Source organism: Pantoea cypripedii (assembly GCF_011395035.1).
GTDB lineage: Bacteria > Pseudomonadota > Gammaproteobacteria > Enterobacterales > Enterobacteriaceae > Pantoea > Pantoea cypripedii_A.
The window spans coordinates 56,296-171,638 of the sequence record NZ_CP024768.1 but is presented as its reverse complement, the minus strand read 5'-3'; the positions used below and the strand labels follow the sequence as shown (position 1 = coordinate 171,638).

94 protein-coding genes, 5 tRNA genes and 1 riboswitch (2 of these 100 only partly in view) are annotated in these 115,343 nt (G+C 56.2%); of the genes, 27 read left to right on the top strand and 72 right to left on the bottom strand.

What is annotated here, in order from left to right; translation table 11 throughout:
* The 3 genes from rmuC to udp all read right to left on the bottom strand — a co-directional run.
* Window positions 1-1,437, bottom strand: the 5' portion of a protein-coding gene (rmuC, locus tag CUN67_RS00775) for a DNA recombination protein RmuC (protein ID WP_208713600.1). It extends 78 nt beyond the left edge of the window; only the first 1,437 of its 1,515 coding nucleotides appear in the window; the start codon lies at window positions 1,435-1,437; its stop codon lies beyond the left edge, outside the window.
* Window positions 1,438-1,520: 83 nt separating this feature from the next.
* Window positions 1,521-2,780, bottom strand: a complete 1,260-nt coding sequence (locus tag CUN67_RS00770) for a tetratricopeptide repeat protein (protein ID WP_208713599.1) — start codon at window positions 2,778-2,780, stop codon at window positions 1,521-1,523.
* Window positions 2,781-2,865: 85 nt separating this feature from the next.
* On the bottom strand, window positions 2,866-3,627 hold the full coding sequence (udp, locus tag CUN67_RS00765) for a uridine phosphorylase (RefSeq protein ID WP_084871734.1): 762 nt from the start codon (window positions 3,625-3,627) through the stop codon (window positions 2,866-2,868).
* A gap of 301 nt (window positions 3,628-3,928) precedes the next feature.
* On the opposite strand from udp, the gene CUN67_RS00760 reads away from it, so the two are divergent.
* Window positions 3,929-4,765, top strand: coding sequence for a dienelactone hydrolase family protein (locus CUN67_RS00760; protein WP_208713598.1), 837 nt, complete (start codon window positions 3,929-3,931; stop codon window positions 4,763-4,765).
* A gap of 58 nt (window positions 4,766-4,823) precedes the next feature.
* Here CUN67_RS00760 and metE read toward each other — a convergent pair whose 3' ends face one another.
* Complete coding sequence (metE, locus tag CUN67_RS00755; protein ID WP_208713597.1) at window positions 4,824-7,094, bottom strand: 5-methyltetrahydropteroyltriglutamate--homocysteine S-methyltransferase; 2,271 nt, start codon at window positions 7,092-7,094, stop codon at window positions 4,824-4,826.
* Window positions 7,095-7,236: 142 nt separating this feature from the next.
* Between metE and metR the strand changes: the two genes are divergently transcribed.
* Together metR and CUN67_RS00745 are read left to right on the top strand one after the other, a co-directional pair.
* Window positions 7,237-8,169: an HTH-type transcriptional regulator MetR gene (gene metR / locus CUN67_RS00750; RefSeq protein ID WP_208713596.1), complete on the top strand. Its 933-nt coding sequence runs from the start codon at window positions 7,237-7,239 to the stop codon at window positions 8,167-8,169.
* Between the two features lie 53 nt (window positions 8,170-8,222).
* A complete protein-coding gene (locus CUN67_RS00745) occupies window positions 8,223-8,702 on the top strand; it encodes a DUF1456 family protein (protein WP_208713595.1) in 480 nt (159 codons plus the stop codon).
* On the opposite strand, the gene CUN67_RS00740 is transcribed toward CUN67_RS00745, so the two are convergent.
* From CUN67_RS00740 to pldB, 3 genes are all read right to left on the bottom strand, one after another.
* The gene (locus tag CUN67_RS00740; RefSeq protein ID WP_208713594.1) at window positions 8,699-9,565 is read right to left on the bottom strand and encodes a carboxylate/amino acid/amine transporter; all 867 of its coding nucleotides are present in this window, start codon (window positions 9,563-9,565) and stop codon (window positions 8,699-8,701) included. The genes CUN67_RS00745 and CUN67_RS00740 overlap by 4 nt on opposite strands.
* A gap of 169 nt (window positions 9,566-9,734) precedes the next feature.
* Entirely contained in the window at window positions 9,735-10,535 is an 801-nt protein-coding gene (gene yigL / locus CUN67_RS00735; protein WP_208713593.1) for a sugar/pyridoxal phosphate phosphatase YigL, read from the bottom strand.
* Between the two features lie 31 nt (window positions 10,536-10,566).
* Entirely contained in the window at window positions 10,567-11,559 is a 993-nt protein-coding gene (pldB, locus tag CUN67_RS00730) for a lysophospholipase L2 (protein WP_208713592.1), read from the bottom strand.
* Window positions 11,560-11,663: 104 nt separating this feature from the next.
* On the opposite strand from pldB, the gene rhtB reads away from it, so the two are divergent.
* Entirely contained in the window at window positions 11,664-12,287 is a 624-nt protein-coding gene (rhtB, locus tag CUN67_RS00725) for a homoserine/homoserine lactone efflux protein (RefSeq protein ID WP_208713591.1), read from the top strand.
* Between the two features lie 66 nt (window positions 12,288-12,353).
* Here the strand turns inward: rhtB and rhtC are convergent, their stop codons facing one another.
* The 3 genes from rhtC to pldA are packed head-to-tail and all read right to left on the bottom strand — an operon-like array spanning window position 12,354 to window position 15,713.
* Window positions 12,354-12,977 carry a threonine export protein RhtC gene (gene rhtC, locus CUN67_RS00720; protein WP_208713590.1) on the bottom strand — a complete coding sequence of 208 codons (624 nt, stop codon included), beginning with the start codon at window positions 12,975-12,977 and terminating at the stop codon, window positions 12,354-12,356.
* Between the two features lie 11 nt (window positions 12,978-12,988).
* On the bottom strand, window positions 12,989-14,812 hold the full coding sequence (gene recQ, locus CUN67_RS00715; RefSeq protein ID WP_208713589.1) for an ATP-dependent DNA helicase RecQ: 1,824 nt from the start codon (window positions 14,810-14,812) through the stop codon (window positions 12,989-12,991).
* Window positions 14,813-14,834: 22 nt separating this feature from the next.
* The gene (gene pldA, locus CUN67_RS00710; protein WP_208713588.1) at window positions 14,835-15,713 is read right to left on the bottom strand and encodes a phospholipase A; all 879 of its coding nucleotides are present in this window, start codon (window positions 15,711-15,713) and stop codon (window positions 14,835-14,837) included.
* Window positions 15,714-15,903: 190 nt separating this feature from the next.
* On the opposite strand from pldA, the gene CUN67_RS00705 reads away from it, so the two are divergent.
* Both CUN67_RS00705 and rarD read left to right on the top strand, forming a co-directional pair.
* The gene (locus CUN67_RS00705; protein ID WP_208713587.1) at window positions 15,904-16,374 is read left to right on the top strand and encodes a thioesterase family protein; all 471 of its coding nucleotides are present in this window, start codon (window positions 15,904-15,906) and stop codon (window positions 16,372-16,374) included.
* Window positions 16,375-16,417: 43 nt separating this feature from the next.
* The gene (gene rarD / locus CUN67_RS00700) at window positions 16,418-17,317 is read left to right on the top strand and encodes an EamA family transporter RarD (protein ID WP_208717043.1); all 900 of its coding nucleotides are present in this window, start codon (window positions 16,418-16,420) and stop codon (window positions 17,315-17,317) included.
* Here rarD and CUN67_RS00695 read toward each other — a convergent pair.
* The 10 genes from CUN67_RS00695 to CUN67_RS00655 form a co-directional block, all read right to left on the bottom strand.
* Entirely contained in the window at window positions 17,288-18,340 is a 1,053-nt protein-coding gene (locus CUN67_RS00695) for an AbrB family transcriptional regulator (protein ID WP_208713586.1), read from the bottom strand. The genes rarD and CUN67_RS00695 overlap by 30 nt on opposite strands.
* 99 nt (window positions 18,341-18,439) lie before the next feature.
* Window positions 18,440-19,393: a magnesium/cobalt transporter CorA gene (gene corA, locus CUN67_RS00690; RefSeq protein WP_208713585.1), complete on the bottom strand. Its 954-nt coding sequence runs from the start codon at window positions 19,391-19,393 to the stop codon at window positions 18,440-18,442.
* 172 nt (window positions 19,394-19,565) lie between these two features.
* A complete protein-coding gene (gene ysgD / locus CUN67_RS30635; protein WP_367617716.1) occupies window positions 19,566-19,622 on the bottom strand; it encodes a YsgD/CorL family protein in 57 nt (18 codons plus the stop codon).
* Between the two features lie 75 nt (window positions 19,623-19,697).
* Window positions 19,698-21,860, bottom strand: coding sequence for a DNA helicase II (uvrD, locus tag CUN67_RS00685; protein WP_208713584.1), 2,163 nt, complete (start codon window positions 21,858-21,860; stop codon window positions 19,698-19,700).
* 53 nt (window positions 21,861-21,913) lie between these two features.
* Window positions 21,914-22,630: a 5-amino-6-(5-phospho-D-ribitylamino)uracil phosphatase YigB gene (gene yigB / locus CUN67_RS00680; RefSeq protein ID WP_208713583.1), complete on the bottom strand. Its 717-nt coding sequence runs from the start codon at window positions 22,628-22,630 to the stop codon at window positions 21,914-21,916.
* Window positions 22,630-23,538, bottom strand: coding sequence for a tyrosine recombinase XerC (gene xerC / locus CUN67_RS00675; RefSeq protein WP_208713582.1), 909 nt, complete (start codon window positions 23,536-23,538; stop codon window positions 22,630-22,632). Before xerC ends, yigB begins: the two co-directional genes overlap by 1 nt.
* Window positions 23,535-24,239 carry a DUF484 domain-containing protein gene (locus CUN67_RS00670; protein ID WP_208713581.1) on the bottom strand — a complete coding sequence of 235 codons (705 nt, stop codon included), beginning with the start codon at window positions 24,237-24,239 and terminating at the stop codon, window positions 23,535-23,537. Before CUN67_RS00670 ends, xerC begins: the two co-directional genes overlap by 4 nt.
* Window positions 24,236-25,060 (bottom strand): diaminopimelate epimerase, encoded by an 825-nt coding sequence (gene dapF, locus CUN67_RS00665; protein WP_208713580.1) that lies wholly within the window; start codon window positions 25,058-25,060, stop codon window positions 24,236-24,238. The genes CUN67_RS00670 and dapF overlap by 4 nt, the downstream gene beginning before the upstream one ends.
* 30 nt (window positions 25,061-25,090) lie before the next feature.
* Entirely contained in the window at window positions 25,091-25,294 is a 204-nt protein-coding gene (gene lptM / locus CUN67_RS00660; protein WP_208713579.1) for an LPS translocon maturation chaperone LptM, read from the bottom strand.
* Between the two features lie 121 nt (window positions 25,295-25,415).
* Window positions 25,416-27,974 (bottom strand): class I adenylate cyclase, encoded by a 2,559-nt coding sequence (locus CUN67_RS00655; RefSeq protein WP_208713578.1) that lies wholly within the window; start codon window positions 27,972-27,974, stop codon window positions 25,416-25,418.
* A gap of 283 nt (window positions 27,975-28,257) precedes the next feature.
* Here CUN67_RS00655 and hemC point away from each other — a divergent pair, with 283 nt between their 5' ends.
* The 4 genes from hemC to hemY are packed head-to-tail and all read left to right on the top strand — an operon-like array spanning window position 28,258 to window position 32,295.
* Window positions 28,258-29,202: a hydroxymethylbilane synthase gene (gene hemC, locus CUN67_RS00650; protein ID WP_208713577.1), complete on the top strand. Its 945-nt coding sequence runs from the start codon at window positions 28,258-28,260 to the stop codon at window positions 29,200-29,202.
* Window positions 29,199-29,939: a uroporphyrinogen-III synthase gene (gene hemD / locus CUN67_RS00645; protein WP_208713576.1), complete on the top strand. Its 741-nt coding sequence runs from the start codon at window positions 29,199-29,201 to the stop codon at window positions 29,937-29,939. The genes hemC and hemD overlap by 4 nt, the downstream gene beginning before the upstream one ends.
* A gap of 23 nt (window positions 29,940-29,962) precedes the next feature.
* Window positions 29,963-31,096 carry a uroporphyrinogen-III C-methyltransferase gene (gene hemX, locus CUN67_RS00640; RefSeq protein WP_208713575.1) on the top strand — a complete coding sequence of 378 codons (1,134 nt, stop codon included), beginning with the start codon at window positions 29,963-29,965 and terminating at the stop codon, window positions 31,094-31,096.
* A 2-nt stretch (window positions 31,097-31,098) separates the two neighbouring features.
* Window positions 31,099-32,295 carry a protoheme IX biogenesis protein HemY gene (gene hemY / locus CUN67_RS00635; RefSeq protein ID WP_208713574.1) on the top strand — a complete coding sequence of 399 codons (1,197 nt, stop codon included), beginning with the start codon at window positions 31,099-31,101 and terminating at the stop codon, window positions 32,293-32,295.
* Window positions 32,296-32,935: 640 nt separating this feature from the next.
* Here hemY and CUN67_RS00630 read toward each other — a convergent pair.
* The 16 genes from CUN67_RS00630 to trxA form a co-directional block, all read right to left on the bottom strand.
* A tRNA-Pro gene (locus tag CUN67_RS00630) sits at window positions 32,936-33,012 on the bottom strand.
* A 27-nt stretch (window positions 33,013-33,039) separates the two neighbouring features.
* Window positions 33,040-33,126, bottom strand: a tRNA-Leu gene (locus tag CUN67_RS00625).
* A 16-nt stretch (window positions 33,127-33,142) separates the two neighbouring features.
* Window positions 33,143-33,218, bottom strand: a tRNA-His gene (locus CUN67_RS00620).
* A gap of 64 nt (window positions 33,219-33,282) precedes the next feature.
* A tRNA-Arg gene (locus tag CUN67_RS00615) sits at window positions 33,283-33,359 on the bottom strand.
* A 158-nt stretch (window positions 33,360-33,517) separates the two neighbouring features.
* The gene (gene wecG / locus CUN67_RS00610) at window positions 33,518-34,267 is read right to left on the bottom strand and encodes a lipopolysaccharide N-acetylmannosaminouronosyltransferase (RefSeq protein ID WP_439332268.1); all 750 of its coding nucleotides are present in this window, start codon (window positions 34,265-34,267) and stop codon (window positions 33,518-33,520) included.
* 24 nt (window positions 34,268-34,291) lie between these two features.
* Window positions 34,292-35,635: an ECA oligosaccharide polymerase gene (wzyE, locus tag CUN67_RS00605; protein WP_208713572.1), complete on the bottom strand. Its 1,344-nt coding sequence runs from the start codon at window positions 35,633-35,635 to the stop codon at window positions 34,292-34,294.
* Window positions 35,632-36,702, bottom strand: a complete 1,071-nt coding sequence (locus tag CUN67_RS00600) for a TDP-N-acetylfucosamine:lipid II N-acetylfucosaminyltransferase (RefSeq protein ID WP_208713571.1) — start codon at window positions 36,700-36,702, stop codon at window positions 35,632-35,634. Before CUN67_RS00600 ends, wzyE begins: the two co-directional genes overlap by 4 nt.
* Entirely contained in the window at window positions 36,699-37,952 is a 1,254-nt protein-coding gene (gene wzxE / locus CUN67_RS00595; protein WP_208713570.1) for a lipid III flippase WzxE, read from the bottom strand. The genes CUN67_RS00600 and wzxE overlap by 4 nt, the downstream gene beginning before the upstream one ends.
* On the bottom strand, window positions 37,952-39,082 hold the full coding sequence (gene rffA, locus CUN67_RS00590) for a dTDP-4-amino-4,6-dideoxygalactose transaminase (RefSeq protein ID WP_208713569.1): 1,131 nt from the start codon (window positions 39,080-39,082) through the stop codon (window positions 37,952-37,954). The genes wzxE and rffA overlap by 1 nt, the downstream gene beginning before the upstream one ends.
* Window positions 39,069-39,776, bottom strand: coding sequence for a dTDP-4-amino-4,6-dideoxy-D-galactose acyltransferase (gene rffC, locus CUN67_RS00585; protein ID WP_208713568.1), 708 nt, complete (start codon window positions 39,774-39,776; stop codon window positions 39,069-39,071). The genes rffA and rffC overlap by 14 nt, the downstream gene beginning before the upstream one ends.
* 21 nt (window positions 39,777-39,797) lie before the next feature.
* Window positions 39,798-41,057, bottom strand: coding sequence for a UDP-N-acetyl-D-mannosamine dehydrogenase (gene wecC, locus CUN67_RS00580; protein WP_208713567.1), 1,260 nt, complete (start codon window positions 41,055-41,057; stop codon window positions 39,798-39,800).
* Window positions 41,058-41,059: 2 nt separating this feature from the next.
* Window positions 41,060-42,184 carry a non-hydrolyzing UDP-N-acetylglucosamine 2-epimerase gene (wecB, locus tag CUN67_RS00575; RefSeq protein WP_208713566.1) on the bottom strand — a complete coding sequence of 375 codons (1,125 nt, stop codon included), beginning with the start codon at window positions 42,182-42,184 and terminating at the stop codon, window positions 41,060-41,062.
* 10 nt (window positions 42,185-42,194) lie between these two features.
* Entirely contained in the window at window positions 42,195-43,244 is a 1,050-nt protein-coding gene (wzzE, locus tag CUN67_RS00570; RefSeq protein WP_208713565.1) for an ECA polysaccharide chain length modulation protein, read from the bottom strand.
* 31 nt (window positions 43,245-43,275) lie between these two features.
* Window positions 43,276-44,352: a UDP-N-acetylglucosamine--undecaprenyl-phosphate N-acetylglucosaminephosphotransferase gene (gene wecA / locus CUN67_RS00565; RefSeq protein WP_208713564.1), complete on the bottom strand. Its 1,077-nt coding sequence runs from the start codon at window positions 44,350-44,352 to the stop codon at window positions 43,276-43,278.
* Window positions 44,353-44,627: 275 nt separating this feature from the next.
* The gene (gene rho, locus CUN67_RS00560; protein WP_013507337.1) at window positions 44,628-45,887 is read right to left on the bottom strand and encodes a transcription termination factor Rho; all 1,260 of its coding nucleotides are present in this window, start codon (window positions 45,885-45,887) and stop codon (window positions 44,628-44,630) included.
* A gap of 346 nt (window positions 45,888-46,233) precedes the next feature.
* Window positions 46,234-46,566 (bottom strand): thioredoxin TrxA, encoded by a 333-nt coding sequence (trxA, locus tag CUN67_RS00555; RefSeq protein WP_013507336.1) that lies wholly within the window; start codon window positions 46,564-46,566, stop codon window positions 46,234-46,236.
* Between the two features lie 117 nt (window positions 46,567-46,683).
* Between trxA and rhlB the strand changes: the two genes are divergently transcribed.
* Together rhlB and gppA are read left to right on the top strand one after the other, a co-directional pair.
* Window positions 46,684-47,979 carry an ATP-dependent RNA helicase RhlB gene (rhlB, locus tag CUN67_RS00550; protein ID WP_084871699.1) on the top strand — a complete coding sequence of 432 codons (1,296 nt, stop codon included), beginning with the start codon at window positions 46,684-46,686 and terminating at the stop codon, window positions 47,977-47,979.
* Between the two features lie 7 nt (window positions 47,980-47,986).
* Window positions 47,987-49,471, top strand: a complete 1,485-nt coding sequence (gppA, locus tag CUN67_RS00545) for a guanosine-5'-triphosphate,3'-diphosphate diphosphatase (RefSeq protein WP_208713563.1) — start codon at window positions 47,987-47,989, stop codon at window positions 49,469-49,471.
* A 32-nt stretch (window positions 49,472-49,503) separates the two neighbouring features.
* Here the strand turns inward: gppA and rep are convergent, their stop codons facing one another.
* Window positions 49,504-51,531, bottom strand: coding sequence for a DNA helicase Rep (rep, locus tag CUN67_RS00540; RefSeq protein ID WP_208713562.1), 2,028 nt, complete (start codon window positions 51,529-51,531; stop codon window positions 49,504-49,506).
* A gap of 75 nt (window positions 51,532-51,606) precedes the next feature.
* Between rep and ppiC the strand changes: the two genes are divergently transcribed.
* Window positions 51,607-51,888 (top strand): peptidylprolyl isomerase PpiC, encoded by a 282-nt coding sequence (gene ppiC, locus CUN67_RS00535; RefSeq protein WP_084871696.1) that lies wholly within the window; start codon window positions 51,607-51,609, stop codon window positions 51,886-51,888.
* Here ppiC and CUN67_RS00530 read toward each other — a convergent pair whose 3' ends face one another.
* From CUN67_RS00530 to CUN67_RS00520, 3 genes are all read right to left on the bottom strand, one after another.
* On the bottom strand, window positions 51,889-53,949 hold the full coding sequence (locus CUN67_RS00530) for an AsmA family protein (protein WP_208713561.1): 2,061 nt from the start codon (window positions 53,947-53,949) through the stop codon (window positions 51,889-51,891).
* 62 nt (window positions 53,950-54,011) lie between these two features.
* The gene (gene pdeH / locus CUN67_RS00525) at window positions 54,012-54,785 is read right to left on the bottom strand and encodes a cyclic-guanylate-specific phosphodiesterase (protein WP_208713560.1); all 774 of its coding nucleotides are present in this window, start codon (window positions 54,783-54,785) and stop codon (window positions 54,012-54,014) included.
* Between the two features lie 78 nt (window positions 54,786-54,863).
* On the bottom strand, window positions 54,864-55,022 hold the full coding sequence (locus CUN67_RS00520) for a hypothetical protein (RefSeq protein WP_208713559.1): 159 nt from the start codon (window positions 55,020-55,022) through the stop codon (window positions 54,864-54,866).
* Window positions 55,023-55,067: 45 nt separating this feature from the next.
* Here CUN67_RS00520 and CUN67_RS00515 point away from each other — a divergent pair, with 45 nt between their 5' ends.
* Together CUN67_RS00515 and CUN67_RS00510 are read left to right on the top strand one after the other, a co-directional pair.
* Window positions 55,068-56,000 (top strand): sugar kinase, encoded by a 933-nt coding sequence (locus CUN67_RS00515; protein ID WP_208713558.1) that lies wholly within the window; start codon window positions 55,068-55,070, stop codon window positions 55,998-56,000.
* A gap of 366 nt (window positions 56,001-56,366) precedes the next feature.
* Entirely contained in the window at window positions 56,367-57,239 is an 873-nt protein-coding gene (locus CUN67_RS00510; RefSeq protein ID WP_208713557.1) for an alpha/beta hydrolase, read from the top strand.
* Window positions 57,240-57,242: 3 nt separating this feature from the next.
* Here CUN67_RS00510 and CUN67_RS00505 read toward each other — a convergent pair whose 3' ends face one another.
* The 6 genes from CUN67_RS00505 to bcsE form a co-directional block, all read right to left on the bottom strand.
* A complete protein-coding gene (locus CUN67_RS00505; protein WP_208713556.1) occupies window positions 57,243-58,751 on the bottom strand; it encodes a M16 family metallopeptidase in 1,509 nt (502 codons plus the stop codon).
* A 244-nt stretch (window positions 58,752-58,995) separates the two neighbouring features.
* Complete coding sequence (locus CUN67_RS00500) at window positions 58,996-60,282, bottom strand: dicarboxylate/amino acid:cation symporter (protein ID WP_208713555.1); 1,287 nt, start codon at window positions 60,280-60,282, stop codon at window positions 58,996-58,998.
* Between the two features lie 242 nt (window positions 60,283-60,524).
* The gene (gene hmsP, locus CUN67_RS00495) at window positions 60,525-62,537 is read right to left on the bottom strand and encodes a biofilm formation regulator HmsP (RefSeq protein WP_208717042.1); all 2,013 of its coding nucleotides are present in this window, start codon (window positions 62,535-62,537) and stop codon (window positions 60,525-60,527) included.
* Window positions 62,538-62,777: 240 nt separating this feature from the next.
* Window positions 62,778-64,415 carry a cellulose biosynthesis protein BcsG gene (bcsG, locus tag CUN67_RS00490; protein WP_208713554.1) on the bottom strand — a complete coding sequence of 546 codons (1,638 nt, stop codon included), beginning with the start codon at window positions 64,413-64,415 and terminating at the stop codon, window positions 62,778-62,780.
* Window positions 64,415-64,603 carry a cellulose biosynthesis protein BcsF gene (gene bcsF, locus CUN67_RS00485; protein ID WP_208713553.1) on the bottom strand — a complete coding sequence of 63 codons (189 nt, stop codon included), beginning with the start codon at window positions 64,601-64,603 and terminating at the stop codon, window positions 64,415-64,417. The genes bcsG and bcsF overlap by 1 nt, the downstream gene beginning before the upstream one ends.
* Complete coding sequence (gene bcsE, locus CUN67_RS00480) at window positions 64,603-66,150, bottom strand: cellulose biosynthesis protein BcsE (RefSeq protein WP_208713552.1); 1,548 nt, start codon at window positions 66,148-66,150, stop codon at window positions 64,603-64,605. The genes bcsF and bcsE overlap by 1 nt, the downstream gene beginning before the upstream one ends.
* Window positions 66,151-66,349: 199 nt before the next feature.
* Here bcsE and bcsR point away from each other — a divergent pair, with 199 nt between their 5' ends.
* From bcsR to bcsC, 5 genes are read left to right on the top strand one after another with little or no spacing between them, the layout of a single operon-like run.
* Entirely contained in the window at window positions 66,350-66,544 is a 195-nt protein-coding gene (bcsR, locus tag CUN67_RS00475) for a cellulose biosynthesis protein BcsR (RefSeq protein WP_208713551.1), read from the top strand.
* Entirely contained in the window at window positions 66,544-67,275 is a 732-nt protein-coding gene (gene bcsQ, locus CUN67_RS00470) for a cellulose biosynthesis protein BcsQ (RefSeq protein WP_208713550.1), read from the top strand. The genes bcsR and bcsQ (CUN67_RS00470) overlap by 1 nt, the downstream gene beginning before the upstream one ends.
* Complete coding sequence (bcsA, locus tag CUN67_RS00465; protein ID WP_208713549.1) at window positions 67,272-69,878, top strand: UDP-forming cellulose synthase catalytic subunit; 2,607 nt, start codon at window positions 67,272-67,274, stop codon at window positions 69,876-69,878. The genes bcsQ (CUN67_RS00470) and bcsA (CUN67_RS00465) overlap by 4 nt, the downstream gene beginning before the upstream one ends.
* An 11-nt stretch (window positions 69,879-69,889) precedes the next feature.
* Window positions 69,890-72,187 (top strand): cellulose biosynthesis cyclic di-GMP-binding regulatory protein BcsB, encoded by a 2,298-nt coding sequence (gene bcsB / locus CUN67_RS00460; protein WP_439332267.1) that lies wholly within the window; start codon window positions 69,890-69,892, stop codon window positions 72,185-72,187.
* Window positions 72,180-75,578 (top strand): cellulose synthase complex outer membrane protein BcsC, encoded by a 3,399-nt coding sequence (bcsC, locus tag CUN67_RS00455; protein WP_208713547.1) that lies wholly within the window; start codon window positions 72,180-72,182, stop codon window positions 75,576-75,578. Before bcsB (CUN67_RS00460) ends, bcsC begins: the two co-directional genes overlap by 8 nt.
* Before the next feature lie 509 nt (window positions 75,579-76,087).
* Here the strand turns inward: bcsC and CUN67_RS00450 are convergent.
* From CUN67_RS00450 to CUN67_RS00355, 19 genes are all read right to left on the bottom strand, one after another.
* Entirely contained in the window at window positions 76,088-77,092 is a 1,005-nt protein-coding gene (locus tag CUN67_RS00450) for a glycosyl hydrolase family 8 (protein ID WP_208713546.1), read from the bottom strand.
* Window positions 77,093-77,101: 9 nt separating this feature from the next.
* Window positions 77,102-77,548 carry a cellulose biosynthesis protein BcsD gene (bcsD, locus tag CUN67_RS00445; protein WP_208713545.1) on the bottom strand — a complete coding sequence of 149 codons (447 nt, stop codon included), beginning with the start codon at window positions 77,546-77,548 and terminating at the stop codon, window positions 77,102-77,104.
* Window positions 77,548-81,351 (bottom strand): cellulose biosynthesis protein BcsC, encoded by a 3,804-nt coding sequence (locus CUN67_RS00440; protein ID WP_208713544.1) that lies wholly within the window; start codon window positions 81,349-81,351, stop codon window positions 77,548-77,550. Before CUN67_RS00440 ends, bcsD begins: the two co-directional genes overlap by 1 nt.
* Before the next feature lie 11 nt (window positions 81,352-81,362).
* Complete coding sequence (gene bcsB, locus CUN67_RS00435; protein WP_208713543.1) at window positions 81,363-83,855, bottom strand: cellulose biosynthesis cyclic di-GMP-binding regulatory protein BcsB; 2,493 nt, start codon at window positions 83,853-83,855, stop codon at window positions 81,363-81,365.
* Entirely contained in the window at window positions 83,852-85,957 is a 2,106-nt protein-coding gene (gene bcsA / locus CUN67_RS00430) for a UDP-forming cellulose synthase catalytic subunit (RefSeq protein ID WP_208713542.1), read from the bottom strand. The genes bcsB (CUN67_RS00435) and bcsA (CUN67_RS00430) overlap by 4 nt, the downstream gene beginning before the upstream one ends.
* A 54-nt stretch (window positions 85,958-86,011) precedes the next feature.
* Window positions 86,012-86,812 (bottom strand): cellulose biosynthesis protein BcsQ, encoded by an 801-nt coding sequence (bcsQ, locus tag CUN67_RS00425; RefSeq protein ID WP_208713541.1) that lies wholly within the window; start codon window positions 86,810-86,812, stop codon window positions 86,012-86,014.
* Window positions 86,803-87,528: a cellulose biosynthesis protein BcsO gene (gene bcsO / locus CUN67_RS00420; RefSeq protein WP_208713540.1), complete on the bottom strand. Its 726-nt coding sequence runs from the start codon at window positions 87,526-87,528 to the stop codon at window positions 86,803-86,805. Before bcsO ends, bcsQ (CUN67_RS00425) begins: the two co-directional genes overlap by 10 nt.
* Window positions 87,529-88,002: 474 nt before the next feature.
* A complete protein-coding gene (gene dppF, locus CUN67_RS00415) occupies window positions 88,003-89,013 on the bottom strand; it encodes a dipeptide ABC transporter ATP-binding subunit DppF (protein WP_208713539.1) in 1,011 nt (336 codons plus the stop codon).
* Window positions 89,003-89,989: a dipeptide ABC transporter ATP-binding protein gene (dppD, locus tag CUN67_RS00410; RefSeq protein WP_084871672.1), complete on the bottom strand. Its 987-nt coding sequence runs from the start codon at window positions 89,987-89,989 to the stop codon at window positions 89,003-89,005. The genes dppF and dppD overlap by 11 nt, the downstream gene beginning before the upstream one ends.
* A 12-nt stretch (window positions 89,990-90,001) precedes the next feature.
* Window positions 90,002-90,904: a dipeptide ABC transporter permease DppC gene (dppC, locus tag CUN67_RS00405; RefSeq protein WP_208713538.1), complete on the bottom strand. Its 903-nt coding sequence runs from the start codon at window positions 90,902-90,904 to the stop codon at window positions 90,002-90,004.
* A 9-nt stretch (window positions 90,905-90,913) separates the two neighbouring features.
* The gene (dppB, locus tag CUN67_RS00400; protein WP_021183745.1) at window positions 90,914-91,933 is read right to left on the bottom strand and encodes a dipeptide ABC transporter permease DppB; all 1,020 of its coding nucleotides are present in this window, start codon (window positions 91,931-91,933) and stop codon (window positions 90,914-90,916) included.
* A 201-nt stretch (window positions 91,934-92,134) separates the two neighbouring features.
* Window positions 92,135-93,745, bottom strand: a complete 1,611-nt coding sequence (gene dppA / locus CUN67_RS00395; RefSeq protein ID WP_208713537.1) for a dipeptide ABC transporter periplasmic-binding protein DppA — start codon at window positions 93,743-93,745, stop codon at window positions 92,135-92,137.
* Between the two features lie 705 nt (window positions 93,746-94,450).
* Window positions 94,451-94,527, bottom strand: a tRNA-Pro gene (locus CUN67_RS00390).
* A gap of 125 nt (window positions 94,528-94,652) precedes the next feature.
* Window positions 94,653-96,347, bottom strand: a complete 1,695-nt coding sequence (eptB, locus tag CUN67_RS00385; protein ID WP_208713536.1) for a kdo(2)-lipid A phosphoethanolamine 7''-transferase — start codon at window positions 96,345-96,347, stop codon at window positions 94,653-94,655.
* Between the two features lie 290 nt (window positions 96,348-96,637).
* A complete protein-coding gene (locus tag CUN67_RS00380) occupies window positions 96,638-97,063 on the bottom strand; it encodes a DUF943 family protein (RefSeq protein ID WP_208713535.1) in 426 nt (141 codons plus the stop codon).
* A gap of 632 nt (window positions 97,064-97,695) precedes the next feature.
* A complete protein-coding gene (locus CUN67_RS00370) occupies window positions 97,696-98,142 on the bottom strand; it encodes a DUF943 family protein (protein WP_208713534.1) in 447 nt (148 codons plus the stop codon).
* Window positions 98,142-99,014 (bottom strand): DUF3289 family protein, encoded by an 873-nt coding sequence (locus CUN67_RS00365; protein ID WP_254711369.1) that lies wholly within the window; start codon window positions 99,012-99,014, stop codon window positions 98,142-98,144. Before CUN67_RS00365 ends, CUN67_RS00370 begins: the two co-directional genes overlap by 1 nt.
* Window positions 99,015-99,142: 128 nt before the next feature.
* Window positions 99,143-99,571 (bottom strand): organic hydroperoxide resistance protein, encoded by a 429-nt coding sequence (locus CUN67_RS00360; protein WP_084871665.1) that lies wholly within the window; start codon window positions 99,569-99,571, stop codon window positions 99,143-99,145.
* A gap of 121 nt (window positions 99,572-99,692) precedes the next feature.
* Window positions 99,693-100,157 (bottom strand): MarR family winged helix-turn-helix transcriptional regulator, encoded by a 465-nt coding sequence (locus tag CUN67_RS00355; RefSeq protein ID WP_208713533.1) that lies wholly within the window; start codon window positions 100,155-100,157, stop codon window positions 99,693-99,695.
* A gap of 61 nt (window positions 100,158-100,218) precedes the next feature.
* On the opposite strand from CUN67_RS00355, the gene CUN67_RS00350 reads away from it, so the two are divergent.
* Window positions 100,219-100,812, top strand: coding sequence for an HD domain-containing protein (locus tag CUN67_RS00350; RefSeq protein WP_208713532.1), 594 nt, complete (start codon window positions 100,219-100,221; stop codon window positions 100,810-100,812).
* A gap of 43 nt (window positions 100,813-100,855) precedes the next feature.
* Here the strand turns inward: CUN67_RS00350 and CUN67_RS00345 are convergent, their stop codons facing one another.
* From CUN67_RS00345 to CUN67_RS00315, 7 genes are all read right to left on the bottom strand, one after another.
* Window positions 100,856-101,152 (bottom strand): HTH-type transcriptional regulator, encoded by a 297-nt coding sequence (locus CUN67_RS00345; protein WP_084871662.1) that lies wholly within the window; start codon window positions 101,150-101,152, stop codon window positions 100,856-100,858.
* Window positions 101,153-101,402: 250 nt separating this feature from the next.
* Window positions 101,403-105,002, bottom strand: coding sequence for an urea carboxylase (gene uca, locus CUN67_RS00340; RefSeq protein ID WP_208713531.1), 3,600 nt, complete (start codon window positions 105,000-105,002; stop codon window positions 101,403-101,405).
* Window positions 105,003-105,081: 79 nt separating this feature from the next.
* On the bottom strand, window positions 105,082-105,717 hold the full coding sequence (locus tag CUN67_RS00335; protein ID WP_208713530.1) for an urea amidolyase associated protein UAAP2: 636 nt from the start codon (window positions 105,715-105,717) through the stop codon (window positions 105,082-105,084).
* On the bottom strand, window positions 105,717-106,427 hold the full coding sequence (locus CUN67_RS00330; RefSeq protein ID WP_208713529.1) for an urea amidolyase associated protein UAAP1: 711 nt from the start codon (window positions 106,425-106,427) through the stop codon (window positions 105,717-105,719). Before CUN67_RS00330 ends, CUN67_RS00335 begins: the two co-directional genes overlap by 1 nt.
* A gap of 11 nt (window positions 106,428-106,438) precedes the next feature.
* The gene (locus tag CUN67_RS00325) at window positions 106,439-107,200 is read right to left on the bottom strand and encodes an ABC transporter ATP-binding protein (RefSeq protein ID WP_208713528.1); all 762 of its coding nucleotides are present in this window, start codon (window positions 107,198-107,200) and stop codon (window positions 106,439-106,441) included.
* A gap of 10 nt (window positions 107,201-107,210) precedes the next feature.
* Window positions 107,211-108,023 (bottom strand): ABC transporter permease, encoded by an 813-nt coding sequence (locus tag CUN67_RS00320; protein ID WP_084871657.1) that lies wholly within the window; start codon window positions 108,021-108,023, stop codon window positions 107,211-107,213.
* A gap of 15 nt (window positions 108,024-108,038) precedes the next feature.
* Window positions 108,039-109,097, bottom strand: coding sequence for a putative urea ABC transporter substrate-binding protein (locus CUN67_RS00315; RefSeq protein ID WP_208713527.1), 1,059 nt, complete (start codon window positions 109,095-109,097; stop codon window positions 108,039-108,041).
* A 62-nt stretch (window positions 109,098-109,159) separates the two neighbouring features.
* Window positions 109,160-109,254, bottom strand: a riboswitch (guanidine-I (ykkC/yxkD leader).
* A gap of 487 nt (window positions 109,255-109,741) precedes the next feature.
* Between CUN67_RS00315 and CUN67_RS00310 the strand changes: the two genes are divergently transcribed.
* The 6 genes in view from CUN67_RS00310 to CUN67_RS00285 are tightly spaced (at most 53 nt apart) and all read left to right on the top strand, a layout consistent with a single transcriptional unit that may run on beyond the window.
* Window positions 109,742-110,464, top strand: a complete 723-nt coding sequence (locus tag CUN67_RS00310; protein ID WP_208713526.1) for a FadR/GntR family transcriptional regulator — start codon at window positions 109,742-109,744, stop codon at window positions 110,462-110,464.
* Window positions 110,461-111,456, top strand: coding sequence for an ABC transporter ATP-binding protein (locus tag CUN67_RS00305; protein ID WP_208713525.1), 996 nt, complete (start codon window positions 110,461-110,463; stop codon window positions 111,454-111,456). Before CUN67_RS00310 ends, CUN67_RS00305 begins: the two co-directional genes overlap by 4 nt.
* The gene (locus tag CUN67_RS00300; RefSeq protein WP_208713524.1) at window positions 111,453-112,514 is read left to right on the top strand and encodes an ABC transporter ATP-binding protein; all 1,062 of its coding nucleotides are present in this window, start codon (window positions 111,453-111,455) and stop codon (window positions 112,512-112,514) included. The genes CUN67_RS00305 and CUN67_RS00300 overlap by 4 nt, the downstream gene beginning before the upstream one ends.
* A 53-nt stretch (window positions 112,515-112,567) precedes the next feature.
* On the top strand, window positions 112,568-114,040 hold the full coding sequence (locus tag CUN67_RS00295) for an ABC transporter substrate-binding protein (protein ID WP_208717041.1): 1,473 nt from the start codon (window positions 112,568-112,570) through the stop codon (window positions 114,038-114,040).
* A 17-nt stretch (window positions 114,041-114,057) separates the two neighbouring features.
* Window positions 114,058-114,999, top strand: a complete 942-nt coding sequence (locus CUN67_RS00290; RefSeq protein ID WP_208717040.1) for an ABC transporter permease — start codon at window positions 114,058-114,060, stop codon at window positions 114,997-114,999.
* Window positions 115,000-115,001: 2 nt separating this feature from the next.
* Window positions 115,002-115,343: the beginning of an ABC transporter permease gene (locus CUN67_RS00285; RefSeq protein ID WP_208713523.1), read on the top strand. 540 nt of this gene lie beyond the right edge of the window; 342 of the gene's 882 nt are visible here — the first part of the coding sequence; it begins with the start codon at window positions 115,002-115,004; its stop codon lies off the right edge, out of view.

Here is a 115,343-nt window from a genome sequence, read left to right as displayed (position 1 = left end):
TTCTTCCGTCTCTGACGGTTGTGCCTGCGCCACCAACTGTGGATTGATGGATCGTTTGATCTCTACCCCCAGCGAGCGGAACGCTTCACTTTGCGCGATAAGATTGCCGCGCCCTTCCGCCAGTTTTTTCATCGCCAGCTGGTAACTTTGCTGCGCCTTATCCAGGTTGTGGCCAATGCCGCTCATGTCGTCGACAAACAGCCGCATCTTGTCATACAGCCGTGCAGCGCGATCGGCAATGCGTTGTGCATTGCGGCTCTGATGTTCATAACGCCACAGATTGTTGATGGTTCGCAGCGCCACCAGCAGCGTGGTGGGGCTGACCAGCATGATATTTTGCTGCAACGCCTCGCTGATCAGCTCCGGCTGCCGATCTATCGCCAGCAGGAACGCGGGTTCAACCGGGATAAACATCAACACATAATCCAGGGAGCGTAAACCGGGCAATTGTTGATAATCTTTTCGCCCCAGCAAGCGAATATGGCCGCGCACCGCATTGACGTGATCCTGAATCGCCTGCTCGCGCGTGGCCTCATCTTCGGCGTTAAAATAGCGTTCGTAGGCGATCAGCGTCATTTTGGCGTCAATCACCACATCCTTGCCCTGCGGCAGACGCACGATCACATCCGGTTGCATCCTGCCCTGCGATTCCAGCTGAATATTGACCTGGGTTTCATACTCATGGCCCTCACGCAAGCCGGATGCCTCCAGCACCCGGCTGAGCACCACTTCGCCCCAGTTGCCCTGGATTTTGTTGTCGCCTTTCAGGGCTTTGGTGAGGTTAATCGCTTCCTGTGCCATCTGCGCATTCAGCTGTTGCAGCTGACGGATTTCATGGGCCAGCGTATGGCGCTCACGCGCTTCCTGACCAAAACTGTCATTCACCTGACGGCGAAAACCATCGAGCTGCTCGCGTAGCGGGCTAATCAGGTTATTCAGGCTCTGGCGGTTTTGTTCATCAACGCGACGACCGCTGTTTTCGAAGATTCGGTTGGCAAGATTTTCGAACTGCGCGCTCAGACGCTGTTCGCTGTTGGTGAGTAAACGCTGCTTCTCCTCGGCGGCGAAACGCGTCTCTTCCAGGCGGATGGTGACTTCCCGTAACTCGGCTTCCTGCGCACTGTTCACTTCCAGCTGAGTACGCAGTTCACGGCTCAGTTGTTCGCTTTCGCCGCGCCAGTAGTCAAGTTGTTGCAGGCGCTCCTGCGCACCGCTCAGCGCGCCATGCAGCTGGCGCAGCTCCTGTTCGCGCTGCTGTATCTGCTGTTGTGCCAGCTCCAGTTGCTGCTGCTGGCGCTGCTGTGCATCTTCCAGCAAGCGACGTTCGGTTAAAAAGCTGGCGTGCTGATGACCGGCGCGCAGCTGCGCCACAATCCATCCCAGACCGAAACCGGCCAGCGCCAGTACGCCGCTGATAATGATAAGTTGCTGATCCATAATTCCCCCGTGGATCGTCTCGCTGAGGGAAAAGGTAGAGGCGCACTGTATAAATGTCCAGACAATTTTGCCGATTGGCAGGCTTATAACGCCTGCACTGTAAGTTCACCCGCTTTCCATGCATCAATCAGGAAGAAAGGCATCGGCAATGCCCATTCACCGCCACGCACTTTCGCCGGATAACGCCAGCTTTGCCCGCCATACGTTAGTTCAACCTGCTGCATTGCCGCGTCAGCATGGCTGGCTTTACCTGCCATGCTGGAGAATCCTGCGTTGCTGCCGACATGGAAGCGGTCAGTCTGCCAGCGAATGGGGGCATGAGCGGGCCACGGCTGGGCCTGATGGAAACGAAAGATATCGTCGTGACTCAGCAGGCTGTCACGCACCGTTGGCCACAACGCCAGCTTGAGGAAATATTGGTCGGTAAAACGTTCACTGCCCTGATAGCGGGTAATGAAGTCCCGCATCTGCTGTTCGATATGGCGGAATACGCCATTACAGCCTCCCCACATGCCCGCCAGCAGCAGCTCGGTGTGGGTAAAGTAATCACGCATATGGTGAAACCAATACGGTGATTGCAACCAGGCTTCCACCGCCGCCACTTCACGCTCGGAAAGCAGCGAGTCCGCGTCCCGCACGATAAAACGTTTCACGCTGGCATCATCCATCACCAGGAAACGCCACAGGGTGGGAAACAGCGTTTTTTCCTGCGACATATCCACCAGTTGCACGTTGGGCTGTGCGAGACGTTGCCAGACATGTTGCGGCACGCTGTCATCCAGCCAGATGCGGCAGGTCCATGCCGGGTAAAGCTCGCGTGCCACTTCGACATTTTTTATCAGCGTTTCGCAATAGCGTGGCTGGTCGCCATACAGGCTGAAGGCAATGATATTTTCCTGCGGACGAGACGCAACAAAGGCCGGTGGTACTTCTGTTGGCAGCGGGTGCTTTTGCCCTGTACTGAATTTCCGGTCGGATTGCTGCAACGATTCCAGCCCGTAACGTGCCACCTCGTCGGGTTTGTTGAGCCAGCCACACACTTCAGTGAGGCCATCAAGCCAGGTTTCCGCTGCCTGCGCCCGCTTATCCGCCGTCGCCTGATAGATTTTCTGGTAGGTTTTCCAGGACTTCTGGTATTCGCCAACACGCATCAGTGTCAGTGCATAATCGCTTAACACCTGCATGTTTTGCGGCATGACGCGCAACACTTCTTCACAGCACTGGCGCGCGACAGGGAAATCCGCCGCCGCCATCGCCTGACGGAAACGCGTGGCCGCATCTTCGACACGTGACCGGGGGCTGACCATAAAGGCAGGACGTTGAACAGGAACCGTTTTGCGCATAGAAAACTCTCAGTTATCCGCTGAATTTACGCGCATCCGTTTCAGGTAACCGACGAAATCTGAAAATCGCCGGTTACCGGGCGCGCTAGATTAACCGACGCGCCGCTTCGACTACAATTTTCACCGCGTCGCTTTCAGTCTGTTTCATGGTCGCCGCGTCCGGGATCTCCTTCTGCGTGCGATTCACGATGACGCCCGCCACCATCCCGGCTCGCAGCCCCTGGCTGGCGCACATGGTTAACAGTGTAGCGGATTCCATCTCATAGTTGAGGACACCCATTTGCTGCCACTCTTTCATCGAGCCCTGGAAACGGCTGACTACGCGTCCTGAGAAGGTGTCGTAACGTTCCTGGCCGGGATAGAAGGTGTCAGAGGAGGCGGTGATACCAATATGGGTTTTCGCGCCACAGGCTTCTGCCGCTGCCACCAGCGCCGTGGTGCAGGTGAAGTCCGCTACCGCCGGGAATTCCATCGGTGCGAAGTGCAGGCTGGCTCCGTCCAGACGGACCGAAGCGGTGGTAACCAGCACATCACCGACATTGATGTTGGGCTGGATGGCACCGGTGGTGCCAACGCGCAGGAAGGTACGCACGCCGAGCTGGGCCAGTTCTTCCACCGCGATGGAGGTTGAGGGGCCGCCGATGCCGGTGGAGCACACCACCACCGGTTTACCGTCCACCTCGGCCAGATACGTGGTGAATTCACGATGCGATGCCAGGTGCTGCGGGTTGTCCATCAGTGCAGCGATTTTCTTTACACGCTCAGGATCGCCGGGAACGATGGCCAGCGTGGCTCCTTTCAGGTCGGCTTTGGTGATGCCAAGGTGGAAAACGTCAGACTGGGCCATAACAGACTCCTGGTAGATAAGGGATATGCGCGCCACTTTACGTCAGCAGGCGGGAGAAATATGTGACTAATTTCACTATCGATAATGAAAGTTACATTATAAGAAAAACATAACGTGACCAGAATCACACATTGATCGTCTGCCATTCTGAATTGCTACAAGCTGTGCTGTGTAAGTTTAAACGGCAATGTTAATAGAAGAGGAAGAACTGATGCGTAACCCCTCTGCTCCCTACACCCGCCCGGCCACACCAGCCAGGCTATAGTTACGTGATTGCGCGATTGTTAGCACGGAGAGAACAATGAAAACCGAAGACAATATGGCACAAAAATCGGCAACTGGCGGCTTTGCCCCCGCCGTACAACCGACCGCGAGCACCACCATTATTACCCACAGCGAGGCGATTCATGCCGGGGAAACCTCGGTTCCCAGCCAGGGTGAAAATCTGCCCGCTTATTATGCCCGGCCCAAAGAGTATGAAGGTTCACTGCCGGTGGTGCTGGTAGTGCAGGAGATTTTTGGTGTACATGAGCACATTCGTGATGTCTGTCGTCGGCTGGCGCTGGAGGGTTATCTGGCGGTGGCACCGGAGCTGTACTTCCGTGAAGGCGATCCCAGCGAATACACCGATATTCCCACCCTGTTTAAGGAGCTGGTGAGTAAGGTGCCGGATTCACAGGTGCTGTCGGATCTCGACCACGTTGCCAACTGGGCAGCGCGCAACGGCGGTGATATCCGCCGTATGGGCATCACCGGTTTTTGCTGGGGCGGGCGCATTAGCTGGCTGTTCGCGGCACACAATCCGCAGGTACGCGCCGCGGTTGCCTGGTATGGTCGTCTGATTGGCGATAAAACGCTGAAGCAGCAGAAGCATCCCATTGATATCGCCGTTGATTTGAATGCACCGGTGCTCGGTCTGTACGGCGGCCAGGATGAAGGGATTCCGCTGGAGAGCGTAGAGCAGATGCGCCAGGCGCTGCGTGCTGCCAATGCCAAAGCGGAGATCGTGGTGTACCCGGATGCGGGCCATGCTTTCCACGCTGATTATCGTCCGAGTTATCACGCGGAATCGGCGCAGGATGGTTGGGCGCGGATGCTGGCCTGGTTTAAGCAGTATGGTGTCGCCGCTGACGCCTGATAAAAAAGGGGCGCTTGCGCGCCCCAACGTATCAACAACACAACATTTTATACAACGATTACGCGGTTTCCCCGCGCAGGTGTTTCGCCGCTTCAACCATATTGGCCAGTGCCTGACGGGTTTCCGTCCAGCCACGGGTTTTCAGACCGCAGTCCGGGTTCACCCACAGACGTTCTTCCGGGATACTCAGCGCCGCTTTGCGCAGCAAATCTTCCATCCACGCAACGCTCGGTACGTTCGGTGAGTGAATGTCATACACGCCAGGACCGATCTCGTTCGGGTATGAGAATTCTTTAAACGCATCCAGCAGGTCCATGTCGGAACGTGAGGTTTCGATGGTGATCACATCCGCATCCAGCGCGGCGATGGAGTCCATAATGTCGTTGAACTCGCAGTAACACATGTGGGTGTGGATTTGGGTGTCATCCTGCGCCACCGCCGCGTTGAGGCGGAAAGCATCGACGGCCCAGGTGAGGTACGCTGCCCAGTCAGACTGATGCAGCGGCAGCCCTTCACGCAAAGCCGGTTCGTCAATCTGGATGATGCCGATACCGGCTTTTTCCAGGTCTGCCACTTCGTCACGCAGCGCCAGCGCAATCTGTTTAGCGATGGTTTCGCGGGTCACGTCTTCACGCGGGAACGACCAGCACAGGATGGTGACCGGACCGGTGAGCATGCCTTTAACCGGTTTGTCGGTCAGCGACTGAGCATACTTCGCCCACTCGACGGTGATGGCTGCCGGGCGGCTGACGTCTCCGATAATCACCGGCGGTTTGACACAGCGTGAACCGTAGCTTTGTACCCAGCCGTTCTGTGTGAACACGAAACCGTCGAGGTTTTCGCCGAAGTATTCAACCATGTCGTTACGCTCAGCTTCCCCGTGCACCAGCACATCAAGCCCCAAACGTTCCTGCTCCACAATCGCCTGTTTAATATGTTCAGCGATGCCGGTGCGATAGTGACCGCCGTCAATGTGGCCTTTTTTGAAGTCGAGGCGCAGGCCACGGATTTCAGTGGTCTGCGGGAATGAACCGATGGTAGTGGTCGGCCATGCAGGCAGGTTGAAACGGTTACGCTGTGCTTTGGCACGTTCGGTGTAGCTGCTATGACGCTCGGTATCTTTGGCCTGAATTTTTGCCAGGCGCGCCGCCACCGCGGCGTTGTGTACCCGGCTGGAGTGGGCACGGGCACGGATGGGTGCACTCCAGGCTTCGAGGGATTTTGCATCGTTGTTGTTCAGCGCATTGCTCAGCAGGGACAGCTCAGCACATTTTTGCAGGGCAAAAGCAAACCAGCTTTTCACTTCGTCATCGAGGCGGGTTTCCACGCTCAGGTCGATCGGGCTGTGCAGCAGGGAGCAGGAAGAGCCGATCCACAGCTGCTGGCGTTGCCCCACCAGCGGTTGCAGACGTTCGAACCAGCTGCTGAGGTCAGCACGCCAGACGTTGCGACCGTTGATCACCCCCACAGACAGCAGCCATTCTGCCGGCAGTTGCTGGTTGATGTGCTGGATATCATCTTTGCCGTGTACCAGGTCAACGTGCAGACCCTGCACCGGCAGTGCTTTGATCACATCCAGGTTCTGGCCGATGCTGTCGAAGTAGGTGGTCAGCAGCAGTTTGGTTTTGCCCTGTAACGCGTCGTAAGCCGGTTTGAACGCGGCGCGCCATTGCTGTGGCAGTTCCAGCGCCAGTGCTGGCTCATCAATCTGCACCCATTCGATGCCGCGTTTTTTCAGTTCAGCCAGCACCTGCTGGTAAACCGGCAGAATATCTTTCAGCAGGGAGAGACGATCAAACTGTTCGCCTTTCACTTTGCCCAGCCACAGGTAAGTTACCGGGCCGAGTAGCACAGGTTTAACCTGATGGCCGAGGGCCAGCGCTTCGTCCACTTCGTCCAGCAGCTGGGTCCAGGTTAGTTTGAACTGCTGCCCCTGGGTGAATTCGGGCACCATGTAGTGATAGTTGGTGTTGAACCATTTGGTCATTTCAGCAGCGGCGGCGGGTGTGCCGGTCGGTGCACGGCCACGACCCAGGCGGAACAGGGTATCGAGGTCAACGGAGCCGTCTGTGTTCTGGTGGCGTGCCGGAACATTGCCCAGCAGCAGGCTGGTGGTGAGTACGTGATCGTACCAGGCGAAGTCCCCCACCGGCAGCAGGTCCACGCCCGCCTCTTTCTGTTGTTGCCAGTGACGTGCACGCAATTCACGTCCCACGGCCAGCAGTTCTTCCTGAGAGCTGTTACCTGCCCAATAACTTTCCTGGGCTTTTTTCAATTCACGACGCAGACCGACGCGAGGAAAACCGAGTGTGTGGTTCAGAATGGTCATTTGATGTTCTCCAGGTATTCTTTATTGAGCAGCTTAGGTTACAATCAGATGTTTAGCCGTCCAGATGTTTACACCGCTATATTCTGCGGGTACTGTATGTTGCTCAAGCGCAAATTGTTCAATCTCGATGTGAAGGATTCTCATGATCGAACTCAAACACCTGCGGACGCTGCAGGCGTTACGGAATACCGGCTCTCTGGCCGCCGCCGCCGCCCAGCTTCACCAAACGCAATCGGCGTTATCTCATCAGTTCAGCGACCTGGAGCAACGGCTGGGCTTTCGCCTGTTTGTGCGTAAGAGCCAGCCGCTACGTTTTACGCCACAGGGGGAGATCCTGTTGCAGCTGGCAGAGCAGATCCTGCCGCAGATTCAGCAGGCGTTGCAGGCTTGCCATGAGCCGCATCAGACGACGTTGCGCATCGCCATTGAGTGTCACAGCTGTATTCAGTGGCTGACGCCAGCGCTGAATAACTTCCGTCAGAGCTGGCCGCAGGTGGTGATGGATTTTAAATCCGGCGTGACGTTCGACCCGCAACCCGCGTTGCAGCAGGGTGAGCTGGATGTGGTGCTGACCTCCGATATTTTGCCGCGTAGCGGGCTGTTCTATTCCCCGATGTTTGATTACGAAGTGCGCCTGGTGCTGGCACCGGATCATCCACTGGCACAAGGCGAACATATTTCGCCGGAAGATTTGGCTGATGAAGTCCTGCTGATTTATCCGGTGCAGCGTCAGCGGCTGGATATCTGGCGGCATTTTTTGCAGCCGGCGGGGGTAAGCCCGGCGCTGAAGAGTGTCGATAATACGTTGCTGATGATCCAGATGGTGTCGGCCCGTATGGGGATTGCGGCGCTGCCCCACTGGGTAGTGGAGAGTTTTGAACATCAGGGATTGGTGGTGACCAAAACACTGGGTGAGGGGTTGTGGAGCCGTTTGTACGCGGCAATGCGTGACGGTGAACAACGTCAGCCGGTACTGGAAGCATTCACACGTTTTGCCCGTCAGCATGCCTGTGAGCATCTGCCCTTTGTGCGTGATGCATCGCGTCCCGGTTCGTTACAACCCCTGTCTTCCTGAATCGGCCTACTCTATAATGCGCCGCCTCAACCCGTGACCAGGAGATTTTCACCATGACGAATAACGATGTGCTGCGCAGCGTGCGCTATATGCTGGATTTAAGCGACAGCAAAGTGGTGGAGATTTTCGCCCTGGCGGGCAGCGATGTGCCGCTGGAAGAGGTGCAGGCGTGGTTAAAGAAAGACGATGACGCCGCATTCCTTAAGCTGCCGGACGTGCTGATGGGCTATTTCCTCAACGGTTTGATTTTCCATCGCCGTGGTAAAAGCGAAGATGCGCCTGCGCCGTCGATTGAGCGCCGCATGAACAACAATATTTTCCTGAAGAAGTTACGTATCGCGTTTGCCCTGAAAACCACGGACATTCCCGAGATCTTGCTGAAGGCAAACTTTAAGGTTTCTCAGGCGGAGATCGGCGCAATTTTCCGTAATCCGGATCATAAGAATTACCGCGAATGCGGTGACCAGATTCTGCGTAACTTCCTGAAGGGGCTGACGCTGGTGCAGCGCCCAGCCCCTGCCAAAAAGGCTTAATGGCTGGTCGCTGTTTTTCCCAGCACCCAGCGTTTATGCACGTAGAGTGAAGCGAAGATCACAATGGCCCCGGCGATAAAGCTCGGCCAGTGTGGTTTTTCCTGCCAGATCGCCAGATTCACCAGCAATCCTGCCGGTACATGCATATTGTTCATGATACCCAGTGTACCGGCATCCACCTGAGTCGCGCCGTAGTTCCACATAAAGTAGCCCAACCCGGACGCTGCCACGCCCAGCCACACCAGAATGCCCCATTGCAGCGAGGTGGTCGGCAGTTTGTTGGGATTACCCCACAGGCACCAGGCAATCACCGCAATGATCACCGCGCCAAGGTAGAACCAGGAAAACGCGGTGTGCTGCGGCATCGGACGCGTCTCCTGCAAACGTTTGTAACCCACCATGCCGATGGCAAAACAGATATTCGCCGCCTGCACCAGTAACAGACCAAACCAGAAGTGGTCGCTGACTTTGTCATAACGAATAATCGCTGCACCGATCACCGCCAGCAAGGCACTGAAGGCGTAGCCGATACGCAACGGGCGGCGGCTGAGCAGATCGTAGATCAGGGTGACATACAGCGGCGTCATGACGGTAAATAACAGGAATTCCGTCACGCTGAGATAGAGGTAGGCTTCGAAGCTGAGCAGGTACATGATGCCGAGTTGCAGCATCCCCACCAGCATATACAGCAGAAGGGTGGAAGCGCGATAGCCACGCCAGCGCAGGAAGGGCAGAAAAACAATGGCTGCCAGCGCCAGGCGCATCAGCACGGAGAACCAGGAATCCACCTGACCCGCCAGATATTCCCCGATAAAACTAAAGGAAAAAGCCCACAGAATGGTGGTAACGATCAATAACGGCACAGTAACGACCCCAAAATGAACAGTGCCGCTAGTGTAAACAAACTGTCGCTGTCTCGTTGAATTATCTGGTTGACAAGAGAACAAAATACGAACACCCGTAGCGGCGCGATTTATCGCGCTGGTTTTAAAGACGCGCGATAAATCGCGCCGCTACGGTTCGCCGATCATCTTAGGCCAGGAACAGCTTACGCAGCGTATGCGGCACTGCGTCTTCGGCGTTGCTACCAATCACTTCCAGAGCAGGCAGCGTATCTTTCAGGCGCTGGTGCGCATTGCGCATAATGCAGCCCTTACCTGCCATGCTGAGCATCTCCACATCGTTCATACCATCACCAAAGGCGATGCATTCTTTCAGTGAATAGCCGAGCTGCTTCGCCACCGCTTCCAGTGCGTGCCCCTTGGAGACACCGCCCGCCATCACTTCCAGACAAGTCGGCAGTGAGAAGCTGACGTTAACCCGATCGCCCCAGCGCGCTTCAATCGCCTGTTCCAGCGGAATCAGATGTTCCGGTTCGTCGCAGGTAAAGAATACTTTGCTGATGCCATCCGTCGGCAACATGCCGGGCTGATACACCTGGTAGTTAAACACCGACTCGCGGAAATAATCCTGCTCGGCCGGGCGATGGCGACTGATAAACCATTCGTCATCGCGGTAAACGTGGGTCAGAACCTGTTCATCGTGGTATTTCAGGCCATACAAATCCTGCGCGATATCGGCAGCCAGATTGTGGCTGAAAATCAGTTCGCCATCGGCGTTATGCACACGCGCACCGTTGGAGGTGATCATATAAGCCGGGATGCCGAGACTGTCGCGCATTTGTCCCACATCGATATAGTGACGACCGGTGGCAAAGACGAAATGAACATCGCGCGCCACCAGCTCCTGCAACGTGCTGCGGGCAAAAGGTGTCAGGCGATGGTCCGGAGAAAGCAGCGTGCCATCCAGGTCGGATGCGACGATGTGGTACATGTAAACCTCGGTTTTGGGTATCAATAATCAATTAAACGTGGCGTGCAAAGAAATCGACCACTGCGTTCAGTGCCCTGGCGCGCATCGCGTCTGTTTCAAACAAGATCTCATGTCGCGCACCCTCAATCACATAGGGCGTGACGCCTTCGCAGGGGTGACCTGCCGCCGCCATCGCCTCACAAAACAGATCCTGCGAGCGGTTGTCCACCACCCGATCTTCGCTGGCCTGCATCAGCAGCATCGGTGTGGTGATGTTATTCACCTGGCTGATGATGTCGCGTCCGGCCTGAACTCCTTCCCTCACCCAATGGTAGGTTGGGCCACCGACGCGAATCGCCGGGTCATCGGCATAAAAACGTAAATTGCGGCGATAGCGTTCCCGGCTGTGCGTCAGTTGGTTGATACCGAACGGATGCGCGCGCCAGCGCCCGGTACCCAGTGCATAACCGTCACGCAGTGCGGGCATTTTCTCTGCCCAGTCGAGGATACGGTGCGCCAGGAACGGTGGCAGCGGCAAGGTGATGCCGAACATCGGTGCAGACAGCGATACCGCATGAAACGCCCGCGGCTGCCGCGCCAGAAATAGCGCCAGAATCGCCCCGCCCATCGAGTGCGCCAGCGCATAACGCTGCCGATAGTGACCACCGACGATCTCTTTCAGGTACAGCGTTTCCAAATCATCGACATAATCAGTGAACTCCACCACATGACCGCGATGGGAGTCCTCCAGCAGGCGGTCGGAACGTCCCTGGCCACGATGGTCGATAATCACCACATCAAAGCCACAGTGGAACAGATCGTAGGCCAGTTCCGGGTACTTGATATAGCTTTCGATGCGCCCGGGAACGATCAGAATGACACGGTGATGTTGCGGAGAAGTGAAGCGAACATAGCGAATGGTGAGATTGCCCACGCCAGTAAATTCGCACTCTTCGCGGCGGTGCCAGAAGTCGAGCAGCGGACCGGTAGCAAAGGAGGCAAACGCCTTTTCACGCCTGAGCCAACTCTGTTTTATCTGCTGCATCCGCCCCCCTGAAAAAAACGTCAACGCCGCACATCCACTCCATAGCGTGCCGCGATTTTCTGGCGTATTGTGTCACACTTCGCTAACTTCAGGGAATGTCACACATGACCATTGAATGGTGGTTAACCTACCTGTTAACCACAACCATCCTGAGCCTGTCACCCGGCTCAGGCGCAATTAATACCATGAGTACCGGTATCAGCCACGGCTATCGCGGCGCAGTGGCGTCGATCTCCGGCCTGCAAATTGGTCTTTCCGTGCATATCGTGCTGGTGGGCGTAGGTCTCGGCGCGCTGTTTTCTCAGTCAGTGCTGGCGTTCGAAATTCTGAAATGGGCAGGAGCCGCCTATCTGGTGTGGCTTGGCATTCAGCAGTGGCGTTCGGGTGGCGCGCTGGATCTCAATGCTGTCGCCAAAGCGATGCCGCGTCGCCGTTTGTTTAAGCGCGCGATACTGGTAAACCTCACCAATCCCAAAAGCATCGTGTTCCTCGCTGCGCTGTTCCCGCAATTTATTCAGCCGCACCAGCCACAGTTGATGCAATATCTGGTGCTCGGCGTCACCACCGTCGTCGTCGATATTATCGTGATGATTGGTTACGCCACGCTGGCGACCCGCATCGCTGGCTGGATTAAAGGCCCGAAACAGATGAAGGTGATGAACCGCACCTTCGGTGGGTTGTTTATGGCAGTAGGCGCGCTGTTAGCCAGCGCACGCAGAATCGCGTAAACACGCCTGGTGCGCATCAATGCGCACCCTACATTGTAGGGTCGCCATTAATGGCGACCTGAATGGTTAACGCGAAATAATCAGGTGGATACCAAACCCGGCAAACAGCACGCCCGCCATCCCATCGACCCACTTCGCCAGACGCTGATATTTATCACGCATCCACGGCAGTGCAAAAATTGCGGCCACCACGGTAAACCAGGCAAAGGTTTCACCGACAATCAGCAGGAACAGGCCCCAGCGCTCAATCGCACCGATGTCGTTGCCCACAAACAGTGAGAACACGCTGCCGAAGTAGATGATCGCTTTCGGGTTGGAGAGGTTGGTCAGGAATCCCTTCAGGAAGCTCATGCCACGTTTGGGCAGCTCCACCACCGGTGCCTCCACCTGGGGTTGCTTATGACGCTGGCGCGCCGAGCGCATCAGTTGCCAGCCCATCCACAACAGATAGAGACCACCACCAACCATGATGATCTGATGCAGCCACGCCATTTTTTCCAGGATCAGATGCAGCCCCATCAGCGCCACACCGGCCCAAATCACGATGCCCAGCGTGATGCCCAACACCCCCATCATCGCTTCTTTGCGCGAACGGCTGGCCGCCGTCTGTGAAACAAAAAAGAAATCCGGGCCTGGGCTCATCAGCGCCACCAGATGCACCAGCGCGACGGTAGCGAATAACATCAACATGGTTTTTTCCTTTACTCTTCATCAAGATGTTCTTTGATCATCACCAGGAACGGCTTACCAAAGCGCTCCAGCTTGCGATGACCGACACCGTTCACGCTCAGCATTTCTGATGCGCTCACCGGCATTTGTTCTGCCATTTCAATCAACGTGGCATCGTTAAACACCACGTAAGGCGGGATATTCTCTTCGTCGGCTATCGCTTTACGCAACTTGCGCAGCTTAGCAAACAGCTTGCGATCGTAATTGCCGCCGTACACCTTCGGTGAGCTGCTGCGCGTTTTCACCGTCACCGTACGCGGCACCGCCAGCATCAGCGGTACTTCGGCACGTAATACCGGACGCGCCGCTTCGGTGAGCTGTAAAGCGGAGTGCATGGCGATATTTTGCGTGACCATGCCGAGGTGAATCAGCTGACGCAGCACACTGACCCAATGTTCCGTGCTTTGATCGCGACCAATGCCATACACCGGCAGTTTATCGTGACCATTGTCGCGAATACGCTGGTTACTGGCACCGCGCAAAACTTCGACAATATAGCCCATACCAAAGCGTTGCCCTGTACGATAAATGCCGGAAAGCGCTTTCTGTGCTTCCACCAGGCCATCGTAGCGTCGCGGTGGATCGAGGCAGATATCGCAGTTGTCGCACTGCTGCTGGCGTCCCTCGCCAAAGTAGTTGAGCAGCACCAGACGGCGGCAGGTTTGCGCTTCGGCAAACGCGCCCATGGCATTAAGTTTATGACGCTCAATATCCTGCAACGGACCCGGCGCTTTCTCTTCCAGGCATTTACGCAGCCATGCCATATCCGCCGGATCGTACAGCATCATCGCTTCTGCCGGCAGGCCATCACGCCCGGCTCGACCGGTTTCCTGATAGTAGGATTCGATATTACGCGGGATATCAAAGTGCACCACAAAACGCACGTTGGGTTTGTTGATCCCCATCCCAAACGCCACGGTAGCCACGACAATTTGCAGATCATCGCGCTGAAACGCTTCCTGCACGCGCGCGCGCTGGGCGCTGTCGATACCGGCATGGTAAGCCCCCACGCTCAGACCACGACTTTGCAGACGTGCCGCCGTGTCTTCCACTTTGGCGCGGCTGTTGCAGTAGATAATGCCGCTTTTACCCCGCTGATCCTGCACGTAACGCAGCAGCTGCTCGGTGGGCTTAAATTTCTCCACCAGCGTGTAGCGGATGTTGGGGCGATCGAAGCTGCTGATTTGAATCAGCGGATCGTCCATCTGCAACAGATGCGCGATGTCATTACGCGTGGTTTCATCTGCAGTGGCCGTCAGGGCCATCACTGGCAGGTCCGGGAAGCGCTGGCGTAACTGGCCCAGCGCACCATATTCCGGACGGAAATCGTGGCCCCATTGCGAGATGCAGTGCGCTTCATCCACCGCCAGCATCACCGGGTTCCAGTGCTGCAGGCTGTCGAGGAAGTTATCCATCATCAGGCGTTCAGGCGCGATATAGAGCAGCTTCAGACGGCCGGTGCGACAATCGGCAAACACCTGCAGCTGTTGCTCACGCGTCTGCGTCGAGTTGAGACAGGCTGCCGCCACGCCGTTTGCCAGCAGTTGATCCACCTGATCTTTCATCAGCGAGATCAGCGGCGATACCACCAGGGTTAACCCCTCGCGCACCAGTGCCGGGATTTGATAACACAGCGATTTGCCACCACCGGTGGGCATAACCACCAGGCAATCGCGCCCTGCCAGCGCCGTTTCGATAATGGTTTGCTGACCGGGACGAAATTGCTGGTAGCCGAAGGTATCCTGTAATACCTGCTGCGCCAGCGTTTCCTGATTGAGCACTGCCGATGTTGCCACGGTAATCCTGTTTTTTTGCTTATCAGAACAGATCGTTGAGCGTCACGCCGACACCCACGCGCGTCTGGCGGTGGTTGTAGTCAATGAGCGATTCACCATAGCCGCTAAACAGCTGGGTGTAAAAACGCACATGCTCGCTGATCGGGTAGCTCCAGGCGAAGGTTGCGCCGCCGTAGCCACTGTTCCAGTTGTAATTGCCTTCCACGCTAAAGATGCTGTCGCCCAGCATATAGCCGAACTTCGCGCGGTAGTAGCCCATATATTTGGTGATGTCCGGGTTGTCGTCATTGCTGGCGCTTTCCGGGATACGATACCAGGGTTTGATCTCAGCGAGGAAATTGCCATTCTCCGCCATCAGGCGTGCATACACACGGTTCCAGCTGCGTGAGGTCGGATCGCTGCGACCATTCGACTGATGGTTCAGACCCATCTCCACATCACGCAATGTCCAGCCACCCAGGGTGTAATCCGTGGCCCAGCCGAGGAAAATCTGCGGCTCATAGTTGGTTTCACGGAACGGTGATGACGCACCACGGTTGGATAGCTGCCACCAGGAACGTTGCGTATAGGAGGCCGCCAGTACCGAATTGTCGCCCAGAATACCGCGCCACAACGGAAAGGCCAGACTGAGCTGGAATTTTACTTCATCTTTTTTCGCTTTGTCTGCCCAGTTGTATGAAGAGATGGCCTCTTTATTCATGTCGCTGGTGTAGGTATAGAGCAGATAGTTGTTTTCGTAAGGATAAAGCACGAATGGGTTATCGTGTTTCTCCAGCAGGTTGGCAATAATACTGCCCTTTACCGCTGGTGCGTCGTGAACCTCTTTAACCGTGGCTTCATCAGCCTGCGCCAAAGCAGGAAGTAACAGGGCCGAAGCCAGCAAGGCGCGATGCTTACGCATAAAATTCTCCAGTGGGCTCTGCATAGCAAAATCGTTAAGTAACGGTTTAAAAAAGCAGGTCATTCTACACACAAACTGACGCGCTGATGAGTGACGATTTCTGAAACTGGAAAGCCGCCCGAACGCGGCATAATATACACAACTCATTAACATCTATCGCCCCACGCGGGAACATTTGAAGGCCATCACCATGTCATCACCCATGCTGACACCGCAGGAAGCACGCCGTCTGATTGGCGAAATTTTTGTTTATCATATGCCGTTTAATCAGGCGCTCGGGCTGGAGCTGGATCGGCTGGAGCCTGAGTACGCTGAACTGGGTTTTGCCAATAAAACCATGCTGGTAGGCAATGCGGCACAAAGTATTTTGCACGGCGGGGTGATCGCCTCGGTGCTGGATGTGGCGGCCGGGCTGGTGTGTGTCAGCCACTCACTGACGCGTCAGGAAAGTATCAGCGAAGAGGAGCTGCGTCAGCGGCTGTCGCGGATGGGGACTATCGATATGCGCGTCGATTATCTGCGTCCGGGACGCGGCGAGCGCTTTGTCGCCACCAGCAGCCTGCTGCGCGCCGGTAACAAAGTGGCGGTGGCGCGTGTGGAACTGCATAACCAGCAGGGCGATTATATCGCCACGGCGACCGCAACTTACCTGATTGGTTAATCACCCACGACGTGCGAGAATCGCCGTTTTTCTGGAAGAAATGATGGATACGCAACAAACGCGCCAGGGCATTGGCTATGCGCTCGGAGCCTACTTTCTCTGGGGCATCGCTCCCGCCTACTTTAAGCTGGTGAAAGTGGTTCCCCCGCTGGAAATCATGACGCACCGCGTTATCTGGTCAGCGTTGTTTATGCTGTTGTTGATTACCCTGAGCCGCAACTGGAATCAGGTGTGCAGCGTGTTACGTCAGCCGAAGAAAATCCTGTTGCTGGCGCTGACTGCCGTGACCATCGGTGGCAACTGGCTGCTGTACATCTGGGCGGTAAATAATCAGCACATCCTGGAAGCCAGCCTGGGTTACTTCATTAGCCCGCTGCTTAATGTGGTGATGGGGATGCTGTTTATGCGTGAGCGCTTTCGTCGTCTGCAATGGCTGGCGGTGTTCCTCGCCACCACAGGCGTGCTGGTGCAGCTGTGGCAATTTGGCTCAGTACCGGTTATCGCGCTGGGCCTGGCGTTGAGCTTTGCCTTCTACGGCCTGATGCGTAAGAAAATTCAGGTGGATGCCCAGAGTGGCATGTTGATTGAGACGCTGTGGCTGTTCCCGCTGGCGGCAATCTATCTGTTTGGTTTTGCCGACAGTGCCACCAGCCATCTGAGCGCCAACCCGATGAGCCTCAATCTGAAGCTGGTCGCCGCGGGTATCGTCACCACCGTTCCGCTGATGCTGTTTGCCGCCGCCTGTACACGCCTGCGTTTATCAACGGTCGGCTTTTTCCAGTATATCGGCCCGACGCTGATGTTCCTGCTGGCCGTGGGATTTTATGGCGAGACCGTCACGCCCGATAAGCTGGTAACCTTTGGCTTTATCTGGCTGGCCCTCGCCATTTTTATCCTCGATGCGGTTGTCACTTCAGCTCGCACGCGCGTGCGCATAGCGTGAGATAAAACGCGCCAGTGCCGGGCCGGTGAGCAGAATGGTGAACAGGCGTAAGGTCTGTAACGCCATGACAAAAGCAATATCGACCCGGCTGCCCGCCGCAATAATCGCTACGGTATCCAGCCCGCCAGGGCTGGTTGCCAGGTAAGCCGTCATCAGATCCACATGCAGTACATGCGTCAGCATCCAGGCCAGCCCGCCGCACAGCAGCATCAGGCCAATGATCGATACCACCATTTGCGGCAGGGTGCGCAGCGCCAGCAGGAAGATAGGACGGGTAAACCGCAGCCCGACGCTCCAGCCTATCAACGCATAAGCCAGTGCCAGCAGCCATTCCGGCACCTGTAGGGTCGCCACACCCGTTCCCTGTAAAGTGGCCCCGATCAACGCCGGTAATAACAGTGCGCCAGACGGAATTCGCAGTTTTTGCCCCAGCCAGGCCCCGCCGACCATCACCACCAGCGTCAGGATAAAACTGCTTTGCAACGGCGGAAACCACACCAGTTCGGCGCTGCCGCCGCCGTTACCCAGACCGATACGCGCCACTACCGCCGCTGCCGTCGCGACAAATAGCACGCGCAGGTACTGCATAAAGGCCACCAGCCGCACGTCTGCGCCAAAATCTCCGGCCATCGCCACCATGGCCGACGCACCGCCGGGTGACGATCCCCAGGCACCGGTGGGTCCGGGCAGATTGCTGAAGCGGACCAGCAGAAAACCTGACAGCCCGCTGGCAGCCAGCGTCAGCGCCAGCACCGCTATCACCACTGGCCAGTCCTGCAACAGTGGCGGCAAAATGGCTGGCGATAACGTTTGCCCAATCATGCAACCGAGAACCGCCTGAGCCAGCACAAAAAAGCGTTTATCGATCCGCACCGCCGCACCCGACAGCCCCATCACGGTGCCGACAATCATCGGACCGAGCAGCAACGCCGCAGGCAGGTGAAACAACTGGAAGATAATTCCCAGAATCAGAGAGGCAATCAGCAGAATGGTCCACTGCTGTCGCAAAGAGAGACGCGCCATAGGGTGGAAGAGTAAATGTTAATAAAAATGAGGAAACAGATTACGCAGAAATGTGATAACGCGCCAGTTTTACGGGCCGCCGCGACGGCCCGCCAATTGTTACAACCAGTTTTTGCGTTTGAAATAGAGATAAGGCGCAAGCCCCGCGAGGATCATCAATCCAATCGCTGCCGGGTAGCCGAAGCTCCATTTCAGTTCCGGCATAAACTCGAAGTTCATCCCGTAACTGGACGCCACCAGCGTGGGCGGCAGGAACACCACCGACACCACCGAGAAGATTTTGATGATGCGGTTCTGCTCGATGTTGATAAAACCCATCGCCGCCTGCATCAGGAAGTTAACCTTCTGGAACAGCGATTCGTTGTGCGGCAGCAGAGACTCGATATCGCGCAGGATTTCGCGTGCCTGCTCCAGCTGGTTGGCAGGCAGACGGGCTTTTCGTACCAGGAAGTTAAGCGCGCGCTGGGTATCCATCAGACACAAACGCACCTTCCAGCCGATATCTTCCAGCTCCGCAAGGCGTGACAGCGCCAGGTCATACTCTTCGCCCTGCTGCCCTTCCATAATCACGCGGCTGAGTTTTTCCAGCGCGCTATAAATGTTCTCGATCTCATCCGCCAGCTGTTCGATTTTGGTCTCAAACAGGTCGAGAAACAGTTCGAAGGCGTTACCGTCGATCAGCGTCTGATTACGTGCGCGCATACGATACAGACGGAATGCCGGCAGTTCGCGCTCGCGCAGGGTATACAGGCGATCTTCACGAATGGTAAACGCCACCGTCGAGTTACCGGCATGATCTTCGGCATCTTCAAAAAAGAAGAACGAGTGGATGTGCAGACCGTCTTCATCTTCAAAAAAACGCGCCGAGGCTTCGATGTCTTCCAGTTCTGGCCGTGTCGCCAGGCTTTGACCCAGCTCGCTTTGGACCAGATCACGTTCACCTTCATCCGGTTCGATCAGGTCGACCCACACTGACGTGTTGAGTTTGTCGTTTTTGTCATCCAGTTCGAGGCGCGTCAGACGGCTGCGATCCAGTTTAAATGCGCTCAGCATAGCAATACTCCCCATTGCAGACTTTATGGGACAAGGCTGTGAACCGTCTGGCTTAGGCTAAACGGGCACGGCAAAGCCTGAACACGGAAACTTTCGCTTCATGCTGACTCATGCGACGGGAAAAAGAGGGAGGTCGCTGATAACCGCTAAGGCTACCAGCTAAGAGGTAGCCTTAGATGTTATTCCTGTGAACCAGGGGGTTGAGCCAGCATCGACTGGGCGTGTCCAAGGCGTTGTCCTCTCATGATAATAGTGCGCGCATGTTACGCTGAGACGAAAAAGTCGTCAAGGCAGCGCAACCGCGCTACACCGTTTCCAGGCGGGCATAGGCGGCCACCAGCCACTTGATGCCCTGTCCCTGAAAAGCGACCTGCAGACGGCTGTGTTCGCCGCTGCCTTCGAGGTTAATAATGGTGCCTTCGCCAAACTTGGCATGGCGTACACGCTGGCCGAGCGCGAAGCCGCTGTCGTTTTTCGCCACGGGCGTTCCCATCCGCTGATGGCTGACCGGACGACTGACGCTGGCGCGCAAACGCACCTCTTCCACGCAATCTTCCGGCAGCTCGCCAATGAAACGCGAGGGGCGGTGATACACTTCCTTACCATAAAGACGGCGGGTTTCTGCGTAGGTCAGCGTCAGTTTTTCCATCGCACGCGTGACGCCAACATAGGCCAGACGACGCTCCTCTTCGAGGCGTCCCCCTTCGTCCAGTGACATCTGGCTGGGGAACATGCCCTCTTCCATGCCGACGATAAAGACCTGGCTAAACTCCAGCCCTTTTGCGGAGTGCAGCGTCATCAGTTGCACCGCGTCCTGCCATTTGTCTGCCTGGCCTTCCCCCGCCTCCAGGGCGGCATGGGAGAGAAATGCCTGGAGCGGCATCAAATCTTCGTCTTCATCCTGATAGCTGAACTGGCGCGTTGCCGTTACCAGTTCCTCAAGGTTTTCGATACGCGCCTGGCCTTTTTCACCCTTCTCCTGCTCGTACATCAGCCACAAACCGGAATCTTTGATCACCCGGTCAGTCTGCACATGCAACGGCAGTTCGGCGGTTTCACTCGCCAGCGAGTCCACCAGTTCGCAGAAACGTTGCAGCGCTGAGGCGGCACGGCCTGCCAGCACTTTGTTTTGCAGCAGTTCGCGCGTCGCCTGCCATAAGGTCAGCTGCTGTTCACGCGCCGTCTGACGTACCACATCGAGGGTACGATCGCCCACGCCACGCACCGGCGTATTCACCACACGCTCAAATGCCGCATCGTCATTGCGGTTCGCCATCAGACGCAGATAAGCCAGCGCGTCTTTAATTTCCTGACGTTCGAAGAAGCGCATACCACCGTAGATCCGGTACGGCATGCTGCCCTGCAACAGCGCCTCCTCCAGCACACGCGACTGGGCGTTGCTGCGATAGAGAATTGCGCAGTCAGTCAGGGCGTTGCCGTTCTCATGCCAGGCTTTGATGCGATTGACGACAAAGCGTGCTTCGTCCAGCTCGTTAAAGGCGCAATACAGTGAAATCGGCTCGCCATCACTGCCGTCGGTCCACAACTCTTTACCGAGTCGTCCGTTGTTATTGGCAATCAGGGCGTTAGCTGCTTTCAGGATATTGTTGGTGGAACGGTAGTTCTGCTCCAGACGGATGGTTTCCGCACCAGGGAAATCCTGCAAAAAGCGCTGGATGTTTTCCACCTGGGCACCGCGCCAGCCGTAGATCGACTGGTCATCATCGCCGACAATAATCACCCGGCCAGTGTCACCCGCCAGCATACGAATCCACGCGTACTGGATATTGTTGGTATCCTGGAATTCGTCCACCAGCACATTGCTGAAACGCTCGCGATAATGGTTGAGGATATGCGGCTTGTTCAGCCACAGCTCATGCGCACGCAACAGCAGCTCGGCAAAATCCACCAGCCCGGCGCGATCGCAGGCTTCCTGATAGGCCTGATAAATCCGCAGCCAGGTTTGCTCGACCGGATTACCGTAGCTTTCGATATGCTTTGGACGCAGGCCTTCATCTTTTTTGCCGTTGATGTACCACATGCCCTGACGCGCAGGCCATTGTTTCTCATCAAGGTTCATCGCTTTGATCAGGCGCTTCAGCAAACGCAGTTGATCTTCGCTATCGAGGATTTGGAAATCCTGCGGCAGCCCCGCATCAAGATGGTGGGCGCGCAGTAAACGGTGCGCCAGGCCGTGGAAAGTGCCGATCCACATGCCGCCCTGGCTGGTGCCGATCAGTTGATCGATACGATGTCGCATCTCCGCAGCCGCTTTGTTGGTGAAGGTAACCGCCATAATCGAGTAAGGCGAGCAGTTCTCCACCGATAACAGCCAGGCAATGCGGTGTACCAGCACACGGGTTTTGCCACTGCCTGCTCCGGCCAGCACCAGCAGGTTGCTGCGCGGCGCGGCGACCGCCTCGCGCTGTTTGTCATTTAAGCCGTTAAGCAGATCAGAAACGTCCATAAGCACCGTTTAAAAAAGGAAGATCACCCAATAGCTGGGTAAATATACAGCCATTATAGCAGCGAGGTCAGTGATGCCAACTGCGAAATTTCAACGTGCGGCAACAGGCGCGCATCGTCAATCTGCATCAGATTGCCGTCACGCAGGTTAATCCAGCAGGCCTGCATCCCGGCGCGTAGTGAACCGGCCACATCGGTGGTGAGATCGTCGCCAACATGCAGAATATGCTCCGGCGCAATGCCCAGGCGCTCTGAGGCGAGATGATACATATCCTGCCACGGCTTGGCGCGACCATGAGGCCCGGCGCGCAGCGCGAATTCAAAGTAGCAGGAGAGTCCGAGTTTTTCCGGATTCGCATTGCCGTTGGTGATCGCCACCAGCGGGACTTTTTGGCCCAGCGCGGTCAATGTCGCATGCGTCTCTTCCGGCATGTCGACCTCACTACGCCAGCGATGAAATACGCTCATCACTTCACTGGCCCCGGCGGTAGCCTCGGCAGTGGAGAGGCCCACATTGATCAACGCCAGTTCTACCGAGCGACGACGCCATTCGGACACATCGTGATAAATCTCCGGCTCGCGTACCAGCAATTCATCACGCAGCGCCTGGTAATCAGCCGGGGTGAAGTCGCCCAATGCCGGGTGATAAGCCTGCAATGCGGCATGAGATTCGGCGGTGGTTTTGCGGATCACCGGATGGTTGTCATATAAGGTGTCGTCGAGATCAAAGGTGATCGCTTTGATCTGACGCAGCGGACGATAAAACTTCATTACGACTTTCCTCGTTTGGCACGCGGATGTGCTGAATCGTACACCGTTGCCAGATGCTGGAAATCAAGATGGGTATAGATTTGCGTGGTCGAGAGATTGGCGTGACCGAGCAGCTCCTGCACCGCGCGTAAATCGCCGCTCGATTCCAGCAAATGGGTAGCAAAGGAGTGACGCAGTTTATGCGGATGGATATGGCTGGCAACGCCCTGTTTAATGCCCCATTCGGCGAAGCGTTTCTGTACGTTACGCGCAGAAATACGGCTGCCACGATTGGAGACAAACACGGCATCATCCTGCGGCGCAAAGCTGTCGCGCAGCGGCAGCCAGTGCTTCAGCCAGGTCACGGCGGTGCCACCAATCGGTACCTGGCGCTCTTTGCTGCCTTTACCCATCACCCGGACTTCACCGCCGTCCAGATCAAGATGGCGCAGATCCATATTCACCAGTTCCGACAGACGCAATCCGCCGCCGTACATGGTTTCCAGCATGGCGCGATCGCGCACCGCCAGCGGATCGTTGAGGTCAATTTCCAGCAACTGGTTAACCTCATCGACATCCATATTTTTCGGCAGATGGCGCGCATTACGCGGGGTGGTGATCCCTTTCGCCGGATTGCCGCTTAACTGGCCCTGTCGGACCTGCCAGTCAAGAAAGCTGCGCAGCGCCGACATGCGTAACGCCAGGCTGCTCGGGCCTAAACCCGCGCGTCGGCTGCGGGCGGCGATGTTGCGCACCTGCGCCGGTTCCAGCTGGCTCCAGGCGGTGATTTTCATTTCATCGGCCTGGCTGATAATCACCTGAAGCTGACGCGCATAATTTTCCTGCGTTAACGGGCTGAGCTGGCGCTCCACTTTCAGATAACGCAGAAAGCCCTCGACGGCAGGCAGCAGCGGACTATCGCTACTCATGCACGCTCTACCCAGCGTGACAACAATTCCGGCAGCATCAGCGCCAGATGTTGCAGCAGCAGCGTCCCCATCCCAGCCTGATAATGCTGGTTGTCACGGCTGCTGAAGATTAATACGCCCAGCTCACCACGATCGCCCATCAGCGACATGGCTACCGAGCCGATGGCTTTTGCCTGCGGCAACAGCAACAGCAATTCAGGACCATTCAGGTGACCAAGATAATGCTGTTCATTACCGAAGCGCTGAATCCGTAATGGCTCAAACGCCTGGCGCGACAGGCCCAGTTGGGTGAAATCGGACGGCGCGCCAATGTGCCATTTATCGTTAAACAGCCTTACATTGGCCCCCGCAAGGCCCAGATCGCGCGCCCAGCGATGCAGACGGGTCAACATATCCTGCAGGCTATCGGCAGTGGCCAGATGGCCCTGCAACGACAACAGGCGATCAAACAGCTGATGGTTGGCGGTCGCCTGTTCCATCAACAAAGTGATCTCCTCTTCCAGCTGCTGGATATGGTTGCGTTGCCGCGCCATATGCCACTCGACAAGCGACACGCTGCCGCGTACCGGATGCGGCACCATCATCTGTTCGACCTGGCGCGCATTGCGAATAAAGAAATCGGGGTTCTGACGCAGATACGCGCTAACCGCCTGATCGTCCAGCAGCACCGCGCTGTCGGTCTGCTCTTCGACATTTTTCATAGATGAATAAACCCATCGTAGACGTGTGTGGCTGGCCCGGTCATAAACAGCGGCTGACCGGCCCCTTTCCAGGCAATATGCAGCGTTCCACCGGGCAGATCGACGCGGACTTTTTCCGCCAGAATGCCCTGCTGAATACCACAGGCAACAGCTGCGCAAGCGCCACTGCCGCATGCCTGCGTTTCACCCGCGCCGCGTTCATACACGCGCAGACGAATGTGTTCCGGATTGACCACTTCCATAAAGCCGACGTTCACGCGTTCCGGGAAACGCTCATGGCTTTCCAGAACCGGGCCCAGCGTTTCCACCGGCGCGGTTTTCACGCTTTCAACCTGAATGACGCAATGCGGGTTACCCATGGAGACAGCACCAAACATTACCGTTTGATCCGCAACGCGCAGCAGATAAAGATTCTCGGCTTTGTTGGCGCGGAAAGGCACCTGCTGCGGTTCGAAGTTGGGTTCACCCATGTTAACGCGCACCAGTTCATCATTGGTGACGCTTAGCACCATGCGGCCCGTTTGCGTACTGACGCGAATGTCGCTTTTGTTGGTCAAACCTTTCAGCCGGACAAAGCGAGCAAAGCAGCGCGCGCCATTGCCGCACTGCGCCACTTCACTGCCGTCGGCGTTGAAAATACGATAGTGGAAATCAAGATCCGGATCGTAGGGTGGTTCAACGATCAGCAGTTGATCGAAACCGATCCCCAGGTGGCGATCCGCCAGACGGCGAATCAGCTCCGGCGAAAAAAAGACGTTTTGCGTCACGGCGTCCACAACCATGAAATCGTTGCCGAGGCCGTGCATTTTCGAGAACTGCATTTTCTGCTCCGCCGGATTGCTCATAGGAGATTAGTTCCCCAGTGTGCCTGAGTTACTGGTCACCAAACCACCCACATCCGCCGATTTCGCGGCTTTCTGCTGCTGCTCAGTCACCTGCGTGTTGGTCTTTTGCGGCTGATCTTTGGGCGGGAAATACAGCGGTCCTTTCAGTCCACAGCCCACCAGGCTGACCAGTGCCAGCGCCATACCCAGTTGACTTATCAATTGTCTCATTCTGTCTGCTCTTTCTGTCCTTGCCTGGATGCTTATCATCGCAGTTGACGTTGTAAAAGCAACAGGAAATACCCGCAATCGCGTTACAGGTCTGACACCTGCCACGCGCGGGCGGGCAGGATCAGTGCATTTGGTAGCGTGGCTGGAAATCGCCGTTGTCGTTGTCAGGCTGAGTGGCGCAAAGCTGCGTCAGGGTCTGGCTGCGGAACGGGATCACCTGAAAACGATCGCCGGTATTCACAATTTGATAAAACTGCGGCAGGTTGAAATTGATAAAACTGGAGCCGTAGGTAAAGCGGTCATGCGATGACGAATAAAAACGGCTGACGTCACGCACCAGTTCCTCTTTGCTGCCTTCGCAATGGTGATACACCTCAACGCGATTGCTTTCATCAAGGATATAAATGTTAAAGCCACGGTCATCATTGGTGTCTTCGAAGAAGAACTGGATGATGCCTTCGCTGGCATAGCCATTCACCACGGGCGGCAGCGGCGTCTGGTTCGACTCCACCTTGATAGACAGGCCGTGCAGCTTGTTGTTGGAAATCGCGCCATAGAATTCAACGGCGTTTTCCAGTTTCTGCACCGACACGCTCATGCGTTCGAAGAACAGTCCCCAGGTTTGTCCGGCCATGCGCAACGCTTTGAAGCGGCCTGGCTCCTGACGCGTACTGGAGAGACGCAGTTCAATGCATTCCGATACCAGCTGCTGGACACGGGTACGAATCAGGCCGCGCAGATGCTGGCTGTAGCAGAACACTTCCACCGTATCCGGTGGGGCCGCATCCTGATGCATTTTACCGAGAATGGTTTTCAGGGCTTCGATCATCGCCTGCTCACCGCTGAAATGCAGGGTACGCACCTCGTTCCACGAATTACGGTACAGCAGATCGATGCTGCCAATCAGGCATTGCTGCTGCTGACCGAAACTGAACACATCCAGTTTACGGAAATCAAAATGCACCACCTGATTGCGGAACGCGGAGGTGGGATCATGTTCGAGATTGACGATAATCGCCAGGTGACGAATTTCACACGGACTGTAGAGCGCTTTCGGCGTCGGTGCCGGTACGCGCAGCGGGAAATGATGCGAGACATCATTCACCAGTTCCTGCAAACGCGGCAGATCACAGAATTCGTTGCCTTTGATATGCAGACGCGTTTTGCTGGTCAGCAGGCCGTTGAACCACGCCCACGCCACCAGCTTGTTCAGGTAACGGTTATATTCCAGCGGCTGATGGCTGATGATGGAGCTCATATCTGGCGACTGGTTATATAAGTACCAGCCCGCACGATTGGCGCGCCCCGCCGGGACATGAATAAAGGTCAGATTTTGTTCTGACAGGTCCGGGGAAATCTGCGGGTTAACCAGGGTCACTTTACCCGGCAGCGCTTCAAACGCGGCATACAGTTTACGCGTCAGCACACCGATATCCTGCGGGCTGGCGCTGACGCTTAAATTGTTACGACGAGCAAAACGGATCAGGTTGCGATAGCTTTGCATCATCGCATCCAGCAATTCATTGTGCGCTTCACGCACGCGTTCGATTTTCCACTGCGCGCGGTTATCCAGCACGGCCAGCTTCTCATCATCCCAGTCCCATTCACGCACCAGCTGCGATAAAATTTCACGCCGCCAACCCGAGCGATGATGGTTTTCTTCGCTGGAGAGTTTTTCACAGACTTTCAGGTAGAAGCAGCGACGCACCAGGTCAAGACGTGCCAGATCGTCAATGCTGGTAAGGTAACGCGTCACGCGTTCCAGCATCATGCAGTAGGGATCAAGGCCGAAGCAGACGATTTCGCCATCGTGCAGGCGTTGCTTGATATCCATCGCCAGCAGTTGGGTATCTGGATATTCCCAGCTGTAGGCTTCCAGCAGCAGGGTTTTCAGCACCGCTTTGTAAGGAGAGTCGATGCTTTTATACAGCTGCCACAGGCTGGCACCGAAGTATTCTTCCGCTGACAGCGTGCCGAGACCACCGAGATCGAGCCATTCGTTCGGCGTCAGGACGCCCTGCGCGTAAAGCGACATGACGTAATCATCATAATGGTGCTCCTCTTCGCCGGGCACCATGTTCCACAGAATGCGTTTACCCGCCATACGCACGGCAGTACGGTAAAACTCATCCAGCAGCAAAATATGTTGGGTCGAGCCGCAATCTTCCGCGCCGAGGCTGCCGCTTTCGTTATGACGGAAACGGTTCTCATCAATCAGGAAGAAGCTGACTTCCACCCCCATGGAGACACACCACTTCTGCAACAACGTACATTTACGTTGCAGGTTGAGGCGTTCTTCATTATCCAGCCAGGATTGGTGGCACACCCAGATATCAAGATCGGAAACGCTGTTCTGACCGACTGAAGAGGTGCTGCCCATTGAATAGATGCCGGTGATCGGCATTTCGCCTTTGGCATCAGTGCTGAGATTCAGCGGCTGACGGCCAGCCAGCTCCTGCAACAGCTGCTGCTGGTTTTCATCAGGCGTGTAAAAGCTGATGCCATGTGGAACGTTACCCTCAAGGTAACCCGGCATCAGCGGATGATGATAATGCAGTAATGTTGGCAGCAGACTGTAGACGTGCTGGAAAGCAGGTCCCATCGCAGCCAGCGCGCGGTCAACGCGCAGCTGGTTGATAGCATCCAGTCTCTGTTTCAGTGTCTCAATGTAGAGGTACAAGACGTTTCGCCTGATTGTCCCAGTGTTAAGCACCCTGTTTCCGAAATCTGCCACTTAATAATAAAGATGTCGGGCAAATTATTGCTGGAAACGTGATCAATCTAACACCTGGCAGATTGACCGTAAAGAAAGTTGCGCTACTTAACAGTTTAGCACGTTCCGAACTCTACTCTGTGTTTTCGGACTAAGACCACAGAATGTTTCCCGGACATCACGGTGAAATCTGACAGCATTCCCCCATCGATGATAGGATATTCGGTGAACGATCAAAACGGTTAACAGCATGTTAGACAAAATTTTCAGAATTGCTACAAGACAAAGTCCCCTGGCGCTTTGGCAGGCACAATATGTCCAGCAGCGCCTGATGGCAGCCCACCCGGGCCTGCGCGTGGAACTGGTTCCGATGGTCACCAAAGGTGATGTCATCCTTGATACGCCGCTGGCTAAAGTGGGCGGGAAAGGACTTTTCGTCAAGGAACTGGAACTGGCGATGCTGGAAAACCGCGCCGACCTCGCCGTGCATTCTATGAAGGATGTGCCGGTGGATTTCCCTGAAGGACTCGGCCTGGTCACCATCTGCGAGCGCGAGGATCCGCGCGATGCCTTCGTCTCAAATCATTACGACTCAATCGATGCCCTGCCGCAGGGCGCGGTGGTCGGTACTTCCAGCTTGCGTCGTCAATGCCAGCTCAGCGCTCGCCGTCCCGACCTGGTGATTCGCTCACTGCGCGGCAACGTGGGTACCCGCCTGGGCAAACTGGATGCCGGTGAATATGATGCGATTATCCTCGCCGCGGCCGGACTGAAACGCCTCGGCCTGGAAGAACGCATCCGTCTGGCTTTACCAGCGGAGCTGTCGTTACCCGCCGTAGGCCAGGGCGCGGTCGGCATTGAATGTCGTCTCGACGATGCCGAACTCATCACCCTGCTGCAGGCGCTAAATGACGGCGATACCGCCGTTTGCGTGCGCGCCGAGCGGGCGATGAATACCCGTCTCGAAGGCGGTTGCCAGGTACCGATTGGCAGCTTTGCCGTGCTGGAAGAAGGCGATCAGCTGTGGTTACGCGGTCTGGTCGGCTCGCCCGATGGCAGCCAGATGATCACCGGTGAACGCCGTGGTCCACGCACTCAGGCCGAACAGATGGGCATTTCTCTGGCTGAAGAACTGCTGGAAAATGGCGCGCGCGACATTCTGCGTGAGGTCTATCAGGGACAGCCGCCCGCATGACCATCCTCGTGACCCGTCCCGAGCCTGCTGCCAGCGAACTGGTCGCGCGATTGCGAACCCAGGGGAAACTGGCGTGGAGCCTGCCGCTGATTGAGTTCACGCCGGGTCGCGATGTCGATGATTTGCCACAACAACTTTCTGAGCTGCAACCAGACGACCTGGTGTTTTTGCTGTCACAACAGGTGGTGACCTTTGCTCACCCCGCATTGCAGCGCCAGGGCTTCTCCTGGCCTACTCAGCTCGATTATTACGCTATTGGTCGCAGTACCGCACTGGCGCTGCATACCGTCAGTAATCTGAAAGTAGACTATCCTCATGCGCGGGAAACCAGTGAAGAGCTGGTGCGCCTGAACCGTCTGCAAAAAGTCAGCGGCAAGCGCGCCTTAATTCTGCGCGGCAGTCCAGGCCGCGAGTTGCTGGCGGATACCCTGACGGAACGCGGCGTCGATGTCCGTTATTGTGAATGTTATCAGCGCTGTGAAAAGTATTATGACGGTGCGGTTGAAGGTCGTCGCTGGCGCGATCGCGGGATTACGACGCTGGTAGTGACCAGCGGCGAAATGTTACAACAACTGTTTGGGCTGTTTCCGCCAATCGATCGGCGGGAATGGTTATTACACTGTCGGCTGCTGGTCGTCAGTGAACGTTTGGCTACCCTGGCAGCCAGCATGGGCTGGCAGGACATCGATGTAGCCGATGGTGCCGATAACGATGCGCTGTTGCGTGCGTTACGCTGAACTTAACATTGGGATGAGCCGCAATGACGGAACAAAAAGCCTCCTCCGCCATGGTTGATGAAACTACCCCAGCGGGTAACAACGCTACACCTCCGGCAGGTAAACCGCCTCGCAATAAAAAAAGCGATGGCAAGGTACTGGGTGCGGTAGCGATTGTGATTGCGCTGGCGATTGGCGCGGGACTTTACCTGAATGGGAAACACCAGGCCGACTTACAGGCTCAGACTAACCAGGACCTGAACGAGCAACTGAGTGCTCTGCAACAGCAACTGGGCAGCGATAAACAACAGCTGACGCAGCAACTGGAGAGCGCCAACAGCGCTTTACAGGAGGCGCGTAATCAACAGGATGCCAGCGCGAAGGAGCTTGAAGCGCTGCGTCAAAAAGTCGCCACCATTTCGGGTAACGACACCCGCACCTGGCTGCTGGCACAGGCCGACTATCTGGTCAAACTGGCGGGCCGTAAGCTGTGGAGCGATCAGGATGTCACCACCGCGGCTGCCCTGTTGAAAAGTGCTGACACCAGCCTTGCCGAGATGAACGACCCCAGCGTGATGAATGTGCGTCGCGCCCTGACCCAGGATATCAGTTCCCTGTCGGCGGTCAGTCAGGTCGATTACGACGGCATCATTCTCAAACTGAATCAACTGTCGAACGGTGTCGATAATCTGCGTCTGGCCGATAACGACAGCGATGATTCACCGATGGATGCCGATGGTGGCGAGCTTTCCGGTTCTCTGCATGAGTGGCGACAAAACCTGGCGAAAAGCTGGCACAACTTTATGGATGACTTCATCACCATCCGCCGTCGTGATAACACCGCCCAGCCATTACTGGCACCTAATCAGGATGTGTATCTGCGTGAAAACATCCGTTCACGCCTGCTGATTGCCGCGCAGGCGGTGCCACGCCATCAGGACGAAATTTATAAACAGTCGATTGATGCGGTGTCCACCTGGGTACGCGCCTGGTACGACACCAACGATGCCGCCACCAAAGCCTTCCTTGAGCAACTGGATGAACTGAGCCAGCAGAGCATCTCCATGGATGTGCCCGACACGCTGGAAAGCCAGCCACTGCTGGAAAAACTGATGCAGACCCGCGTGCGTAATTTGCTGGCGCAGCCAGCGGTTGCGGCTGATCAGCAGGGAGGCTAAGCATGCTGAAAGTATTGATCCTTTTTCTGCTGCTGATTGCCGGGGTAGTGCTCGGCCCGATGATCGCCGGCCACCAGGGTTATGTGTTGATTCAGACGGACAACTGGAACATTGAAACCAGCGTCACCGGTCTGTGCATCATCCTGATCCTTAGCCTGCTGGTGATTTTGTTTGTCGAGTGGGTACTGCGCCGTCTGTTCCGCACCGGCGTCCGCACCCGTGGCTGGTTTACCGGTCGTAAGCGCCGCCGTGCGCAGCGTCAGACGCAAACCGCGTTGATGAAGCTGGCGGAAGGTGATTACAAACAGGCTGAGAAGCTGCTGTCGAAAGATGCCGACCACGCCGATCAACCGGTTGCCAACTATCTGCTGGCTGCCGAAGCCGCTCAGCAACGCGGTGATGAAATTCGCGCGAATCAACATCTGGAACGCGCAGCGGAACTGGCGCAGAACGACACCATTCCGGTGGAAATCACCCGCGTTCGTCTGCAACTGGCGCGTAATGAGGACCATGCGGCACGTCATGGCATCGATCGACTGCTGGAAGTGGCCCCGCGTCATCCGGAAGTGTTGCGTCTGGCGGAACAGGCCTATATCCGTACCGGTGCCTGGGGTGCATTGCTGGATATCCTGCCCTCGATGCAGAAAGTACAGATTAATGATGACACGCAGCGCGCAGCGTTGCAGCAGCAGGCCTGGCTGGGTCTGATGAACCAGGCAATGGCCGACCAGGGTAGCGATGGTCTGAAACGCTGGTGGCAAAATCAGAGCCGCAAAACCCGCCAGGAAACTGCGTTGCAGGTCGCCATGGCAGAACATCTGATTGAGTGTGATGACCCGGATACTGCGCAATCCATCGTGCTGGATGGCCTGAAACGTCAATATGACGACCGTCTGGTGCTGCTGATGCCGCGTATCAAAAGCGGCGATCCCCAATCGCTGGAGAAAGCACTGCGCAATCAGATCAAACAACACGGGGCTACACCGCTGCTGCACAGTACGCTGGGCCAGATGCTGATGCGCCACGGTGAGTGGCAGCAGGCGGCAGAAGCCTTCCAGGCGGCACTGGCGCAGCGCCCGGATGCATTTGATTATGCATGGCTGGCCGATGTGTACGATCGCCTGCATCGCCCGGAAGAGGCCGCGAAAATGCGCCGCGAAGGCCTGCTGCTGACGCTGAAGAACAATCCCAGCGCCTGATTTTTTTTATGGTTGTATTTTTGTGCACGCCGGGCTTGCCCGGCTTTTTTTTGCGCCAAATGTGGCAACGCGATTATCGATTTCGGTCGGCATAAATGCCGCCCCAACGATTGTAGGGTGCGAATTTATTCGCACCTGGAGCCGCTCAAGGTGGTAGCAAAAAAAACACCTGCCATGAGCAGGTGTAAGATCAGGTCGGTAAGACAACTGATGGTACCCGACTCAACGTAATGTCCTTCTAACTGCGGTAAGGCTTGCGCGATACTGCCAGGCTGGACAACGGGCACCGTAAGGGGCTCTGCATCATTCCCAGGTTTATGCAGCATCAGCAGACATAAGAGGTGGAATGAGCATCTACAGTGTCATTATTGCATAAGTCGTGCCAGGTTGGCAGGTGATGAATTTATTCGTTTTATATCAATGAATTAAAAATGAAAGGATTTTGGCGCTATCGCATCATGTCGGGAAACCACGACAGGTCGGGATAAAGCTGTCTCTGTCGGACGACAGGCAATGCAAGGATATGTAAAAGCGTTATAAATCAGTAAACTACACGTCGCCATCAGGAGACAACCGGTGAAATCACTGATCTATAGACGAAAAAAAACCTGCTCTTAGCAGGTTGTTTTTCATATTAAGATGGTCGGCGAGAGAGGATTCGAACCTCCGACCCACTGGTCCCAAACCAGTTGCGCTACCAAGCTGCGCTACTCGCCGATTTTTTATCTATCTTAATATTTTGCCTGGTGCGAAGAGAGGGACTTGAACCCTCACGTCCGTAAGAACACTAACACCTGAAGCTAGCGCGTCTACCAATTCCGCCACCTTCGCATGTCCCAGCAAAATCTGGGGTGGCTAATGGGACTCGAACCCACGACAACTGGAATCACAATCCAGGGCTCTACCAACTGAGCTATAGCCACCATAAATCTTTTTACTACTTAACGCGGTATCTAAAACCACCGAAGCTCTTGCGCACAAACTTAATGGCGCGCCCGACAGGATTCGAACCTGAGACCTCTGCCTCCGGAGGGCAGCGCTCTATCCAGCTGAGCTACGGGCGCGTAGCGCCGTTGCGGATGGGCATACTACGGACTTGGTACCAGACTGTCCAGTGCTTTTTTAATAAAAAAACGCGTTTGATTACGCTTTGTGCATTCCGTCGATAAATGCGGCACTGTCCCCTTGCTGCAACCGTGAATTGCCGCATTTATCAGCGATATCAGAGATCGCCGCGCCAGTGATAACCTAAATATTTAAGTAATTTTATCTGCCGACGCCAGCGCGATGGCTGACGAATCAAACGATACAGCCATTCCAGCCCCATTTTTTGCCAATAGCGCGGTGCACGCGCCACCCGACCCGTGAACACATCGTAAGTCCCCCCCACGCCCATATACAGCGCCTCAGGGTAATGGGCACGACAATCGCGCATCAGCAGCTCCTGGCGCGGCGATCCCAACGCAACCGTCACAATCTGTGCTTTGCTGGCTGCCACACGCGTAAACAGCGCCTCGCGTTGTTCCGGGGAGAAATAACCATCCTGGCTGCCAACGATGTTCACATTCCATTGCTGACGCAGCTTATCGCAGGTTTCCTGCAACACCTGCTGATGACCCCCGATCAAAAATACCGGTATGCCGCTGCGTCCGGCTCGCTCCATCAGGGCTTCCCATAAGTCAGCACCGGCAATACGGTTCACCTTGAGTTGCGGGTATTTCTTACGCAGCGAGCGAACGATGCTGATGCCGTCGGCATACTTGAATTCGGCCTGCTCAATCAATTGGCGGACTTCAGCGTCGCTCTCCAGCGTCAGCATTTTCTCTGCATTGATCGCCACCAGCGTACCGCTGCGCGGTTTATCGTCTGGTAGCAAAAAGCGCAGAAAGGAGGCCATATCCCCGAAAGCGCAGAGATCGACACCACGCAGGGGGTAACGCAACGCCTCTTTATTTATCTTATTCAACGTCAAACATCTTCCTGTTGCGCCCCGGTGTTAAGAGGGGCTGGGTAAAACCGGCTCACCACGCTGACGAATCAGTCCGGCACGATCCAGCAGCCAGTAAAGCAGCTTCGCCACCAGCAAACAGGCAGCAAAAATAATGCAGAAAAACACCACGCGCGAGCCAAACGCATCCAGCCCTTCACGTGCCAGTACAATCATGTTGAACACCGCGCCAAAACAGAAGCTTTGCAGAATGGCTCCGCTATAGCGGTTGGTTTCATGACGGCCACGCGCATAAAGGTTATCGAAGCCTTTCATCAGCATACCGACGGCAACGGCACCCAGCGGAATAAACCCGACGCCGCCCATCACCAGCAGCGATCCCAGCAGCGTCGGCGATATCGCCAGGCCGGAATGGTTATTCAGCACTTCCCAGGTAAAGTAGTTAGCGCTGTTCAACACCATCGAAGGACGACCCGGCCACAGCCAGCTGGGAATAAACACATAAAAGTCACGCCACATCGGAGCCAGGCCCTGGAACTCGATCTTGTGATAATGCTGCAATAACAGTGCCAGATTCTCCCACGGCGAGAAGGTATCACGCGTCAGATAGAGAAAAGTGTAAAACGCCTCTTCACCCATAACATCGAGATTGTAACGACGCAGCGCCAGCCAGAACATACCGCCAATCGCCATGACGCCCGCTCCCGCCAGCATCCACAGGGTGATCCAGCCGCGGGTAATCCCAATAAACAGAAACAGCGCAAAGGCGATGATGATGTTGGCGCGCGTACCGCCCACCAGCGCATAGGTCAGCAGACCAAAGGCCACCGAAACCAGCAAAAACAGCAGCCACTGGCGCTGCGTGGGATTGAGGAAATAACGAATCAGCATCGCTGGAATAAAGAAATAAAAGAAGCGCTTGAGCGCCACACCCGATACTTCGCTGGAGAAGATCTGGTTATATGCCGTGAGCCGGAACAGCAGCAGGCCGTTGTGCATAAAGAACACCGTGACCGTGCCAATCGCCACCAGCGCCAGCAGCAGGCAGGTGAGATTGGTTTCCACCCGATTCATCTGTAGCCAGGGCTTAGGCGGCGCAGCCGTCGCCGGGCGTAAGCGTACTTTGTAGCTGACATAATAAATCGCGTAAAAGCTGGTCGCCGCCAGCAACGCCTCTAACAAATACTCTGCCGGAACGACCGCCATATTAAAGCGGAACACCAGAATGCTGGTGAGCGGAAAACCGAAATAGAAGGTCAGTAAAAACAATAAGGTGAAGAACAGGTGGAAATTAAAGCGCACCCGTTTAAATTCCCGCCAGGTAAGGGTCAGAATGAACCCCAGCGAGAACAGATACACCACCAGCAGGCCGCTAAACTGCATGAGGGTCATAATGTCTCCGTTTCACTCAGAGTAAGCGCCTCGCGCCACCCTGCCAGATAGCCGGGGGCAAAGAAGGCGATGGCGGAGGGATCGCATTGCACTAACTGGCGCTGTGCCTCCACGACCCGGGCGCTATCAAGCACATCGTCGCTGAACAATACCGGCACCCCCTGCTCGCTGAGATCGCGCCAGAATGGGTTTTTGCGGTTAAGCACAAACGGAATGCCAGCCTGAATCAACAGACAGATGGTACCAATCCCCTGCTGGCGTTCAAACATAAAATAGCCCAGCTGGCAGCGGCTCAGCAGCGCCAGATACGCATCGAAATCGATCTTATCGCGCAGCAACGTCACCTGCCCCTGCGGGAACAGCTGTGCGGCCGCGGCGGCAATTTCAGCGATATACACTTCGTTATCAGCCGGATAGCCCAGTGGCACCACCACTTTCACCCGTTCGCCAAACTGTGCCCGGATCGCCTGTAAACCGGCAATATGGCGGTTACTGCGATCGCCCGAATTGCCCAACAGGATGGTCATTTCATCTTGTTCAGTTGCAACTGGCACCGCACATTCCGGCATGCGCGTCGGGAAATAAAGTAACGATCCCGCTACGCGCGGATGACGCTGCTGATAATGGTGCAGATCGCCCCGTGTGGCGAACACACGCGCCATGCGCCCCTGTGCGAGGCGGCGCAGCAGATAGAACAGCCGATACTTCAGGCCACTGCCCTCTTCATATAAATCGGCACCCCACACGTGCCAGAACGCCTGCTGCCGCCGTAGCTTACCGCTCAACAGCGCCAGCCAGATAGTCGGGTTGAACTGCCCATGGAAAAAGAAGCGTTGCTGGCGATCGGCGGCGCGCGCGATCACGGCCTGCGCCAGCGCGCGTTTGTTCGGGAAGGTTTCAATCTGCAGTGACTGATACACCTGGAATGCTTCCGGGGTTGGCGTCACCACCATAAACCGACGCGGGGTGTTAACCGGCAGCAGGGGGGTGATCACTTCATCAAAGAAGTGCAGCACCGTGTGATTATGATGAGGGATATCCGATCCCAGCACGTGAGTTAACGTCATTTTTTCCGGCAATAAATCATGAAAGCGCCACAACACAGGGCGAAGTAGCAGATATAGGTCGCCATATAGGCTTGTGCGGCACCCGCTGTGCCATGTAACGGAATCAGCCAGTGGGAAAAGGCCAGCAACAGGATGAACTGACTGACTTCAGTCAAAATATAGAAGCGCAGCGAGGCTTTGGCGATCACCAGGTAGCCAAAAACATAAGCGCCGACTTTAAACACGTCGCCGCACAGCTGCCAGACGAACAGATCGCGCATCGCGGCAAACTTTGTGGAAAACAGCAGCCAGATCGCCGCATCGCGCAGCAGCCAGACACAGAAGCTGGCGATTGCCACGGCAGGCAGAACAAAGCGCAGCGCGCGCAGGATTTCGCGGGCGATCTGCGGCTTATGTTCCAGCCGTGCCAGGGTCGGCAGCAGCCAGACGCTGAACGTGGCGGTGATAAATTGCAGATACGCATCGGAGATACTGGTCACCCCCTGCCACAGCCCCACCTGTGCCCAGCCTTGCTGCTGCGCCAGCAGGTTACGCATCATCACCCAGGCCACCGGTAGCGTCACCGAGGTGATCAGCGCCATCAGGGTATACTTCGCCAGATTACGTGCCAGCTCAGGCTGCCACACCGGTTTTAACCAGCGCAGCGGCAATACCTGATGATGACGGCGCAGCATCACCAGCCCCGGCACCACGATCAGCGCGGGCACCAGCGCCAGGCCGACCAGCGCCCCGGCATAACCGCCAATCCACCAGCACAGCACATAGGCCAGCACGCCAATCAGGCTGCCTGCCATTAACGCCAGCGCATTGCCGCGCGCATCGCGAAAACCTTTCAGCAACGCCAGCGTCAGGTTGGCCCAGGCGATACCGAACTGCAAAAACGCGACGATCCGCACCACGCCCTGATAATGGTCATGGCCGAACAAGGCCCGGCTGATGGGAGCCGCCGCCAGCAGGAACACCAGCGCCAGCACCGTGGAGGAACCCAGCACCAGCGCGGACGCGGTACCGGTGACGGCACGCAATGACTCAGGCTGCTGCTGAAATTGCGCTACATAGGTCGTGACGCCGTTGAAGATGCCCGCCCCTGCCAGCACGCCGAGTACGGTAATCAGCTGACGAAAGTTACCGGCCTGGCCGATACCTTCCGGCCCGAAACTGACAGCCAGCAGTTTAACCACCAGCAAACCGGCCACAATTTTGACCAGCGTGGACGAGGCGGTCCACACCGAGGCTTTAGCCAGCGACATCAGGCAAAGAAGCTCAGCAGAGAATTAATGACCGTGCGCTGATTGTTGTCCGACAAATTGTAGAACAGCGGCAGGCGCAGCACGCGTTCACTCTCAGGCGTGGTGAACACATCATCACCCTGAAAACGCCCAAAGCGCTCACCTGCCGGTGATGAATGCAGCGGGATATAGTGAAACACGGTGAGAATTTCCGCTTCTTTCATCCAGTTGATCAGCGTCTGCCGATCGCTGCTGTCGCGCAGTTTGATGTAAAACATATGCGCGTTGTGACGACAGCTGTCCGGCACCACCGGCAACGCAAGGCGTCCGGTCGCCGCCAGCGGCTGGAGCGCCGCAGAGTAGTTGTTCCACAGGCGTAAACGCTGCTGGTTTATGCGTTCGGCCACTTCCAGTTGCGCCCACAGATAGGCCGCCTGTAAATCCGCCATCAGATAACTGGAGCCGATATCGCGCCAGGTGTATTTATCCACCTGACCACGGAAGAACTGGCTACGGTTAGTGCCTTTTTCGCGGATGATCTCCGCACGTTCGACCAGCTTCGCCTCATTAATCAGCGTCGCTCCGCCTTCACCACCTGCGGTGTAGTTTTTGGTTTCATGGAAGCTGAAGCAGCCGATATGGCCGATAGTCCCCAGCGCGCGCCCCTTGTATTGTGACATCACGCCCTGCGCCGCATCTTCAATCACATACAGCTTATGCTTCGCCGCCAGCGCCATGATGGTGTCCATTTCGCAGGCCACCCCGGCGTAATGCACCGGTACGATTGCGCGGGTTTTGGCGGTGATCGCCGCTTCAATCAGGGTTTCATCAATGTTGAGCGTATCGGGCCGCACATCAACGAAGACGATGGTCGCGCCACGCAGCACAAAGGCATTGGCCGTAGAAACAAAGGTGTAGCTCGGCATAATGACTTCATCACCGGGCTGAATATCAATCAGCAGCGCTGCCATTTCCAGCGAGGCGGTGCAGGAGGGCGTCAACAAAACCTTTTTGCTGCCAAAATGTTGTTCCATCCACTGCTGGCAGCGCCGGGTAAAGCCGCCATCGCCGCACAATTTGCCGCTGGCCATCGCCGACTGCATATATTCAATTTCGCTGCCCACCACCGGGGGGGCATTAAATGGGATCATGTGCGTTCCTGTAAAACCAGTAAGCGGTGCTTTCGAGCCGCGCACCGCTGCGTAAATAGAGGCGCATCGCCGTCAGATTGCTAAGCTGAGTGGCGACGCGCAGGCGATTGAGCTGGCGCACCCGCCCCCAGTCTGCCGCCGCCAGCAGCAGACGCTGACCAATCCCCTTGCCCTGCGCTTCCGGCAACACCGCCAGCAGGCCGATGCGCGCATCATCATTTTGCTCGCGTATCGAGACGAATCCCTGCAACACGCCCTGTTCATCGCTGGCGATCAGGCATTGGTTATCAAAGGTGCCGCGCACCGCGTTTTCAATCCATTGCGCATAGAACCGACTGCTGTCATCCGCCTGAAACCACGGGGCACGAAAACGGCTCAGACGGAACGCCTGCGCGGCGGCAGTGCGCAACTGTGGGATCTGCGTTTCACGCGCGATACGCACGCCGGTTTGCCGTTCGGTGCGTTTGATGTTGATTGCCAGGTCGGCTTCCCCTTCCACCAGCTGAAAACCGTGCTGGCTGATGGCATCAATCACATCGTTACGATCAGCGGCCACCTTGATTTGCCACAGCGCACAGGGCCGTTGCAGCGCCTGCGTCAGCGGTGTATCACCATCGACATCAAGCCGCGCCGTCTGCACGCCGAAGAAGCCACTTTCCCACGGCAGCGGGTTAATACTGACGCTGACGGACATAGCCGGTAACCCGAAATTGTTTCATCGCCAGACTCCTTTGGTATCAACGATCCACGGTTGCGTCACCTGCGCCGCATCAATGGCGCGGAATGCAGCGTGATCGACCAGCATCACCAGGATATCGGCATGTTGCAGTGCCGCTGTCGTGGTCACCAGCGTGGCTTCCCGACCAAGGCGTGCAGGGATCTGATTGATATGTGGTTCCACCACCCAGGTGGCACCGCTGTGCCACTCCGCAATCAGGTGCGCCACCGTCATTGCCGGGCTTTCGCGCAAATCATCAATATTGGGTTTAAACGCCAGCCCAAAGCAGGCGATGGTGATATCACTGGCACGTTTGCCGCTGGCCGTCAGACATTCCGCCAGCTGCTGTTTGACCTGATCCAGCACCCAGCGCGGTTTAGCATCGTTAACTTCCCGCGCGGTACGGATCAGCCGCGCCTGCTGCGGGTTTTGCGCCACGATAAACCAGGGATCGACCGCGATGCAGTGGCCACCGACGCCCGGACCCGGTTGCAGGATATTGACGCGCGGATGGCGATTCGCCAGCGCGATCAGTTCCCAGACGTTAATCCCCTGTTCGGCGCAAATCAGCGACAATTCATTGGCAAACGCAATGTTGACGTCACGGAAGCTATTTTCCGTCAGCTTGCACATCTCGGCGGTACGCGCGTTGGTCTCCACACACTCACCGCGCAGGAAAATACGGTACAGCTCGCTGGCACGCGCTGAACAGGCGGGCGTCATGCCGCCAATCACACGATCGTTCTCAAGCAACTCCACCATCACTTTGCCAGGCAGCACACGCTCCGGGCAGTAAGCGATAGCAACATCCACCGTCTCACCGTGCTGCGGGAAGCGCAGGTCCGGGCGCGCGGCAGCCAGCCATTCAGCCAGCTGCTCCGTGGTGCCGACCGGTGATGTCGATTCGAGGATGACCAGATCCCCGGCTTTTAACACCGACGCAATGGCGTCAGCGGCTGCCTGAACAAAACTGAGATCCGGCTGATGATCGCCGATAAAAGGCGTGGGCACCGCAATCAGAAACGCGTCCGCGGCTTCGGCCTGCATAGTGGCACGCAGATGGCCGCTATTGACCGCATCACGTACCACGTCGCCGAGTTCCGGTTCCACGATGTGAATTTCACCACGATTAATGGTATCGACCGCGCGGGCGTTGATATCGACGCCCACCACGTTTATTCCCCGAGAGGCAAAAACGGCTGCCGTCGGCAGCCCAATGTAGCCCAGTCCAATGACGGAAATGGTTTGAAAACTCATGGTTATGCTCTGTGATTTTTAAGGGCCTGCAAAATGCGCGCGCAGGCCTGGCCATCGCCATAAGGATTGTGCGCATGGCTCATCGCCTGCCAGACATCTTCGTTGTCCAGCAGCTGGCTAACTTCAGCCACAATTTTGTCGACATCCGTGCCAACCAGCCTGACCGTACCCGCAGCCACCGCTTCCGGACGCTCGGTGGTATCACGCATCACCAGCACCGGCTTGCCGAGTGACGGGGCTTCTTCCTGAATCCCACCCGAATCGGTGAGGATCAGCCAGGCCCGGTTCATCAGCCAGACAAAAGGCAGGTACTCCTGCGGCTCAATCAACACGATATTTTCGATGCCGCTCAGGATGCGGTTCACCGGTTCGCTGACATTGGGGTTGAGGTGCACCGGATAAACGATTTGTACCTGCGGATGCTGGCGGGCAATGTGCGCCAGTGCGCTGCATATGCGTTCAAAACCGCCACCAAAGCTTTCACGTCGATGGCCGGTAACCAGCACCAGTTTTTTATTCGGGTCGAGGAACGGATAACGCGCCGCCAGCCGGGCATTGAGGTCGGCATCATCCAGCACGCGATCGCGCACCCACAGCAACGCATCAATCACGGTATTCCCGGTGACGAAAATACGCTGATCCGGCAGGTTTTCATGCAGCAGGTTCTGTCGCGAGTTTTCCGTGGGGGTGAAGTGATAACTCGCCAGATGACCGGTCAGGGTGCGGTTTGCCTCCTCCGGCCACGGTGACATCAGGTTCCCGGTGCGCAGACCGGCTTCCACATGCCCCACCGGAATTTGGTGATAGAACGCCGCCAGGCTGGCGGCCAGCGTGGTGGTGGTGTCGCCATGCACCAGCACCACATCGGGCCTGAAATCGGCCAGTACGGTTTTCATGCCCTGCAAAATGCGGCAGGTGATCTCCGTCAGGCCCTGCTCCGGGCGCATGATATTGAGATCGTAATCGGGTTGCAGGTTGAACAGACGCAGCACCTGATCGAGCATTTCACGATGCTGTGCCGTGACGCACAGACGGGACTCAAACGCAGCATCCTGCGCCAGCGCCTGCACCAGGGGTGCCATTTTGATCGCCTCAGGACGAGTGCCAAATACGGTCAGAACTTTCACGCGGCTTCTCTTAATGACTCGTTGGTAACATCGGGCGCGGACGGCGCACCAATGCCACCCCCGCACCCACCAGCGCGCCGATGACGCCCCACATGATCATCATAAACACCCGACGTGGACTATTGCGTTTCACCGGTTCTTCCGGTGTGCGCAGGTAACGATAAGTCTGAAACTGTTTATCCAGTCGGGGTCCGGCCTGCAACGTCGCCAGCATCACTCTGTTTTGATCATAGCTTAAATCGTAGGCGGGTCCGCTTGCCTGCAGGGTATCAAGCTGAGCCTGCAACATTTGCTGCCCCAGCAGGAAGCGATCGCTATCCGGCAAGCTCTCGCTCGTGGTGGTCGTGCGGTTTTCTTTAATGCCCTGCTGGCTGGCGACTTTCAGCGCCTGTTCGATACGCTGACGCTGGCGTTCAAATACCGCCTGCGCCACATCTTCCTGCCGTTTCACCTGCGCCTTTAACTGTTCGCTACGCGCCTGCCACGCCCCCTGCAATTCATCATCAAGATGGCGGGCCGCCCGTTCGCTGGCATAAGCAATGTACTGACGCAGCAGGTTATTGGCATCGCTGGCACTTTCGGCATTCAGTTTGATGTTATCCAGGGTGTTATGCGCCGGATCAGCCGGCGTGAACTGGATATTGGTGATCATATCGTCGAGCAACGCCGCATCGTTGCGGGTATTGCCGGTTTTACGGCTTTTATAGTAGTCAGTCTGTAACCAGAACTCCCGGCGCGTATCCCATGAGGCCAGTTGCATGGTGAACTCCTGATACACTTCATCCATCACCGTGGGCGCAGGTGTGCTCAGGTTCAGCGTGTTGTTACGCGCATCAAGGTTATTGATAAACTGCTGCTGGACAAAATAATCGCCCAGCATGTTGACCGTGGGCCGATCGGTAATCGCCGTGGTGCTCCATACCTGTTTCATCAGCATGGAAGCCAGCCATGCCAGCAGTGCAAACAGCAGCGCCAGACCGACAATCCAGCGTTTGCCGCGCCAGAGTGCACAGCACAGGCCGCGAATATCCAGTTCGTTCTCCACAACGACAGAGGTCATAACAAGGAATCCTTATTCGGGTACTTAATAATTATTTTTTCACTTCGCTCGTGCTTTGCCAGCGGCGTTTGATACGGCGAACTTTGCGCGCAACGCGCCAGGCGTGTTTCAGGCAATAGCCGTAGAAACAAAACGCCACCAGAAACAGCAGCAACATCACCCACTCCGGGATGAAAGCCAGATACTCACCCAATACCCCGATACCCGCGAGGATCGCCGCCGCCGTGGTAATCAACAGAAATGCCTGCCGTGAGGTAAAGCCCGCACGCATGATCAGATGATGGATGTGCTGGCGGTCGGCAGAAAACGGACTCATCCCCTTACGCAGACGGCGATACATGATGGCAACCATATCCATCAGCGGGATGGCAATCAGCCATAGCGCCGTCACGGGCGTAATCGGGTGGCTCAGACCCTGAGTGGTTTCCAGTAAGATCCAGATAATGGTGAAACCGATCATGGTGCTACCGGCATCTCCCATAAACACTTTGTAACGCCGTCCGAGGAAACCCAGGTTGAGCAGAATATAGGGGATGGTGGCGGCAATCATGGCAAAGCACCACATCGCCAGACTGGTTTGGCCATCAAAATAAAGAATGATCCCCATCGCACCAAAGGTGACGCAGGATAAGCCTCCCAGCAGGCCATCAATACCATCGACCATATTGAAGGCGTTGATCGCTGCCCAGACGGCAAACAGCGTCAGCACGTAGCCAAACGGGCCAACAATCAATTCGAACGGGCCAACGATAAAGCCGAGACTAAGCAGATAGAGCTTGGCACCCGCCATCATCACGACGGCAACGGCGGCCTGTACCGCAGCACGAATCTTCACGCTGATGTCGAAGCGGTCATCCAGCGCGCCGACAAACACCAGCACGCCGGCGCAGCTGAGATACAGCAAAGCATGGGGAAGATAGTAGTTGGAAATGATAAAAGCGAAGCAGATCCCCGCGTAGACGGAGATGCCCCCGACAAGCGGAATAGCGCCATGGTGACGTTTTCTGGAGTTGGGTGTGTCAACCAGCCCGATCTTTTTAGCCGCTTTACGAGCAAAAAACAGGAACGCTAAGGAAAACAGAAAAACTATACCAAGTTCAGTACTCATAGTGAGTAAATTCACATTAACGCTCTCAGCTAAAATCGTGGACAACAATAAGCGAATTTTCCGCCTTTGCCGTTCATCCCGAGTCCTAATTCCGCCTCAGAAGTGTGCGTTTGATTAAAAAATAATCACTTCTGCCACAGTCATTATAAATACTCCCGACAGGCCTAATCCTAATGCCCGCAAATGAAAAACGCCACGTTAAGACGTGGCGTTAGTGATAAATCCTGGCAATTTGTGCGGAAAGAACGGCTGAGACGCCTTCCGCACCCGACGCGTCAGGAACGCTTCATCATATCGAAGAATTCGTCGTTGGTTTTGGTCATCGCCAGTTTGTTGATGAGGAACTCCATCGCATCGATCTCACCCATCGGATGGATGATTTTACGCAGGATCCACATCTTCTGCAGTTCTTCAGAGGAAGTCAGCAGCTCTTCTTTACGCGTACCGGAGCGGTTGTAGTCAATCGCCGGGAACACACGTTTTTCCGCAATTTTACGGGAAAGGTGCAGTTCCATGTTGCCAGTACCTTTAAATTCTTCGTAGATGACTTCGTCCATCTTCGAACCGGTATCAACCAGCGCAGTCGCGATGATGGTCAGGCTGCCGCCCTCTTCCACGTTACGTGCCGCACCGAAGAAACGCTTCGGACGATGCAGGGCGTTAGCGTCCACACCACCGGTCAACACTTTACCGGAAGCCGGAACAACGGTGTTGTAAGCACGCGCCAGACGGGTGATCGAGTCGAGCAGGATGATCACGTCTTTTTTGTGCTCAACCAGGCGCTTGGCCTTCTCGATCACCATTTCCGCAACCTGCACGTGACGGGAAGCCGGTTCGTCGAAGGTCGATGCGATAACTTCGCCTTTCACCAGGCGCTGCATCTCGGTCACTTCTTCCGGACGTTCGTCAATCAGCAGCACCATCAGCACGCAATCCGGGTGATTGTAGGCGATGCTCTGTGCGATGTTCTGCAGCAGCATGGTTTTACCGGCTTTCGGCGGTGCGACAATCAGACCACGCTGGCCACGGCCAATCGGTGAAGCCAGATCCAGCACACGTGCGGTCAGGTCTTCAGTTGAGCCATTACCCCGCTCCATACGCAGACGGCTGTTGGCGTGCAGCGGCGTGAGGTTTTCGAACAGAATCTTACTACGGGCGTTTTCCGGCTTATCGTAGTTAACTTCATTAACCTTCAGCAGGGCAAAATAACGCTCACCTTCTTTCGGCGGACGGATTTTACCGGAGATGGTGTCACCTGTGCGGAGGTTGAAGCGGCGGATTTGGCTGGGAGAAACGTAGATATCGTCGGGACCGGCGAGGTAGGAGCTGTCTGCAGAGCGGAGGAAACCAAATCCATCCTGCAGTATCTCCAGCACACCATCACCGAAGATGTCTTCGCCACTCTTGGCGTGCTGCTTCAGAATGGCGAAAATAATATCCTGCTTGCGCATACGCGCCAGGTTTTCCAGCCCCATATTTTCGCCGAGAGTAATCAGCTCAGAAACCGGCGTATTCTTTAATTCGGTAAGATTCATATGATGGGTTCTTAAACTCGGGGTAATTCTCGAAATGTTTGTCGTGAATGGTATGGCGAATATTCCATGCCTGTTTAATGGCTCTTTCTCGACTCTGCTCGACGGATATCGTCAGGGATGGCGATAAGGGAGCGAGGAGACGGTCGATAATGTTGCCAGGGGTACTAGCCGTCAGATTGCCAAACCACGAAAACGTTCAATGCGAATAGGGTCTGACAAAGGAAATCTTTAGATGCAAACTACAAGGTAAGTGCGTAATGCAGTATTGACAACTTATCACGCAAAAACGGAGACGTCCAGCAGTGGAGAAAAAATTCACCACTGCGGACGAAACACCGCGCTGGGGTTAGCCCAGGTTAGCGTTCAGGAACTCTTTCAGCTGGCCTTTTGACAGTGCGCCAACTTTGGTAGCCGCCACCTCGCCGTTCTTAAACAGCAGCAGGGTCGGAATGCCGCGAATGCCATACTTCGGCGCGGTGCCCGGGTTGTCGTCAATGTTCAACTTGGCGATGGTGAGCTTACCGTCGTACTCTTCTGCGACTTCATCAAGAATCGGTGCGATCATTTTGCAAGGACCACACCATTCAGCCCAGAAATCTACCAGTGTCACACCTTCTGCTTTCAGCACGTCAGTGTCGAAACTGTCATCGGTCAGGTGAACGATTTTATCGCTGCTCATGTTTTACTCCACAAGATTATGCCTGGCGAATTGGCGTAAAATTTACCAACGTAGGTTGACTTTATTTCATAGGATACGCTTTCGTAAAGCGATAGTAAGCTGATATTCTACCACACTATGAGCAAAACACACTTAACAGAACAGAAGTTTTCCGACTTCGCCCTGCACCCAAAGGTAGTGGAAGCCCTTGATAAAAAAGGCTTTCATAACTGCACGCCCATTCAGGCGCTCGCGTTGCCTCTTACGCTTTCAGGGCGTGACGTCGCGGGTCAGGCGCAAACCGGTACCGGCAAAACGATGGCGTTCCTGACGTCAACGTTTCATCATCTTCTTACTCATCCTGCTGCTGAAGGCCGTCAGGTCAATCAGCCGCGTGCTTTGATCATGGCGCCAACGCGTGAACTCGCAGTGCAGATCCATGCTGATGCAGAACCGCTGGCAGCCGCCACCGGCCTGAAGCTGGGTCTTGCCTATGGTGGCGACGGTTACGATAAACAGCTGAAAGTGCTGGAACAGGGCGTAGATATTCTGGTGGGTACCACCGGACGCCTGATTGATTACGCCAAACAGAACCACATCAACCTGGGCGCGATTCAGGTGGTGGTACTGGATGAAGCCGACCGTATGTTCGATCTCGGTTTTATCAAAGATATCCGCTGGGTGTTCCGCCGTATTCCTCCTGCAACACAGCGTCTGAGCATGCTGTTCTCCGCCACGTTGTCGTACCGTGTGCGCGAACTGGCGTTCGAACATATGAACAACGCTGAATACGTGGAAGTGGAACCGGAGCAGAAAACCGGCCATCGCATCAAAGAAGAGCTTTTCTATCCTTCTAACGAAGAGAAAATGCGTCTGTTGCAGACCCTGCTGGAAGAAGAGTGGCCGGATCGCGCCATCGTCTTCGCCAACACCAAGCATCGTTGTGAAGACATCTGGGGCCACCTGGCTGCCGATGGTCATCGCGTCGGTTTGCTGACCGGTGATGTGGCACAGAAAAAACGTCTGCGCATCCTCGACGATTTCACCAAAGGTGACGTTGATATTCTGGTGGCAACCGACGTTGCTGCGCGTGGTCTGCATATCCCTGCGGTCACCCACGTGTTTAACTATGATTTGCCTGACGATCGTGAAGATTACGTGCACCGTATTGGCCGTACTGGCCGCGCGGGAGCCAGCGGTCACTCCATCAGCCTGGCATGTGAAGAGTACGCACTGAACCTGCCAGCCATTGAGGAGTATATCGGTCACGGTATTCCGGTGAGCAAATACAACAGCGAAGCGCTGCTGAGTGACCTGCCGCCACCGAAACGTTTGACTCGTAACCGCTCTGGCAATGGCCCGCGTCGTGGTGGCAACAATGCCAACCGTCGTAGCGGCGCACCACGTAATAACAACCGTAAACGTTCGGGTTAAGCACACCATGCTAAGCGCATCGTCACTTTATGCTGCGATTGATCTGGGTTCCAACAGCTTTCATATGTTGGTGGTGCGCGAAGTCTCTGGCAGCATTCAGACGGTCGCGCGTATTAAACGCAAAGTGCGCCTGGCTGCCGGTCTGGACAAAGAGAGCCAGCTCTCAGCAGAAGCGATGCAGCGTGGCTGGCAGTGCCTGAAACTTTTCTCCGAACAGCTGCAGGATATTCCTCCTGAACAGATCCGTGTGGTCGCGACTGCCACGCTGCGTCTTGCCGCCAACGCACAGGATTTTCTTGCCACCGCAGAGCAGATTCTTGGTTGCCCGGTCAATGTGATCAGCGGCGAAGAAGAAGCCCGGCTGATTTATCAGGGGGTCGCGCATACCACGGGCGGTTCCGATCAACGTCTGGTGGTGGATATTGGCGGCGGCAGTACCGAACTGGTCACCGGCGTGGGCTCCCATGCCACAACGCTGTTTAGTTTGTCGATGGGCTGCGTAACCTGGCTGGAGCGCTACTTCAGCGATCGTCATCTGGCAAAGGAGAATTTCGCCCAGGCCGAACAGGCTGCCCGCGAAATGATTCGCCCGATCGTCGCTCCCCTGCGGGAAAACGGCTGGCAGATTTGTGTGGGTGCCTCTGGCACCGTGCAGGCGTTGCAGGAAATTATGGTCGCGCAGGGGATGGATGAACGTATCACCCTGAGCAAGCTGCAACAGCTGAAGCAGCGCGCCATTCAATGCGGCAAGCTGGAAGAACTGGAGATTGAAGGGCTGACGCTGGAACGTGCGCTGGTTTTCCCCAGCGGCCTGTCAATTCTGATCGCTATCTTTCAGGAACTCAGTATTGAGAGCATGACGCTGGCCGGTGGCGCACTGCGCGAGGGCCTGGTCTATGGCATGCTTCATCTGCCGATTGATCGTGATATCCGCAGCCGTACCCTGCAAAATGTGCAGCGTCGCTTTGCTATCGATGTTGATCAGGCCGAACGTGTCCGTCAACTGGCCGAAAGCTTTTTTCGTCAGGTGAGTACCAGCTGGAAACTGGATCATCGATGTCGCGATCTTCTTCTCAGCGCCTGCACTATCCATGAAATTGGCCTGAGCGTCGATTTCCGCCAGGCTTCACAGCACGCCGCTTACCTAATTCGCCACCTCGATCTTCCCGGTTTTACCCCCGCACAGAAAAAACTACTGGCCTGCCTGTTGCAGAATCAGAACGGCAGCATCGATCTCGCGCTCCTGACGCAGCAAAACGCCGTGCCACCGCGCCTGGCTGAGCGTCTGTGCCGTCTGTTACGTCTGGCGATTATTTTCTCCAGCCGTCGCCGGGATGACACCTTACCGGCGGTACGTTTGCAGGCGGATGATGACGCGTTGCACCTGACGCTGCCAGCAGGCTGGTTGCAGGCGCATCCGTTAAGAGCGGAATTGCTGGAGCAGGAAAGTCATTATCAGTCGTATGTACATTGGTTATTAACCCTGTCCTGATAGACCCCGTAGCCGCGCGATTTATCGCGCTGCTACGACGTTCCCTTTTTTGCATTCTCCAGCATCGCCCGTAACCCGGCGACACGCGTCTGCCCGGTTTTCATCCGTTCCTCGGCGCTCACCACTTTTTTCTCGCGTTCCCACACCACATCATCCTGCGGCAATTCCAGCAGAAAACGGCTCGGTTCCGGCCGCACCAGCTCGCCATACTGACGTCGCTCACGGCACAACGTAAAGGTCAGCTCCTTCTGCGCACGGGTAATCCCCACGTAGGCCAGACGACGCTCCTCCTCGATATTGTTTTCATCGATGCTGCTCTGATGTGGCAATAAACCTTCTTCCATCCCCACCAGATACACATACGGAAACTCCAGCCCTTTCGAGGCGTGCAGCGTCATCAGCTGTACCTGATCAACGTCTTCGTCACTCTCCCCGCGCTCCATCATGTCGCGCAGGGTAAAGCGTGTGACCACCTGCGCCAGCGTCATTGGCTCGTCCAGCTCGCTTCCTTCCAGCATTTCTGTCATCCACTGGAACAGCATATTGACGTTTTTCATGCGCATTTCAGCCGCTTTCGGGCTGGGTGAGGTTTCAAACAGCCAGCTTTCGTAGTCGATGCCGCGAATCAGGTCGCGAACCGCATTCACCGGCTCGCGCTCCGTCAGCTGAATCACCTCATTCAGCCAGCCGGTAAAACGTTGCAGATGCTCCAGCCCGCGACCGCTCAGGGTTTGCCCCAGCCCCATATCAAAGCTGGCGTTAAACAAGCTCTTGTTACGCAGCGTGGCCCACTCGCCGAGTTTTTGCAGCGTGGCCGGTCCGATCTCACGGCGCGGCGTATTCACGATACGCAGAAAGGCGCTGTCATCTTCGGGGTTGGTCAGCACGCGCAGGTAGGCCAGCAGATCTTTAATCTCCGGTCGGGAGAAGAATGAGGTGCCACCCGAAATCCGATACGGAATACGGTTCTGCATCAGCTGTTTCTCAAATACCCGCGACTGATGGTTGCCGCGGTAGAGAATGGCGTAGTCCTTGTATTGCGTCTTATTGATAAAGTGATGCGCAATCAACTCCCCTGCCACGCGCTCCGCCTCATGATCTTCATTGTTGGCCATCAGCACCTTCAACTCGCTGCCGACACCCAACTCGGAGAACAGGCGTTTCTCAAACACATGCGGATTGTTGGCAATCAGGATATTGGCGGCTTTGAGGATGCGCTGCGAGGAACGGTAGTTCTGCTCCAGCTTTACCACCTCCAGCGCCGGAAAATCTTCTTTCAGCAGCACCAGGTTTTGCGGGCGGGCACCACGCCAGGAATAGATCGACTGATCATCGTCGCCCACCACGGTAAAACGCGCCCGTGCGCCCACCAGCAGCTTAACCAACTCATACTGGCTGGTGTTGGTGTCCTGATATTCATCCACCAGCAGGTAACGAATACGCTGTTGCCAGCGTTCCCGGACGTCCTGATTACGTTTCAGCAGCAGCGTCGGCAGCAGGATCAAATCGTCAAAATCCAGCACGTTGCAGGCTTTCAGATGTTGATCGTACAGCTGGTAGCAATGGGCAAAAATCTGGTCACGCTGTGATTTCGCCAGCCCTGCTGCGCCCTGCGGGTCCACCAGGTCATTTTTCCAGTTGGAAATGGTGGAAATCAGTTGCTGCACCAGCGTCTTGTCTTCTTCCAGCCATTGTTTAGTCAGGTCTTTCAGCAGTGCCAGCTGATCCTGATCGTCGAACAACGAAAAGGTGGATTTCATACCCAGCGCGGCATATTCGCGCTTAATAATTTCCAGCCCCAGGGTATGGAAGGTGGAGATCATCAGGCCACGCGCCTCTTTGCGCCCCAGTGTCTGCGCGACGCGCTCTTTCATCTCGCGCGAGGCCTTGTTGGTAAAAGTCACGGCGGCGATATGGCGTGCCTGATAGCCACACTCGCGGATCAGATGGGCGATTTTATTGGTGATTACACGGGTTTTACCCGAGCCAGCACCGGCCAGCACCAGGCAGGGACCGGTGACAAATTCGACAGCACGTTGTTGGCCGGGGTTTAAACGCATAGCGGAAATTCACTCAGTTAAATCAGAAGGAGGCGGGTATAATGCGCGACGATTATACACAACTGAGACCGAATCATGGCGAAAACTGCGGCGGCTTTACACATCCTGGTGAAGGATGAAGCACAGGCAAAAGCGCTGCTGGCTCAGCTGGAAAAAGGGGCTAACTTCCAGCAGCTGGCAAAAAAACACTCCACCTGTCCCTCCGGACGTAACGGCGGCGATTTGGGCGAGTTTCGCAAAGGCCAGATGGTGCCGGCCTTTGATAAGGCGGTGTTCAGCTGCCCGTTATTGCAACCTTACGGACCGGTGAAAACCGCCTTTGGTTACCACATCATCAAGGTACTGTGGCGTAACTGATCATTTTTTCTGCTTCATCTGCTGCAATACCTTGCTGCACTGATTGCTATCGGTGTCGCTCGGTGAAACCAGCGCCAGCAGTGCCGCAGCCGGTGCCAGCACCGTCCCCAGCGCCACAGCGGCGGCACCACGGGCAATCAGTGGCCCGGCTTTCACCCCGGCGTCAGGGTTTTTAAAGGTGCCACGCACGTAAAGTGGAGAACGCAGCGTAATGATGCGCACGCCTTTGCTCTCCGGATCGATGGTTAAATCGAGGCGCTCATTGGCAAAGTTGGCACTGCCTGACACATTAATCACCGCGTTCTCGGTATCAAACACAAACAGCTGCGGTGTCGCCAGCCCGTTGCGGATCGTGAGATTGGTGGCGGCGCAGTTGATACGCACCTCATCATCGCCAAAAATCTTCCCGACCACATAATTCCCGACATTCAGCCCGGCGATCTCCATCAGGCTGCGGCTGATCAGTCCATCGTTCATCAACAGCTTCAGCTCACCGTTGCTGGTTGCCAGCAAATCAGCCACCGAATTACCGGTGCCACTCAGCGTCGCGTCGCCATTTAACTGGCCCAGGCTTTTCTGCATCGCCTGCACATCAGGGAACAGCTGGCGCAGTTTCAGTTTACGCACATGCAAATCCGCGCGGCCGCGCATCGGTGTCCGGTCGCCTTCGAGATGGATGGTGGAGTTGAGCGTCCCTCCCGCCATGCCAAAACGCAGCGGATCGAGACGTAAATCCCCGTTATTCAGCTGCAAATGGGTATAAAGATCGCTTAACGGCAGCGAATTGCTGTGTTCGATACGTTTGCCGCTGAACTTCACATCGGCGTCCATGGCGTTCCAGCTTTTCGTGGCAAACTTGTCGTGCGGCAGCACACGATCGGCGGGTTGCGTAGAGGCTTCGCCACGCCGCGCTTTCGCCTGCTGAGTTTTCTCGCTGCCCTTACCGGAGTTGACGCCAATCAACGGCCCGAGATCGGCCATGCGCAGCTGATTGGAGGACAGATCGCCGGTCAGCGTCGGACGCGGTTTTTGCTGACGGTAAATCAGCGACCCATGAATATCGCTGTCACCGATATGGCCATTGAAGTTTTCATAGCGGAACAACGGCCCTTTACCATCGTTGAAACGCGCGATCAGGTGCCCATCGGTTTCATACGGCGGCGTATCCGGTAACAACACGCCGGTTAAACCATACAAATTCGCCAGCGTGTCGCCAGCAAAGCGCAGCCGCACATCCAGCCCACCGAGATTGAGCGGATCCTGCAAAGTCCCATCAACGCGTACCCGCGTGGTGCCATTACGCACATCAACCTGCAACGGGAACGGCGTGGTCTGACTGCGCAGCGATAACATGCCACCTATTTTGCCCTCACCATCCAGACGTTGATTGTTGTAGGTGCCGCTGGCTTTCCAGCCGAACACGAAGTCACCCGCCCCCTGCTGCTGATCGTTACCGCCCGCCACCTGCGCGTAAGGCACCGGTTTACCCAGCGGGTTGATGGTGACACTGACATCGGCCTGGTTGATGGCATCGATATAGCGAATCTGGCCCTGATCGAACAGGATATTATCGAGACGGAACGACCATGCCGAAGGCGCAGCATTGGCATCGCTGTTGTTGTGACTTGCGAGGTTGAAAGTCCAGTTGTTGTGTTTGTCGGCGGTTTGCACCAGGCGGGCATCGGGTTGTTGCAGTTTAATCCACGGCAGATACACCTGCTTATGCAGCAACGCCAGCGGCGCTAAGGTCGCTTCTGCCCGCTGCAAATGTACCATGGTGACATCCGCAATCGCCGGAGGATTGCCCAGCATGATGTCGTCCGCATGGACCTGCGGCCACGGCACCCAGCTGCGCCAGCCCGGTTCTGCGCGATTGCGTACCCAGCTGACACCCAAATCGCCGCGAATGGCGAAAGGTCGATTCAGTTCTGCCGAGACTTTCTGGTTGATAGTTGGCTTCAGGCGGTTCCAGTCAAAGGTTGCAATCACAACCACGACCACCACAACCAGCAACAAAAAAATCCCGATAACCCAGCTCAGGACTTTTCCTGTTCGAGACATGCTGCTTCCTCCTTGCCCTTCCACGTCTCATTTAAAGATAGTCGAGACGCTGGGGAACGGCATCAGGGAAGCGCTAAGGCCATGTTTTCCAGCTCGCTAAAGGGAACCGGACGGGAGAAGAAATAGCCTTGTGCGGCCAGCGCTGGCGAGCTGCGCACCTGTTGCCACTCTTCCTCGGTTTCCACCCCTTCGACGATGACACCGTTGCAATAACGATTGATCAGCGCCAGCAACATGGAAAACAACATGCGGCCTTCTTCGGTAGAACGCAGCAGAATAAACAGCTCACGCGACAGCTTGATATAGTCGTAACGCAGTTCAGTCAGTGCTGAAAAGTTCGCCATCCCGGAGCCGAAATCATCCAGCCACAGCGGCCCCAGTTCTGGCATCTGCGCAATCATTTCTTCCTGCGGCAACACATGGTGTTCGGTGAGTTCAAAACGTACCCAGGGCAGTTGGGCAATCAGGCTACGAATCTGCGGATGCTGCTGGATCGCCAGCAACGTCGGACCATCAATATTGACCGATGCCACCAACTGACGCTGACAAAAAAGGACCGACCACTGCATCAACAGTTCAAGCTGTTCCTGCACCACATCAAGACGCTGCGCAATATCCAGCGCGTCAAAATAGATTTCCGGCGAAAGCCTTTTTTCTGGTGCGGATGGGTGCGTCACCGCAGTCAGTAATTCAATAGCCAGCAAGCGGCCTGAGACCTGGTAGATCGGCTGGAAAGTATAGAATCGTTGGCACTGCTGCCAGAAGAGACGCGTTTCCTGTTGTTGCTCCAGTTCAATTGAAGAAGGCAGCCGATGACTTAATTTCTTCATCACCATGGTTTTTTCCTGGTAGGTGGTGAGTGCCTGCAAATAGCATCTCAGCGGCAATTATCGGCTATCACCTGGATAACTTTATCAACCGAGCAGCCACACGAGCTCTTGAGTGTAACAGTGCATGTCGCGCTTAATCGGTAAAACAAACGGCGGTTTGGCCGCTAAATCACTGCCAAAAAGCCACTTTTCAGCCTTAAGTGGAATTAAAACGCCGTTTTGAAAAACATTGACTGCTGCCATACCAGACGCGAGACTAGAGGCAGAATTCACTACAGGCCGAAGACCATGACGCAGAAGAAAATCGCCATCATTGGCGAATGCATGATTGAGCTGTCCGAAAAAGGTGAGAACATCAAACGCGGTTTTGGCGGCGATACGCTGAATACCGCGGTATATCTGGCGCGCCAGTCTGATACTGAGCAGCTGCGCGTTGATTACGTTACCGCACTCGGCACCGACAGCTTCAGTGACCAGATGATTGCCACCTGGCAGCAGGAACAGGTACAGACCGATTTAATCCAGCGCCTCGACAATAAAATGCCCGGCCTGTACTTCATCGAAACCGATGAACACGGCGAACGTACCTTCTGGTACTGGCGCAGCGATGCTGCCGCACGTTACTGGCTCGATAGTCCGCAATCTGACGCGATTTGCCAGCAACTGGCGGATTACGATTATCTCTACCTGAGCGGTATCAGTCTGGCGATTTTGCCCGCAGCCAGCCGTGAGAAGCTGATGACGTTGCTCAGCGCCTGTCGCCGTAACGGTGGCACCGTGATTTTTGATAATAACTACCGTCCGCGCCTGTGGGCAGACAAGGCCAGCGCACAGCAAGCCTACGCCGCGATGTTGCAAAACACCGATATCGCCTTTCTGACGCTGGATGACGAGCATCTGCTGTGGGGCGAGCAGCCGCTGGAATCGGTCATTGCCCGTACACGCGCGGCAGGAGTCGCGGAAATCGTCATCAAACGCGGGGCGGAATCCTGCCTGGTGGCGGTGGGTGATGCGCCGCTGGTTGATGTGCCCGCCATCAAGCTGGCGAAAGAAAAAGTGATCGATACCACTGCCGCCGGAGATTCATTTAGTGCAGGCTATCTGGCGCTGCGCTTGCAGGGTGCCGATCCGGCTGCCGCTGCTGCACGCGGTCATCTCACCGCCAGCACGGTGATTCAGCATCGTGGCGCGATTATCCCGCTGGATGCCATGCCACAGTAATCGGCTAACGCCCTGCCAGCCAGGGCGTTTTTTCGCCAGCCAATCATTACCCCGGCTAACGATCCCGCCATGATAATTTGCCTTAGCACAACACTTCCCACTAAAAACCCCTCTTATTGCCAGAGCCGATCCAAAACCGGTCCAGAACGGGTATTCGCACTTTAACCTGACTTAAGATCTAATTTTAAATTCAATAGGTTATGGCAACAAAAATGTGCGCCAGGTATTGTCCGAATCTCGTCTGAACGCAGGTTTTCGGCTGGACGATTGTCGCAAAAAAGACCATGTTTTAATCAACAACAGCAGGAAGCTGTTGATCCGGCCGCGACAACAAGAAAGACAACATAACTCGCTCAGGACTGATTTATGCACACAGAAATTATCAATATCTGGCCGCACGGTGATGCTCCGGGTGCCAGTGACTCACGCGCACAACCGCAAATTGTCGATCTCGCCAAAGAGTATGAACCCTATGATCGTGCCGCCACGGGCGTGCGCTGCCCGGAAATGGCGATCTGGCATCCACAGGATTCCAACGGCATCACGCTGCTGGTCGCGCCTGGTGGTGGTTATCAGCGGGTGCTTATCGATCGTGAAGGCAGCGCGCTGGCCACCTTCTTCACCGCGATGGGATACACGCTGGCAGTGATGACCTACCGTCTGCCGTATGACGGCCATCATGAAGGACCAGACGCTCCGCTGGCAGATGCGCAGCGAGCGGTGCGGGTGCTACGCGATCGGGCGCAGCGCGGGATGAACGGTAAATATATTGTGATGATGGGCTTCTCCGCAGGTGGGCATGTCGCTGCCAGCCTGGGCACGCGATTCGCCGAGAAGATCTATCCGGTCCAGGATCAGGCTGACAGCTTTTCTCCACGGCCCGACGCGATGGTGCTGATTTACCCGGTGATCAGCATGCGTGATGGCCTGGCGCACGAAAGTTCGCGCACCCGCCTGCTGGGTGCCTGGCCGGATCAGAAAACGATTGAGGCTTATTCGCTGGAAACCCGGGTGCACAGCCAGACGCCACCGACGTTGCTGGTCCACGCGGCAGACGATGAGACGGTATCGGTCAATAACAGCATGGTGTTCTTTAGCGCACTGCGGGAAAACCAGGTACCGGCAGAAATTCACTTCTATCAAAAAGGCGGCCACGGATTTGGCATCCGTGGCGTCGCCGATTTGCCGTTAGCCAGCTGGCCAATGCTGGTGACCGAGTGGCTACGGGCCAAAACCTGAGACTTATGACGACGGTGGAGCCAGCTCGCTACCGCTGGCATTGCCGTCGTTTTTGCCATCATCCGGTGTGGCTGGCGTCACAGGGGTCGCTGGCGGGGCCATCACTTTATCCCAGCCTTCCTGCAACATCTTCACATTCGTTTCCGCTTCACCTTCCGGCTGAATCAGCACCATGGTCAGTTCCTGCGTCAGTTGCTGGCGCAATTCCTGATTGAGCTGGTCGCGGGTTAAACTGCCGAGAAATGCCTGACGCAGCTTCTGATATTGCTCTGGCGCGATATCGACCACCGCATTCTGCTGCGAGCGCAGGCGCTGCCCCATCAGAATATCCGTGTCAGTACGCGCATAGGTTGCGAACAGTTTGTTCAGCTCCAGCAGCTTCTGCGCCATCAGCGCATCAAACTCGTCCTGCGGTAAACCCTTATCACGCACTGCCGCCAGTTCTTTCGCCACCAGATTCATATTCTGCTGTAGCGAGGCGTTAGGGCTATCCATATTGATGGCACACTGCGCACGCTGATACAGCACACGACAATCGAAGCCCACCTGCACGCTTTGCGCTTTGCTATCGCCCAGCGCACGCTGCACATGCCAGAACAACGCTTCGCGTGCCAGGTCACTCTGCCAGTAATGTTCCAGGTTTTGCGAATCACGAATCGGCTGCCACGCGGTATCCCATACCAGCGACAGTCGATCCTGATTCATCGCGCCGTTCACCAGGTTCACCGGCTGATGCGGCAGCGGCGACAGCGTCGGCATCGCCGCCGGTGACAGCCGTTTGCCCTGTAACGCCGAGAACGCTTTATTAATCTGCTCCGCCAGGCTGCGGCTATCGACATTGCCGACGACATACAGCGTCATGGCATCAGGCGTGTACCACTGTTGATAGAAACTTTTCAGCTGCGCAATATCCACCGGCGCACGCGGCTGCTGGCCGGGGTCGTGCGCCAGCAGCGCAGAACCTTTCAGGCGGTAGCGCCACCAGACATCCTGGGTATTGGGTGGCCAGGTGGCGATGGGATCGGACGCGCTCAGCGCGCTTGCCACCACCTGTTCATTCAGCGTCATTTTGCCTGCAGTTGCCGACAGCCAGCTCAGCGCTTCTTTCAGCAGTTCCGGCCGGTTATTGGGCAGGCTCAGATTGTATTGGGTGAAATCATACGACGAAATCGCCGGTGGTAAGGGACGATGAGGATCCATCGCCTGCTGCCACAGCGCACGTTGCTGATTGGTGTCGAGCGCGGCGTTATGCACCAACGCCAGACGCGGTAACAAATGGCTGAAACCGGTTTGCTGTGCACTCTCCACCAGCGAACCGGTATTAACGATCAGGCGTAGCTCAATACGGTCGCTGGGACGCTGCGGCGTAGTCAGCAGCTGCCAGCTAAAACCATTGTCCAGTTTGCCTTCCTGCCAGGCGGGATCAGGCTGGAGCGTTTCGGCGTGGACGCTGAAACCGGATGCCGCCAGCAGCCATCCGCCAACCAAAAGCCGAATTCTGGTGCCCTGCATGTGAACCCCTATCAAACAGATCAACACTCGTTATCACGGCACGTTTGGTCGCGCGAAGGGCGACCAGTGCGGCAGTTTGCCGCCACGTTTATTCTTCAACTGACTCTTTGACCACAAGATGGCCAGGAAGTCGCGCAACGAGGTGAAAAACCGGGAAAAAAATCAATGGGGTTTATTATGCAAATGCCCGCTGTGAGGGCAAGTCACAGCGGGCATTTCCCGGCAAATTAACGCAATTGCTGCTTTACAGTGAAGATTCTGGTGCGTTTTTTACCTTTTTCGCTGAAGAAAGCGTCTCCTGCAATTGCTGCTCATCCAGCTGGCCGACCCACTTCGCGACCACCACCGTCGCCACACCGTTACCGACGAGGTTAGTCAATGCACGCGCTTCGGACATAAAACGGTCAATGCCCAGAATCAGCGCCAGACCCGCCACCGGCAGATGCCCTACCGCCGACAAGGTCGCAGCCAACACGATAAAGCCACTGCCGGTCACACCCGCTGCGCCCTTCGATGACAACAGCAGCACCACCAGAAGAGTGACTTGATGGAAGACGTCCATATGGGCGTTGGTCGCCTGAGCGATAAACACCGCGGCCATCGTCAGATAAATAGAGGTGCCGTCAAGGTTAAACGAGTAACCCGTTGGGATCACCAGCCCCACCACCGATTTCTTACACCCGAGGCGTTCCATCTTATCCAGCATACGCGGCAGCGCGGATTCTGAGGAGGAGGTGCCCAGCACGATCAGCAACTCTTCTTTGATGTAAGCCACGAATTTAAAGATGTTGAAACCGGCAACGCGGGCAATCAGCCCCAGCACCACCACCACGAACAAAATACAGGTGATATAGAAACAAATAATCAGCTGGCCGAGCTGCACCAGCGAGCCGACCCCGTATTTCCCGATGGTGAAAGCCATGGCACCGAAAGCACCAATCGGAGCCAGACGCATAATCATATTGATGATGCCAAAGATGGTTTTAGAGAAGCTTTCGATCACGTTAAAAATCAGCGTGCCTTTATCACCGAGGCGATGCAGAGCAAAACCGAATAAAATCGCGAACAACAGCACCTGCAGGATGTTGCCGCTGGCAAAGGCACCGATCACACTGTTCGGGATCACATCCAGCAGGAAGGCAACCACGCCCTGCTGTTCCGCCTGCTGGGCATAAACCGCCACTGCTTTGGCATCCAGCGTGGCAGGGTCAATGTTCATTCCCGCGCCCGGCTGAATCACGTTGACCACAATCAGGCCGATAATCAGCGCGATGGTGCTGACAATTTCAAAATAGAGCAGCGCAACCGCGCCAGTCCGCCCAACTGCTTTCATGCTCTCCATGCCGGCAATACCGGTCACCACCGTACAGAAAATCACGGGGGCGATGATCATCTTGATCAACTTAACAAAGCCATCCCCGAGCGGCTTCATCTGCGCGCCTAACTCAGGATAAAAATGGCCTAACAGAACGCCGATGCCAATGGCAACCAGCACCTGAAAATAGAGGCTTTTAAACAGCGAGGTTTTCATAACAGGTGTCCAGTGAAGACGGATTTCACCGTCATTTATGTAATGTATTGATGGAGCGATGTCGTGCTGCCACAGGATCATCGGAGAAGACCCTGCCGACCTCAGGGAAAATAACATCCGGTTAACAGGATTAATATAGGGTTACATTCCTTACAAAAGTTACAAAACTCTAACTATGAACTGAAACGCTTCAGCAAACCAGAGTTGTGCTATTTCGCAAGGAAAATCAATCAATCAGGTGATTATTCGGTGGGTGATAACTTGTCAAGCCAGCGTTGATTAAAGACATGCAGCGGCAGCGCCTCGGCGTAGAGATAGCCCTGACCAATGGTGATGCCGCGTGCCAGCAGCCAGTCACGTTGTTCAGCGGTTTCCACCCCTTCGGCAATCACATCCAGATGGATAATATCCGCGATAGCGGCCACGATGCGTACCATGGTGTCATCATCCGGCAGAACGGCAACAAAGCTGCGATCCATCTTTAACTTATTCACCGGCAACGCTTTGAACTGATGCAGATAGTTGAGGTTGGAATAGCCCATCCCGAAATCATCCAGTGCGACGGCCACACCGGTCTGCTGGAGCATCCGCAGCAACGCCATCGCCTGCTCTGCATCGCCAATCTGAGCGGTTTCGGTAATCTCCAGCACAAAGTTGCCCGGCGTAATACGATGGCGCGCCAGCAGCCCTTGCAAATGACTGACCACGCTGGGGTCGCGCAGCTGCACCGCCGAGATATTGACGCTGAGCGGGATATTAATGCCCTGCTTTTGCCACGCGGCGATAATGCGGCAGGATTCTTCAAACACCCAGCGGCCAATTGAGGCAATTACACCAATTTCTTCAGCGCTGGCGATAAACTCTTCCGATAACCCCCAGCTGCCATCAGGCTGACGCATGCGCAACAGCGCTTCTGCTCCGGCCAGCTCCCCGGTCGCCATATTGATTTGCGGCTGCAGATACAGCGCAAACTCTTCATCCTGCAACCCCTGCAAAATGTCATGCTCCTGGGTTAAGCGCTTCTGCGCCCGCTCGGTCAGCGCCGGGTCGAAGAACAGGATCTGGTTTTTCCCCTGGTGACGCGCCGACATCATCGCCGAAGTGGCGCGATCAAGTTGTTCACTGGCGGTAATGGGGGAGTCGTCATGTAACGCGAGGCCAATGCTGGCGTTAGGCCGCAGCTGCAATTGTTGCAGGTTGACCGGCTGGTTGATGCGCATCATCAGATTGCGTGCCAGCCGCATCGATCGAAAGGGGTTGTGCGCACGCTTCATCAGCAACGCGAAGTCGCTGGGTCCGGTTTGTGCCAGCAGCGTATGGTCATCGATAGTGCTGCGAATTTTCTCCACCAGCGTCAGCATCAGGGTGTCGCGCTGGTCATCGCTCAACACCCCGTTCGCGTCCTGCAAGGTTTCGATGCGGATCACCATCACCCCCCAGGGATTATGACGATGCGGGTGGCTGAGATGCTGATCGAGCAGGGCCAGAAACAACGCGCGGTTCGGCAAATCGGTGACGGCAAAATGCGTGGTCAGTCGGCTCATTTCATCGTGAATCGACTCCAGTACCTGCTGGTTACGATTATAACTGCGGATCAACATACCAATTTCGTCGTCGCGGTGATTGTTGGGCAGCGTCAGCTTATGCGTCAGGATTGACTGCGGCGGTAGCTCCTGCAAATCACGCGAAATATTGCGTAGCGGATGCACCACCAGCCGGTTGATACACCAGCTGATGGATACTGACAAAATCAGCGCCAGCAGCAGATAGGTGGTGATCATCGTCGCCAGGGTACTGAGGATGAACTGATAGACCCGGGATGAATCAGCCTGTAATACCAGGTAGGCAATCGGCTTCGGTAGCCCGGTACGTTCTACCGAATAAAGTGGCAGCGTAATTTGTACCGGTAACTCAAATAAACGCGCCACCAGTCGCGGTATCGGTTTCTCAACTTCAAAATCCGCGTGCAGCGCCTGAAACGCATTGGGCAGCACCACATCGGCGCGTGACAGAATGCCTGCCGGTTTCAGGGTATTAAGAATGCGTTCGGCCTGGGGAATATCGGCTTTTAACACCGCTTCGGACAGCGGCTGGCGCACGGTATGCGCCACGTTCTCCATCTGCTGGGCGTAGTCAATCCTGCGCTGCTGCACAAAATGAAATAGCTGGATGACGATAAAAATACAGATGGTAACCAACGCCACGGTGGAGACTGTGGCCATCTGCTTAATCGTTAAGGAACGACTGACGCGCAACAAAATCTCTCCTGGCAACTCTTAGCCGTGTTATCAGACAGGAAAATGCGCAGCAAGTATATCCCAGATCACGGTTTTTTTTCGCCGGGAGAAAGTCGCAAAATCGGCGGGAGAAGGGATAAAAGACATTATTCGGATTAATGAACGCACCGCTACAACAATGCGCAATAAATTGCGCCGCTACGGTAGGTGCAATCATTGGTAGCGGCGCGATTTATCGCGCGTTTTTAGCGTGAATTGCTATTGTGGATAAGCCACCCAATCGCCGCCATTAAGGCGAATCCAGGGTTTGCCCTGATACATCATCACCACCGCATTATCGTTTTCCGAGACCACCGGCGTTTGCGGCAGATTATCGGTCAGCGCTGACATATTCACATTCGGCGCATTAAATACCTGGCCATCCACCACGCGGGAAATAATCTCTGAAAGTGCCAGCATGCTGGTTGGCGTATTGATGGTCAGGGGCTGGCCCTGATGCGGTGCCTTCATCCCGACAAAACTGATCCCCACCGGCACATGGGTAATTGACGGGCTGGGGATATCACGCAAACCGGACATCTGCATCTTATCGCCCTGCAACGCAGCACCATGCTCTGGCACCACCAGCACCATCACGCGCCGCCCGGATTTCTCCAGATTGGTCAGGAAGGTATCCAGCTGATCAAACAACACTTTGGCACGCGGTTGCCAGGGCGCAGTGCGGGTGCTGCCCAGTTCGCGTGTGCCGTCATGCAGCGGGATCAGGTTATAGAAGGTGGCGCTGCGCGCATCGTTACTCTTGCTGCGTTCATCCAGCCAGCGCTGCATCAGTTGGCCATCGTTAAACACCGTCGAGCCATCAAACGAGGTCAACTCTGGCGCGATACCATTTTGCGACATCAGCGGAGCCTGCATATCGCCATAATCACGCAACTCTTTCAGATAGTTACCGAACACGCCGGTATGGTCCATCATCAGTTCCTGTTTGAAACCGAGTTTGGCCAGGTTATCAAACAGGTAACAACGCTGATCGGTGGCCTTGTACAGATTGCTGTGCGAGGCCTGTCCGCAGCTGGCGCGCAGCAAACGAATCCCCGCCGGGCCGCTATAGCCGGTGGCCGAGTTGTAATTATCCAGCATGATGTCGAAGTGGTGCCACAGCGGATGATTGCGCAGCTGAGCCACATCCAGATCGGACCACGACAACGAACAAATGTTGATCACCAGAATATCGAACGGCTGTGAATCCGCAGGCAGGCTGTCCGGGAAATGGGTGACGCGCTGGCGTTCGCTGTCGTAAAAACGGTTGAGCCAGGCGGTCAGATTGGCACTGGTCGGCGGCGCAGATTGATCGAGTGCATCCGGCGTTTTACCCGCCACGGCGGGCTGATCATTCAGCACCACCTCTGGCGTGGCGGCTTTACCGGGCAGCAGAGTGAAAGAGGGACCGGCAATGTTGACGACATTCAGCCCAATCAGCGCCACCGACACCAGCACCGTGATGCGGATCCATTGTGCGACAAACAGATACAGCACCAGCAGCACAAAGGCTGCGCCAATCATCTCCCAGTTGATAAAACGGTCAAGCAGATCCAGCAGGTAGGCAGTGGAGAAACCCGCCACCTGATCGCCCTGGCTGAGAATCGAGTTCAGACCCGGCAGCCAGGTATCGTGCCAGAACAGACCAAAGCCTATCGGCAGTGATACCCAGTTCCGCAGCCGGTGCCAGCGCAGCGATGGCAGCGGAAACAGCAGCCACGCGAGAAACACCAGGTTGCTCAGCGCATGAAAGTTCAGGTAGCCATACCACAGCAGGCCAAACTTAAGCAGAAAATAGAAATTCCAGCCGCCGAGTCCACGCCACCAGCCGCTTGCCAAAGATTTTTTATCGCTCATTACGGTTTGGTATCCGTTTTGGTTGTATTCCGTTGCCAGACACCTTCCGACTTCAGCGCACGAGCGGGCAGCAGGCGCATCAGCAAGCTATTACTGCTGCGCGGTAGCCAGCGGACCAACAGGGATTTAAGAAATAACAGAATCACTAACAGCAGGATGATGACCTGTACCCAGTCCATAAGTGTCATCAGCGCGGTACTCCGTCAATGTTCAGGGTAATCGGCTGGGGAACCTGCGCCGCGCGCGGATGAGGCGCAGAGGGGGACGGCTCCGGGTTAATCGCCACCGGCACGGCTGGCAGATCATGCTGCGTCACCGGCGTCAGCTGGCTCATTTTATGTACTTCCGACACAATCTGGTTGTCCTCAAACCACACCATACGGTTGCTGAACAACTCGTCATGGGGCAGCGAAAAAATAGATTTCAACGCAATATCCAAATCGTTAAAACGACAGGAGGAAAGGAACAGGTAGATACGGTCATCACGCTGTGTCACCAGGTCGCCAAAACGACGGGGCTTACACAGGGTCAGCACCTGTTCCGGTTTCAGCTGGGGTACCGGACGTAGCGCCACCATCAATCCTTTATCGTTTTCTGGCAGCAGCGTATTTTTCATCAGCTTTTGCACCGCGCGGCAAAACCCCTCCAGCGGCAGATAACCGCGTTGCTGTAACGGCTGCAACGCCTGCATCAACGCCGGGAGGTCCGCCGGTACATGGCGGGTAAACTGCTGGCCCTGAATCCCTTCCAGCGTGGTCAGAAAACGCGACAGGGTTGCCGCTGTCGGCACAATGGCATTGATACCGCACGCCAGCAGCAGGCGTTCGTCGCTGTAGCGCAGGCTGGTATTCATCTCCCGCACCACAATTTTCAGTGCGTTACCGCGCGAGCGACGCAAACTATGGACCATTTTTGCCAGGGTATTGATGTCGTGGTTATTGGCGAGGCTGAAGATCACCGTGGCCGCGTTGGCCTGCTGCGCGCGGGTATACACCCCATCATTATTGCTAAACAATCGCCACTGCGCGGACAGTGGTGGCGCTCCTTCCAGCACGCTTTCCTCAGCGAGAAATTGATTCTCATCATTGAGGCTGAGCGGAATATTTTGTTCTGCCTCGCTGGCAGCGATAAATTGTTGATCGAGGAAATTGAGCCGGATAGCGCGGTCGGCCAACAAACGATCGGCGGAATACCACCAGTTAATTCGATATTGCCAGCTATCCTGTTCATACTCTAAATGCGCGACACCATCAACCTGGCGAAAATAACGCTGCAAATGATTGCGCAGGTTAATTATTGATGTACCAGAAGTTATTACCAGCAACGTCATTTGTTTTTCCATTAACAGCCGACGCATTCGTTTCAGCCAGAGGGTCAACTCATCCGGTGATAATTTTTCCCACTGCGCGGTATTACTAAAAAACAGCAGCAGCCCATTTTTTCTATTCAACACGCGCGCAAAATCATTAACCAATTGTAACAGGCTGGATTTATTCGACGGCAGCGAAAATAACGGAATGCGTGCCGGTCCGCTTAACGGTTCCGGGGTCAGCAACGCAGCCGGTTTTTCACCCGCGCTTATCAGGGTGACCGCCTGCTGATGACTAACTACCTGACGCAGCAACGATCGCGCATCCTCTGGCCTTTGGCAGGTTATCCAGTAAAGCCCTGGCGTTTGCAGCGTAATTAATTCCTGCTGAACCTGTTGCAGGCCGAGCGCATAGAGATTTTTCATATTAGATTCGCGATCTGAACAATCCAGGCTAGTTTATTATAGACGGCAGCGATTGGAACTGTTGAAATAAAAAATAAGCGCACTAACTCAAATCACATTGATCTGTGTGGGTGTTTAACGTTTTCCTCAACGTTAAACTTATCTCAAATAAATATAACCATTTTTCATCCGTTGTCGTTTTTCCGGTGGCAAAAAAGTAATGAAAACAGAAAATGCCTTTTCACTGGTATCACGTACCAGTGATGAGCAGGATGACATAAATGCCCTGAGTGAGGCCTTTTCATTAAAGGCGTTTCACTACATTGATATTGCCCGCGCAGAGCGTTTGAATACCCTGGTGTCGTGCTGGCCGCTGCTCCAGGAATTAGCTGCCGCACAGGAGTCTGAACGCTAATGCCGGTCATTGCTCTCCAGGGGCTGCGTGGCGGCTGTGGCGCTACCGCGCTGTGTGCGGCACTCGGCTGGGCGCTGAATGCGTTACAGGAATCGGTGCTGGTCATCGATCTTTCTCCTGCAAATCAACTGGCTACCCACTTCAATCTCGCCGTCACGCATCAGGCTGGCTGGGCACGTGCACAGCTCTCAGATCAGCCGTGGCAACAAACGGCACAGCGTTATCTGCCGGGGCTGGATTTCCTGCCATTTGGCAAATTAACCCATCAGCAAAGGTTAAGCATTCGCACTGCCGGTGAGAAATTTTCTGAACCGTTGCTTAATGCTTTTCCGCCACTGCAATCACAATACCGCTGGTTAATTATTGATGTCCCGGCAGAGGTGTCGCTCTGGCATCTGCCCTTCCTCCATGCTGCAGACCGGCTGGTGCAGGTTTTGACCCCGGACGCCAACTGCCAGTTGCGTCTGCATCATCCACATTTTTTGCCGCATACGCTGTTTTTAATCAACCAGTTCAACGCCAACAGCCGGCTTCAGCAGGATCTGCATCAGCTGTGGATCAGTTCGCTGAACAACCTGATTCCCCAGGTGATCCATCGGGATGAGGCGCTGGCGGAAGCGTTGATGATGAAGCAGCCGCTGGGTGAATATCGCCCGCACTCCCTCGCCAGTGAGGAGATCAACACGCTGGCTAACTGGCTGCTGCTCCACGTGTCAGGAGCGGAAAAATGAATCCGCTGCGTTGGTTGCTGGTGCCGCAGGCGTGGCAAGCGCTGCAACAGCGCGCCCGTTCCGCACGCCAGCAGGGGGCCAGCTGGCCGACCATCATGCTGCATCTGTGCTGGTGTGTGCTGGCCTGGTCGCTGCTGCGCCTGGAAACCCCTGGCTGGCAGCGCATTTTGCAACAGCGTCAGCGTTACTATCCGCAGATTTCTGCACTGCGCCCGCGTCCGCTCGATTTCCTGCGTTATCTGTTGCAAAGCCTGTGGCTGCTGCTGGTGCTACCGCTGGATGACAGCCCGCATAGTGAACGTCAGCGCTTCAACGCTTTTCAGCCGCTATTCCGCTGGCGTCAGCAGTTGTACCACTGGCTCGGCACGTTGCCGATCCGGCTGGAACAGCATCGCCTGACCCTGCGCTGCGAACAGCGTCTGCAACGCTTATCACCTCGCCTGCGCCAGCTGCTGTTTATTACCGCCGCCATTACCGCCAGCCTGCTGGCGCTGCTGTGTATTTCACAGCCATTCGGCATCATGACGCAGTTTGTCTTTGTGTTGCTGCTGTGGAGCCTGGCGATGCTGGTCCGTCGCGTGCCGGGGCGTCTATCGACCATCATGCTGATTGTGCTGTCGCTCACCGTTTCCTGCCGTTATCTGTGGTGGCGCTACACCGAAACCCTTAACTGGGACGATCCCCTCAGCCTGACGTTCGGCCTGCTGCTGATTGGCGCGGAGACCTACTCCTGGACGGTGCTGGTGCTGGGCTACTTCCAGACGTTATGGCCGCTCAATCGCCAGCCGCTTTCCATGCCTGCGGAGATTTCCGTCTGGCCGAACGTCGATATCCTCGTGCCCACCTATAACGAACCGCTCAGCGTGGTGAAACCGACCATCTATGCCGCCATGGGCATCGACTGGCCGCGCGACAAGCTGAATATCTATATTCTCGATGACGGTACGCGCGACGAATTCCGCGAGTTTGCCGCCACGGTCGGTGTGCAGTACGTGGTACGTCCGACCCATGAACATGCCAAAGCGGGCAATATCAACCATGCGCTGAAAACCCGCTGCCAGGGCGACTACGTGGCGATATTTGACTGCGACCATGTGCCGACCCGCTCGTTTCTGCAACTTTCGATGGGCTGGTTCCTGAAAGATAAACAGCTGGCGATGTTGCAGACGCCGCATCACTTCTTCTCGCCCGATCCTTTTGAGCGCAACCTGGGGCGCTTCCGTCAGACACCCAATGAAGGTTCGCTGTTTTATGGCCTGGTACAGGATGGCAACGATACCTGGGACGCGGCGTTTTTCTGCGGCTCCTGTGCCGTACTGCGTCGCACCGCACTGGATGAAATTGGCGGCATCGCGGTAGAAACCGTCACCGAAGATGCGCACACCTCGCTGCGTCTGCACCGTCGCGGCTATACCTCGGCGTATATCCGCATCCCGCAGGCTGCCGGGCTGGCGACTGAAAGCCTGTCGGCGCATATCGGCCAGCGCATTCGCTGGGCGCGCGGCATGGTGCAGATTTTCCGCCTGGATAACCCGCTGTTCGGCAAAGGGTTAAAACTGGTGCAGCGTCTGTGCTATGCCAACGCCATGCTGCATTTTCTCGCCGGTATTCCGCGCCTGATCTTTCTGCTGGCCCCGCTGGCGTTCCTGCTGTGCCACGCCTACATCATCTACGCCCCGGCGCTGGCGATTGCCATCTACGTGCTGCCGCATATGCTGCACACCAGCCTGACCAACTCACGTATTCAGGGACGCTGGCGACACTCGTTCTGGAGTGAAGTGTATGAAACGGTGCTGGCCTGGTATATCGCCCGGCCCACCACGGTGGCGCTGTTCAATCCTCACAAAGGCAAATTCAATGTCACCGCCAAAGGTGGCCTGGTGGAAAAACGTCATCTCGACTGGGTGATCACCAAACCCTACATGATTCTGGTGCTGCTGAATCTGGCAGGCATCGTGATGGCCTTCTGGCGTATGGCTTATGGCCCGTCCAACGAAATCCTCACCATCTGGGTCAGCCTGGTTTGGGTGATTTACAACATGATCATCCTCGGCGGTGCGGTGGCGGTGTCGGTTGAAGCCCGCCAGATTCGCGAAGCGCATCGCGTCGAAATTGCCATGCCTGCCGCCATTGCCCGTGAAGATGGTCATATGGTGCCGTGCACACTGCGTGACTACTCGGACGGCGGCGTCGGCGTGGAGCTACGCGAACCGGATGCGTTGCGGGAAGAGGAACCGGTATGGCTGCTGCTGCGCCGTGGTCAGCAGGAGTTCAGCTTCCCCTGCCAGGTGCAACGCGTCTTTGGCCGCCGCGCTGGCATCCGCCTGCATCAGCTCACCACCGAACAACACATTGAATTTATTCAGTGTACCTTTGCCCGCGCCGATACCTGGGCGCTGTGGCAGGACGGATTCCCGGAAGATAAACCGGTGCAAAGCCTCGCCGACATTATGGTGCTGGGTTTTAAAGGCTACCTGCGTCTGGCGGAGTACGGGCCACCGTCGGTGCGTCGTTTATTCAGCCTGCTGACCCGACTGCTGGGCTGGCTGGCATCACTGCTGCCGCAAAGTCCTGGCCGCGTGAAAACAGAAAATACTCATTAAGTGATATGACCATGACGAGAAAACTGAGTTGGTTCACCGCCCTGCTGCTGGGCAGCGCTACCCTGGCTGTGGCCGCACCGCAGCCCGCCGCCCCGCTCGCGCCCCAGGCCGCCGTCCAGACACCCTTGCCGGTGTTGAATGATGCGCTCATGCCGAATGCGCCGCTGCGTGCCAGCCAGTTGTTGTTTAATCAGATTGCGCCACCGCCGGGCAGCATGACATTACGCGGCACGGTGCCGACCAGTCAGATTGAATTTGGCGTGCGCAGTGATGAAGTGGTGACGCGCGCGCTGCTGACCCTCAACTATCGTCCGTCACCGGCGTTAATCCCGACGTTGTCGCAACTTAAGGTCTATCTCAACGATGAACTGGTCAGCCTGATTACCCTCACCGCCGATCAGCTCGGCAAAGAGAATCAGGCCCAGCTGGTGATTGATCCACGCTTTATCAGCGACTTTAACCGCATACGATTGGAACTGGTCGGCCATTACGCCAATGTGTGCGAAAACCCGGCCAACAGCACCATCTGGCTGGATATCGGCAAGGAGAGCCAGCTCGACCTGACGCTGCAAAAGTTACCGCTGAAAAACGATTTGTCGCATTTCCCTGAGCCCTTCTTTGATAGCCGTGACAGCCGACCATTGCAGCTGCCGATGGTGTTCAGCAGCGCGCCAGACCTGCAACAACAGCGTGCCGCCGCCATTCTCGCTTCCTATTTCGGCAGCAAAGCGCAATGGCGCGGTCAGACCTTCCCGGTGCTGTATAACCAACTGCCGAAAGAACAACATGCGGTGGTGTTCGCCACCAACGATCAACGTCCCGATTTCCTGAAAGATATGCCGCCGGTGGATAAACCCACGGTGATGATGGTCAGCCAGCCGGATAATCCGTATGAGAAAATGCTGCTGATCCTCGGGCGCGACGACAAGGATTTGCTGACCGCAGTGGAAGGCATTGCCCAGGGCGAACTGCTGCTGCGCGGCGATAGCTCGACGGTGGATAACGTCAAACTGCTGGCACCGCGCCAGGCATACGATGCGCCGAACTGGGTGCGCACCGACCGTCGCACCACCTTTGGTGAACTGACGCAGTACCAGAACCAGCTCCAGGCAGACGGCCTGCAACCCAACCCGATCGCCCTGACGCTCAACCTGCCGCCCGACCTGTTCCTGGTACGCGCGCGCGGTATCGATATGGACCTGATTTACCGCTATACCTCGCCAATTCAGCAGGATGGCTCACGTCTGGCAGTCCATCTGAATAACCAGTTTATGCAGGATTACCCGCTGACGCCGAAAGACACCGCCGCGAAGCAGATGCTGCACATCCCGTTGATTCAGGGATTGCAGGATAGCAGCCGCCAGCTGACCATCCCGGCGCTGCGTCTCGGCGTGGTAAACCAGCTGCGTTTTAACTTCGACTACGCCAATACCTTTATTGGTGGCACCGCCGATGGGCGCTGCGAAACCGTGACGGCAGTTGACCACCATGTGGTGATTGATGATCACTCCAGCATCGATTTCTCCGGCTATCGTCATTACATCGAAATGCCGTCGCTGCGTGCCTGGGCCAATGCGGGCTTCCCCTACAGCCGCTACGCCGATCTGGCGCAGACGCTGGTGCTGGTTCAGCCGAAACCGAATAACAGCGAGGTTACTACCCTGCTGAATGCTATCGGCAGCATTGGTGCGCAAACCGGTTATCCGGCGCTGCGCGTGCAGCTCAGCGATGACTGGAGCAAAGCGAAAAATACCGATGCCGATCTGCTGATGATCGGCAGCATCCCGAACGATCTCCAGGACGACCGTAAGATCAACGCCCTGGTCGCTGCTGCACGCAGCTGGATCAATATGCCAACCCGCCAGGTCAGCGCACCGAACATTCGTGCCTCCGCCGCCGACCGTAAAGTCGAGAGCCAGACCACCATCAGTTCACGCGGGCCAATGGGGGTGATTGTTGGCTTCCAGTCACCGTTCTTCGATCAACGTAGCGTGGTGGCGCTGCTGGCCGACAGCCCGCGCGGCTGGGACCTGCTCAACAACGCGATGCAGGATAGCGGCAAACGCGCCGCCATTTTTGGTGCCGCCTCGATCATCCGTGAATCAGGCGTTTACAGCCTGCGCGTCGGTGATACCTACTATGTCGGCCATCTGCCGTGGTGGGAGCGTCTGTGGAACCTGCTGGCGACCCATCCGGTGTGGCTGGCAGTATGCGCGACCCTGGTTGTGCTGTTGTTTGCGCTGATGGCATGGCGTCTGATGCGCATGGTGAGCCGCCGTCGTCTGGCCGAAGACGAATACGATGAATAAAGCACGCGCGTTGCGGGTGAGCTTGCTGCTCGGCAGCACGCTGGCCATGCTGGCAGGCGCGGTCGCCGCTCCGGCTGGCCCGCAGGTGTCGCCGGTCGAATGGCTGCTGATGCAGATTCGTACCGGCGAATCGACCAACAAATACGACCTGGTGCAGCAGTCGCTGTACCGGCTGGAAAAAATCGACCCTGATAATCCCCAGGTGCTGGCGGCGCAGATTCGTATGGCGCTGCGTCAGGGGGATCAGACCAAAGCCCGCCAGCTGATGGATGAACTGCAACGCGTAGCACCGCAATCCGCTGCCGCCCGGGAATCCGCAGCCGGTCTGACGCTGACCACCAGCGTTGGTCGTCAGCAGCTGCAGCAGGCACGGCTGCTGGCCGCCGCAGGTCATCTCCCTGAAGCCAAAGCCGCGTGGGATGCGCTGTTTCACGGCGTCTTCCCGGATGTCACCACCGAGCTGGAGTACTGGCAGCTGGTGGCACGTCTGCCCGGCCAGCAGACCACGGCGTACCGTCAATTGCAGGCACTGGAGCAACGTTACCCCGGCAATATTGGCGTGGAGCTGCAACTGGCGCGCATGGCGTTTGATAACAATCGGCCAGCAGAAGCACTGACGCAGCTGCGCAGCCTCGCCAAACGCGATGGTGGCCGTGATGCCGCTTCCGAGCTATGGCTGCAACAGATTCAGAATCAGCCCGTCAGCGATCGCAGCGTCGCCAGCCTGCAACAATATCTCAGCATCTTTACCTCCGGCGATGCGCAACAGCGTGGCCAGGAGGAGCTGGCACGGCAGCAAAAACTGCTGGCCGATCCGGCGTATCGTCAGCGCATGCGCGGGCTGGCGCTGGTGAATGCCGGGGGCGGCGCAGGGGCGATTGCCTCGCTCAGCGCGGCGCTGCAAGCCACACCTGACGATGCCGAACTGATGGGCGCGATGGGTCAGGCGCAGGCGCGCGCCAATAACCGTGCCGCTGCCATTCGCTGGCTGGAAAAAGCGATCAAAAACGGCCAGGCCAGCACCCAGGTGGGCAAGTGGCAATCATTGCTGCAAACCAACCGTTACTGGCTGGCGATCAACAACGGGGATAACGCCCTGAAGAAAGGCGATCTCGCCGGGGCGGAGCGTCAATATCGCTACGCCCAGGCCATCGATAATCGTGACAGCTGGGCGTTGATTGGCCTTGGCGATGTGGCGCAGGCGCGTCACAACAGCGCGCAGGCGGAACAATACTGGCAGCAGGCGCAGCGAATGGATCGCAGCAACACCACGGCACAACGCCGCCTGACGGCGCTGCGCAGTGACCGCCTGCTCGCCGAAGCAGATGCGCTGGCACAGCAGGGGCAGTGGCATCAGGCGGTGGTGAAATATCGCCAGGCAACACAGATGATGCCTGACGACATCTGGCTGTCATACCGGCTGGCAGGGGCGCTGCGCAACAGCGGGGAAGCTGCCCAGGGCCGTGAAGTCATTGACAATATGGTACGCCAGCACCCACAGGACCCCAGTGCCCGCTATGCGCAGGCGCTGTGGTTGTCATCCGGTGATGAGGATGACGCCGCGCTGGCGGCACTCAACCGTCTGCCGCAGGCACGCTGGGATGACAACATGCGTGAGCTGGCGGAGCGGCTGAATCAGCAGAAAGTCATGGCCCGCGCCAGGGCGTTGCGCGATGCGGGTAACGAAGCAGCCGCCATCGCGTTGTTACAGCAGCAGCCCGCCTCGCCACGTCGCGATATCATCCTCGCCGACTGGGCGCTGGAGCGCGGCGATGCGCGCAGCGCGCTGGCCGGTTATCAGCGGGTGCTACAACAGGATGCGAAGAATAATGACGCCGCACTGGGGCGTATCGAAGCCTTGCTGGAACTGCATCGCCCGCAGGAAGCCCGTCAGGCGTTGCAGCAATTACCGGACAGCGTGGCGCAGGAGAGCCTCAACAGTGGCCGTCGCGTGGCACTCGCCTGGCAGAACAGCGGCGACAACGCACATGCGCAACAGTTGTTTAGCGAGCTGAAAACCCGCGCAGCCACAGCAGCGCCATCGCAGGGGAAAGCGCTGGTTTATCGTGATGCCGCACGGCTGGAAAGCCAGCTGCATCAGCCAGAACTGGCGCAGCAGGATTATCGCCTGGCGATGTATGCCAGCGGCATCAGCCAGACCGTCCCCACCGATAACGACAGCTACACCCGGTTAACCCGTAACCAGCCGGACGATGACTGGCTGAAGCGTGGCATCCGCAGCGACGCCGCCGATCTTTATCGCCAGCAGGACACCACCCTCACGCTGGAACAGGATTACTCGCGTGATAAAGGCAGCGGTGGCCGCTCAGATTTTACCGCCCACACCACCATGATGCAGGCGGAAACGCCACTGGCCGATGGCCGCAGTTTTGTGCGCGTCGATCATGTGCTGGTTTCGGCAGGCACTTTCGCGACAGAGAACGGTAGCCACAACGATCGTTTCGGCAGCTGTAACGATGACAATTCCGGCGGTTGTAGCCGTGACTTTACCCAGCGCGACGAAGGTACTGCGGTTGGTGTTGGCTGGCATAACGATCGCTGGTCAGCCGACGTAGGCACCACCCCGCTCGGCTTTGAGGTGACTAACTGGGTTGGCGGCCTGAGCTGGAAAACCGATGTGGATGATATCGGCGTGACGCTGACGGCTTCACGTCGTCCGATTTCCAGTTCGCTGCTGGCGTATGCCGGTGCGCGCGATCCGGCCACCAACGGTGGAAAAACCTGGGGCGGCGTGGTCGCCACCGGCGGTTCACTCGGTCTGAGTTACGATCAGGGCGGCGCACACGGGGTATGGGCCGATCTCAGTGCGCATCAGCTCACGGGTGAAAACGTCGCGGATAATACCCGTGAACGTTTGATGGCCGGTTATTACTACAAGCTGATTAACGAGGACAATCGCCGCGCCACGGTTGGCCTGAACAGTATGCTGTGGCACTACCAGAAGGATTTAAGCGATTACACCTTTGGTCAGGGCGGTTACTACAGCCCGCAGCAATATTTGTCGTTTTCGGTGCCGGTAACTTACCGTCAGCGCACCGAAAACTGGTCGTTTGATCTCGGTGGTTCTGTTTCCTGGTCGCATTCACAAACCGATGCGCAGCAGCGCTACCCGGTGAATCCAGGGTTTGAACTGGCGTCGAACCCGATGTCCGGCAGCAGCTCCGGCAGCGGTTTTGGTTATACCTTGCAGGCGATAGTTGAGCGACGCATCACACCGCATTGGTTTGTCGGGGTAGCGATGGATATCCAGCAGGCGAAGGATTACACCCCAAGTCACGGGCTGTTGTATGTGCGGTATTCGATGGCGGGCTGGAACGGGGATATGGATATGCCGCCACAGCCGTTGATTCCTTATGCGGATTTTAAGTAGCGATTAATCGCTGAGAAATTGGCGTGCAGCGGTTTGACTCTGAGAAGGTTCCGCCCGCCAGGCGGCGGGTAGTTTCAGGGCCGCCAACACCCCCGTCTGAAAGACCGTGCTATCTGAATTGCGCGATAAATCGCGCCGCTACAACAGCGTGCAGTTATTTGTAGCGGCGCGATTTATCGCGCAAAAAGCAATGAAGGAATAAATGGAAAGCAAAAGGCGTGCAGCGGGGGTGTGAGCGCCATCCGGACTCGCTGAACGCGGGAGCGATTCCAGGATGAGCCGCATGGATGCGGCGAAAGGCGGCGTTGAGCAGGAGCGAATCGACGCCGGTCCGTCGGAAGCGTGAGTAAGCGAAGGCACCGCGAAGCGGCGAGGAGGCGGCGCAGGGCCAGGGAATGCAAAGGGCGCGGCCCAGGGCGCCCTTTGCTCGGTCGCCGCACTGGCGATCTGAAACTGCCAGTGCCTATAGCGAACGAAACTATCTCGATCCGAAAAAAATCCCATGCGCGTCAGCGCTTCTCCTGATATGCCATCCACGTCAGCAACTGCAAACTGGCCGAAAAGTAATTCTGATCCGCAGCCAGCTGATCGCTGAGATACCCGGTTTCGCTCAGGGTTAAATCGCGAATCGCCAGCAGGCCACCATCGAGGTTATAAGGCGCAGGCGTGTTCGCCAGCACATCAAACCACGCGGGCGTAGTTAAACGACCATAGCCCTGCCAGACGCGCTGAAACGGCACCAGATGCAGGCTCTGCGGGTCGTACCACCAGATATTGAGCGGGATACGGATCGCATCGTAGCTAAAGCGATTGGAATACCCCACCGCCGGAGCCACCGAACCATCGGCATTCAGCGCTACCCAGTCGAGCGGTAAACCGCTTTTACCGAAGTGCATATCGCCCAGCAAATCCATGCCATCGTCAATCAACTGATTCCAGACGCGCAGATGACTGTGCGCAGCGAACTCACGCCAGGCGGGAAACAGGAAATAAGAGGGATTGAGCACGACAAAACTGGTTTTATTGAAACCCTGCGCACCCGGCAACATCACGGTATGCCCGGCATAGGTGATCACGTTATCCTTCACAATCGCACGCTGGATACGGTCCGACGCCTGCTGATAATTGCCGCCCCACTTTTGCGCCGCACGCTGTAACGCCCAGGCAATCAACACATCGCCATCGGAAGCATTATTTTTGTCAGCAACCGGATCGGTGGCACCCGGCGTATAACGCCAGTAAAACAGATCGTTTTGCGGATTACGCAGATGCCGCTGCGTCCACTGCCACAGCTTATCAAAGGTGGCACGATCGTCATTGGTCACCGCCAGTAACATGCCGTAGCCCTGGCCTTCAGTATGGCTGACATTATTATTGGCCGTATCGATGATGCGGCCATCACTGCTCATAAAGCGACTTTTAAAGGTACTCCAGCCATCTGCGGCCGCCTGGGCGCTAAAAAATATCACCATCAAACACAGCATCCATTGACGCCAGAACGGCTTAACTCTCATCTCAGCTTCCTATTGATAACGGTAGTGCAGCGTGCCGCCATCCAGTTTTTCCAGGGTAACCGGAACCGATGCGCTGCCACCCTGCCCCTGCAACCATTGGGCATAGACTCCCGCCAGCACCGCACTGAAGGCCAGCTGCCAGCGTTCCGCCTCCACCTGGCTGTCACCCGCCGGTAACGCGTGGTGCTGAATAAGAATGGCGTTTTCCATCGGTTGTAACTGGGCAAAGCCCCAGCTAAAACGCGCCAGCTGCAAATTGATTTCGCGCTCCAAATCCTGCACGGTGCGCGCCTCCGGCAAAGGATAGCGCGCGGCCAGCGATTCGCCCACCTGGTTTAAGAAACCTTCGGCTTCCTCTCCGGCATTATCCAGCATGCCTTCAATCATCACGCTAACCAGATCAAACCAGCCCGGCTGATGCGGATGGCTGACGCGCGCTGCCCATTGCTCACTCATTAGTTGTCTCCGAACATGTAACGGAAGTACAGATTCGCTGTGGTCTCGTTGTAATCGCCGAAGGTGTCATAACCTAACTGACCACCCACAGTCAGATCTCGATTGATCTTATAATCCGCACCGGCGTGCAGGTTATAACCAATGCCATTTTTGCTATCGCCATCGTAGTAAGCGCTTTTAACGTCGCCCGCATCCGCCAGCGCCTGCAGCTCAGCCTGCAATGTCGGATCGTTCGGGAAGTAGGCGCTGCGGTCCTGGCTGTAGGACTGATAACCGATTGATCCACCGATGTTCACTTTCAGGTCATCAAACTTACGCGAGAAGTCGACAGGGAATGAGATCGACGCGTAATTCTGCGGGCTGAAGTACCCCCCCTGACCATAGCTGAAGTAGCTGAGGTTTTTCGAGAAATCCATCCACGACAGGCTCATCCCTACCTTCAGCTCGCGGTCATCGTAGTGGAACGGACGCACATAGGCACCCGCCGTGGCCTGCACACTGTTGTTGCTGGCGACGTTCTCACCCAGATAGCTGTAGGCACCGCCACCGACATAGAAACCGGCGTCACCGTTATCGTAGCTCAGCAACGCGTTGCCGCCGTTCTTCGTCACCTGGCCCCATTTCTTACCGCTGGCAGTATCTTCTGCTCCCACATACGAAAGCAGGCTATCGGTCACCGCACGACGTTCACCGGTCAGGATCAGCGTCAGGAAATCAGTCAGCTTCGGCGACCACTGCACGCCACCCACCATGGTGCTCAGATCCTGGCCGAGCGGCGTACTGCCGAGGTCGATTTTATAGCTGTCGCCGCGCAGCGCCATATTCAGCTCGACGCCGTTGCCCTTCTGCGAATTGGTCGAGGAGGACGGCACATCCGTGACTTCGGCATCGCCCGCCGCCACCACCGCGCCCTGAATCAGCGAGTTAGTACCAAAGCGACGCCATGCATCGCCCGCAGCACTGCCTGCCGACAGGGAAATGGGCGTCATGGTGAAATCGAAACGTGAGTCGCCAAACGGCACGGTGGAGAAGGTCAACGGTGCTTTGGCTTCGGTCAGCTTACTCAGACCGGACTCACCATCACGCCCACGTACCTGCACCGCACCCTGCGTCCAGGTGCCGGTTTTCTCCTGCAAATCGTCCATCATGTCGTCGATCTGACGCAGCGTGCGGCTCTGCTGCAACGCCGGGGTATTGCTGGCCAGCGTCACGCCACTGGCGCTGCTGGTCGCATCCGGAGCGGATTGCCACGGCATCACCGCACCATAGCTGGACGGGGTGCGCCCCACCGGCGAAGTGCTACGGTTGATAAACGGGTTGTCGGCCAGCGCCAGACCACCCACGGTCGGCACGCTGCCGGATTGCGCACCCTGCAAGCCAATCAGCTGGCCGCGCGCGCTACGCAGATAGCTCATCGCCTGGCTATGTTCGCCGTTGGCTTCCGCCACACGCGCCAGCAACAGCAGGCGATCCGGCGACTGTTCATTACGTAGACCACGCGCCAGGGTATTGGCACGCTGCACGTCGTTCTGCGCCAGCGCCACGTTGATGGCCCCTTCGCGCGCATCCTGAGTCGGGGTGTCCTGCGTCATCAGGTAGTCATACACCACGCCCGCTTCTTTATTCATCTTGCCGGACTGATAAAGACGCGCCATCGCAAACATCAGATCGCGGTTCTGCGGATCATGTTGCAGTGCACCCACCAGCTTGTCATAGGCGGCGGCGTACTGTTTCTGCTCGCGCAGGCGATCCACTTCGTTGATGACGTAGCCGTTACGAATACCGGCCAGCTGGGTTGGCGTACTGCGCGCCTGCAATTCCGGGCTGCTGAGGAAGCTCTGCGCCTCGGCAGTCAGGCCAGCCTGATTGAGCACCGCCACCTGGGCGGCATAATCACCGGCGTTGCCCTGCACGCCACGCTGCATATTGCTGCGCACCACCGAAACCGCGGTGGTGAGATCCCCGGCTTTCGCCAGTTTCTGCGCCAGGTTACCGGCATCCACCGGGTTGGCCGGTGGTGTGGAGGCCAGCGCACGCAGCGTATTGGCGGCGGCGGCATTAGACCCCTGCGCCAGATATTGATCGGCGGTGTTCATTTGCAGGTTGAAGTTGACGCGTTGCGCCAGCTCACGCATATCGCTGCTTTTGCTGCTGTTGGGAATACGCGACAGCAACAGGCTCGCCTGCTGCCAGGCACCGCTTTCGCTGGCATTCAGGGCACCGGCATAAAGTTCATTGGTGCTGGCACCGGTACGCATCGCTGGCTGCATAATATTTGCCGCCATCATGCTGTCGCCCTGCCCACGATAGATGCGCGCCAGATCGAGCCGCAGCCAGCCATCGTTGGGGAAACGCGCAATGCCTTGTTGCAGGGTGGCAATTGCCGCCGCATTGTTGCCTGCCGCCAGTTCCCGCTTCGCCTGTTGACGGATCGGGTCGGTGCTGCTGCCACGCGGTGCCACGCTCTGACGCACGCTGTCCGGCAGTGACGCCAGCAGGGTGTTGGCCTCGGCGCTGCGGTTCTGCTGGCGCAGCACGTAGAACAGCCCTTCTTTGGCGTTACGGTTATCCGGTTCGCTTTGCAGGATTGAACGGTAAGTCTGCTCTGCCTGTGGCAGTTGATTGGTACGGCGCAGCACATCCGCACGGAACAATTTGGCGGAGGTGCCCTGCTCGCCTGCGGCCTGAGTCAGCGGTTCGCTCAGGGCCAGCGCCTGAGCGCTGTCGCCATTTTTCAGCGCCTGCTGTGCGGTCGCCAGCTGCGCGTAGAAACGCGCATCGTTGGCCTGTTTCTGCCGCGTTTCACTCTGATCGCCACCCAGCTGTGCGGCGCGCGTCAGGTAATCGGCGGCCTCAGAATAACGTCCGGCCCGCTGTGCCACGTAGCCCATACCGGCCAGGGCATCAGCATCCTGCGGGTTCGCCTGCAACACTTTTTCGAAGTTGTTCTGTGCACTGCTGACATCACCGCTGTTGAGGGCGGTAAAGCCTGCGCCTTTCTCGGCACCCCCGACATTTTTACGGTAGTAATCCATCACCGCATTGTCCTGCGGGTGACGTTGCTGCCAGGTCTGATACAGTGAGGCATCTGATGCCTGCGGCCCCAGCCACAGCAATGCCTGGCGCAGTGAACGGTCGGCGTCTTTGTTGCCATCCGCCATGCTCGCCAGCAGATCAATCCCTTCGCGGCGGGTGGATTCCTGATACGTCATCGCCTTGCCCAGCGCCAGTTTGGCCCCGGTATCCTGCGGATGGGCGGCAGCGAACTGACGCAGCGCTTCCACCGCCTGCGGCAGCAGCGTGCGGTCACCCGCCATGGTCAGATAATATTCGGCTGCCACGCTCGGTGGCGGCTCGTTGCCGCTGAAAGTGTTGCGCCAGGTCTGCAAAGCCGCGGCGATATTGCCGCTGCGCGCCTGCTGACGCGCCAGAGACAGCTGCGATTGTGGGATGCTTTGCAACTGACGTGCATTGTCCAGCTCGGTCAGATGCGCATCGTTCGGTGACACCTGGCTCAGGCGCGCACGCCATTGTGAGGCAGAGACGTTATCACCGCCTTGCTGTGCGTAAAGTGCCAGCAGATACAGTGCCTGGGTGTTATTCGGTTCCACCATCAGCACTTTCTGCAGCGAAGCCTGCGCCAAATCATCATGCGCTTTCTGATGCCAGTAAGCCGCCTGATCAAACAGCGCCTGTAACGCAGGATTGGTGCTCTCGGCCGCCAGCAGCGGCTGAGAGAGAGTCAGTGCCCCGCCCAGAATCAGGGCGTGGCGAATACCGGCGCTAATCAGATGTTTTTTCATTGTTTTTATCCTTACTTCTTGCCGGACTTGCTATCACCCTGTGGATTGAGACGTCGCCAGGCGTGACGTTTCAGCATCGCCCAGGCGCTTCCCCCCACCAGTGCCGATACCAGCAGCGCAGCCAGTGCCATCAGCACCGAGTGTTGGTTGGCATACCACACCACCATCATGTACCAGGGCATTTCACCACTCGGGAACTGGGGTCCGACGCGGAAACTGCGGATGCCGTTTTCATCGGTGATGATGGCGGTATCGCCGCGAATACCCGCGTTAATCCGTGCCGAGCTGAGGTCGTTATGCAGACGCATCAGCTGGTCATCGCTGGTGGCCACCGTCATCACCACCAGGCGATCCGGGTTCCACGGCGAGCGATAGCTGAGAAAGCCGCGCCAGGCTTCATTCGAAGAGAAGTAACGATCGGCATCCAGCTGCTGGCGATACCAGTCACCGGTCAGCCAGCCGCGCAGCTTGTCCCAGGTGGTCGGGTCTTTCACCCCCAGCGTATTGCCGCTGGTTTCATAAGGTGTCCCCGCCAGCATCGCCTGATTAAAGGCGCTGTTTTGCGTGGTGCTTACCGCCAGCAGGTCGCTGTGATCCAGCCGCGCCAGGTTGGTGCCGCCATTCGGCATACCAAACAACACCTGGTTTTGCGCCAGCGGTACGCCGGTGGCGTTACCGGCACGAGCCGCCATATCCAGCAGGGTGGAGATCTCCGCGTCGCTCGGTTTTTCCGGCAGCATCAGCGTGGTCTGGGCAAAGTCGGCCAGACGCGAGAACGGGAAGGACGCACCGACGAAGTACGACAGGTTCGGCAGCATGGTGAAGTGACGCGTATGGCTCAGGTCGATTGATGAGTCATCTTCAATGCGGCTCTTGATGTTGTTGTTCAGCAACACGCCACAAGGGGCATCCGCTTTCGGCTTGATGTTGAAATACAGCGCCAGCTGGTTATCCCCGTAAATCAGATAAGGATCGAGCTTCAGCGTGTAGTTTTCCTGACGTGCATCGCCGCCCAGGCGGTGCCATGCACTTTCCAGCAGACCGACTTTGTTCACCGTCAGGTTGCGCAGGAAGGTGCCGTTCAGCATCACGTTGAGGAACGAGTTGTTCTCGTCGATCCAGTTTTCCGACGGGAAACGATAGTGCAGGTTCACCGGAATGGTGTCGCCGTCCCACATAAACAGGTCCGGCGCGGCGCGGAAGTTGACGCTCAGCGCGTCGTGCCAGATGCCGGTGGTGGTCAGGCTCTGATCCTTACGCAGCAGCTCGCTCAGACGCACCGGACGGCTGGTGTTGATCCAGCGCGGCGCATCATACGGCTTACGCAAACCAATCGGCTGCGTCTGCACGTTCATGCTGCTGCCATCGGTGGTCAGCGGGTGCGTGGTGAGGCGGTTCGCCGCCTGACGCAGCTGCGCATCATCCGCGCCACTCACCAGCAGCAGCTTGTACACCGGGTTGATCGGGTTATCGACCATTTGCAGGGTCGGGCCGTTGGCCGCCGGGAACGTCAGCGGGCCGATTTTATCGCCCGGATGACCAAACAGAATGCCGTTGTGCTCCGGCAGATCGCCGCGTACCACCGGGAAACGAATGCCACGGTAATCCGACTGAATACCCAGCCATGAAGCCACCAGCGCGGCGGCGCTGACGGTATCCGGAGCTACATCATTGGCAAAACCCATGGTGACGGTAGCGGGGGTCATACGCAGCGGATCGAGAAACGGGCGTGGGAAGTTACGCAGGGCGGTGCCGATGTTCAGTTGCTGCCCTTCCATGCTCAGCGTGGTTTTCGGCAGAATCGTCACCTGATACTGCCGCTCGCTGTCTTTCTCGCACAGCAATTTGTCGGCGTCGTTAATCTTAAAGCTGAGGTTGTTGCTGGAAACCACCATCGCAGCCGGGATATCGAGCTGATAATCACTGACATCGCTGTCACTGGAACCGAGCGGCAAGGTACCCAGCGGCTGGCCGTTAAGCATCAGTTGCAGCGAGGTATTACGCGATGCCAGCGCCGCAGAGACGCGCAGCGACAGGTTAAGGCGCGCATTGGTGATCACCTCATCACCCGGCAGGGTGAAGACGATACCGGATTGCAGCTGGCCACCGGTCAACACGATGCCCTGCTTTTGCCCCATCTGCGCCACGGAAATCACGGTGCTGACCGGCTGATTCAGCGGTGCCGCTGCCACCACTGGCAACGCTACGGGCGCAGGTACCGGCGCAGGCGTCGGTAACACGATATCCGGTGCGGGTGCCTCGCTGGCTGCTGCGGGCGCGTCATTCTCCGCCGCTGGCGCATTTTCTGCCGGGGCGTAGGGGGTGCTACCTGCCGCCGCTTTCAGCTGGTCATCAGCATGGGTATCCAGGCCCTGAGGTGGCGGCACCTGCCCTAATGCAGAACTATCCTGCGTCACCGTTGCCGGGGTTTCCGCCCAGGCAGGCGCAAGCAGCAGCGCGGTTGCCAGCGAACTTGCCAGCAACGTTTGCGTCAGATTCTTCATGCTGCGCTGTCCTCTTTCACGGCAGGCTGAGCGTCCTGCTTGCCTTTGTTGCGACGATCTTTCCATGTCAGCCAGAACAGCTCAAAAACGGTACGCACAATGGTGCCGATCGACAGCAGCGGGTTGTCCTGCTTGTACTGTGGCTGAATCCACGCATCGGCGCGCGCCAGCACCACGCGCACCAGTTCGCGGCGACGCGACAGCGGCATGGCTTCGAAACGCAGGCGAATGGTTTCTTCATCACCGGAAATTTTGCTCACCGGAATGGTGATGGCACCTGATTTCAGCAGCAAATCAATCTCTTCGATTTCATCAAACTCATGACGTCCATCTGGCGCATCAAGCTGCGCGCCGCCCATCGACAGGTCGCTGGTCATGGTGCGCGACGAAATACCGCTGGCGTAATGAATAATCGCTGGGATCTGCACTTCAATACGGATGGTTTTACGCACCTGTTTGGTTTCGCGCGCCACAGCAATCGCCGCCATCAGGATAATCAGGCTGAACACTGCCCAGCCGACGTTCAGGGCGATAACGTAAGGATCCACGCCGAAATAGTTGTGCATGGTGGCGCGAACCACACCGGCCACGATGCCCACCGTCAACAGCGCCGCCACAATCACATGGGGACGCACGATGTGGAAATCGAAGAAGCCCTGATCCAGTACCCCGCCTTTATCCGTTACGTTGAATTTGCCGTGTTTCGGCGAAAACATGGTCAGGATGGTCGGGATCACCAGGTGGAAACACATCACCGTTTCGTAAATTTCACCCCAGAAGGTGTAGCGGAAACGGCCATTCATGCGGGAGTTGACGTACAACGACATCACCAGATGCGGCAATACGTAGGCAAAGATCAGCGATGCCGACGAATGAATGATGTTCAGGTTAAACAGCAGATACGCCAGTGGCGCGGTCAGGAACGCGACGCGCGGCAGACCGAACTGGAAATGCAGCATGGCGTTGAGGTAGCACAGACGTTGCTGCCATTTCAGACCACGCCCCAACAGCGGATTATCGACGCGGAAAATCTGCGTCATACCACGCGCCCAGCGGGTACGCTGAATCACGTGCAGGCCAAGACGTTCGGTCGCCAGACCGGCCGCCAGCGGAATCGACAGGAACGCCGACCCCCAGCCCAGGCGCTGCATTTTCAATGCGGTGTGCGCATCTTCGGTCACGGTTTCTACCGCAAAACCGCCAATCTGTTCCAGCGCGCTGCGGCGAATCACCGCACAGGAGCCACAGAAGAAGGTGGCGTTCCAGTTATCGTTACCCTGCTGTACCGGGCCGTAGAACAGCGAACCTTCGTTCGGGATGCTGCGCGCTGCGCGCAGGTTACGCTCGAACGGGTCCGGCGAGTAGAAGTAGTGCGGCGTCTGCAACAGCGCCAGTTTCGGATCTTTCAGGAACGGGCCGACCGTGGCTTGCAGGAAGGTGCGGGTCGCAACGTGGTCACAGTCAAACACACAAATCAGCTCACCTTTGGTGATTTTCATCGCGTGGTTAAGGTTACCGGCTTTAGCGTGGCGGTTGTCGTCACGGGTGATATACCCGACACCGACATCCGCAGCAAACATGGCAAACTCACTGCGCTTGCCATCATCCAGTAAATAGATTTTCAATTTGTCGCGCGGGTAATCAATGCATTGTGCCGCCAGCACGGTATCGCGAACCACATCGAGACTTTCGTTGTACGAAGGCACATAAACGTCCACCGTCGGCCACAGGCTGGTGTCATCGGGGAGCGGTTCGATGGTGCGTTTTAATGGCCAGGTGGTTTGCAGGAAACCCAGAATTAGGATCAGCCACACATAAAGTTCGGCCAGATATAAGCCAATGCCCAGAATGGCTTCAACCTCTGAATTAAATTGCAAAGTCTCCGTGGTGCGCCACCAGATATATCGGGTCGACATCAGCGCGGAGAGAATGACCATCACCACCGTTATTTTGCGGCTTTTGCTGAAGCCCATTAGAAACATCATACCGATGCTGATTAAGCCAAAGATATATTGTTTCTGGCTATCCATCGGCGTAATGATGATTACCGCTGCGACCGGTGCAAGCACCAGCAGCAGCAGGTAAAACCCGAGTTTTCTCATGATTCACCTGCGGAGCTGTGTTGTTTTTATTTGCGGTCTGGCAAGGCCAGACTATTAATAATGACTGCGAATGGGTGCCTGAACTTCGCCGTTACCGACGGTGATATTCAGGATATTGGAGACGCGTCCGGCCACCAGTTCAATATCAAACGCTGCCGCAGATGCAGGGCTGAAATCAAAAACAGATTGCTGAGACGCATTGGCCTCCGCGACGCTTTCATCACGGTGCACCACACCCAGTAAATTGTCCCCCAGACGCTGCTGCATAAAAGCAGTGACTTCACGGCTTATATTGCGGCGGTTATCGCTCTGGTTGAGAACAAAATAGTGTCCACGTTTATTATTCAGTGGCTGACCAATCATGCGGTCATTTTCAATTTGCGGCAGCAAAGAGACGGAAGCGGTATCCGCCAGCATCACCACCAAATGCATATCGGCCAGTGCCGTCATCGCCTTTAATGCCGGACCCGGCCCAGGCGGAAAATCGGCGATGATCACCAGTCCCGGATAATTCAGCACCGTATCCAGACCGCGTCGCAGGAAATGGGGATCTTTCGCCAGCCTTTCTTCAAAACGCTCGCGCTGTTCTTCGGTGACGTCACCGTAGGGCATGACAAAAATATTGCCGCCGGTGGTGAGAATCGACTGACTCCAGTCGGCCTGCTCATCCGAGCGTGCCACAAAGCCGCGGCCATCATGCAGCGGCACCCCAAAATGCAGGCGTAGGGCATTTTGTACGTCAAAATCGATTGCCAAAACTTTGCTGCCTGCGCGGGCCAGACTCCAGGCCAGGTTGGCTGCCATTGTGGTTTTCCCTACTCCCCCTTTAGGCGAGCACACACAAACTAACGGCATAGCGCAATCTTCTCCAGTAACGGTTTCAGTGGTGTATCTTTCGACAGGCTCGTTGGCGCAGCTGGCCGCGAACGAAATAACGCGCCAAAGCGTGACGGTGCCGCAGCCGCTGGCTGAGGCGCAGGCGCAACCGGTGCGACAAAGGCGGGCACCGGAGCAACAGCAGCCGGTGCTGGCGCAACCGGAGCAGGCACCACCCGGGGGGCGGGTGCCACCACAGGTTCAGGCACAACAGCCTGAACCGGGGCCGCCGGGGCTTCAGCCGGTTTTGGCGGCGGAGGCGGAAACAGCGATGTGGTCGCCTGACGCTCAACGTGGGTCGCTTTCGGTGCCACTGGCGTGATCGATGGCGCAGGTCGGGAGGTTTCAGGCGGGAACAGCGATTGCGCTGGCGCTGGCGCTGGCTCAGCCGATGCTGCTGCAGGGACGGCCGCCAGGCTATCAAGAATCGAACCCCGCACGCTGCTGGCAACAGGCGTCACCTGCGTTTCGGCCTGCGGCGCGCTAAATTCGTTGCCACGAATCGGCTGCGGCTGCGGCAAATCAATACGCTGGCCACCACCCAGGGTTTCCTGATCTTCGTCCGCAGCCAGCTGACGAATAATCGCCCACTGGCTTCGATCGGCTTCCTGCGTTTGCCCGGACATATCCTTAAAAGCGATATCCAGCGTTTGCGTTTTTTCCTTAAAACGCTGCAAATCGTCGTAGTTCTTCATGACCAGGGGCCTGTTAAGGAGGGGGGAATTTTTCGCGAATATATCACATACCTTTAAACACAGTGAGAGAATTCTGATTATTAAAACGTCGAATTCAATAAAAGAGTTTTATCTTTCTGATTGAAAAAAAGGTAGTGAAATAACGCCTCATCTGTTTATTGACCGGAATTAATTAATATCGGTTAACTGAAATAATCACGGCGATAACATTTTCGTAACTCACTGAAAAATCATCAACCCTTTGCAATTTACAGACTTTTCATCAGTGTGATACGCCTCACATAATCCTGACAAAATTCAGAATAGGTCTTAACACTGAAAAGAATTTTTAAGACCAGGCTAAGACGGATGAAATGGCGTAATGAATTTTTTTGTTTTTCCATAATCAATGCTTCGGGCGTTAATTTTTCTGAAGTATAGACGAACAAAAGAAAAAGGCCCCATTCGGGGCCTTAAACAATCACCATAATATTTTTATGCGCCTGTGATTGGCTGGTTTTCATCCTGATCGACAGCGAAGCAGGCAATCTGCTGTTCGCCATAGGTTTTCAGTTTCGGCTGCAATTGCACGCAGGTGCCGAAACGACGGCGGCAGCGCGCATTGAAAGCACAGCCCGGCGGTGGGTTTAACGGGCTGGGCAGCTCGCCGGTCAGTTTAATACGTTCACGACGCTCATCCGGGTTGAGACGCGGCGTGGCCGACAACAGCGCCTGGGTATACGGATGACGCGGGTTGCTGAAGATCGCCTCTTTGCTGCCTTTTTCCACACAGCGGCCCAGGTACATCACCATGACTTCATCGGCGATATGTTCCACCACCGACAAATCGTGAGAAATGAACACATAGGAAAGGCCGAGGTCCTGCTGCAGGTCCATCATCAGATTCAGCACCTGCGCACGCACCGACACATCAAGCGCTGAAACCGGTTCATCGGCAATCAGCACATCCGGGTCGAGCATCAGACCACGCGCAATGGCGATACGCTGACGCTGGCCACCAGAGAACATATGCGGGTAACGATCATAATGTTCGGTTTTCAGGCCAACCTTCGCCATCATCTCCAGCGTTTTCTCGCGACGTTCCGCTTTGGTCAAGGTGGTGTTGATCACCAGCGGCTCTTCCAGGATCTGGCTGATTTTTTTGCGTGGATTGAGTGAGCCATACGGGTTCTGGAACACAATCTGGATTTTCTGGCGACGCAGTTTCTGCGCCTGCGGATCGTGCTTCAGCAAATCCTGGCCGTGCCAGTACAGCTGCCCTTCCGTCGGGGTTTCAATCATGGTCAGCAGACGGCCAAGAGTGGATTTACCACAGCCCGACTCCCCGACCACCGCCAGCGTTTTACCGCGTTCCAGATTGAACGACACGCCATCCAGCGCTTTCACCAGGCGTTCCTGGCCGAACAAACCTTTCTTCACCGGGTAGTGTTTTTTCAGGTCAATCGCCTGCAACAGGTAATCCTGCGGTGTATTTTCATGACTCATAAGTCGGTCTCCCGGCATCATCCAGTGGGAAGTGACATTTGGACTGACGGCCCGGAATATCGCGTAACTCAGGTTCTTCACGACGGCAACGGTCAGTGACATAGGGGCAGCGCGGATTCAGCAGGCAGCCAGTCGGGCGGTCATATTTGCCCGGCACCACACCCGGCAGCGACGCCAGACGTGCTTTATCCGCCGCGAATTCCGGCAGCGCGCGCAGTAACGCCTGGGTGTAGGGATGACGCGGTGCTTTGAAGATATCCACCGCTTTGCCGCTTTCCACCACCTGGCCGGCATACATCACGATGATGTGCTGGGCTGCTTCGGCCACCAATGCCAAATCATGGGTGATGAGGATCAGCGCCATGTTTTCCTGCTTCTGCAACTCCAGCAGCAGTTCAATGATCTGCGCCTGGATGGTCACATCGAGCGCGGTGGTCGGCTCATCAGCGATCAGCAGTTTCGGTTTGCAGGCAATCGCCATGGCGATCATCACACGCTGGCTCATACCACCGGACAGCTGATGCGGATACACATCCAGACGTGATGCCGGATCGGGAATCCCCACCTGCTCCAGCAGGTCAATCGCCCGCTGACGGCGGGTGCTACGGCTGCCGCCCTGATGCACTTTCAGCGCTTCCATAATCTGGAAGCCCACGGTGTAACACGGGTTGAGGCTGGTCATCGGGTCCTGGAAGATCATCGCCACTTCCGCCCCCACCAGCTGACGACGCTCCTTTTCGGAGATGCGTTGCAGATCGCGCTGATTAAACTCCAGCTTTTCTGCCATCACCCGACCGGGATAATCGATCAGGCCCATAATCGCCAGTGAACTGACGGACTTGCCGGAACCGGACTCGCCGACAATCCCGACCACCTGGCCCTGTTCAACCTGATAACTGATGCGGTCAACCGCACGGAACGGGGTTTTTTCGTCGCCAAAATGCACCGACAGTTTTTCTACATTTAATAACGCCATCTCGGTGCCTCTTTACTGCTTGAGTTTCGGGTCGAGTGCATCACGCAAACCATCGCCCATGAGGTTGAATGCCAGAACCGTCAGCAGGATGACCACCCCAGGGAAAGTCACGACCCACCAGGCACTTTGCGCGTACTGCAACACGTCGGAGAGCATGGTGCCCCACTCCGGCGTCGGCGGTTGCGCCCCCATACCGAGAAAGCCCAACGCCGCCATATCGAGAATGGCGTTGGAGAAACCTAAAGATGCCTGCACGATCAGCGGTGCCAGGCAGTTAGGCAGAATATTGACGAACATCTGGCGCAGCGTACCGGCACCCGCCACGCTGGAAGCGGTGACGTAATCGCGGTTCACTTCCACCAGCACCGCCGCGCGCGTCAGACGGATATAGTGCGGCAGCGCCACGAACGTCAGCGCCAGCCCGGCGTTAACAATCGATGGGCCAAAAATCGCCACCAGCACCAGCGCCAGCAACAGGCTCGGCAGCGCCAGCATGATATCGACCAGGCGCATGATGATGGCGTCAACCACCCCGCCGAGGTAACCGGCCATCAGACCGAAAACCACGCCGAGGATCAGCGACAGCACCACCACCAGGCAGCCCACCAGCAGTGACAGGCGCGCACCAAACATCAGGCGCGACAGAATATCGCGGCCAACGTCATCGGTGCCGAGGATAAATTTCCAGCTGCCACCGTCCTGCCAGACTGGCGGGTGCAGCAGCGCATCACGGAACTGTTCGGCTGGCGCATGCGGAGCCAGAAATTCGGCGAAGATGGCGATGAGCAACATCAGGACGATGTAGACCAGGCCAATCACCGCGCCTTTATTACGTTTGAAGTAGTGCCAGAATTCCTGAATTGGGGTCATCGGCTTGGGTGCAGCGCTTACGCTTGCGGGATCAACAGCAGACATGATGCCCCCTTATTTCTTATGACGGATACGTGGATTCACCACGCCGTACAACAGATCAACCAGCAGGTTGACCAGGATGATCAGAATCGCCACCAGCAGCACGCCGCCCTGCACCACCGGATAATCGCGGCGTTGCAGCGCTTCAATCAGCCAGCGCCCAAGGCCCGGCCAGGAGAAGATGGTTTCTGTCAGAATGGCACCCGCCAGCAAAGTACCGACCTGCAAACCGATAACCGTCACCACTGGCAGCATGGCGTTACGCAGCGCGTGCACCACAATCACGCGCATACGCGTCAGCCCTTTGGCGCGGGCGGTACGGATATAGTCTTCGCCCAGCACTTCCAGCATCGAGGAGCGCGTCATACGCACAATCACTGCCAGCGGGATGGTGCCCAGCACGATGGCGGGCAGAATCATGTGCATCACCGCATCTTTGAAATCACCCGGTTCACCCCAGATCAGGGTATCAATCAGCATAAAACCGGTGAGCGGATGGCTATCGTCGAGGAAAATGGTGTCGCTGACACGCCCGGAAACCGGTGTCAGGTTGAGCTGCACCGACACCAGCATGATCAGCATGATGCCCCACCAGAAAATCGGCATCGAATAGCCGGTGAGTGAGATGCCCACGGCGGTATGATCAAACACCGAACCGCGTTTAACCGCAGCCAGCACGCCCACCGGGATACCGACGGCAATGGCGAAAATCATCGCGCAGATGCCCAGCTCCAGCGTGGCTTTAAAGCGCGGCACAAATTCGTCCCACACCGGAATGCGGCTTTTCAATGAGATACCTAAATCGCCGTGCAATACGCCGTTGATGTAGGTGAGATATTGTTTCCACAGGGGTTGGTCAAGACCAAACATCGCCATCAACTGCGCATGGCGTTCTGGCGAGATACCACGTTCGCCCGCCATGATCAGCACCGGGTCACCGGGGATCAGATGGACAAATGCGAAGGTCAACAGGGTAATACCGATAAATGTCGGGATGACAAGTCCCAGACGTCGGAGTATGAACTGCAGCATAAGCCGGACTCTCAGTCATTTCCCACAGCGTTGCCGCCGGGGACTACATTGCTCAAAACATGCATCCGGCACATAGCCGAACGCGACGCCAGAAGCGCTTCAATATAAGAAATTTAGCCGGAAAAAAAATGCGGAGTGCGGGCGGTAAAGATACCGCCCGAGGGCCGACGGCGTCGGCCCTGACCGCCATAATCCGAAAGGTTATTCCTGGATATCGACGTTTTCGAAGTGATGTTTACCTAACGGGTCAACCACATAGCCGGTCACTTTCTTGCTGACTGGCTCATACACAGTCGAGTGAGCAATGATCAGCGCCGGAGCCTGGTCATGCATGATCACCTGTGCCTGTTTGTAGTATTCAATACGTTTGTTGTGATCGGCTTCAGCGCGTGCCGGCTGAATCTGATCTTCAAACGGCTTGTAGCACCAGCGAGAGTAGTTAGAACCGTCTTTCGCCGCCGCACAGCTGAACAGAGTGGCGAAGAAGTTGTCCGGATCCCCGTTGTCACCGGTCCAGCCCATCATCACCGTCTGATGCTCACCCGCTTTGGCGCGTTTCAGGTACTCGCCCCACTCGTAGGTCACGATCTTAGCTTTCACGCCAATTTTCGCCCAGTCAGCCTGAACCATTTCCGCCATACGACGGGCGTTCGGGTTGTAAGGACGCTGAACCGGCATCGCCCACAGGTCGATACTGAAGCCATCCGGCAGGCCTGCTTCTTTCAGCAGTTCTTTCGCTTTAGCCGGATCATACGGATAATCTTTAACCGCATCGTTGTAGCCCCACATGGTCGGCGGAATCAGGTTTTTCGCTGCCTGACCTGCACCCTGGTACACCGCATCAATAATGGCTTGCTTGTTCACCGCCATGGTCAGTGCCTGACGCACTTTCACGTTATCCAGCGGTTTTTTCTCGGTGTTGAACGACAGGTAACCCACGTTCAGACCCGGTTGCTCCATCAGATTGATGTTTTTGTCTTTCTTCATGCTGGCGATATCAGCCGGGTTCGGGTACGGCATCACCTGGCATTCGCCTTTCTGCAACTTGGCGTAGCGCACGGAAGCATCTGGCGTGATAGAGAAGACTAAGCGATCGATCTTCGGCTTGGTGCCCCAATAATCCGGGTTAGCTTTGTAGAGGATGCGTGAGTCTTTCTGGTATTGCAGCAGCTGGAACGGACCGGTACCCACTGGGTTGAGGTCCACTTTTTCCGGCGTACCGGCTTTCAGCATGTTGTCAGCGTACTCTTTGGACAGGATGGAGGCGAAGTCCATACCGAGGTCAGCCAGGAACGGGGATTCCGGACGTGTCAGCACGAAGCGAACGGTGTTGTCGTCCACTTTCTCGATTTTGCTGATCAAGTTCGGCATGTCCATGCCTTCGAAGTACTCGTAGCTGCCGCCAGAGACGCCGTGGTACTTGTTGTTTTTATCGAGCTGACGCTCGAAGGAGAAAATCACGTCATCAGCGTTGAAGTTACGCGTCGGTTTGAAGTCTTTGGTGGTTTGCCACTTCACGCCTTTGCGCAGATGGAAGGTATAGGTTTTGCCGTCAGCGCTCACATCCCACTTTTCGGCCAGGCCCGGTTCCACTTCTGTGGTGCCGATTTTGAATTCAACCAGACGGTTGTAGATCGGTACGGAGCTGGCATCGTAGGTCGTACCAGAGGTGAACAGCTGAGGGTTGAAGCCTTCCGGCGAACCTTCTGAACAGTAAACGAGGGTTTTCGCCTGGACACCCGCGGCAACGGTCATAGCAATCAGGCTCAGACCGACCTTCAGCATCCTGGATTTAGCCAGGGAGTTGATCATGTTTTGCTCCATTGTGATGTGATGTTGTGTGCGTTGCGCCTGACCTCTGATTTTTTTATGCGGTTCAGGCAAGTCACGTTAGTGACCAAAATGCGAGCCGTTGTTGTTGTTGCCCTGGCACCGTGGAATCTGCCAGAAGCGTCGGACTCTGCATCTATTGACGCATCAATTTGTCAACAGTTGCAAAGAACGTCAATACAAGGTGGGGTTATTTACAGAGAGTGTGAGTAACCGCAAGCAACGATAAAAAAACCCCTTCAACCGGTAAGCCAATATTTAAAAAGGTGATAAAGCCATCTACACCGAGTGATTATCTGGTTATATAGCCAAATGACAGTGATTATCACCGCTAAAAAACATACAAATATTGCCAGTAAATGTTGAATATATGAACGATTCCCCGTGCGTTATGACGTTCAGGCAGCGAAATATGCTGGACTATTGGCATAAGAAATCAGCAAAAAGCAAAAAGCGGTCATAAGAAGAATGTGTCGCGAATTAAGCGAGCAGCTAAGCAGCAGCAAGGGATTGATAGCCATGAGCAGGAATAATGACGACTATTTTGTAAATGGAGGGTGTAAAGGGTGAATTGTGACGTTTTGATATTTAAATCATGCGTCGCATCGAATAAAACCGCGCGATAAATCGCGCCGCTACGATTACGGACGAAAAAAAACCCGCTTTTACAAGCAGGTTTCTTAAATCTGGTCGGTGAGAGAGGATTCGAACCTCCGACCCCTTCGTCCCGAACGAAGTGCGCTACCAGGCTGCGCCACTCACCGATGGGGGCGCATCTTACTGCGCCACTTCTGGAGCGTCAATCCCTTTTTGTGCAAATCAACACGATCGCCTGGAAAGCAGGCAGCAGGGAAAAATCCTCTGCTGCTCAATAAGTTCCAGGCAAAAATTACAGCGTTTTGGCCTCTGTGGCTGCCGCAGGTGCCTGGCACCAGTTATTCGCCGCTTTAATCCCGCCGTCCGGCGAGCTATAGCCGAGGCAGCCGAGAATGGTGTCAAACAACTCAACATGACGATGTGTTTTGCCGACGCGCTGTTGCGCCTGCAAACGCTCGAAATTGCTGCGGTTGGTCGGGTCAGCCAGATACTTATCCGAGGCCCAGACCATCATCGGGACGCGGAACTGCTCCGGCGGAGCCATTTCACGCGGTGTACCGTGCAAATGCATATTTTCGCTAATCGACTCACCATGATCGGCGGCATAGAACACAATCGCCTTCTTGTCACGCAGCTGGTCTAACACGCTATCCAGCATGGTATCGACATAAAGAATCGAGTTGTCGTAAGCATTGATCAGTTGTGCTTTGCTACAGGTTTCATCGACACCCATACACTCGGGTTGATAGCGGGCAAAATTGCGCGGATAACGCTGCGAATAAAGATAGTGCGAACCTTTGGTATGCAGTACCACCAGATGCTTGCCTTTCGGGAAGCGCTCCAGCGATGATTGTAACTCCGGCACCAGCAGCATATCGTCCACCGGCTTGCCCTGGTTACGCTTCTCAGAACCAATCTGCTCACGGAACGAGAAGTTATTCACATCGGCGTTATCGTAGAACCATACTTCGCTCTGCATGGCGAACAGCTCCGACGTGAAACCCAGCTCTTTCATCACCGCGAAAATATTCTGTTCTTTCAGGGTGCGCCCCGGATTATCCATAGTGCCGCCTTCACGCACGAACATGCAGCGCAGTGATAACTTAGTCGCGGTATCGCAGGACTCGCCACGGAATGCCACCAGGTTTTTCTCTTTCGATAACTTCGGCGTGGTATCGCGTGCATAACCCAGCATGCCCATATGATCCCAGCGCGTCGTCTCACCAATCACAAACACCACGTAGGTGTCATCAATACCGGGGGGAGCCACGTAGGTAAACTTCTTTGCCGGGTCGAGCAGTTCCTGGCTATCCAGTTGCTCATCCACTTTGGTCCAGGCAAACAGCCCGAGCGCGGCAATCCAGTTTGAAGGCAGATAAGAATGCGCCACCACGCCGCCATAGCTGGGCAGATCGATGTTGGTGATCTCTTCGTTGGCTTTTTGCAGCTTGTCGAAATAGCGAATCGGCAGCCACACCAGCGCCACGCTCAGCAGCAAAATCACCGTGGGTTTGAGACGCTGGCCCGGCGTTTTCAACTGGTTAATCAGCGTCTGGCTGAGGTTATTACGCCAGATCATCAGCAGCGGTAAGGCACTCACCAGCACCATCCACAGCACAAAATGCAGGCCAATCACTTCTTTCGACAAATCAACATCGGTGGTCATCACCGAAGCGACGATGCCGTAGCCGATCACCACGTTAAAAAAAGCCATGTAATACGCAGAGGCGACGGAAATCACCACCAGCAGGCTGGCGAGCACGCGATAAACCCATTTGCCGCCCAGCGACAACAACCGCATCAGGAAGAAGGTCAGCAGCACTGCCGCCACCACTTCTGCCATAGCAGAGGCCCATTCGGTCAGTGTGAATTTCGTCAGATAACTGTCAAAACGTCGATAAAAAATCGGCAAATTCAACAAGATGCCGATATACAGCGCGAGCAGCAATGACAGCTTCTGCTGCGTTAAGGTTTTAATATAATTCATGAATTTACTTATTCCCGGCCTGGTGTCGGAGCTATAACCCTAAATGTGACTATGTAAAGACAGTAGAGTTCGCACAGTTTGCTAAAAACGTGATGAAACGAGCAGGATCGGGACGAATCTGAACGGAGAGAACCGGATGATGCCAAGCCAGCAGTAGAACATTTTTTGCACAAACCCGTAGCGGCGCAATTTATTGCGCAATGTTTTTGGCGTGTGAATCAAAACCCGCGCGATAAATCGCGCCGCTACGGAATGTGCACTCACTGAAGACGATTAATGAAATAAAATTCTTATTTCACTTTGGTGATTCGTCCATCTTTGGTGCGTACATAGGCAGAATAGTCAATGCCAAACCTTAAATCGCCATTATGCATGCGAAGAACCGACATAAGGATATTTTTATCAATGCAATTTTTAGGTGGGTTGATGTCATTGAAGCACAAGCGGTCTTTCTTACCTAATTCCTGGTAACCATCGCCAAAAGCAAAAAAAGTTATATAGAGTGGATTATCAGCATACTGAGCTAATATTCCGTTCTTATTTTCTAACCACCAATCAATCTTTCCTGATTCTGATAATGGAAGATGATCTACGATAATAGCTAAAGAATCTCCTGACCGGTGAGTGTCAATGACATTGACTTCTCTGTACTCAAGATAGAAGTACAAACCTGCTACGAGGATGATAAAAGAGAATAAAATATATCGTTTTTTCATCAGCAATGCCCTTCAAGCTCAATAGTGGCTTCCAGATTAGTCAGGAAAGGCCGAAATCCGAACTTGCTGGAAATCTCTGAGCATTTTTTTGATCAGGTGTTTATACGGTCCCACGCAGGCATAGGGTAGCGAAGTCACCTGCATTTCCTCACACAATAAACGGGCACATAGCGCATATCATCCGTGCCATAGTCATTAAAAAAACGTTGGGTGGTATAAATCGTTTGCGGAAAGGTTGCCATTGCCATGTGGAGTTACTCCTGTAACCGGCTGTCCATGATGCTGGCTATTAAATCGTGTTGCCCGACAGAAAAAATTGATCAAACCCCAGGAAATGAAATCACCCCAAATAAAAAAGACCCCGCAAGGATTTTTTATTAATTGAATAACTAAAAAGAGGCAAAAATTAGTGATATTCCATGCCACCTGAATGCCAAAACCATTCGGGATTAGGACGAATCTGAATGGAGAGAACCGGATGATGCGAAGCCAGCAGTAGAACATTTTTTGCACGAACCCGTAGCGGCGCAATTTATTGCGCAATGTTTTTGGTGCGTGAAGTAAAACCCGCGCGATAAATCGCGCCGCTACGGAATGTGCACTCACTGAAGACGATTAATGAAATAAAATTCTTATTTCACTTTGGTGATTCTTCCATCGTTGGTACGTACATAAACAGAAGATGCAAAGCTAAATTCCAAATCACCACTACGTGTGCGATCTACTAACATTAAAATATCCTTATCAATACAATTATTAGGCGGTGTGATATCGTCGAAGCATAGCCGGTCTTCTTTGCCTAACTCTTTATATCCGTCACCAAATGCGAAAATAGTAATAAGTTGTGGCCCATCTTCATTGCCAGGTGAAATGTTGTAATTTGAAAAAATGACTGCCTCATTTTTTAACCACCAGTTGATACGACTCGATTGTGACAATGGCAGATGGTTGACCAGAATATCCGCTGCATATTTTCCATGATGCACATCAATAACCTTAACTTCTCGATTATTAAGGTAAACGTAGGCACCACAGGCTATGAAGGCAAGCACTATCATTAATTGAAAAAAACGCTTCATCAGTTTCCACCTTCAATATCAATAGTAGCTTCCAGGTTGGTCAGGAAAGGCCGAAACCCGAATCGATGATAGCGCTGTAGAATGAACCAAATGCGAAAAAATTGGAACTGATGAAATTTCTTCTTTCGTATATCATCAACATCAAGCCCAAAATGATCTTGCCCGGTAAACCTTATCCTTGCTCGCCATTTGGTGTTACTTACTTCCAGGTTCAAAAGATCAATACGCGTCGCATGAACATCATGAATGGTGATCCCCATTCCATTGATTTTATCCAGTATCAATGAATCAAATTTTGGCAGTCTGCTCCTGTTCAGGTCTTCGTGAATTTCATTAACTCTTTCAGCAGGGTAACCACCTTTTTGATAGTCAATATATTTATTGATGACCTTCGGTATCCTGATTTTTGCACTTTCGCTATTATTATCTCTCAAAATCTTCTCCCGGTACGCCATATCCAATTGCATATCCCGGAAGGGCCCTCCGGTCGATTGCTGAAAATGCCTGAGCATTTTATTGATTAGGTGTTTATACGGCCCCACGCAGGCATAGGGTAGCGACGTCACCTGCATCTCCTCAAACAATAAACGGGCACATTCTTGCACACTCACCGCTGCTCCACGTTTGCCACCATAAGCGCCATGGAAACGTGATTGAGGATTATGAAACGTCGTCAGCCGTGTCAGGGTAAAAGGATCGACCTGGCTGGATATATGAGTAAGCCCAAATTCATGCTTTAACCGTTTTTCATCAATATCACCATAGCGCATATCATCCGTGCCATAGTCATTAAAAAACGTTGGGTGGTATAAATCGTTTGCGGAAAGGTTGCCATTGCCATGCGGAGTTACTCCCTGTAACCGGCTGTCCATGATGCTGGCTATTAAATCGTGTTCCCCGACAGAAAAAATTGATCAAACCCCAGGAAATGAAATCACCCCAAATAAAAAAGACCCCGCAAGGAGTCTTTTTTTATGACACGAATAACTAAAAAGAGTCATTAATTAATGATATTCAGTGTAACGTCAATATTGCCGCGTGTAGCATTAGAATATGGACAAACGATATGCGCAGCATCCACCAGTTTCTGTGCTTCCGCAGCGTCCATACCCGGCAGATTAATATTCAGTGTCACCTGAATGCCGAAACCATTCGGGATCGGACCGATACCCACTTCACCTTCAATAAACGCATCTTTAGCAATGGCGAATTTGTCGCGCGCTGCGACAAATTTCATCGCGCCGAGGAAACAAGCGGAATAACCGGCTGCGAACAGCTGCTCCGGGTTGGTCACCTCACCGCCCGCGCCGCCCATCTCTTTTGGCACACCCAGTTTCACATCCAGCACACCATCAGAAGAGGTCGCACGACCATCACGGCCACCGGTGGCTTTGGCTTTTGCGGTATAAACAACTTTCTCTAAAGACATGATAACCTCACTAATTCGCTATATGATCGCGTGCTATTTATATAACAGCACCAGTTCAAAAGATGCGCGATAAATCGCGCCGCTACGAAACTGTCGGGGAATTGCTTCGCCCCGACTATTTTTACTTAGCGCGATTTAGATTATCGCGCAAATCGTCCAGCTGATTTTTCAGCGCCAGCAGCTGGTCATCATCACAGGCTGAGGCACATTTGATCGCTTCCGGGATGGATTCCGCTTTCTGGCGTAAGGCGCGACCCGCATCCGTCAACGTGACCACCACCTGGCGTTCATCCTGACGCGAACGGGCACGACGCAGCAGCCCGGCGCTTTCCAGCCGTTTCAGCAATGGCGTCAGGGTGGCGGAATCGAGGAAAAGCTGCTCGCCAATCTCGGACACCGTCAGATCGTCCTGAGTCCACAGCACCAGCATCACCAGATATTGCGGGTAGGTGATTTCCAGCTGCGCCAGCAGTTGCCGGTACACTTTATGCATCGCCAGATTCGCCGAATACAGGGCGAAACAGAGATGCTGATCGAGCTGGAGTGGCGTCTGCGACACTTTTTTGTCATCTTGGTTACTGTTCATGCCAACTAATATAGATAGCGCGCTAGACAATTGCAAGCTACTTTTTCCCGGAGAACACAATATGCGGGATTCACTGGAAGATCAGGCGCGCCGCTATGCCACCCGGGCCCATGCTGCCGCCGGACAGCGTCGTAAATATACTGACGAGCCTTATATCGTCCATCCGGCAGCGGTCGCGGAGCTGGTGCGCAGCGTCACTGATGACGAGGCGATGCTGGCTGCTGCCTGGTTGCATGACACGGTAGAAGATACACCCAGCACATTACAGGATATTGAAAGCCACTTCGGCCCGCGCGTGGCTGAACTGGTGGATATGTTGACTGACAGCGCCCAGCCACAGGCGAAAAACCGCACCGCCCGTAAGCTGGCGCACTTCCGCCATACCGCGCAGGCCTCACCCGAGGCGCAAACCATCAAACTGGCTGACATCATCGATAACACCCGCTCCATCGTGCAATTTGATCCTCATTTCGCCCGCGTTTACCTGGTGGAGAAGCAGGTGCAGATTCAGTTGTTAAATGAAGGCGATAAGCGTTTGTGGCAGCAGGCGGATAACATGATTCGCCAGGGGATTGCCCAGCTGGCGCAGCCACCACACAGCGTACCGGAGAGTTGGTTTGTCAAACAGGCGGCCAAATACGGGGGTTTAAGTTAAAAAAAACCCGCCGTGATGGCGGGTCAGAACCGAATAGTCGGTGTTACTCAAGTAATTGTCGACCCAGATACGGATTGGCCTGCAACAGCTTCATCAATTTACGTGCCGTAGCGGAAGGGCGCGTGCGTTGCGCCTCCCAGCTTTTCACTGACGAGACGCTCACCCCCATCACGCGGGCGAATTCATCCACCTGCATGCCGGTCATCTCTCGTAAACGCTGCGGCTCGGGAACTGACGCCTTGTGAAGGGCGATTTCAGATACAGAAGGCTGTGCATCACGTGTCAAAACAATCTGTTCAAGACTACTAAGTAACTCGACCATTGGATCTTTTATTTCCATAGAGAACTCCTTAAAACTCACTATGAATCACGTGAAAGTAGAGAGGTAAAGCGTCCGCAGACGCTGAAACCGGCCAGTTCAGGCTGCATCCCGCAACGGTTTAAGACGAATTTTTATGAAACCGTTACGGGACACAGCCTGGGTGCACACTGCAAAAGATGCCAGGGCAATGCAACAATTGACCGGGTTTCTAAGTATGGGTCAGAACCCCGGCTTTGCTGCCATATTCCTGATTATTTTTTAATCTTAATTATAGCTTAACAGGTTTAATCACCATAAGTAGCTGTCCTGCCTGCACTTGCTGCCCGACCTGTCGTTGCAGGCTATGGATTTTTCCGCTGACTGGCGCGACGATCGGGATTTCCATCTTCATTGATTCGAGAATGCCAACGGTGGCTCCCGCTTCAATGTCACTGCCTGGTGCCACCAGCCACTGCCAGACGCTACCTGCCACCTGGCTCTCCACACCACAACAGTCGGCGGGGATGCTGGTTTCCTCACTGCTCTGCTCCGGCAGCTGGCTATCAAAGGTAAACTGCCCCTCGGCACGCCAGCGTGCCAGTTCGCTGTCAAACGCCTGCTGACGCTGCTGCTGGAAGTGAGAAATCTCGTCGGCCTGCTGCGTCAGTAACGCCTGATAATCGGCGAGGCGGAATTCTCCCTCCTCGATCCGCAGCGGATGATCCCCCCACGGAAAACGTTCACGAATTTGTAGCAGCTCGTCGGCGCTCACCGGATAGAAACGGATCTGGTCGAAAAAACGCAGCAGCCAGGGTTGGGTGAACACTGACGTCTGACGGTCACGGTTCCACATCTGCAGGGTACGTCCGACAAACTGATAACCGCCCGGCCCTTCCATGCCGTACACGCACAGATAAGCGCCACCGATCCCCACCGAGTTCTCCGCCGTCCAGGTACGCGCCGGATTGTATTTGGTCGTCACTAAGCGATGACGTGGATCGAGCGGCGTGGCAACCGGTGCACCGAGATAGACATCGCCCAGTCCCATCACCAGATAGGCGGCGCTGAACAGAATGTCTTTCACCGCCTCAACACTATCCAGCCCGTTGATACGACGGATAAATTCAATATTGCTCGGACACCAGGGTGCATTGGGTCGGACAGACTGGCTATAGCGTTGAATCGCCACACGGCAGGCTTCATCATCCCAGCTGAGCGGCAGCCACAATGTACGCGAAGGGACAGCCGCATCCGCTAAGGTTCCCAGTAACTTATCAGCGTGCAAAATCTGCGCCAGAAGCTCACTTCTTGTACAGGCCTGCGCGTCATAATGAATCTGCAATGAGCGGATGCCGGGCGTCAGTTCCAGCCGACCCGGCAGCGGATGCGCCTCCAGCCATTGCATCAGTGCATGGACGCGGAAACGCAGCGCGATATCTAACAGAAGATCGCCATATTCCACCAACAGAAAACGGTCACCGGCGGCGCGCACGCACAGCGATGGCAGCCCTGCCGCTGCTGCATGTTGGTGCAACACCGGATCAATCAGGGGCAGCGCTGCGCTTACGCTCAGTGGTTGCGCCTGCAGCGTGGCAATCTCCTCACGCTGCGCCTGCGCCAGTTGATCGGCCGTGGTCAGATCGATCGGCACAAACTGCACCCGATCGCCCGCTTTCAGCTGGCCGAGCTTCCACAGATCGGCCTCGGCAACCGTGGCCGGACAAACAAAACCACCGAGCGACGGCCCATCCGGTCCGAGGATTACCGGCATATCGCCGGTAAAATCGACGGTGCCAAACGCATAGGCGTTGTCATGGATATTGGAGGGATGCATCCCCGCCTCGCCGCCATCGCTCCGCGCCCAGGTGGGTTTTGGGCCAATCAGGCGGATGCCAGTGCGGCTGGAGTTGTAGTGCACCTGCCATTCGGCGGCGAAGAACTCGCTGATATCGTTATCGGTAAAGAAAGTGGGTGCACCGTGCGGTCCATAAATCACCCGCAACTGCCAGCTGCCGTTGAGTTGCGGCAGCAACGCCGCTGGCAACGCGGCCTCCGGCAATTGCGCAGGGGCAGCGAGGTGCAGCACATCCCCGGCGCGCAGCGCCCGTCCGGCATGGCCACCAAATTTGCCCAGCGTAAAGGTACTGCGGCTGCCGAGATAACGCGGCGTATCCAGCCCACCCGCCAGCAGCAGGTAGCTGCGGCTGCCGTCCTGTACTTCCCCCAGCGTCAGAGTTTGCCCGGCCTGAGCGCTGACAATCTGGTTCATCTCAAGCGGTTGCAGATCAAGCTGGGCCACCAGCGGCGCGCCGGTCAGCACGAAGCTACAGGCCTGATTAAAACGTAACGTCGGGCCACGCAAGGTAATTTCCAGACCCGCAGCCTGGGGATCATTCCCCAGCAGACGGTTGCCGAGCTGGAAGGCGCGGCTGTCGAACGGCCCGGAGGGGGGTACGCCGACATGCCAGTAACCGGTGCGGCCCGGTGCATCCTGCACCGTGGTCAGGGTGCCGCCGCTGATAATATCCAGCGTCGGCGGTTGCCACTGTACGCCCCCGAGGGTGGCGGTGATAATACGTCCCTGCTGCACTTCTGCCTGGGTCAGTAAATGGCGCAGCCACAGCAGATTGGTTTCGATGCCGTACAATTCCGTGGCATCCAGCGCCTGCGTCAGCCCGGCCAGCGCCAGGGCGCGATCCGCCCCATGCACAATCACTTTCGCCAGCATCGGATCGTAAAACGGGGAGACCTCCATGCCACTTTCAACGCTGCTGTCGACCCGCAGGGTGGCCGCTGCCAGTTCCGCCGGAAAGGCGACATGACTGAGCAGACCGGCGCTCGGCTGGAACTGCTTCGCCGGATCTTCCGCATACAAACGCACCTGAATCGCATGGCCGGTTGCCACCCGTGGCAAACTGGCGAGCGACGGCAGCGTCTGCTGCGCCAGCTCCACCATCCAGCGCACCAGATCCACGCCGTACACCATTTCGGTCACGCCGTGTTCCACCTGCAAACGGGTGTTGACTTCGAGGAACCAGAACTGCTGGCTGCCTTCGTCATAAACATATTCCACCGTACCGGCGCTGCGGTACTGCACCGCACGTCCCAGCCGTACCGCTGTCGCCTGCAATTCCGCGCGTACTGCGTCACTCAGGCCGGGGGCTGGGGTTTCTTCCATCACTTTCTGATTACGGCGCTGTGCCGAGCAATCACGCTCGCCGAGCGCAATCACCTCACCCACTCCATCACCAAAGATCTGTACTTCGATATGGCGCGCTCTGGCGATAAATTTCTCTAAAAAGACGCCATCGTCGGCGAAATTATTGCCTGCCAGGCGTTTTACGCGCGTAAAGGCATCGGCCAGTTGCTGCGCATCATCGCAACGCTGCATGCCAATGCCGCCACCGCCTGCGGTGCTTTTCAGCATCACCGGATAGCCGATGTCGAGCGCGGCAGCCTGCGCCTGTTCCAGCGACGTCAGCAGCCCGCTGCCGGGCAGCAGCGGGACATGATTTTCCTGCGCCAGCGCGCGGGCGCGGTGCTTCAGACCAAACGCCGCCATCTGCTGCGCATTCGGCCCGAGAAAATGCAGGCCCGCCGCCTCGCAACGGTTTACAAATTCGGGGTTTTCACTGAGGAAACCGTAACCCGGGTGCAGCGCCTGTGCGCCGCTCTGCGCGGCAATTGCCAGCAGCTTGTCCTGGTTCAGATAAGTATCGCGCACCTGGCCCTCGCCCAGCGACCAGGCTTCATCCGCCAGTCGCACATGGCGCGCGTGGCGATCGGCTTCGGCATACACCGCAATCGCCCTGATATTCATCGCCTGCAAGGTGCGGATAATACGCACCGCAATTGCGCCACGGTTGGCAATCAATACACGCTCAATCATGACTTCTACTCTCTTTCCGGCAGGTCGTCCTGCGCTGGCCTTGACGGCAAATAACGGGTCGTCCCGTTGCGTCAGGAGATCACCACACGTTGACTAAAATCGGCGTCGGGTTGTAACCGTTACAGGGGTTGTTGAGCTGCGGGCAGTTGGAGATCAGCACCAGGATGTTCATCTCCGCCACCATCTCGACATATTTACCCGGCGCTGAAATACCATCGGCAAAGGTCAGCCCGCCTTCGTGCGTCACCGGTACGTTCATAAAAAAGTTGATGTTATGGGTGATATCGCGGCGCGTCAGGCCATATTCGGGGTGTTCCACCACGGCCAGCATCCAGCTGTCACGACAGGCGTGCATATGCCGTTTCTCCAGGTCATAACGCACGGTGTTGCTCTCCGTAGCACAGGCCCCGCCGAGGGTATCGTGGCGGCCACAGGTGTCAGCAACGAGGGTCAGCATCGGACGATCGTCATTGGAACGCAGCACGCTGCCCGCCGTCAGAAACACATTTTGCTGGCCGCGCAGCGTGTCGCTCATGCTGTAGCGCTCAGCCGTATCATCGGCGTTGAAGAACAACGTATCCGCCGCCTGATTGCCTTCCAGATCGGTGATACGCAGCGTCGCGCCTTTTTCGATGCGATACAGCCAGTAATCACCGGCACCAATCTGCTGCTGAAAATGCGCCTCGGCAGGATTCAGTAAACTTTCTTTGATCATCACAACTCTCCCTGCAATTGATAAAGGGCGTTATTACGCAGGCCGCGCTGGTTTTCGGCGCGTTGCAGGCAAATCTCCGGCAGCGGCGCGCGCTGCGCATCGATCTGCAATCCCAGTGGCGGGTACGGATAATCACCTGCCGGGGTGAGCGGATGCGGGCAGGTATGCAACACCACCAGAGTATCCATGGCGAAACGCAGCCGGACCTGCGCCCCGGCAGCACCCTGCTGTTCCCGTTGCAGCGTGCCGTTGTCGTCGGCGCGTACCTGGGCGAAAAAGTTGATGCAGGCGGCCATATCACGCTTGCCGAGACCATATTTCGCCAGCTCCACCAGGAAGCTGTCGTAGCCATTTTGATGGCGCTGATTACGTGCCTGCTGATAATCGCTGGCACCAAAAAGTGCGGCAGTTTGCGGCGCGTTCAGCGTGCCGCACACGCTCTCGTGCCAGCCGAAGCTGTCCGCTTCAATGCCGCAGAAGATGCGCCCCATGTCCGAGTAGAGGCAGTGCCCGGCGGTAAGGCGAAAGGTGTGCTGGCACTTGAGGGTGTCCGGCGCGTTGTAACGCTCCAGCAGGTTTTCCGGGTTGTAAAACAGCATGCCGACATTCGCGCCGCCCGCCACATCGGTGAGGGTCAGCGCAGTGCCGCTGCGCATAACAAACGACCAGTGCGAACCAGCCGGTAACGTTGTCTGGTATGAGGTAGTCATGATTCTCTCCTTCAGGCGACCTGCGATTCCGTCAGCGGCGCATCGGCAGGCCGCTGCCGATCGAGTGGCAGGTCGTAGGTAATGGTTGCACCCCAGGCTTCCGGCGCGTGGGGATCGTGGCGCAGCTTGTCGAAGACCAGCAGACGCGAGGCGAGGCTGAAGCCTTCTTTCAGATCGTGGGTGATCATGAAGATGGTCAGACCATGCTGCTGCCACAACTGGGTAATCAGCTGATGCATCTCGCTGCGGATACCGGGATCGAGCGCGCCAAAGGGTTCATCCAGCAGCAGAATGCGCGGTCGCTTCATCAGCGCCTGCGCCAGTGCCAGTCGCTGTTGCATCCCGCCGGACAGCTGATGCGGATACTTGCTTTGCGCATGTTCGAGGCCCACCTGCGCCAGCATCGCCTGCGCGCGCTGGCGGATGGCCTGACGTTTGCGTCCCCAGACGCGTCCCAGCCAACGTGCGGTGCTGAACTCTTCCGCCAGCATCACGTTGCCCAGCACCGTCAGATGCGGGAACACCGAGTAGCGCTGAAACACCACACCACGGTGGGCATCGGGTTCATCGGGGATCGGTTCACCATCCAGCAGCAGTGCGCCTTTGGTCGGGGCTTCGGTGCCGAGCAGCATATTGAGAAAGGTGGTTTTGCCGCAGCCGGACGCGCCGACAATCGCCACAAATTCTCCCTCTTCCACGCTGATGTTCAGACGCTCCAGCACCACCTGCTGACCATAGTGCTTCTCAAGGTTTTTCAGTTGCAGTAAGGGCATGCGGTACTCCTTATTTGGCGTAATACCACGGCCAGCAGCGACGGCTAATCAGCCGCAGCAGCAGGTCGAGGGCAAAGGCCAGCAGGGTAATCCAGGCGACGTAAGGCAAAATCACATCCATCGCCAGATAACGACGCATCAGGAAGATGCGGTAACCCAGTCCTTCGGTGGCAACGATGGCTTCCGCAGCGATCAGGAACAGCCACGCTGAGCTGAGTGACAGGCGCACCGCATCGAACAGACGCGGCATCAGCTGTGGCAGGATCACCCGCCACAAAATCTGTGCGCTATTGCCGCCCAGCGTCTGCGCCTTCACCAGCTGCTCACGCGGGATTTTCTCCACCTGGAGTTGTAAATCACGGGCAATCAACGGGGTGATGCCGATGACAATCAGCACCACTTTCGACACTTCACCGAGGCCAAAGCAGATAAACAGAATCGGCAGAATCGCCAGCGGCGGCACCAGGGCGAACAGCGTCACCAGCGGAGCCAGCACCGCACGCACCACCGGCAACGCACCGGTGAACAGACCAATCGCCAGCGCCAGCATGGCGCTGATTAACACGCCGCTCAGCAGACGCATCAGGCTGGCGGCGGTGTCGGTCCACAGCAGATACTCCCCGGTACGCGGGCTGGGCTGAAACGCCATCCGGTTGATGGCGTCACCCATGGCGTTGAACCCCGGCAGCAACTTATCCGCCGCGTTGAGGCTCAGACGCGCATCCGACGCGAACAGATACACCAGCAGCAACGCCAGCAGCGGCAGCACACCGAGCAACAGGCGGCCCATCGGCAGCGGTTGATAGTTAATCAGTTTACGCATCGGCTTTGCTCCCGCTTACAGCTGGCCTGCGGCCGCCAGTTTGGTGTAGGTATCGATAAAGCGCAGTTTGATGTTGCCCGCGTTACCCCAGTTACCCGCCGGTGTTTCCACCCCCACCACATCGGCACTCGGCGCAGCCTCGCCCAGCAAGCCATGTTTGAAGGAGAACTCCGCCACCAGCTGCATTGTGGCTTTCAGCTGCGGGCTATCGACGAAATCGAGAGTGGTTTTGCCATCACCGAACAGATGGGTGGCGGCCAGCTGCTGGTCGAAACCGGCGAGGTCGGTGCCGGATGCCTGCGCCATTTGCGTGCGTGCCGCAACTGCGGTCGCACCTGGGCCAGACATGGTTTTCAGGGTTTCATACCAGGCCCCGGTCAGCGCTTTGCCCAGCTGCGGGTACTTCTTCAGGGTGTTGGTGTTGACCACCAGCAGGTCGAGGATTTCGCCCGGAATCTGCGCCGAGGAGAAGATCAGATGGCTGTTCGGCACTTTCTTCGCCTCTGCCAGCAGTGGGTTCCAGGTAACAATTGAGTTGACGTCTGGCGTGCCAAAAGCCGCCACCAGATCGGCATCGGCGGTGTTGACCACTTTGACATCTTTTTCGCTCATGCCGGATTTCTCCAGCGCCCGCGCCAGCAGGTAATGGGATACCGACAGTTGCACCAGATTGATCGGTTTGCCTTTCAGCGCCGCCACACTATCCGCGCCTTTCAGCAGGATGCCGTCGTTGCCGTTGGAATAGTCGCCGACGATCAGCGCGGTGCTGTCGACACCGCCGGTGGCCGGAATGGTCAGCGCATCCATGTTGGTCATGGTGCAGCCATCAAAGCCGCCTGCGGTGTATTGGTTGACCGACTCGATATAGTCGTTGACCTGCACAAACTGGATGTCGATGCCGTATTTATCGGCCCATTTTTTGACGATGCCATTCTGCTGGGCGTAATCCCACGGCATCCAGCCTGCATAAATGGACCAGCAAATCTTGAAGGAGGGTTTGGCGGCGGCCAGCGTGTTAACGCTGAACAGCGCGATGGTACAAAGCAACAGCACACGGAGACAGGCTTTGATCATGGTGGTTCCTCTGACGTTAGCGGACGAATAAAAGCAGGAGGCGGCGAGTAACGATCTCGCTTTCCTCCCGGGCTTTTATCCCGCCGTGTAACCGTCAGAGGACGGTCGGTCACTCTCGGACCAGCATCTCGCGATCGGAACCCTAGTGACCCATTGCAAATTGTCTGGCGACATCGGTTACCCGCTATCGCTCCTGCATCTGGCTAAAGTCAGGCAAGAAAAGTGCCAATGTTTTATTTAATTGAAAAACAAAGAATTTTATAAAAAACACCGCCCCAGTCTGCACGATTCTGCACAGCGGTGCAGCAGCCGCGCACCAACATGACGCAGGCCGCTCAGGCCCAGGTTGATGAACTTCTCAGTTTTTACCTGGCACGAAAAAAAGTTTTACTTAACGATCATAGGGTTATTCCTGAATCCTTCTTGCTCCTTCTGAACCAATTAAATATTGGTTCGCTTCTTGCCTAAGCTGAGAACAGCCTTCGCATAACTCACGCACAGGTTGTAGCGGCGCGATTTATCGCGCGCCTTTTAACAAACAGCGCGATAAATCGCGCCGCTACAAGTTCGTGCAAGCCATCGCTTATCTGACAGACATTAGGCTTTACGTGATTCCAATTGATGAATAAACAGGCGAACCAATCATGAGTGACACGCCAAAATCTGCCATCAACTCCAGCTCGGCGCTGGAGCAATTACGCCAGCTGATTCAGCAGCAGGAACACACGCCCGATCGCGCGTTGCCGACCGAGCGCGAGCTGGCCGAACGCTTTGGCGTGGGCCGTCGTGAAATCCGCCGCGCGCTGGATGTGCTGGAAGAAGAGGGCCGCATCTGGCGTAAACAAGGCAAAGGTACCTTTGTCGGCCCGGCCGCCCCGGTACAGCCGCTGGTGCTGCACGATTTGCCGCAGCAGTCGAACCTGCTGGAGGTGATGGAAGCGCGTCTGCAACTGGAGCCTGGGCTGGCACGTCTCGCCGCACTGCGCGCCAGCAAAGAACAAATCGCCCTGATGAAACGCCTGATTGAACGCATGCAGGGCATTGTCGCGCCAGAAGATGGCGACCAGCACGAGCTGTGGGACAGCGCCTTTCACCGCGCCATCGCGGAAGCCGCCGGGAATCGCCTGATGCTCGGCCTGTTTGAAGCCGTCGATGCGGTGCGCCGCGACCCCGGCTGGCAGCATCTGCGCGAACAGGCTCGCACCCCGGCACGCCTCGATACCTACGACAACCATCACCAGCGCCTGCTGGACCATATCGCCAATCGCCAGCCCCATGAGGCGGCAGCGGCGATGCGTGAGCATCTGCTGGCGCTGCAACAGGCGCTGATGGAAACCCTGTATGCCAGCCACGAGGAGACGCCATGACGGCCCAACCTGTTTTGTCGGTCAGCAATTTGCGCGTGCAGTTTCGCGGTTCGCCGGTCACGGTGATCGACGACATCTCCCTGACGCTGCACACCGGGGAAACCCTGGCGCTGGTCGGCGAATCCGGCTGCGGCAAAAGCATCACCTCGCTGACGCTGATGGGCCTGCAACCGGGCAGTGCGCAGATTTTGCAGGGCGAGATGCAGTTTGATGGCCGCGATTTGCGCACGCTGAGCGCCGGTGACTATGCCAGCCTGCGCGGCAATCAGCTGGCAATGATTTTTCAGGAGCCAATGACCTCGCTCAATCCGGCCTTCACTCTCGGCGATCAGCTGAGCGAGGCGGTGATGCGCCATCGTAAGGTCAACCGCCGCGCCGCTATGGACACGGCACTGGCCATTCTGCAAAAAGTGCAGATTCCGGCAGCGGAAATGCGTCTGAAGGCTTACCCGCATCAGCTTTCCGGCGGGATGCGCCAGCGCGTGATGATCGCCATGGCGCTGATTAACCAGCCCAAACTGTTGATCGCCGATGAACCCACCACCGCGCTCGACGTCACCATTCAGGCACAGATCCTCGATCTGCTGAATACGCTGAAGCAGGAAACCGGCACCGCGGTACTGATGATCACGCACGATCTTGGCGTGGTCGCAGAAGTCGCGCAGCGCGTGGCGGTGATGTACGCCGGCCAGGTGGTGGAGAGCGGAACCGTGGCAGAGATTTTCAACGATCCGCAGCATCCCTACACCATTGGGCTGATGGGGTCGATTCCCAGCCTGAGCGCACGCAGCGGCGCACTGGCGACCATTCCCGGATCGGTGCCGCTGCCGGAGAGCATGCCCGCCGGTTGTCGCTTTGCCACCCGCTGCCCGTTTGCAGAAACGCGCTGTCATCAGCACCGCCCGGCGCTACGCGCGCTGACGCCGGAACATCAGGTGGCCTGTTTTCGTGCCCCGCTGGAACAGCACGTTACGCTGGGAGAGATCGCATGAAACCGATTTTAGAATGTCGCGATTTAAGCAAAACCTTCAATGGTCCCAATCGCCTGTTTAAACGCAACCGTGGCGTCACGGCGGTGGATCGCGTGTCACTGCAGGTGATGCCGGGAGAAACCCTGGCGATTGTCGGCGAGTCCGGTTCCGGTAAATCGACGCTGGGCCGTCTGTTGCTGCGTTTGCTGGCGGCCAGTGCCGGAGACGTGATGTACCAGGGGGAAAGCATCACCCACGCCAGCGGCACGCGCCTCAACCAGCTGCGCCGTGAATTGCAGATTATCTTTCAGGACCCCTTCGCCTCCCTCAACCCCCGTATGACGGTGCAACAGATTGTCGGCGAGCCGCTGTGGCTGCACGACAAACTGAACCGTGAAGCACGCCATGCGCGGGTGGCGGAGCTGCTGCACACCGTCGGCCTGCCCGCCGCCTGGGCAGAACGCTATCCGCACGAGTTTTCCGGCGGCCAGCGTCAGCGTATCGGCATTGCCCGCGCCCTCGCCTCACAACCGAAGCTGCTGCTCGGGGATGAGCCGGTGTCCGCGCTGGATGTTTCGGTACAGGCGCAGGTGGTGAACCTGCTGGAAAGCCTGAAGCAGCAGTTTGGCCTGACGATGATTATCGTGGCGCATGGCCTGGCGGTGATTCGCCATATGAGCGACCGCGTGGCGGTGATGTACCTCGGGCAGATTGTCGAACTGGCGACGGTGGACGAAATTTTCGATGCGCCGCTGCATCCCTATACCCAGGCGCTGATTGCCTCCGCGCCCCAAATGCAGCCGGGGGCCAGCCGCACCATTCCGATGTTGCAGGGCGACCTGCCCAATCCGGCCAATCCTCCCACCGGCTGCCGTTTTCATACCCGCTGCCCGTGGGCGACCGCTGAGTGTCGCCAGTTTGAACCCATCAACCAGGTGCTGAGCGGTGGACGACAAATTGCCTGTCACCGCTGGCAGGAGATTAACCGCGACCGTAGCGCAATTGTCATTGCGCCGCCGTCTGCCGCCTTTTTACGTCGCCGCGCGCTGTTTGAGCAGGCGGTCAATCAGCAAGCTTAACCCTCTGGAGATTAGCCGTGAAGAAAGCGTTATTAACTGCCCTAAGTGGTTTGATGTTGCTGGGTGCCAGCGCGCATAGCCACGCCGAAAGCGTGATTCGTATCGGACTGGGTGCCGACCCGGACATGCTCGACCCTCATCTGGCGCGCACCTACTATGGCCGCTTTGTCTTTGCGGCCCTGTGCGACCGGCTGGTTGATGTTGATGAGAACCTGAAAGTGGTGCCAGGCCTCGCCACCGACTGGGCATGGAGTGATGGCGGCAAAACACTGACCATGAATCTGCGCAGTGGCGTCACCTTCCACGACGGCGAAAAATTCGATGCCAACGCGGTGAAATTCAATATCGAGCGCGCGTTGACGCTGCCGGGTTCACTGCGGAAAAGCGAAATCTCCTCGATTGAGAGCGTGGAAGTCAGCGGGCCGATGCAGGTCAAATTCCACCTGAAAACCCCGGATGCGGCGTTACTCAGCCAGCTGACCGACCGCGCTGGCGCGATGCTGGCCCCTGAGGCGGCGAAGAAGCCTGATTTCGCCACCCACCCGGTGTGCTCCGGCCCGTATCAGTTCGAAAGCCGCGTGCAGCAGGACCGCATCGTACTGAAGCGTTTTGATCATTACTGGAACAAAGGCGCCTACCACTTCGACAAAGTGATTTTCCTGCCGATCCCGGATGCCTCGGTACGCCTCGCCAACCTGCGCGCCGGTGACCTCGATCTCACCGAAGGCGTGGCCGCCAGCGACGTGAAAACCGTTGAAGGCGACAGCAAACTGGCGCTGGCGAAAGTCACTGGCCTCGGTTATCAGGGCATCACCTTCAATATCAACAACGGCAAAGTCGATGCCAATAGCCCGCTGAAAGATCCCCGCGTGCGTGAAGCCTTCTCGCTGGCGATTGACCGCGATGCGCTGAATCAGGTGGCGTTTGAAGGCCTGTATACCCCGGCTAATCAGGCGTTTTCTCCGGTCAGCCCGTATCACGTCAATATCCCGACCCCGGCGCGCGATGTGGAGAAAGCCAAAGCGTTGCTGAAGGCGGCAGGCGTCACCACGCCACTCAACGTGACGCTGCTGGTCACCAACAACCCTACCGCGCAGCAGGTGGGTCAGGTGATTCAGGCGATGGTGAGCGAGGCCGGTTTCAACCTCAATCTGCAAATGAGCGAGTTTGCCACCCTGCTGGATCGCCAGCAGCGCGGCGATTACCAGCTCAGTCTGTCTGGCTGGTCCGGTCGTCCCGACCCGGATGGCAGCATTTATTCATTTATTAACAGCAAAGGCACCCTGAACGATGGCCGCTACAGCAATCCGCAGGTGGATGAGTGGCTGAACGCTGCGCGTCTGACCAACGATCAGGCACAACGTCAGGCGTTGTACAACAAGGTGGTGAACCAGCTGCAAACCGATATGCCGATTGCTTACCTCTACTTTGAGCCACGCATCTTTGGCATGACGAAAAAATTGCAGGGCTTTAAAGCCTGGCCGGACGGGCTGGTACGCCTGGCTGGCGTAAGCATGGCGCAGTAAACCGCTAAGGAGCGATGATGCTGGAATTGATTGTTAAACGGCTGCTGCTGGCCATTCCCACCCTGTTGCTGGTGAGCATGATGGTGTTTGCGCTGCAAAAGCTGCTGCCAGGCGACCCGGTGCTGGCAATGGCCGGTGAGGAGCGCGATCCGGCGGTCATCGCTCAGTTGCGTGCCGAGTACCATCTCGACGACCCGATCCCCACGCAATATTTCGCGTGGATTGGCAGCGCGCTAAAGGGCGATCTCGGCGTGTCACTGCGTACCAAAGAGCCAGTGACGGCGTTGATTGCCAGCAAATTGCCGGTCACGCTGGAGCTGTCGCTGCTGGCGATGCTGATTGCGCTGCTGGCAGGCATCAGCATGGGGATTATCGCGGCGGTGCGTAAAGACAGCTGGGTCGATCACACCACCAACTTTGTCGCGCTATCGGGCATCTCGGTGCCCCATTTCTGGCTGGGGATTCTGCTGATCCTGCTGTTTTCGGTGCATCTGCAATGGCTACCGGCGTCAGGTTTTGTGCCGGTCAGCGAAGATATGGCGCAGAACCTGAAAACCCTGCTGCTACCGGCGCTGGTGCTGGGTACGGGCCTCGCCGCCACCCTGATGCGCCATACCCGCGCCTCGATGATCGCGGTGCTGAAAGCGGACTACATCCGTACCGCGCGCGCTAAAGGCCTGCTGGCCCCGAAAGTGGTGCTGAAACACGCCTTCCGCAATGCGCTGATGCCGATCGTCACCCTGACCACCCTGTTGTTTGGTGAACTGCTGGGCGGCGCAGTGCTGACCGAGCAGGTTTTTACCCTGCCCGGCTTCGGCAAGATGATTGTCGATGCGGTGTTTAACCGTGATTACGCCGTGGTGCAAGGCGTGGTGCTGGTGGTTGCCATTGGGTTTCTGCTGCTCAACCTGCTGGCCGACGTGCTCTATCTGTTAATCAACCCGAAAATGCGAGGCTAACCATGAGCGAGGTCTTAACCGCAGGCGCCGTGCCTGCCGTAGCAAAGCCGAGTCGCCGGGTGCTGAAGAAGTTTTTGCGTAATAAAAGCGCGCTGATTGGCGCGGTGATTGTGGTGCTGTTTGTCGCGGTAGCGCTGCTGGCCCCGTGGCTGGCCCCCTCAGATCCCATCAAAGCCAACTTTCTGGCGGTACGCAAAGCGCCGTCGGCGCTGTTCTGGTTCGGCACCGACGAACTGGGACGCGATATTCTGTCGCGTCTGATTTGGGGCGCGCGCACCTCGCTGCTGGCAGGCTGCATTTCGGTGATGATCGCCATCCTGATTGGGGTGCCGCTCGGGCTGATT

What these genes read in the sequence shown, in the direction of transcription:
- CUN67_RS00770 (WP_208713599.1), bottom strand. Translation starts at nt 2,780, where the DNA reads ATGCGCAAAACGGTTCCTGTTCAACGTCCTGCCTTTATGGTCAGCCCC.
- udp (WP_084871734.1), bottom strand. Translation starts at nt 3,627, where the DNA reads ATGGCCCAGTCTGACGTTTTCCACCTTGGCATCACCAAAGCCGACCTG.
- CUN67_RS00760 (WP_208713598.1), top strand. Translation starts at nt 3,929, where the DNA reads ATGAAAACCGAAGACAATATGGCACAAAAATCGGCAACTGGCGGCTTT.
- metE (WP_208713597.1), bottom strand. Translation starts at nt 7,094, where the DNA reads ATGACCATTCTGAACCACACACTCGGTTTTCCTCGCGTCGGTCTGCGT.
- metR (WP_208713596.1), top strand. Translation starts at nt 7,237, where the DNA reads ATGATCGAACTCAAACACCTGCGGACGCTGCAGGCGTTACGGAATACC.
- CUN67_RS00745 (WP_208713595.1), top strand. Translation starts at nt 8,223, where the DNA reads ATGACGAATAACGATGTGCTGCGCAGCGTGCGCTATATGCTGGATTTA.
- yigL (WP_208713593.1), bottom strand. Translation starts at nt 10,535, where the DNA reads ATGTACCACATCGTCGCATCCGACCTGGATGGCACGCTGCTTTCTCCG.
- pldB (WP_208713592.1), bottom strand. Translation starts at nt 11,559, where the DNA reads ATGCAGCAGATAAAACAGAGTTGGCTCAGGCGTGAAAAGGCGTTTGCC.
- rhtB (WP_208713591.1), top strand. Translation starts at nt 11,664, where the DNA reads ATGACCATTGAATGGTGGTTAACCTACCTGTTAACCACAACCATCCTG.
- rhtC (WP_208713590.1), bottom strand. Translation starts at nt 12,977, where the DNA reads ATGTTGATGTTATTCGCTACCGTCGCGCTGGTGCATCTGGTGGCGCTG.
- pldA (WP_208713588.1), bottom strand. Translation starts at nt 15,713, where the DNA reads ATGCGTAAGCATCGCGCCTTGCTGGCTTCGGCCCTGTTACTTCCTGCT.
- CUN67_RS00705 (WP_208713587.1), top strand. Translation starts at nt 15,904, where the DNA reads ATGTCATCACCCATGCTGACACCGCAGGAAGCACGCCGTCTGATTGGC.
- rarD (WP_208717043.1), top strand. Translation starts at nt 16,418, where the DNA reads ATGGATACGCAACAAACGCGCCAGGGCATTGGCTATGCGCTCGGAGCC.
- CUN67_RS00695 (WP_208713586.1), bottom strand. Translation starts at nt 18,340, where the DNA reads ATGGCGCGTCTCTCTTTGCGACAGCAGTGGACCATTCTGCTGATTGCC.
- corA (WP_208713585.1), bottom strand. Translation starts at nt 19,393, where the DNA reads ATGCTGAGCGCATTTAAACTGGATCGCAGCCGTCTGACGCGCCTCGAA.
- uvrD (WP_208713584.1), bottom strand. Translation starts at nt 21,860, where the DNA reads ATGGACGTTTCTGATCTGCTTAACGGCTTAAATGACAAACAGCGCGAG.
- yigB (WP_208713583.1), bottom strand. Translation starts at nt 22,630, where the DNA reads ATGAAGTTTTATCGTCCGCTGCGTCAGATCAAAGCGATCACCTTTGAT.
- xerC (WP_208713582.1), bottom strand. Translation starts at nt 23,538, where the DNA reads ATGAGTAGCGATAGTCCGCTGCTGCCTGCCGTCGAGGGCTTTCTGCGT.
- CUN67_RS00670 (WP_208713581.1), bottom strand. Translation starts at nt 24,239, where the DNA reads ATGAAAAATGTCGAAGAGCAGACCGACAGCGCGGTGCTGCTGGACGAT.
- dapF (WP_208713580.1), bottom strand. Translation starts at nt 25,060, where the DNA reads ATGCAGTTCTCGAAAATGCACGGCCTCGGCAACGATTTCATGGTTGTG.
- lptM (WP_208713579.1), bottom strand. Translation starts at nt 25,294, where the DNA reads ATGAGACAATTGATAAGTCAACTGGGTATGGCGCTGGCACTGGTCAGC.
- hemC (WP_208713577.1), top strand. Translation starts at nt 28,258, where the DNA reads ATGTTAGACAAAATTTTCAGAATTGCTACAAGACAAAGTCCCCTGGCG.
- hemD (WP_208713576.1), top strand. Translation starts at nt 29,199, where the DNA reads ATGACCATCCTCGTGACCCGTCCCGAGCCTGCTGCCAGCGAACTGGTC.
- hemX (WP_208713575.1), top strand. Translation starts at nt 29,963, where the DNA reads ATGACGGAACAAAAAGCCTCCTCCGCCATGGTTGATGAAACTACCCCA.
- hemY (WP_208713574.1), top strand. Translation starts at nt 31,099, where the DNA reads ATGCTGAAAGTATTGATCCTTTTTCTGCTGCTGATTGCCGGGGTAGTG.
- wzyE (WP_208713572.1), bottom strand. Translation starts at nt 35,635, where the DNA reads ATGACCCTCATGCAGTTTAGCGGCCTGCTGGTGGTGTATCTGTTCTCG.
- CUN67_RS00600 (WP_208713571.1), bottom strand. Translation starts at nt 36,702, where the DNA reads ATGACGTTAACTCACGTGCTGGGATCGGATATCCCTCATCATAATCAC.
- wzxE (WP_208713570.1), bottom strand. Translation starts at nt 37,952, where the DNA reads ATGTCGCTGGCTAAAGCCTCGGTGTGGACCGCCTCGTCCACGCTGGTC.
- rffA (WP_208713569.1), bottom strand. Translation starts at nt 39,082, where the DNA reads ATGATCCCATTTAATGCCCCCCCGGTGGTGGGCAGCGAAATTGAATAT.
- rffC (WP_208713568.1), bottom strand. Translation starts at nt 39,776, where the DNA reads ATGTCCGTCAGCGTCAGTATTAACCCGCTGCCGTGGGAAAGTGGCTTC.
- wecC (WP_208713567.1), bottom strand. Translation starts at nt 41,057, where the DNA reads ATGAGTTTTCAAACCATTTCCGTCATTGGACTGGGCTACATTGGGCTG.
- wzzE (WP_208713565.1), bottom strand. Translation starts at nt 43,244, where the DNA reads ATGACCTCTGTCGTTGTGGAGAACGAACTGGATATTCGCGGCCTGTGC.
- wecA (WP_208713564.1), bottom strand. Translation starts at nt 44,352, where the DNA reads ATGAGTACTGAACTTGGTATAGTTTTTCTGTTTTCCTTAGCGTTCCTG.
- rho (WP_013507337.1), bottom strand. Translation starts at nt 45,887, where the DNA reads ATGAATCTTACCGAATTAAAGAATACGCCGGTTTCTGAGCTGATTACT.
- trxA (WP_013507336.1), bottom strand. Translation starts at nt 46,566, where the DNA reads ATGAGCAGCGATAAAATCGTTCACCTGACCGATGACAGTTTCGACACT.
- rhlB (WP_084871699.1), top strand. Translation starts at nt 46,684, where the DNA reads ATGAGCAAAACACACTTAACAGAACAGAAGTTTTCCGACTTCGCCCTG.
- gppA (WP_208713563.1), top strand. Translation starts at nt 47,987, where the DNA reads ATGCTAAGCGCATCGTCACTTTATGCTGCGATTGATCTGGGTTCCAAC.
- rep (WP_208713562.1), bottom strand. Translation starts at nt 51,531, where the DNA reads ATGCGTTTAAACCCCGGCCAACAACGTGCTGTCGAATTTGTCACCGGT.
- ppiC (WP_084871696.1), top strand. Translation starts at nt 51,607, where the DNA reads ATGGCGAAAACTGCGGCGGCTTTACACATCCTGGTGAAGGATGAAGCA.
- CUN67_RS00530 (WP_208713561.1), bottom strand. Translation starts at nt 53,949, where the DNA reads ATGTCTCGAACAGGAAAAGTCCTGAGCTGGGTTATCGGGATTTTTTTG.
- pdeH (WP_208713560.1), bottom strand. Translation starts at nt 54,785, where the DNA reads ATGGTGATGAAGAAATTAAGTCATCGGCTGCCTTCTTCAATTGAACTG.
- CUN67_RS00520 (WP_208713559.1), bottom strand. Translation starts at nt 55,022, where the DNA reads ATGGCAGCAGTCAATGTTTTTCAAAACGGCGTTTTAATTCCACTTAAG.
- CUN67_RS00515 (WP_208713558.1), top strand. Translation starts at nt 55,068, where the DNA reads ATGACGCAGAAGAAAATCGCCATCATTGGCGAATGCATGATTGAGCTG.
- CUN67_RS00510 (WP_208713557.1), top strand. Translation starts at nt 56,367, where the DNA reads ATGCACACAGAAATTATCAATATCTGGCCGCACGGTGATGCTCCGGGT.
- CUN67_RS00505 (WP_208713556.1), bottom strand. Translation starts at nt 58,751, where the DNA reads ATGCAGGGCACCAGAATTCGGCTTTTGGTTGGCGGATGGCTGCTGGCG.
- CUN67_RS00500 (WP_208713555.1), bottom strand. Translation starts at nt 60,282, where the DNA reads ATGAAAACCTCGCTGTTTAAAAGCCTCTATTTTCAGGTGCTGGTTGCC.
- bcsG (WP_208713554.1), bottom strand. Translation starts at nt 64,415, where the DNA reads ATGAGCGATAAAAAATCTTTGGCAAGCGGCTGGTGGCGTGGACTCGGC.
- bcsF (WP_208713553.1), bottom strand. Translation starts at nt 64,603, where the DNA reads ATGACACTTATGGACTGGGTACAGGTCATCATCCTGCTGTTAGTGATT.
- bcsE (WP_208713552.1), bottom strand. Translation starts at nt 66,150, where the DNA reads ATGAAAAATCTCTATGCGCTCGGCCTGCAACAGGTTCAGCAGGAATTA.
- bcsR (WP_208713551.1), top strand. Translation starts at nt 66,350, where the DNA reads ATGAAAACAGAAAATGCCTTTTCACTGGTATCACGTACCAGTGATGAG.
- bcsQ (WP_208713550.1), top strand. Translation starts at nt 66,544, where the DNA reads ATGCCGGTCATTGCTCTCCAGGGGCTGCGTGGCGGCTGTGGCGCTACC.
- bcsA (WP_208713549.1), top strand. Translation starts at nt 67,272, where the DNA reads ATGAATCCGCTGCGTTGGTTGCTGGTGCCGCAGGCGTGGCAAGCGCTG.
- bcsB (WP_439332267.1), top strand. Translation starts at nt 69,890, where the DNA reads ATGACGAGAAAACTGAGTTGGTTCACCGCCCTGCTGCTGGGCAGCGCT.
- bcsC (WP_208713547.1), top strand. Translation starts at nt 72,180, where the DNA reads ATGAATAAAGCACGCGCGTTGCGGGTGAGCTTGCTGCTCGGCAGCACG.
- CUN67_RS00450 (WP_208713546.1), bottom strand. Translation starts at nt 77,092, where the DNA reads ATGAGAGTTAAGCCGTTCTGGCGTCAATGGATGCTGTGTTTGATGGTG.
- bcsD (WP_208713545.1), bottom strand. Translation starts at nt 77,548, where the DNA reads ATGAGTGAGCAATGGGCAGCGCGCGTCAGCCATCCGCATCAGCCGGGC.
- CUN67_RS00440 (WP_208713544.1), bottom strand. Translation starts at nt 81,351, where the DNA reads ATGAAAAAACATCTGATTAGCGCCGGTATTCGCCACGCCCTGATTCTG.
- bcsB (WP_208713543.1), bottom strand. Translation starts at nt 83,855, where the DNA reads ATGAAGAATCTGACGCAAACGTTGCTGGCAAGTTCGCTGGCAACCGCG.
- bcsA (WP_208713542.1), bottom strand. Translation starts at nt 85,957, where the DNA reads ATGAGAAAACTCGGGTTTTACCTGCTGCTGCTGGTGCTTGCACCGGTC.
- bcsQ (WP_208713541.1), bottom strand. Translation starts at nt 86,812, where the DNA reads ATGCCGTTAGTTTGTGTGTGCTCGCCTAAAGGGGGAGTAGGGAAAACC.
- bcsO (WP_208713540.1), bottom strand. Translation starts at nt 87,528, where the DNA reads ATGAAGAACTACGACGATTTGCAGCGTTTTAAGGAAAAAACGCAAACG.
- dppF (WP_208713539.1), bottom strand. Translation starts at nt 89,013, where the DNA reads ATGAGTCATGAAAATACACCGCAGGATTACCTGTTGCAGGCGATTGAC.
- dppD (WP_084871672.1), bottom strand. Translation starts at nt 89,989, where the DNA reads ATGGCGTTATTAAATGTAGAAAAACTGTCGGTGCATTTTGGCGACGAA.
- dppC (WP_208713538.1), bottom strand. Translation starts at nt 90,904, where the DNA reads ATGTCTGCTGTTGATCCCGCAAGCGTAAGCGCTGCACCCAAGCCGATG.
- dppB (WP_021183745.1), bottom strand. Translation starts at nt 91,933, where the DNA reads ATGCTGCAGTTCATACTCCGACGTCTGGGACTTGTCATCCCGACATTT.
- dppA (WP_208713537.1), bottom strand. Translation starts at nt 93,745, where the DNA reads ATGATCAACTCCCTGGCTAAATCCAGGATGCTGAAGGTCGGTCTGAGC.
- eptB (WP_208713536.1), bottom strand. Translation starts at nt 96,347, where the DNA reads ATGAATTATATTAAAACCTTAACGCAGCAGAAGCTGTCATTGCTGCTC.
- CUN67_RS00380 (WP_208713535.1), bottom strand. Translation starts at nt 97,063, where the DNA reads ATGAAAAAACGATATATTTTATTCTCTTTTATCATCCTCGTAGCAGGT.
- CUN67_RS00370 (WP_208713534.1), bottom strand. Translation starts at nt 98,142, where the DNA reads ATGAAGCGTTTTTTTCAATTAATGATAGTGCTTGCCTTCATAGCCTGT.
- CUN67_RS00365 (WP_254711369.1), bottom strand. Translation starts at nt 99,014, where the DNA reads ATGGACAGCCGGTTACAGGGAGTAACTCCGCATGGCAATGGCAACCTT.
- CUN67_RS00360 (WP_084871665.1), bottom strand. Translation starts at nt 99,571, where the DNA reads ATGTCTTTAGAGAAAGTTGTTTATACCGCAAAAGCCAAAGCCACCGGT.
- CUN67_RS00355 (WP_208713533.1), bottom strand. Translation starts at nt 100,157, where the DNA reads ATGAACAGTAACCAAGATGACAAAAAAGTGTCGCAGACGCCACTCCAG.
- CUN67_RS00350 (WP_208713532.1), top strand. Translation starts at nt 100,219, where the DNA reads ATGCGGGATTCACTGGAAGATCAGGCGCGCCGCTATGCCACCCGGGCC.
- CUN67_RS00345 (WP_084871662.1), bottom strand. Translation starts at nt 101,152, where the DNA reads ATGGAAATAAAAGATCCAATGGTCGAGTTACTTAGTAGTCTTGAACAG.
- uca (WP_208713531.1), bottom strand. Translation starts at nt 105,002, where the DNA reads ATGATTGAGCGTGTATTGATTGCCAACCGTGGCGCAATTGCGGTGCGT.
- CUN67_RS00335 (WP_208713530.1), bottom strand. Translation starts at nt 105,717, where the DNA reads ATGATCAAAGAAAGTTTACTGAATCCTGCCGAGGCGCATTTTCAGCAG.
- CUN67_RS00330 (WP_208713529.1), bottom strand. Translation starts at nt 106,427, where the DNA reads ATGACTACCTCATACCAGACAACGTTACCGGCTGGTTCGCACTGGTCG.
- CUN67_RS00325 (WP_208713528.1), bottom strand. Translation starts at nt 107,200, where the DNA reads ATGCCCTTACTGCAACTGAAAAACCTTGAGAAGCACTATGGTCAGCAG.
- CUN67_RS00320 (WP_084871657.1), bottom strand. Translation starts at nt 108,023, where the DNA reads ATGCGTAAACTGATTAACTATCAACCGCTGCCGATGGGCCGCCTGTTG.
- CUN67_RS00315 (WP_208713527.1), bottom strand. Translation starts at nt 109,097, where the DNA reads ATGATCAAAGCCTGTCTCCGTGTGCTGTTGCTTTGTACCATCGCGCTG.
- CUN67_RS00310 (WP_208713526.1), top strand. Translation starts at nt 109,742, where the DNA reads ATGAGTGACACGCCAAAATCTGCCATCAACTCCAGCTCGGCGCTGGAG.
- CUN67_RS00305 (WP_208713525.1), top strand. Translation starts at nt 110,461, where the DNA reads ATGACGGCCCAACCTGTTTTGTCGGTCAGCAATTTGCGCGTGCAGTTT.
- CUN67_RS00300 (WP_208713524.1), top strand. Translation starts at nt 111,453, where the DNA reads ATGAAACCGATTTTAGAATGTCGCGATTTAAGCAAAACCTTCAATGGT.
- CUN67_RS00295 (WP_208717041.1), top strand. Translation starts at nt 112,568, where the DNA reads ATGTTGCTGGGTGCCAGCGCGCATAGCCACGCCGAAAGCGTGATTCGT.
- CUN67_RS00290 (WP_208717040.1), top strand. Translation starts at nt 114,058, where the DNA reads ATGCTGGAATTGATTGTTAAACGGCTGCTGCTGGCCATTCCCACCCTG.